The 114,107-nt window shown below is 66.9% G+C and carries 103 protein-coding genes, 3 tRNA genes and 1 pseudogene (2 of these 107 only partly in view); 63 read left to right on the forward strand and 44 right to left on the reverse strand.

Annotated elements, in window-relative coordinates:
- Together ligA and def are read left to right on the forward strand one after the other, a co-directional pair.
- Positions 1-1,349: the 3' portion of an NAD-dependent DNA ligase LigA gene (ligA, locus tag DIE11_RS06910; protein WP_124622438.1), read on the forward strand. Its footprint begins 727 nt before the window's first position; only the last 1,349 of its 2,076 coding nucleotides appear in the window; its start codon lies off the left edge, out of view; its stop codon occupies positions 1,347-1,349.
- Positions 1,346-1,879, forward strand: coding sequence for a peptide deformylase (gene def / locus DIE11_RS06915; RefSeq protein ID WP_059599922.1), 534 nt, complete (start codon positions 1,346-1,348; stop codon positions 1,877-1,879). The genes ligA and def overlap by 4 nt, the downstream gene beginning before the upstream one ends.
- Before the next feature lie 95 nt (positions 1,880-1,974).
- Here def and DIE11_RS06920 read toward each other — a convergent pair whose 3' ends face one another.
- The 3 genes from DIE11_RS06920 to map are packed head-to-tail and all read right to left on the reverse strand — an operon-like array spanning position 1,975 to position 7,320.
- Positions 1,975-3,852, reverse strand: coding sequence for a pseudouridine synthase (locus DIE11_RS06920; protein ID WP_124622441.1), 1,878 nt, complete (start codon positions 3,850-3,852; stop codon positions 1,975-1,977).
- Positions 3,853-3,868: 16 nt separating this feature from the next.
- Entirely contained in the window at positions 3,869-6,445 is a 2,577-nt protein-coding gene (locus DIE11_RS06925; protein ID WP_124622443.1) for a [protein-PII] uridylyltransferase, read from the reverse strand.
- 59 nt (positions 6,446-6,504) lie between these two features.
- A complete protein-coding gene (gene map / locus DIE11_RS06930) occupies positions 6,505-7,320 on the reverse strand; it encodes a type I methionyl aminopeptidase (protein ID WP_124622445.1) in 816 nt (271 codons plus the stop codon).
- A gap of 389 nt (positions 7,321-7,709) precedes the next feature.
- Here map and rpsB point away from each other — a divergent pair, with 389 nt between their 5' ends.
- The 16 genes from rpsB (at position 7,710) to DIE11_RS07010 (ending at position 23,346) form a co-directional block, all read left to right on the forward strand.
- Positions 7,710-8,450 carry a 30S ribosomal protein S2 gene (gene rpsB / locus DIE11_RS06935; RefSeq protein WP_006483818.1) on the forward strand — a complete coding sequence of 247 codons (741 nt, stop codon included), beginning with the start codon at positions 7,710-7,712 and terminating at the stop codon, positions 8,448-8,450.
- Between the two features lie 162 nt (positions 8,451-8,612).
- Positions 8,613-9,494, forward strand: coding sequence for a translation elongation factor Ts (gene tsf, locus DIE11_RS06940; protein WP_034188848.1), 882 nt, complete (start codon positions 8,613-8,615; stop codon positions 9,492-9,494).
- Positions 9,495-9,650: 156 nt separating this feature from the next.
- A complete protein-coding gene (pyrH, locus tag DIE11_RS06945) occupies positions 9,651-10,364 on the forward strand; it encodes a UMP kinase (protein ID WP_011885142.1) in 714 nt (237 codons plus the stop codon).
- 102 nt (positions 10,365-10,466) lie between these two features.
- Positions 10,467-11,027 carry a ribosome recycling factor gene (gene frr / locus DIE11_RS06950; RefSeq protein WP_006752152.1) on the forward strand — a complete coding sequence of 187 codons (561 nt, stop codon included), beginning with the start codon at positions 10,467-10,469 and terminating at the stop codon, positions 11,025-11,027.
- A gap of 48 nt (positions 11,028-11,075) precedes the next feature.
- The gene (gene uppS / locus DIE11_RS06955; RefSeq protein ID WP_006758563.1) at positions 11,076-11,858 is read left to right on the forward strand and encodes a polyprenyl diphosphate synthase; all 783 of its coding nucleotides are present in this window, start codon (positions 11,076-11,078) and stop codon (positions 11,856-11,858) included.
- On the forward strand, positions 11,852-12,673 hold the full coding sequence (locus DIE11_RS06960) for a phosphatidate cytidylyltransferase (protein WP_124622446.1): 822 nt from the start codon (positions 11,852-11,854) through the stop codon (positions 12,671-12,673). Before uppS ends, DIE11_RS06960 begins: the two co-directional genes overlap by 7 nt.
- Positions 12,674-12,688: 15 nt before the next feature.
- Entirely contained in the window at positions 12,689-13,885 is a 1,197-nt protein-coding gene (locus DIE11_RS06965) for a 1-deoxy-D-xylulose-5-phosphate reductoisomerase (protein ID WP_124622449.1), read from the forward strand.
- Positions 13,886-13,896: 11 nt separating this feature from the next.
- Positions 13,897-15,270 (forward strand): RIP metalloprotease RseP, encoded by a 1,374-nt coding sequence (rseP, locus tag DIE11_RS06970; protein ID WP_124622451.1) that lies wholly within the window; start codon positions 13,897-13,899, stop codon positions 15,268-15,270.
- A gap of 64 nt (positions 15,271-15,334) precedes the next feature.
- A complete protein-coding gene (gene bamA / locus DIE11_RS06975; RefSeq protein WP_059599928.1) occupies positions 15,335-17,641 on the forward strand; it encodes an outer membrane protein assembly factor BamA in 2,307 nt (768 codons plus the stop codon).
- Positions 17,642-17,705: 64 nt separating this feature from the next.
- Positions 17,706-18,203 (forward strand): OmpH family outer membrane protein, encoded by a 498-nt coding sequence (locus DIE11_RS06980; RefSeq protein ID WP_174920243.1) that lies wholly within the window; start codon positions 17,706-17,708, stop codon positions 18,201-18,203.
- 16 nt (positions 18,204-18,219) lie between these two features.
- Positions 18,220-19,299, forward strand: a complete 1,080-nt coding sequence (gene lpxD / locus DIE11_RS06985) for a UDP-3-O-(3-hydroxymyristoyl)glucosamine N-acyltransferase (protein WP_124622455.1) — start codon at positions 18,220-18,222, stop codon at positions 19,297-19,299.
- A 130-nt stretch (positions 19,300-19,429) separates the two neighbouring features.
- Positions 19,430-19,897: a 3-hydroxyacyl-ACP dehydratase FabZ gene (fabZ, locus tag DIE11_RS06990; protein ID WP_006495559.1), complete on the forward strand. Its 468-nt coding sequence runs from the start codon at positions 19,430-19,432 to the stop codon at positions 19,895-19,897.
- 67 nt (positions 19,898-19,964) lie between these two features.
- Positions 19,965-20,753 (forward strand): acyl-ACP--UDP-N-acetylglucosamine O-acyltransferase, encoded by a 789-nt coding sequence (gene lpxA / locus DIE11_RS06995; protein WP_124622457.1) that lies wholly within the window; start codon positions 19,965-19,967, stop codon positions 20,751-20,753.
- 3 nt (positions 20,754-20,756) lie between these two features.
- Positions 20,757-21,926: a lipid-A-disaccharide synthase gene (lpxB, locus tag DIE11_RS07000; protein WP_124622459.1), complete on the forward strand. Its 1,170-nt coding sequence runs from the start codon at positions 20,757-20,759 to the stop codon at positions 21,924-21,926.
- A complete protein-coding gene (gene rnhB / locus DIE11_RS07005; protein ID WP_124622462.1) occupies positions 21,923-22,567 on the forward strand; it encodes a ribonuclease HII in 645 nt (214 codons plus the stop codon). Before lpxB ends, rnhB begins: the two co-directional genes overlap by 4 nt.
- Positions 22,564-23,346: an RNA methyltransferase gene (locus DIE11_RS07010; protein WP_124622463.1), complete on the forward strand. Its 783-nt coding sequence runs from the start codon at positions 22,564-22,566 to the stop codon at positions 23,344-23,346. The genes rnhB and DIE11_RS07010 overlap by 4 nt, the downstream gene beginning before the upstream one ends.
- A gap of 97 nt (positions 23,347-23,443) precedes the next feature.
- Here DIE11_RS07010 and DIE11_RS07015 read toward each other — a convergent pair whose 3' ends face one another.
- Complete coding sequence (locus tag DIE11_RS07015; protein ID WP_059450011.1) at positions 23,444-24,259, reverse strand: pyruvate, water dikinase regulatory protein; 816 nt, start codon at positions 24,257-24,259, stop codon at positions 23,444-23,446.
- A gap of 376 nt (positions 24,260-24,635) precedes the next feature.
- On the opposite strand from DIE11_RS07015, the gene ppsA reads away from it, so the two are divergent.
- The 3 genes from ppsA to DIE11_RS07035 all read left to right on the forward strand — a co-directional run bounded on the left by ppsA (position 24,636) and on the right by DIE11_RS07035 (position 28,645).
- On the forward strand, positions 24,636-27,035 hold the full coding sequence (gene ppsA / locus DIE11_RS07025) for a phosphoenolpyruvate synthase (RefSeq protein ID WP_124622464.1): 2,400 nt from the start codon (positions 24,636-24,638) through the stop codon (positions 27,033-27,035).
- A gap of 206 nt (positions 27,036-27,241) precedes the next feature.
- Positions 27,242-27,676 (forward strand): NfeD family protein, encoded by a 435-nt coding sequence (locus DIE11_RS07030; protein WP_124622465.1) that lies wholly within the window; start codon positions 27,242-27,244, stop codon positions 27,674-27,676.
- Between the two features lie 33 nt (positions 27,677-27,709).
- Positions 27,710-28,645, forward strand: a complete 936-nt coding sequence (locus tag DIE11_RS07035) for an SPFH domain-containing protein (RefSeq protein ID WP_059679990.1) — start codon at positions 27,710-27,712, stop codon at positions 28,643-28,645.
- Between the two features lie 226 nt (positions 28,646-28,871).
- Here DIE11_RS07035 and smpB read toward each other — a convergent pair whose 3' ends face one another.
- The gene (gene smpB, locus DIE11_RS07040; RefSeq protein ID WP_059464267.1) at positions 28,872-29,318 is read right to left on the reverse strand and encodes an SsrA-binding protein SmpB; all 447 of its coding nucleotides are present in this window, start codon (positions 29,316-29,318) and stop codon (positions 28,872-28,874) included.
- A gap of 97 nt (positions 29,319-29,415) precedes the next feature.
- Between smpB and DIE11_RS07050 the strand changes: the two genes are divergently transcribed.
- Together DIE11_RS07050 and DIE11_RS07055 are read left to right on the forward strand one after the other, a co-directional pair.
- A complete protein-coding gene (locus DIE11_RS07050; protein ID WP_059529356.1) occupies positions 29,416-29,853 on the forward strand; it encodes a type II toxin-antitoxin system RatA family toxin in 438 nt (145 codons plus the stop codon).
- A gap of 4 nt (positions 29,854-29,857) precedes the next feature.
- Entirely contained in the window at positions 29,858-30,181 is a 324-nt protein-coding gene (locus tag DIE11_RS07055) for an RnfH family protein (protein ID WP_059599937.1), read from the forward strand.
- A gap of 64 nt (positions 30,182-30,245) precedes the next feature.
- Here the strand turns inward: DIE11_RS07055 and DIE11_RS07060 are convergent, their stop codons facing one another.
- The 3 genes from DIE11_RS07060 to DIE11_RS07070 all read right to left on the reverse strand — a co-directional run bounded on the left by DIE11_RS07060 (position 30,246) and on the right by DIE11_RS07070 (position 33,345).
- Complete coding sequence (locus DIE11_RS07060) at positions 30,246-31,229, reverse strand: DMT family transporter (RefSeq protein WP_124622466.1); 984 nt, start codon at positions 31,227-31,229, stop codon at positions 30,246-30,248.
- 181 nt (positions 31,230-31,410) lie between these two features.
- The gene (locus tag DIE11_RS07065; protein WP_124622467.1) at positions 31,411-32,094 is read right to left on the reverse strand and encodes a glutamine cyclotransferase; all 684 of its coding nucleotides are present in this window, start codon (positions 32,092-32,094) and stop codon (positions 31,411-31,413) included.
- A 30-nt stretch (positions 32,095-32,124) separates the two neighbouring features.
- A complete protein-coding gene (locus tag DIE11_RS07070; RefSeq protein WP_124622469.1) occupies positions 32,125-33,345 on the reverse strand; it encodes a helix-turn-helix domain-containing protein in 1,221 nt (406 codons plus the stop codon).
- Between the two features lie 113 nt (positions 33,346-33,458).
- Between DIE11_RS07070 and DIE11_RS07075 the strand changes: the two genes are divergently transcribed.
- From DIE11_RS07075 to guaA, 6 genes are all read left to right on the forward strand, one after another.
- Positions 33,459-34,223 (forward strand): DUF899 domain-containing protein, encoded by a 765-nt coding sequence (locus DIE11_RS07075; protein WP_124622471.1) that lies wholly within the window; start codon positions 33,459-33,461, stop codon positions 34,221-34,223.
- Positions 34,224-34,253: 30 nt separating this feature from the next.
- Entirely contained in the window at positions 34,254-35,081 is an 828-nt protein-coding gene (locus DIE11_RS07080) for a DUF2182 domain-containing protein (protein ID WP_124622473.1), read from the forward strand.
- 69 nt (positions 35,082-35,150) lie between these two features.
- Positions 35,151-35,306, forward strand: coding sequence for a hypothetical protein (locus DIE11_RS36230; RefSeq protein ID WP_185633732.1), 156 nt, complete (start codon positions 35,151-35,153; stop codon positions 35,304-35,306).
- Positions 35,307-35,357: 51 nt separating this feature from the next.
- Positions 35,358-36,818: an IMP dehydrogenase gene (guaB, locus tag DIE11_RS07085; protein WP_011885118.1), complete on the forward strand. Its 1,461-nt coding sequence runs from the start codon at positions 35,358-35,360 to the stop codon at positions 36,816-36,818.
- A gap of 6 nt (positions 36,819-36,824) precedes the next feature.
- Positions 36,825-37,424, forward strand: a complete 600-nt coding sequence (locus DIE11_RS07090) for a hypothetical protein (RefSeq protein WP_124622475.1) — start codon at positions 36,825-36,827, stop codon at positions 37,422-37,424.
- Between the two features lie 107 nt (positions 37,425-37,531).
- Positions 37,532-39,151 carry a glutamine-hydrolyzing GMP synthase gene (gene guaA, locus DIE11_RS07095; RefSeq protein ID WP_059599944.1) on the forward strand — a complete coding sequence of 540 codons (1,620 nt, stop codon included), beginning with the start codon at positions 37,532-37,534 and terminating at the stop codon, positions 39,149-39,151.
- A 192-nt stretch (positions 39,152-39,343) separates the two neighbouring features.
- Here guaA and DIE11_RS07100 read toward each other — a convergent pair whose 3' ends face one another.
- The 6 genes and pseudogenes from DIE11_RS07100 to DIE11_RS07125 form a co-directional block, all read right to left on the reverse strand.
- Positions 39,344-39,703 (reverse strand): gamma-butyrobetaine hydroxylase-like domain-containing protein, encoded by a 360-nt coding sequence (locus DIE11_RS07100; RefSeq protein ID WP_124622477.1) that lies wholly within the window; start codon positions 39,701-39,703, stop codon positions 39,344-39,346.
- Positions 39,700-40,695, reverse strand: a complete 996-nt coding sequence (locus DIE11_RS07105; protein ID WP_124622479.1) for a HEAT repeat domain-containing protein — start codon at positions 40,693-40,695, stop codon at positions 39,700-39,702. The genes DIE11_RS07100 and DIE11_RS07105 overlap by 4 nt, the downstream gene beginning before the upstream one ends.
- Before the next feature lie 35 nt (positions 40,696-40,730).
- A pseudogene (locus DIE11_RS07110) lies at positions 40,731-40,889 on the reverse strand (ABC transporter ATP-binding protein); the annotation flags it as partial.
- 10 nt (positions 40,890-40,899) lie between these two features.
- A complete protein-coding gene (locus DIE11_RS07115) occupies positions 40,900-41,145 on the reverse strand; it encodes a ferredoxin family protein (protein WP_006755644.1) in 246 nt (81 codons plus the stop codon).
- Positions 41,146-41,162: 17 nt separating this feature from the next.
- On the reverse strand, positions 41,163-42,902 hold the full coding sequence (locus DIE11_RS07120) for a fumarate reductase/succinate dehydrogenase flavoprotein subunit (protein ID WP_124622481.1): 1,740 nt from the start codon (positions 42,900-42,902) through the stop codon (positions 41,163-41,165).
- Positions 42,899-43,669, reverse strand: coding sequence for a GntR family transcriptional regulator (locus tag DIE11_RS07125; RefSeq protein WP_124622483.1), 771 nt, complete (start codon positions 43,667-43,669; stop codon positions 42,899-42,901). The genes DIE11_RS07120 and DIE11_RS07125 overlap by 4 nt, the downstream gene beginning before the upstream one ends.
- Before the next feature lie 304 nt (positions 43,670-43,973).
- On the opposite strand from DIE11_RS07125, the gene DIE11_RS07130 reads away from it, so the two are divergent.
- The 12 genes from DIE11_RS07130 (at position 43,974) to DIE11_RS07185 (ending at position 54,785) form a co-directional block, all read left to right on the forward strand.
- Entirely contained in the window at positions 43,974-45,191 is a 1,218-nt protein-coding gene (locus tag DIE11_RS07130; protein WP_124622485.1) for an MFS transporter, read from the forward strand.
- A 285-nt stretch (positions 45,192-45,476) separates the two neighbouring features.
- Positions 45,477-45,878 carry a DnaJ family domain-containing protein gene (locus DIE11_RS07135; protein ID WP_044843744.1) on the forward strand — a complete coding sequence of 134 codons (402 nt, stop codon included), beginning with the start codon at positions 45,477-45,479 and terminating at the stop codon, positions 45,876-45,878.
- Positions 45,875-46,456: a tRNA adenosine(34) deaminase TadA gene (gene tadA / locus DIE11_RS07140; protein ID WP_059599948.1), complete on the forward strand. Its 582-nt coding sequence runs from the start codon at positions 45,875-45,877 to the stop codon at positions 46,454-46,456. Before DIE11_RS07135 ends, tadA begins: the two co-directional genes overlap by 4 nt.
- Positions 46,457-46,561: 105 nt before the next feature.
- Positions 46,562-47,500, forward strand: coding sequence for a muramoyltetrapeptide carboxypeptidase (ldcA, locus tag DIE11_RS07145; RefSeq protein WP_124622488.1), 939 nt, complete (start codon positions 46,562-46,564; stop codon positions 47,498-47,500).
- A gap of 307 nt (positions 47,501-47,807) precedes the next feature.
- Positions 47,808-48,512: a GntR family transcriptional regulator gene (locus DIE11_RS07150; protein WP_059599950.1), complete on the forward strand. Its 705-nt coding sequence runs from the start codon at positions 47,808-47,810 to the stop codon at positions 48,510-48,512.
- 149 nt (positions 48,513-48,661) lie between these two features.
- Complete coding sequence (locus tag DIE11_RS07155; RefSeq protein ID WP_124622490.1) at positions 48,662-50,146, forward strand: NCS1 family nucleobase:cation symporter-1; 1,485 nt, start codon at positions 48,662-48,664, stop codon at positions 50,144-50,146.
- A gap of 10 nt (positions 50,147-50,156) precedes the next feature.
- The gene (locus tag DIE11_RS07160; RefSeq protein ID WP_124622492.1) at positions 50,157-50,993 is read left to right on the forward strand and encodes an aspartate/glutamate racemase family protein; all 837 of its coding nucleotides are present in this window, start codon (positions 50,157-50,159) and stop codon (positions 50,991-50,993) included.
- A 150-nt stretch (positions 50,994-51,143) separates the two neighbouring features.
- Positions 51,144-52,097, forward strand: a complete 954-nt coding sequence (gene puuE / locus DIE11_RS07165) for an allantoinase PuuE (protein ID WP_124622494.1) — start codon at positions 51,144-51,146, stop codon at positions 52,095-52,097.
- Positions 52,094-52,615 (forward strand): 2-oxo-4-hydroxy-4-carboxy-5-ureidoimidazoline decarboxylase, encoded by a 522-nt coding sequence (gene uraD, locus DIE11_RS07170; RefSeq protein WP_059599954.1) that lies wholly within the window; start codon positions 52,094-52,096, stop codon positions 52,613-52,615. The genes puuE and uraD overlap by 4 nt, the downstream gene beginning before the upstream one ends.
- 61 nt (positions 52,616-52,676) lie before the next feature.
- Complete coding sequence (gene alc / locus DIE11_RS07175) at positions 52,677-53,690, forward strand: allantoicase (RefSeq protein WP_059599955.1); 1,014 nt, start codon at positions 52,677-52,679, stop codon at positions 53,688-53,690.
- A complete protein-coding gene (locus DIE11_RS07180; RefSeq protein WP_059599956.1) occupies positions 53,687-54,199 on the forward strand; it encodes an ureidoglycolate lyase in 513 nt (170 codons plus the stop codon). Before alc ends, DIE11_RS07180 begins: the two co-directional genes overlap by 4 nt.
- Before the next feature lie 175 nt (positions 54,200-54,374).
- Positions 54,375-54,785 (forward strand): ACT domain-containing protein, encoded by a 411-nt coding sequence (locus DIE11_RS07185; protein ID WP_124622496.1) that lies wholly within the window; start codon positions 54,375-54,377, stop codon positions 54,783-54,785.
- A gap of 98 nt (positions 54,786-54,883) precedes the next feature.
- On the opposite strand, the gene DIE11_RS07190 is transcribed toward DIE11_RS07185, so the two are convergent.
- Both DIE11_RS07190 and uraH read right to left on the reverse strand, forming a co-directional pair.
- Complete coding sequence (locus tag DIE11_RS07190) at positions 54,884-56,077, reverse strand: urate hydroxylase PuuD (RefSeq protein WP_059599958.1); 1,194 nt, start codon at positions 56,075-56,077, stop codon at positions 54,884-54,886.
- Positions 56,078-56,159: 82 nt separating this feature from the next.
- The gene (gene uraH, locus DIE11_RS07195) at positions 56,160-56,513 is read right to left on the reverse strand and encodes a hydroxyisourate hydrolase (RefSeq protein ID WP_011657188.1); all 354 of its coding nucleotides are present in this window, start codon (positions 56,511-56,513) and stop codon (positions 56,160-56,162) included.
- A 511-nt stretch (positions 56,514-57,024) separates the two neighbouring features.
- On the opposite strand from uraH, the gene DIE11_RS07205 reads away from it, so the two are divergent.
- Positions 57,025-58,437 (forward strand): 8-oxoguanine deaminase, encoded by a 1,413-nt coding sequence (locus DIE11_RS07205; protein WP_124622500.1) that lies wholly within the window; start codon positions 57,025-57,027, stop codon positions 58,435-58,437.
- A gap of 118 nt (positions 58,438-58,555) precedes the next feature.
- Here the strand turns inward: DIE11_RS07205 and DIE11_RS07210 are convergent, their stop codons facing one another.
- Positions 58,556-59,485, reverse strand: a complete 930-nt coding sequence (locus tag DIE11_RS07210) for a LysR substrate-binding domain-containing protein (protein WP_059599960.1) — start codon at positions 59,483-59,485, stop codon at positions 58,556-58,558.
- 221 nt (positions 59,486-59,706) lie between these two features.
- On the reverse strand, positions 59,707-59,916 hold the full coding sequence (locus tag DIE11_RS07215; RefSeq protein WP_006755984.1) for a dodecin: 210 nt from the start codon (positions 59,914-59,916) through the stop codon (positions 59,707-59,709).
- Between the two features lie 134 nt (positions 59,917-60,050).
- On the opposite strand from DIE11_RS07215, the gene DIE11_RS07220 reads away from it, so the two are divergent.
- Positions 60,051-60,944, forward strand: coding sequence for an NAD(P)-dependent oxidoreductase (locus DIE11_RS07220; RefSeq protein ID WP_059599961.1), 894 nt, complete (start codon positions 60,051-60,053; stop codon positions 60,942-60,944).
- Positions 60,945-61,021: 77 nt separating this feature from the next.
- On the opposite strand, the gene DIE11_RS07225 is transcribed toward DIE11_RS07220, so the two are convergent.
- From DIE11_RS07225 to DIE11_RS07240, 4 genes are all read right to left on the reverse strand, one after another.
- Positions 61,022-61,468: a hypothetical protein gene (locus DIE11_RS07225; protein WP_027784713.1), complete on the reverse strand. Its 447-nt coding sequence runs from the start codon at positions 61,466-61,468 to the stop codon at positions 61,022-61,024.
- A 331-nt stretch (positions 61,469-61,799) separates the two neighbouring features.
- On the reverse strand, positions 61,800-62,231 hold the full coding sequence (gene mscL, locus DIE11_RS07230) for a large conductance mechanosensitive channel protein MscL (RefSeq protein WP_059599962.1): 432 nt from the start codon (positions 62,229-62,231) through the stop codon (positions 61,800-61,802).
- 248 nt (positions 62,232-62,479) lie between these two features.
- On the reverse strand, positions 62,480-63,655 hold the full coding sequence (locus tag DIE11_RS07235) for a tetratricopeptide repeat protein (protein WP_124622502.1): 1,176 nt from the start codon (positions 63,653-63,655) through the stop codon (positions 62,480-62,482).
- Between the two features lie 78 nt (positions 63,656-63,733).
- Positions 63,734-64,414 carry a PspA/IM30 family protein gene (locus tag DIE11_RS07240; protein ID WP_044843730.1) on the reverse strand — a complete coding sequence of 227 codons (681 nt, stop codon included), beginning with the start codon at positions 64,412-64,414 and terminating at the stop codon, positions 63,734-63,736.
- Positions 64,415-64,851: 437 nt separating this feature from the next.
- Here DIE11_RS07240 and DIE11_RS07245 point away from each other — a divergent pair, with 437 nt between their 5' ends.
- On the forward strand, positions 64,852-67,371 hold the full coding sequence (locus tag DIE11_RS07245; protein ID WP_124622504.1) for a penicillin-binding protein 1A: 2,520 nt from the start codon (positions 64,852-64,854) through the stop codon (positions 67,369-67,371).
- A gap of 88 nt (positions 67,372-67,459) precedes the next feature.
- On the opposite strand, the gene DIE11_RS07250 is transcribed toward DIE11_RS07245, so the two are convergent.
- The 4 genes from DIE11_RS07250 to mfd form a co-directional block, all read right to left on the reverse strand.
- The gene (locus DIE11_RS07250; protein ID WP_260437094.1) at positions 67,460-67,930 is read right to left on the reverse strand and encodes a DUF3574 domain-containing protein; all 471 of its coding nucleotides are present in this window, start codon (positions 67,928-67,930) and stop codon (positions 67,460-67,462) included.
- 133 nt (positions 67,931-68,063) lie between these two features.
- Entirely contained in the window at positions 68,064-69,083 is a 1,020-nt protein-coding gene (locus tag DIE11_RS07255) for a threonine/serine dehydratase (protein WP_124622506.1), read from the reverse strand.
- Between the two features lie 59 nt (positions 69,084-69,142).
- Positions 69,143-70,363 carry an acetylornithine deacetylase gene (argE, locus tag DIE11_RS07260; protein ID WP_124622508.1) on the reverse strand — a complete coding sequence of 407 codons (1,221 nt, stop codon included), beginning with the start codon at positions 70,361-70,363 and terminating at the stop codon, positions 69,143-69,145.
- Positions 70,364-70,459: 96 nt separating this feature from the next.
- On the reverse strand, positions 70,460-73,930 hold the full coding sequence (mfd, locus tag DIE11_RS07265) for a transcription-repair coupling factor (protein ID WP_124622510.1): 3,471 nt from the start codon (positions 73,928-73,930) through the stop codon (positions 70,460-70,462).
- A 108-nt stretch (positions 73,931-74,038) separates the two neighbouring features.
- Here mfd and ispD point away from each other — a divergent pair, with 108 nt between their 5' ends.
- Both ispD and ispF read left to right on the forward strand, forming a co-directional pair.
- Positions 74,039-74,749 carry a 2-C-methyl-D-erythritol 4-phosphate cytidylyltransferase gene (gene ispD / locus DIE11_RS07270; RefSeq protein WP_059599969.1) on the forward strand — a complete coding sequence of 237 codons (711 nt, stop codon included), beginning with the start codon at positions 74,039-74,041 and terminating at the stop codon, positions 74,747-74,749.
- A 28-nt stretch (positions 74,750-74,777) separates the two neighbouring features.
- Positions 74,778-75,263 carry a 2-C-methyl-D-erythritol 2,4-cyclodiphosphate synthase gene (gene ispF, locus DIE11_RS07275; protein ID WP_057925367.1) on the forward strand — a complete coding sequence of 162 codons (486 nt, stop codon included), beginning with the start codon at positions 74,778-74,780 and terminating at the stop codon, positions 75,261-75,263.
- 143 nt (positions 75,264-75,406) lie between these two features.
- Here the strand turns inward: ispF and DIE11_RS07280 are convergent, their stop codons facing one another.
- From DIE11_RS07280 to ompR, 4 genes are all read right to left on the reverse strand, one after another.
- Positions 75,407-75,934: a carboxymuconolactone decarboxylase family protein gene (locus DIE11_RS07280; RefSeq protein ID WP_044843722.1), complete on the reverse strand. Its 528-nt coding sequence runs from the start codon at positions 75,932-75,934 to the stop codon at positions 75,407-75,409.
- A gap of 76 nt (positions 75,935-76,010) precedes the next feature.
- Positions 76,011-76,559, reverse strand: a complete 549-nt coding sequence (locus tag DIE11_RS07285; RefSeq protein WP_059599970.1) for a peroxiredoxin — start codon at positions 76,557-76,559, stop codon at positions 76,011-76,013.
- Positions 76,560-76,748: 189 nt separating this feature from the next.
- Positions 76,749-78,110: an ATP-binding protein gene (locus DIE11_RS07290; protein WP_124622512.1), complete on the reverse strand. Its 1,362-nt coding sequence runs from the start codon at positions 78,108-78,110 to the stop codon at positions 76,749-76,751.
- A 40-nt stretch (positions 78,111-78,150) separates the two neighbouring features.
- The gene (gene ompR / locus DIE11_RS07295) at positions 78,151-78,885 is read right to left on the reverse strand and encodes a two-component system response regulator OmpR (protein WP_004192636.1); all 735 of its coding nucleotides are present in this window, start codon (positions 78,883-78,885) and stop codon (positions 78,151-78,153) included.
- Positions 78,886-79,143: 258 nt separating this feature from the next.
- On the opposite strand from ompR, the gene DIE11_RS07305 reads away from it, so the two are divergent.
- From DIE11_RS07305 to DIE11_RS07315, 3 genes are all read left to right on the forward strand, one after another.
- Complete coding sequence (locus DIE11_RS07305; protein ID WP_124622517.1) at positions 79,144-79,422, forward strand: hypothetical protein; 279 nt, start codon at positions 79,144-79,146, stop codon at positions 79,420-79,422.
- Positions 79,423-79,542: 120 nt separating this feature from the next.
- Positions 79,543-81,027 (forward strand): DUF1800 family protein, encoded by a 1,485-nt coding sequence (locus tag DIE11_RS07310; RefSeq protein ID WP_124622519.1) that lies wholly within the window; start codon positions 79,543-79,545, stop codon positions 81,025-81,027.
- Positions 81,028-81,094: 67 nt separating this feature from the next.
- Positions 81,095-82,318 carry a DUF1501 domain-containing protein gene (locus DIE11_RS07315; RefSeq protein ID WP_124622521.1) on the forward strand — a complete coding sequence of 408 codons (1,224 nt, stop codon included), beginning with the start codon at positions 81,095-81,097 and terminating at the stop codon, positions 82,316-82,318.
- Between the two features lie 24 nt (positions 82,319-82,342).
- Here the strand turns inward: DIE11_RS07315 and hpnD are convergent, their stop codons facing one another.
- Positions 82,343-83,176, reverse strand: a complete 834-nt coding sequence (hpnD, locus tag DIE11_RS07320) for a presqualene diphosphate synthase HpnD (RefSeq protein WP_124622523.1) — start codon at positions 83,174-83,176, stop codon at positions 82,343-82,345.
- A gap of 245 nt (positions 83,177-83,421) precedes the next feature.
- On the opposite strand from hpnD, the gene DIE11_RS07325 reads away from it, so the two are divergent.
- Together DIE11_RS07325 and DIE11_RS07330 are read left to right on the forward strand one after the other, a co-directional pair.
- Positions 83,422-83,508: transfer RNA gene (locus DIE11_RS07325), tRNA-Leu, on the forward strand.
- A gap of 185 nt (positions 83,509-83,693) precedes the next feature.
- Positions 83,694-83,984, forward strand: a complete 291-nt coding sequence (locus tag DIE11_RS07330; RefSeq protein WP_124622525.1) for a hypothetical protein — start codon at positions 83,694-83,696, stop codon at positions 83,982-83,984.
- A gap of 114 nt (positions 83,985-84,098) precedes the next feature.
- Here the strand turns inward: DIE11_RS07330 and DIE11_RS07335 are convergent, their stop codons facing one another.
- From DIE11_RS07335 to DIE11_RS07350, 4 genes are all read right to left on the reverse strand, one after another.
- Positions 84,099-84,329 carry a hypothetical protein gene (locus DIE11_RS07335; protein ID WP_124622527.1) on the reverse strand — a complete coding sequence of 77 codons (231 nt, stop codon included), beginning with the start codon at positions 84,327-84,329 and terminating at the stop codon, positions 84,099-84,101.
- Positions 84,330-84,426: 97 nt separating this feature from the next.
- Positions 84,427-85,536, reverse strand: coding sequence for a class II histone deacetylase (locus DIE11_RS07340; protein WP_124622529.1), 1,110 nt, complete (start codon positions 85,534-85,536; stop codon positions 84,427-84,429).
- A gap of 16 nt (positions 85,537-85,552) precedes the next feature.
- On the reverse strand, positions 85,553-86,770 hold the full coding sequence (locus DIE11_RS07345; protein ID WP_124622531.1) for an MFS transporter: 1,218 nt from the start codon (positions 86,768-86,770) through the stop codon (positions 85,553-85,555).
- A gap of 22 nt (positions 86,771-86,792) precedes the next feature.
- Complete coding sequence (locus DIE11_RS07350) at positions 86,793-87,836, reverse strand: porin (protein WP_124622533.1); 1,044 nt, start codon at positions 87,834-87,836, stop codon at positions 86,793-86,795.
- 302 nt (positions 87,837-88,138) lie between these two features.
- Here DIE11_RS07350 and DIE11_RS07360 point away from each other — a divergent pair, with 302 nt between their 5' ends.
- Together DIE11_RS07360 and DIE11_RS07365 are read left to right on the forward strand one after the other, a co-directional pair.
- Positions 88,139-89,284, forward strand: a complete 1,146-nt coding sequence (locus tag DIE11_RS07360) for a LuxR C-terminal-related transcriptional regulator (RefSeq protein ID WP_124622535.1) — start codon at positions 88,139-88,141, stop codon at positions 89,282-89,284.
- A 101-nt stretch (positions 89,285-89,385) separates the two neighbouring features.
- A complete protein-coding gene (locus tag DIE11_RS07365; RefSeq protein WP_124622537.1) occupies positions 89,386-90,384 on the forward strand; it encodes a 2-dehydropantoate 2-reductase in 999 nt (332 codons plus the stop codon).
- 256 nt (positions 90,385-90,640) lie between these two features.
- On the opposite strand, the gene DIE11_RS07370 is transcribed toward DIE11_RS07365, so the two are convergent.
- Together DIE11_RS07370 and DIE11_RS07375 are read right to left on the reverse strand one after the other, a co-directional pair.
- Positions 90,641-91,090 carry a MarR family winged helix-turn-helix transcriptional regulator gene (locus DIE11_RS07370; RefSeq protein WP_124622539.1) on the reverse strand — a complete coding sequence of 150 codons (450 nt, stop codon included), beginning with the start codon at positions 91,088-91,090 and terminating at the stop codon, positions 90,641-90,643.
- Between the two features lie 62 nt (positions 91,091-91,152).
- Entirely contained in the window at positions 91,153-92,298 is a 1,146-nt protein-coding gene (locus DIE11_RS07375; protein ID WP_124622541.1) for a glycerate kinase, read from the reverse strand.
- A 387-nt stretch (positions 92,299-92,685) separates the two neighbouring features.
- Between DIE11_RS07375 and tig the strand changes: the two genes are divergently transcribed.
- The 7 genes from tig (at position 92,686) to DIE11_RS07410 (ending at position 101,339) form a co-directional block, all read left to right on the forward strand.
- On the forward strand, positions 92,686-94,032 hold the full coding sequence (gene tig / locus DIE11_RS07380) for a trigger factor (RefSeq protein WP_124622543.1): 1,347 nt from the start codon (positions 92,686-92,688) through the stop codon (positions 94,030-94,032).
- A gap of 140 nt (positions 94,033-94,172) precedes the next feature.
- Positions 94,173-94,826, forward strand: a complete 654-nt coding sequence (gene clpP / locus DIE11_RS07385; protein WP_006496351.1) for an ATP-dependent Clp endopeptidase proteolytic subunit ClpP — start codon at positions 94,173-94,175, stop codon at positions 94,824-94,826.
- Positions 94,827-94,990: 164 nt separating this feature from the next.
- Positions 94,991-96,262 carry an ATP-dependent Clp protease ATP-binding subunit ClpX gene (gene clpX / locus DIE11_RS07390; protein WP_006754177.1) on the forward strand — a complete coding sequence of 424 codons (1,272 nt, stop codon included), beginning with the start codon at positions 94,991-94,993 and terminating at the stop codon, positions 96,260-96,262.
- A 197-nt stretch (positions 96,263-96,459) separates the two neighbouring features.
- Positions 96,460-98,883, forward strand: coding sequence for an endopeptidase La (lon, locus tag DIE11_RS07395; protein WP_124622545.1), 2,424 nt, complete (start codon positions 96,460-96,462; stop codon positions 98,881-98,883).
- Between the two features lie 208 nt (positions 98,884-99,091).
- Positions 99,092-99,167: transfer RNA gene (locus tag DIE11_RS07400), tRNA-Val, on the forward strand.
- A 23-nt stretch (positions 99,168-99,190) separates the two neighbouring features.
- Positions 99,191-99,267: transfer RNA gene (locus DIE11_RS07405), tRNA-Asp, on the forward strand.
- Positions 99,268-99,404: 137 nt separating this feature from the next.
- Positions 99,405-101,339, forward strand: coding sequence for a SurA N-terminal domain-containing protein (locus DIE11_RS07410; RefSeq protein WP_124622547.1), 1,935 nt, complete (start codon positions 99,405-99,407; stop codon positions 101,337-101,339).
- A 112-nt stretch (positions 101,340-101,451) separates the two neighbouring features.
- Here DIE11_RS07410 and DIE11_RS07415 read toward each other — a convergent pair whose 3' ends face one another.
- Positions 101,452-102,126: an arylesterase gene (locus DIE11_RS07415; RefSeq protein WP_124622549.1), complete on the reverse strand. Its 675-nt coding sequence runs from the start codon at positions 102,124-102,126 to the stop codon at positions 101,452-101,454.
- Here DIE11_RS07415 and DIE11_RS07420 point away from each other — a divergent pair.
- Positions 102,125-102,826: an ABC transporter ATP-binding protein gene (locus tag DIE11_RS07420; RefSeq protein ID WP_059449953.1), complete on the forward strand. Its 702-nt coding sequence runs from the start codon at positions 102,125-102,127 to the stop codon at positions 102,824-102,826. The genes DIE11_RS07415 and DIE11_RS07420 overlap by 2 nt on opposite strands.
- Positions 102,827-102,901: 75 nt before the next feature.
- On the opposite strand, the gene pgi is transcribed toward DIE11_RS07420, so the two are convergent.
- The 3 genes from pgi to DIE11_RS07435 form a co-directional block, all read right to left on the reverse strand.
- Positions 102,902-104,524, reverse strand: a complete 1,623-nt coding sequence (gene pgi / locus DIE11_RS07425) for a glucose-6-phosphate isomerase (protein ID WP_124622551.1) — start codon at positions 104,522-104,524, stop codon at positions 102,902-102,904.
- A gap of 111 nt (positions 104,525-104,635) precedes the next feature.
- A complete protein-coding gene (locus DIE11_RS07430) occupies positions 104,636-106,180 on the reverse strand; it encodes an NAD(P)H-hydrate dehydratase (protein ID WP_124622553.1) in 1,545 nt (514 codons plus the stop codon).
- Between the two features lie 51 nt (positions 106,181-106,231).
- Positions 106,232-107,533 carry an FAD-dependent oxidoreductase gene (locus DIE11_RS07435; protein ID WP_124622555.1) on the reverse strand — a complete coding sequence of 434 codons (1,302 nt, stop codon included), beginning with the start codon at positions 107,531-107,533 and terminating at the stop codon, positions 106,232-106,234.
- A gap of 330 nt (positions 107,534-107,863) precedes the next feature.
- On the opposite strand from DIE11_RS07435, the gene purL reads away from it, so the two are divergent.
- Both purL and DIE11_RS07445 read left to right on the forward strand, forming a co-directional pair.
- Positions 107,864-111,928 (forward strand): phosphoribosylformylglycinamidine synthase, encoded by a 4,065-nt coding sequence (gene purL / locus DIE11_RS07440; protein WP_124622557.1) that lies wholly within the window; start codon positions 107,864-107,866, stop codon positions 111,926-111,928.
- Positions 111,928-112,470: a GNAT family N-acetyltransferase gene (locus tag DIE11_RS07445; RefSeq protein WP_124622560.1), complete on the forward strand. Its 543-nt coding sequence runs from the start codon at positions 111,928-111,930 to the stop codon at positions 112,468-112,470. The genes purL and DIE11_RS07445 overlap by 1 nt, the downstream gene beginning before the upstream one ends.
- 165 nt (positions 112,471-112,635) lie before the next feature.
- On the opposite strand, the gene DIE11_RS07450 is transcribed toward DIE11_RS07445, so the two are convergent.
- The 3 genes in view from DIE11_RS07450 to DIE11_RS07460 are tightly spaced (at most 18 nt apart) and all read right to left on the reverse strand, a layout consistent with a single transcriptional unit that may run on beyond the window.
- Entirely contained in the window at positions 112,636-113,418 is a 783-nt protein-coding gene (locus DIE11_RS07450) for a peptidylprolyl isomerase (RefSeq protein ID WP_059529712.1), read from the reverse strand.
- Positions 113,419-113,436: 18 nt separating this feature from the next.
- A complete protein-coding gene (locus DIE11_RS07455; protein ID WP_059604165.1) occupies positions 113,437-113,745 on the reverse strand; it encodes a BolA family transcriptional regulator in 309 nt (102 codons plus the stop codon).
- 1 nt (position 113,746) lies between these two features.
- Positions 113,747-114,107 carry the 3' portion of a septation protein A gene (locus tag DIE11_RS07460; protein WP_059604168.1) on the reverse strand. It continues 170 nt past the right edge of the window, so only the last 361 of its 531 coding nucleotides appear in the window; the start codon falls outside the window, past its right edge; the stop codon is at positions 113,747-113,749.

Below are 114,107 nucleotides of genomic sequence, written 5' to 3' on the forward strand. Positions count from 1 at the left end.
GGATCGGCGTGCTCGACGGGATGCTGATGCCGGACACGCACAGCGCGCTGCTCGACTGGTACGAAACGCTCGGCCTGCCGGTGAACCGCGAACGCGCGGTCGTGCGCGGCGCTGACGGCCTGCTCGATTTCTTCCGCAAGGTCGGCGAGAAGCGCGAGTCGCTGCCGTACGACATCGACGGCGTCGTCTACAAGGTCAACCGGCGCGACGAGCAGGACCGCCTCGGCTTCGTGTCGCGCGCGCCGCGCTTCGCGCTCGCGCACAAGTTCCCCGCGCAGGAAGCGTTGACGAAGCTCGTCGCGATCGACGTGCAGGTCGGCCGCACGGGCGCGATCACGCCGGTCGCACGGCTCGAACCGGTGTTCGTCGGCGGCGCGACGGTAACGAACGCGACGCTGCACAACGAGGACGAAGTGCGCCGCAAGGACATCCGGATCGGCGATACCGTGATCGTGCGGCGCGCGGGCGACGTGATCCCCGAAGTCGTCGGTGCGCTGCTCGACCGACGGCCAGCCGATGCGACCGAGTTCGTGATGCCGACCGAGTGCCCGGTGTGCGGCTCGAAGATCGAACGCCTGCCCGATGAGGCGATCGCGCGCTGCACGGGCGGCCTGTTCTGTCCGGCGCAGCGCAAGCAGGCGCTGTGGCACTTCGCGCAGCGCCGTGCGCTCGACATCGACGGGCTGGGCGAGAAGATCATCGATCAGCTCGTCGAACTGAACCTCGTGCGCACGCCGGCCGACCTGTTCAATCTCGGTTTCGCGACGCTCGCGGAACTCGACCGGTTCGCCGAGAAGTCCGCACAGAATCTACTCGACTCGCTCGAAAAGGCGAAGCATACGACGCTCGCGCGCTTCATCTACGGGCTCGGGATCCGCCATGTCGGCGAATCGACCGCGAAGGACCTCGCGAAGCATTTCGGGTCGCTGACTCCGATCATGGACGCGTCGATCGAGGAATTGCTCGAAGTGAACGACGTCGGACCGATCGTGGCCGAGTCGATTCACCAGTTCTTTGCGGAAGAACACAACCGCACGGTGATCGAGCAGTTGCGTGCGCCCGGCAAGGTCACGTGGCCCGAAGGCCCGCCCGCGCCGAAGGCGCCGCAGGGCGTGCTCGCCGGCAAGACGGTCGTGCTGACGGGCACGCTGCCGACGCTCACGCGCGACGCCGCGAAGGAGATGCTCGAAGCGGCGGGCGCGAAAGTCGCGGGCTCGGTGTCGAAGAAGACGGATTACGTGGTCGCGGGCGCCGAAGCCGGCAGCAAGCTCGCGAAGGCCGAGGAACTCGGCATCCCCGTGCTGGACGAAGACGGACTGCACCAACTCCTGGAGGGCAACACGCCATGATTCGCGAGATCCTGAAGATGGGCGATCCGCGCCTGCTCGAAGTCGCCAAGCCGGTCGAGCGGTTCGATACCCCCGAACTGCACGAGATCGTCGCGGACATGTTCGAGACGATGCATCACGCGAACGGCGCAGGGCTTGCCGCGCCGCAAATCGGCGTCGGTCTGCAGATCATCATCTTCGGCTTCGGCAGCAACAACCGTTATCCGGACGCGCCGCCCGTGCCCGAGACGGTGCTGATCAACCCGAAGCTCGAGTACGTGCCGCCGGACATGGAGGAGGGCTGGGAGGGCTGCCTGTCGGTGCCTGGCATGCGTGGCGTCGTCAGCCGCTATGCGAAGGTGCGCTACAGCGGCTTCGACCAGTTCGGCGCGAAGCTCGACCGTGTCGCCGAAGGCTTCCACGCGCGGGTCGTCCAGCACGAATACGATCACCTGATCGGCAAGCTGTATCCGATGCGGATCACCGACTTCACGCGCTTTGGCTTCACCGAAGTGTTGTTTCCAGGGCTTGATCCGGCCGACGACGACTGATCTTCTGCGGCCGCGCGCGCCGTCGCCGTACCGAAACGAAAAAGCCCGCTTGCGCGGGCTTTTTTCATGGCGTCGCACGCAACGCGTGCCCGCCGTCAGAACGACTCGTCAGCCGACAGGTAGCGCCATTGCCCTTGCGGCAACGCGCCGAGCATCACGCGGCCCATCCGCACGCGTTTCAGGCCGATCACTTCGAGACCGACCAGCTCGCACATGCGGCGGATCTGGCGCTTCTTGCCTTCGCGCAGCACGAAACGCAGCTGTTCGCCGTTCTGCCAGCTCACCATCGCGGGTTTCAGCGGGACGCCGTCGAGCTCGAGGCCGTGACGCAGCTTCGCGAGCGATTCCGCGGGGAAGTGCTGGTCGATGTCGATCAGCCGCTCGCCGAAGCGCACGCGCACCAGGTATTCCTTGTCGATGTCCGACTGCTCGCCGATCAGTTGCTTCGCGATCCGGCCGTTCTGCGTCAGCACGAGCAGGCCGGTCGAATCGATGTCGAGCCGCCCGGCCGGCGCGAGCGCATGCAGGTGCTGCGGTGAGAAGCGCAGTTGCGAGCGGTCGCCGCTCCACTGGTTCGCGCGCGTGATCAGCACCGATGCCGGCTCGTAGCCGTCTTCCGCCTGGCCCGACACATAGCCGACCGGCTTGTGCAGCAGGATCGTCACCTGCGCGGCCTGCGCGGCGCTCGCGCGCTCGTCGATCTCGATCTTCTGGTCCGGGCGGACCTTGGTGCCGAGCGTGTCGATGCGTTCGCCGTCGACGAGCACCCAGCCCTTTTCGATCCATTCGTCCGCTTCGCGGCGCGAGCACAGGCCGAGTTCGGACATGCGCTTCGACAGGCGCATCAGGCCCGTTTCGTCGCCGTGGTCGACGTCGGCGGCGCGGCGCTTGACCGGTTGTGCGGTCTTCAGCGCGGCGCCGGTCGAGCGGCGTTCGGTGTTGCTACGCTCGCCGTCGCGTGCAGGGCGCGTCGGGCGGTCGGACGACGTACGGCGTTCGCCGAAGCCGCGCTTTTCGCCTGCGCCGGCTGCCTTGTCGCGGTAGGGCGCACGTGCAGCGCCTTCGGCGCCTGCGCGGCGCGGACGCGCATCGTCGTCGTTGCGACGCGTCGGGCGATCGGACGACGTGCGGCGCTCGCCGAAGCCGCGCTTTTCGCCTGCGCCGGCCGCCTTGTCGCGATAGGGCGCACGCGCGCCGCCTTCGGCACCTGCGCGGCGCGGACGCGCATCGTCGTCATTGCGACGCGCCGGGCGGTCGGACGACGTACGGCGTTCGCCGAAGCTGCGCTTTTCGCCTGCACCGGCTGCCTTGTCGCGATAGGGCACACGTGCGCCGCCTTCGGCGCCTGTGCGGCGCGGACGCGCATCGTCGTCATTGCGACGCGCCGGGCGGTCGGACGACGTACGGCGTTCGCCGAAGCTGCGCTTTTCGCCTGTGCCGGCTGCCTTGTCGCGGTAGGGCGCACGTGCAGCGCCTTCGGCGCCTGCGCGGCGCGGGCGTGCATCATCGTCGCTGCGACGGGCAGGACGATCGGACGGTGCACGACGCTCGCCGAAGCTGCCCTTCGCGCCATCACCGGCTGCCTTGTCACGGTAGGGCGCACGTGCAGCGCCTTCGGCACCCGCACGGCGCGGCCGCGCATCGGGCTTGCCGTCGGCGCCACGATGCGGACGGGCGTCGCCGCGTTCGGCGCGGCCGCCAGGCTTCGCATCGCTGCGATAGCCGCGCTCGGCGCCGCCGTCACGCGGCGCGCGCTTCGCCGGAGCGCGATCCGCACCCTCCGCGCCGCGCGGCTTGAACGCGCGTTCGCCGGCGGCTGCCGGTGCGGCGGCCTTCTTCGGACGCGGCGGCTTGTCGGCCGCGGGCGGCGCGGCGGGGCGCACCGCCTTGCGGGCGACGAGGCTGCCGGAGCGGACGGGTGCGCGGGTCGGCGACGCCGGCCGCGGATTCTTGACGGTCAATTTGGTGCGCATAAACGCTGGGATTCATTCAGACTGCGATCGCGCGCAGCAATTCGGTTTCGAGCTGGATCTGCAAGCGGTTGTCGGACAGGCCGGCACCGTCGAGCAGGAAGATGTCTTCGACGCGTTCGCCGAGCGTATTGATCCGCGCCGCGTGGACGCCGACCCGATGCTCGGCCAGGACGCGCGCGATCGAATAGAGAAGGCCCGGCCGGTCGTTGGCGGACACGGACAGGATGTAGTACTGGCCGCGTTCGTCGGCCCGGAGGTCGACGCGCGGCGTGATCGGAAACGTCCGGGACAGCCGCGACAGGCGGCCCTTGGACGGCTCAGGCAGCGACGCGGTTTCGGCAAGGCGCGTCGCGAGTTGCTGTTCGACGAGATTCGCGATGTCGCGATAGCGCACGTCGAGTTCGGTCTGCGTGACGATGAAGTTGTCGAGCGCATAGCCGTGCCGCGTCGTGCTGACGCGCGCATCGAGCACCGACAGTCCGTTGCGGTCGAAGTACGCGCAGATGCCCGCGAACAGGTCGGGGCGGTCCTTCACGTACACGAGCACTTGCAGCGCATCGCCGATCGGCGACGGCCGCGCGCGGACGATCGCGGTTTCGGCGTTCACGTGCCGGTACAGCACGCGCGTCTGCCATGCGATGTCGGCCGCGTCGTGGCGCAGGAAAAAGCCGATGTCGAGCTGATCCCACAGCGCGCGGTGCGCGTCCTCGGGCACGGTCTCGAGGCGCAGCAGCGCGAGCGCCTGCTCCTGTCGCGACTTCAGTTCCGAATGCGCGTCGGGATTCGCGCCGCCGAGCACCGCCAGCGTGATGCGGTAGAGGTCTTCGAGGAGCTTGCCCTTCCACGTGTTCCACACCTTCGGGCTCGTGCCGCGAATATCGGCGACGGTCAGCAGGTAGAGCGCAGTGAGGTAGCGCTCGTTGCCGACGACTTCGGCGAAGCGTTTGATGACCTCGGGGTCGCTCGTGTCCTGCTTCTGCGCGACCTGGCTCATCGTCAGGTGATGCTGGACGAGCCACACGATCAGCCCCGCGTCGTCGCCGGCGATCCCGTGCTCGCGGCAGAAACGCCGCGCGTCGGCCATCCCGAGCGTCGAGTGGTCGCCGCCGCGGCCCTTCGCGATGTCGTGGAACAGCGCCGCGACATACAGCACCCACGGGCGCTCGAAATTGCCGATCAGCTGGCTGCAGAACGGGTACTCGTGCGCATGCTCGGCCACCGCGAAGCGGCGAATGTTGCGCAACACCATCAGGATGTGCTGGTCGACCGTGTACACGTGGTACAGGTCGTGCTGCATTTGGCCGACGATGCGGCGGAAATTCAGCAGATAGCGGCCGAGCACGCTCGTCTGGTTCATCAGCCGGAACGCATGCGTGATGCCTTCGGGCTGCTGCAGGATCTGCATGAACGTGCTGCGGTTCTGCGGATCGCGCCGCCACGTGTTGTTCATGATCTCGCGCGAGTTGTACAGCGCGCGCAGCGTGCGGGCGGACAGGCCCTTCACGCCGCGGGTCGCCTCGTACAGCAGGAACGCTTCGAGGATCGCGTCCGGATGGCGTTCGAACACGCCGTCGTCGACGATTTCGAGCATGCCCTGCTTCTCGACGAAGCGATCGGGCGACAGCACGCGCGTGATGCCGCTCGTCGCGGGAAACAGCTGCGCCTCGATATTCTGGATCAGGATCGTCGCCAGCTGCGTGACCGCTTTCGCGGCCCAGTAGTAACGGCGCATCAGCTGCTCGCTTGCGCGTTTGGCCTGCGTCGGCTGGTAGCCGAAGCTCTCGGCGGCCTGCGTCTGCAGGTCGAACACGAGCATGTCCTGGCGGCGGCCGGCGATCACGTGCAGCCGCGCGCGCAACGTCTTCAGGAATCCTTCGTTGCGGCGCAGCTCGCGCGCCTCGCGATCGGTGATGAGACCGCGCGTGTCGAGCTCGCGCCAGCTGCTGCCGAAGCCGGCCGCGCGCGCGATCCACAGGATCGTCTGCAGGTCGCGCAGCCCGCCCGGGCTTTCCTTCACGTTCGGCTCGAGGCTGTACGGCGTGTCCTGGAACTTCGCGTGGCGCTGGCGCATCTCGAGCACCTTCGCGGTGAAGAACGCGCGCGCGTCGAGCGCCTCGTGATACCGCACGGTGAAGCGCTCGAACAGCGCGGTGCTGCCGACGATGCGGCGCGCCTCGAGCAGCGAGGTCTGCACGGTGACGTCGTGCGACGCCTCCTCGATGCATTGGGCGACCGTGCGCACGCTGCTGCCGATCTCGAGGCCGAGATCCCATGCCATCCCGATGAAGCGCTCGATGCGCGCGTCGAGCGCCGGGTCGTGCGTATCGGGCAGCAGCACGAGGATGTCGACGTCGGAGTAGGGCGCGAGCTCGCCGCGCCCGTAGCCGCCGACGGCGACGAGTGCGAGCGTCGCGGGCAGCCCGCAGTCGTCCCACACGCGCTTGAGCACATCGTCGGTGAGTTTCGACAGCGCGTGCATCAGCGATGCGACGTTCGTCGCGCTGCGAAAGCGCTCGAGCATGTCGGCCTTGGCGGCCTTGAATTCGGCGCGCCGCGACAGCGCTTCGGGCGAGGGGGCGGCGTGAGCGCTCATGGGCAGGCCGTTCAGGTCAGCAGGTCAGGGGCGGGCGGGGCAGGCTGGCGCGGCGGCGCTCAAACCGCGGCGGCTGGTTGCGCGAACACCGGGCGCGCCGGCGTGCCGGCGGACACGGTCAGCACCTCGTAGCCCGTCTCGGTGACGAGCACCGTGTGCTCCCATTGCGCGGACAGGCTGCGGTCGCGCGTCTTGACCGTCCACTGGTCGGGCATCGTGCGGATGTCGCGCTTGCCGGCGTTGATCATCGGCTCGATCGTGAAGATCATCCCGGCCTTCAGCTCGATGCCGGTGCCCGGACGGCCATAGTGTACGACCTGCGGATCCTCGTGGAATACCGTGCCGATGCCGTGGCCGCAGTATTCGCGCACGACGCTGTAGCCCTGCGCTTCCGCATGCTTCTGGATCGCATGGCCGATGTCGCCGAGGTGAGCGCCGGGCTTGACCTGGTCGATGCCGAGCCACATGCACTCATAGGTGGTCTGCACGAGGCGCTTCGCGAGGATCGAGCCCTCGCCGACGATGAACATCCGGCTGGTGTCGCCGAAGTAGCCGTTCTTGATCACGGTGATGTCGATGTTCAGCGCGTCGCCGTTCTTGATCACCTTCTCGCCCGGAATGCCGTGGCAGATCACGTCGTTGACCGAGATGCAGGTGGCCTTCGGGTACGGCGGATAGCCGGGCGGCTGATAATTCAGCGGCGCGGGGATCGTGCCCTGCTCGTTGAGCATGAATTCGTGACAAAGCCGGTCGAGTTCGGCGGTCGTGACGCCCGCGACGACGTGCGGCGTGATGAAGTCGAGCACTTCGCTCGCGAGACGGCAGGCGACGCGCATCTCGGCGATATCGTGTTCGTTTTTGAGCGTAATAGCCATCGAGGTATGCCTGGAATGCGGTGAATTGACGGATTATCGCACCTTATGGCGGGCCTCGCAGCCCCTGCCGGCGGTACCGATGCGGGTTTTCGCGGATTGTCCGGCCGGCTGCCGCGCGGCAAGCGAAAGTGCCGGGCGACTTGAGAGCCGACAAATCGGCGTGCTATACTCTCTGGCTAAGTCGACATCCAAATGCCGAACATGCCCCGTCATGGGGCGGTACAGGGCGGCATGGAAATGAAAGGCTTGCGGCACGGGCATTTTCGCACGTGTCGAATCGCAAGCCGGCGCAACCAGGGTGCCGACGCGCGGAACGAGGCGTCCTTCGGGGCGCGTTCGCGCGGCGGTACGGCAGCCGGCTTAAGACCCAACCCTCGTGGAGAATTTACATGGCAGTCACGATGCGCCAAATGCTGGAAGCGGGTGTCCACTTCGGTCACCAGACCCGTTTCTGGAACCCGAAGATGGCTCCGTTCATTTTCGGTCACCGCAACAAGATTCACATCATCAACCTCGAAAAGACGCTGCCGATGTTCACGGACGCACAGAAGTACGTGCGCCAGCTGGCAGCGAACCGCGGCACGATCCTGTTCGTCGGCACGAAGCGTCAGTCGCGTGACACGATCGCTCAGGAAGCGCAGCGCGCGGGCATGCCGTACGTCAACGCACGCTGGCTCGGCGGCATGATGACCAACTTCAAGACGCTGAAGGTTTCGATCAAGCGTCTGAAGGACATGGAAGCGGCAGTCGAGGCAGGCGAGCTCGAGAAGATGAGCAAGAAGGAAGCGCTGCTGTTCGAACGCGAAATCGCCAAGCTGCAGAAGTCGATCGGTGGCGTGAAGGACATGGGCGGCATTCCGGACGCAATCTTCGTCGTCGACGTCGGCTACCACAAGATTGCCGTGACGGAAGCGAACAAGCTGGGCGTGCCGGTCATCGCCGTGGTCGATACGAACCACTCGCCGGAAGGTGTGGATTACGTGATCCCGGGTAACGACGACTCGAGCAAGGCAGTCGCGCTGTACGCTGAAGGCGTGGCCGACGCGATCCTGGAAGGCCGTGCGAACGCGGTCAACGAAGTGGTCCAGGCAGCGCGTGGCGACGACGAGTACGTCGAGGAAAACGCGTAACTGGCCCCGAGCCGGCGCAAAAAGGGGGCTCTCAACAGGCCCCCTTTTTTTAAGCTTGTGCGCCGGACCTGATCGCGCCGAATCGGCGCGGGTCCGGAAACGATTTTCGGCCGTTCGCGTCCAAGCGGGCGGCGTTGTGAATACAGACTCAAGGAGCGAATGATGGCGGCAATTACCGCAAGCATGGTGGCAGAACTGCGCGCAAAGACCGACGCACCGATGATGGAGTGCAAGAAGGCGCTGACGGAAGCCGACGGCGATCTGGCCAAGGCTGAAGAACTGCTGCGCGTGAAGCTCGGCAACAAGGCGAGCAAGGCGGCATCGCGCGTGACGGCCGAAGGCGTCGTCGCATCGTTCGTCGGCGGCAACGCGGGCGCGCTGGTCGAACTGAACTGCGAAACCGACTTCGTCGCGAAGAACGACGACTTCCTCGCATTCTCGAAGACGGTTGCAGAACTCGTCGCGACGCAAAACCCGGCCGACGTGGCAGCGCTGTCGGCACTGCCGCTCGACGGCTCGACGGTCGACGCAGTGCGTCTGGCCCTGATCGGCAAGATCGGCGAAAACGTGTCGATCCGCCGTTTCGTCCGTTTCGAAACCGCGAACAAGATCGCAACGTACCTGCACGGCGCGCGTATCGGCGTGATCGTCGAGTACACAGGTGCGGAAGAGCAGGTCGGCAAGGACGTCGCGATGCACATCGCTGCGATGAAGCCGGTCGCGCTGTCGTCGGCAGACGTGCCGGCGGAACTGATCGAGACGGAGCGCCGTGTCGCCGAGCAGAAGGCTGCCGAATCGGGCAAGCCGGCTGAAATCGTCGCTAAGATGGTCGACGGCAGCGTCCAGAAGTACCTGAAGGAAGTGTCGCTGCTGAACCAGACGTTCGTGAAGAACGACAAGCAGACGATCGAGCAGATGCTGAAGGCAGCGAATGCGGCAGTGCAGAAGTTCGCGCTGTTCGTCGTCGGCGAAGGCATCGAGAAGCGCCAGGACGACTTTGCCGCCGAAGTGGCCGCACAAGTCGCAGCAGCAAAGCAGCAGTAAGCAGTCAGGCAGTATCCGCGGCGGGCGTCCGCTCCGCCGCGGCCGGCGGCGTCGCCGGCCGGCCGGGAACCTCCGTCCGACCGTCGGCGCTTGCCCGAATCAGTATTTCGCCCCTACAGTTCGTGGTTGTCATCCTCTCGTCGCTCGGAAGCCCCTATGTCCAATGCCTATAAACGCGTCCTCCTCAAACTCTCCGGCGAAGCGCTGATGGGCGATGATGCCTTCGGCATCAATCGCGCGACGATCGAGCGGATGGTGGCGGATATCGCCGAAGTCGTAGGTCTCGGCACGCAGCTCGCGGTCGTGATCGGCGGCGGTAACATTTTCCGTGGTGTCGCGGGCGGTGCGGCCGGCATGGACCGCGCGACGGCCGACTACATGGGGATGCTGGCCACGATGATGAACGCACTGGCGCTGCAGGACGCGATGCGCCACGCCGGCATCGTCGCGCGCGTGCAGTCCGCGCTGCGCATGGACCAGGTCGTCGAGCCGTACATCCGGCCCCGTGCGATCCGCCAGCTCGAGGAAGGCAAGGTCGTGATCTTCGCGGCCGGCACGGGCAACCCGTTCTTCACGACGGACACGGCCGCCGCGCTGCGCGGTTCGGAAGTGGGCGCCGAGGTCGTATTGAAGGCGACCAAGGTCGATGGCGTATATTCTGCCGATCCGAAGAAGGATCCGTCGGCCACGCGCTACACGACGATCAGCTTCGACGAGGCGATCAGCCGCAATCTGCAGGTGATGGACGCGACGGCCTTCGCGCTGTGCCGCGACCAGAAGCTGCCGATTCGCGTGTTTTCGATCAACAAGCCGGGCGCGCTCAAGCGTATCGTGCTGGGCGAGGACGAAGGTACGCTCGTCCACGTGTAAACTCCCGCGGATGCGGGCAAGCGGCGTGGGTCGTCGGCCGCGGTGCGTGGCGCGCCGGGCGGGGCCCGCGTTCTTTGAAGGTTGGAAGGTTTGGAGGTTGAAATGAGTGTCGCTGATGTCAAGAAGGGCGTAGAGCAGAAGATGCAGCGCTCGATCGAAGCGTTCAAGAACGATCTGGCGAAGATCCGTACGGGCCGTGCGCACACCGGTCTGCTCGATCACGTGCAGGTCGACTACTACGGTTCGATGGTGCCGATCTCGCAGGTTGCGAACCTGACGCTCGTCGACGCACGCACGATCGGCGTGCAGCCGTGGGAAAAGAACATGGTCGCGAAGGTCGAGAAGGCCATCCGCGAAGCCGATCTCGGCCTGAACCCGGCGACGGCCGGCGACCTGATCCGCGTGCCGATGCCCGCGCTGACGGAAGAGCGCCGCCGCGAGCTGACCAAGGTGGTCAAGAGCGAAGGCGAAACGGCCAAGGTCGCGATCCGCAACCTGCGCCGCGACGCGAACGAAGCGCTCAAGAAGCTCGTGAAGGACAAGGAAATCTCGGAAGACGACGAGCGCCGTGCGAGCGACGACGTGCAGAAGCTGACCGACAAGCACGTTGCCGAAGTCGACAAGCTCGTGCAGAGCAAGGAAGCCGAGATCATGACGGTCTGACGACCGTCCTCGCGCGCCGCCTCTTCCCGCATTACTGTCTCAACGGCCATGACCTATACCAGCTCTACTGTTCGCGTGCCTGACGTCGGCGCCGTGCCGCGTCATATCGCGATCATCATGGACGGCAACGGCCGTTGGGCGACCGAACGCCGCTTGCCGCGCGTCGCGGGGCACACCCGCGGCGTGGATGCCGTGCGGGCGGTGGTCGAAGGCTGCGCGCGCGCCGGCGTCGAATACCTGACGCTGTTCGCGTTCAGTTCGGAAAACTGGCGCCGGCCGAACGACGAAGTGTCGTTCCTGATGCGGCTGTTCATCACCGCGCTTGAACGCGAGATCGGCAAGCTGCATGCGAACGGGATCCGCCTGCGGGTGGTGGGCGATCTCGAGCGATTCGAGCCGCGCATCCGCGAACTGATCCGCCGCGCCGAAACCAAGACGGCGCGCAACACCCGTCTCACCCTGACGATCGCCGCGAACTACGGCGGCCGCTGGGACATCCTGCAGGCGACGAAGAAGCTCGTCGAGCAGGCCGTGCGCGAGGGCCGCGAGGTCGACGTGACCGAAGACGCGTTCGCGCCGCACCTGGCGATGGCCTATGCGCCGGAGCCCGATCTCTTCATCCGCACCGGCGGTGAGCAGCGTGTCAGCAATTTCCTGCTGTGGCAGCTCGCGTACGCCGAATTCTATTTCACCGACAAATACTGGCCGGACTTCGACGGCGCGGCGCTGGCCGACGCGATCGCATCGTATACCGAGCGCGAGCGCCGTTTCGGGCGCACCAGCGCGCAGCTCGAACCACAATCGCAGAACGCCGATTCCCTTTCATGCTGAAGACCCGTGTGATCACGGCGGTCGTGATGCTGGCAGTGTTGCTGCCCGTGACGCTGTTCGCGCCGCTCACCGCGTTCGGCGCGCTGATCGGCGTCGTGCTCGTGTTCGCCGCGTGGGAGTGGGCGCGCCTGCTCAAGCTCGGCGCGACCGGTTCGGTCGTCTACGCGATCGTCGCGGCGCTGGCGCTCGCGGCGACCGCGCCGCTCGGCGTCGAAGCCGCTGCGTCCCGTCCCCTTTTTATGGCAGCCGGCGTCTTCTGGCTGCTGGTCGGCCCGTTCTCGCTGCGGCGCAAGCCGGCGCTCGCGGGCGGCGTGTGGCGGCCGTTCCTGCTCGCGGCCGGGCTCGCGGTGTTCGCGGCCTGCTGGCACGCGGTCGTCGCGGCGCGTGCGCAGGGCGTTTCGTTCGTGCTGTCGCTGCTTCTGGTCGTCTGGCTGGCCGATATCGGCGCATACTTCGCGGGCAAGGCCTTCGGAAAGCGTAAACTGGCCGTTACGATCAGTCCCGGCAAGAGCTGGGAAGGCGCGATCGGCGGCTGGCTCGCCGTGATGGTCGTCGCGGGTGTCGCGATGGCCGCGCACTGGTTCGAGCCGACCCTGTTTTCCGCACTCGCCGCGCGTTACGGGATGCCCGGCGCGTGGGCCGCGCTGACGCTGCTGGTCGTCTACAGCGTGATCGGCGACCTGTTCGAGTCGCTGCTCAAGCGTCAGGCGGGCGTGAAGGATTCGAGCGGCCTGCTGCCCGGTCACGGCGGCGTGCTCGACCGCGTCGACGCGCTGCTGCCGGTGCTGCCGCTCGCAATGCTGCTGCTTGGTTAAACCACTATTTCTGTTATGCAAAAACGTCTGACACTGCTCGGTTCCACGGGCTCGATCGGAGACAGCACGCTCGACGTGGTCGCCCGCCATCCCGAGCGTTTCTCGGTCTACGCGCTGACCGCGCACCGCAACGGCGACAAGCTCGTCGAGCAGTGCCTGCGCTTCGCGCCCGAAATCGCGGTGGTCGGCGATGCGAACACGGCGGCGCACGTCGAGGCGAAACTGCGCGCGGCGGGCAGCAAGACCACGGTGCTGTACGGGCCGCAGGCGCTCGTCGACGTGTCGAAGAGCGACGGCTGCGATACGGTCGTCGCCGCGATCGTCGGTGCTGCAGGCCTTGCGCCGAGCCTCGCGGCCGCGCGCGCCGGCAAGCGCATCCTGCTCGCGAACAAGGAATCGCTCGTGATGTCGGGCGCGATCTTCATGGACGCCGTGCGCGACCATGGCGCGGTCCTGCTGCCGGTCGACAGCGAACACAACGCGATCTTCCAGTGCATGCCGCGCGACGAGAACGAACACGGCGGGATCTCGAAGATCATCCTGACCGCATCGGGCGGCCCGTTCCGTACGCGCGAGCCGGCCACGCTCGTCGACGTGACGCCGGACGAAGCGTGCAAGCACCCGAACTGGGTGATGGGCCGCAAGATTTCCGTCGATTCCGCGACGATGATGAACAAGGGCCTCGAAGTGATCGAGGCGCACTGGATCTTCGGCTTGGCCGGTGACCGGATCGACGTGCTGATTCACCCGCAGAGCGTGATCCATTCGCTCGTGTCGTATCGCGACGGCTCGGTGCTCGCTCAGCTCGGCAACCCCGACATGCGCACGCCGATCGCGCACGCGCTCGCGTTCCCGGAGCGCGTCGACGCCGGTGTCGACCAGCTCGACCTCGCGCAAATCGCACAGCTGTCGTTCGAGAAGCCCGATTACACGCGCTTCCCGTGCCTCGCGCTCGCGCTGAAGGCGCTTGAGGAGGGCGGTATCGCGAGCGCCGCGTTGAACGCGGCGAACGAAATCGCGGTCGAAGCATTTCTCGAGCGCCGGATCGGCTTCATGGCGATCGCGGCGACGGTCGATGCGGTGCTCAACGCGCTGCCGAACCGTAACCCGAACGGGCTCGACGACGTCCTTGCGGCGGATGCCGAGGCACGCCGCCTCGCCGCCGAGATCATTGCGAAAGCGCCTGCGCCACGCGTGGAGCGCGCTGTCTGAATGAGGTGCTCATGAACGTGCTGGTCGAACTGATCGCGTTTGCCGTGGCGATCGGGGTGCTGGTCGTCGTGCATGAGTACGGACATTATCGCGTCGCGCGCTGGTGCGGCGTGAAGGTGCTGCGTTTCTCGATCGGCTTCGGTCAGCCCGTCGCGCGCTGGGTCAGCCGCAGGACGGGCACTGAATGGACGCTCTCCGCGTTGCCGCTGGGCGGTTACGTGAAGATGCTCGACGAGCGTGAACCGGGGTCGAGCGTCAAGCCCGAGGAACTCGATCAGGCGTTCAACCGGCAATCGGTGTTCAAGCGCATCGCGATCGTCGCCGCCGGCCCGATCGCGAACTTCCTGTTGGCAATCGTCCTCTTTTCCGCTGTATTCGCGACTGGCGTGACCGAGCCGGCCGCGGTGCTCGCGCCGCCGGCTGCCGGCACGGTGGCGGCTCGCGCGGGCTTCGACGGCAGCGAGACGATCGTGTCGATCCGCGACGCCGACGGCGGCGAGGCCGCGCCGGTGCGCTCGTGGTCGGACCTGCGCTGGAAGCTGCTGTCCGCCGCGTTCGATCATCGCGAGGTCGTGCTCGGCGCGCGCGACGGCGGTTCGGCGACGTTCGACTTCCGCGTCGACCTGCGCAATGTTCCCGAAAGCCAGCTCGACGACGATTTCATGATGCGCCTGGGCTTCGAGACCGGCGGCGGCACGCTGTCGGTGGCGTCGGTGCAGCCCGGCAGCGCGGCCGAGCAGGCGGGCCTGAAGGCCGGCGACAAGCTGCTGGCGCTCGACGGCAATCCGATTGGCGGCGCATCGCGCTTCATCGACGCGGTGAAGCACCACGCGGGTCAGGCAGTCAACCTGCAGGTCGAGCGCGGCGGCGCGACGCAAACCGTGCAGATCGTGCCGCAGGCGCAGCGCGACGATGAAACGGGGCAGCAGGTTGGCCGCATCGGCGCGTCGCTGTCGATGCACACGCCGTCGGTCGACGTGCGCTATGGGCCGATCGAGAGTCTGCGGCTCGGTGCGCACCGCACGTGGGACATTGCGATTTACTCGCTGAAGATGTTCGGACGGATGATCACGGGCGATGCGTCGCTGAAGAATCTGTCCGGCCCGGTGACGATTGCTGACTACGCCGGCAAGAGCGCGCGGCTCGGTCCGTCGGCCTTCCTGTCGTTCCTCGCCCTTGTCAGCATTAGCCTCGGGGTGCTGAACTTGCTGCCGATTCCCGTTTTGGACGGGGGGCATCTGTTATATTATCTGGTTGAAGCCGCGACCGGGAAAGCCGTCTCGGAGCGTTGGCAGCTGATTCTGCAAAGAGCCGGGTTGATCTGCATCGTCGCGTTGTCGGCGATCGCGCTGTTCAACGACCTGGCTCGGTTAATCCATTTCTGAAGCGTCAGGCGGCGGCCAGTCGGCCGCCGCCTGATTTGATGCAGCTAAATATTGGGGATGCACGTTGTTCAAACCTCATCGCTTTGTACCTAAGACAGTTGCAGCGGCCGCGCTCGCCGCGCACGGCCTCGCGGCGCATGCAGCGGCACCGTTCGTGGTGCAAGACATCAAGATCGAGGGGTTGCAGCGCGTCGAAGCGGGTTCGGTGTTTGCCTACCTGCCGATCAAGCAGGGCGATACCTTCACCGACGACAAGGCATCCGAAGCAATCCGCGCGCTGTACGCGACGGGCTTCTTCAACGACGTGCGCATCGCCACCCAGGGCAACGTCGTGATCGTGCAGGTGCAGGAGCGTCCGGCCATCGCGTCGATCGACTTCACCGGCACGAAGGAATTCGACAAGGACAACCTGACGAAGGCGCTGCGCGCGGTGGGTCTGGCCGACGGCCGCTACTACGACAAGGCGCTCGTCGACAAGGCGGAGCAGGAGCTCAAGCGTCAGTACCTGACGCGCGGCTTCTACGCGGCCGAGGTCAAGACGACGATCACGCCGGTCGACGCGAACCGCGTATCGATCCTGTTCGCGGTCGCAGAAGGCCCGAGCGCGAAGATCCGCCAGATCAACTTCATCGGCAACAAGGCGTTCAGCACCAGCACGCTGCGCGACGAAATGCAGCTGTCGACGCCGAACTGGTTCTCCTGGTACACGAAGAACGACCTGTACTCGAAGGAAAAGCTCACGGGCGACCTCGAGGCCGTGCGCTCGTACTACCTGAACCGCGGCTACCTCGAGTTCAACATCGAGTCGACCCAGGTGTCGATCTCGCCCGACAAGAAGGACATGTACCTGACGGTCACGCTGCACGAAGGCGAGCCGTACACGGTGTCGGGCATCAAGCTGTCGGGCAATCTGCTCGATCGCGAAGCCGAACTGAACAAGCTGATCAAGATCAAGCCGGGCGATCGCTTCTCGGCCGAAAAGCTGCAGCAAACGACGAAGTCGATCGTCGACAAGCTCGGTGAATACGGTTACGCATTTGCGACCGTCAACGCGCAACCGGACATCGACCAGGCGAACCACAAGGTGAACCTGAACCTCGTCGTCGATCCGAGCCGCCGCGTGTACGTGCGCCGCATCAACGTGGTCGGCAACACGCGTACGCGCGACGAAGTCGTGCGCCGCGAAATGCGCCAGCTCGAAAGCTCGTGGTTCGATTCGAACCGCCTCGCGCTGTCGAAGGATCGCGTGAACCGTCTCGGCTACTTCACCAACGTCGACGTGACGACGGTGCCCGTCGAAGGCACGAACGACCAGGTCGACGTGAACGTGAAGGTCGATGAAAAGCCGACCGGCGCGATCACGCTGGGCGCGGGCTTCTCGTCGACGGACAAGGTGGTGCTGTCGGCCGGCGTGTCGCAGGACAACGTGTTCGGCTCGGGCACGAGCCTGTCGGTGAACGTCAATACCGCGAAGAGCTACCGCACGCTGACCGTCACACAGGTCGACCCGTACTTCACGGTCGACGGCATCAAGCGGATCACGGACGTCTACTACCGCACGTACCAGCCGCTCTACTATTCGACGAGCTCGAGCTTCCGGATCATCAGCGCGGGCGGCAACCTGAAGTTCGGCATTCCGTTCTCGGAAGTCGACACCGTCTACTTCGGCGCGGGCTTCGAGCAGAACCGTCTCGACGTCGACTCGAATACGCCGCAGAGCTACCAGGATTACGTGAACGAGTTCGGCCGCGTGTCGAATACGGTGCCGCTGACGGTCGCGTGGTCGCGCGACGCGCGTGACAGCGCGCTGATCCCGAGCCGCGGCTACTTCACGCAGGCGAACGTCGAATACGGCGTGCCGGTCGGCAAGATCCAGTACTACAAGGCCGACCTGCAGGCGCAGTACTACTATTCGTTCTCGCGTGGCTTCATCCTGGGCCTGAACCTGCAAGGCGGCTACGGTAACGGTATCGGCAACCCGTACCCGATCTTCAAGAACTACTACGCGGGCGGTATCGGCTCCGTGCGTGGCTACGAGCCGAGCTCGCTGGGCCCGCGCGATACGAAGACGAACGACCCGATCGGCGGTTCGAAGATGCTGGTCGGCAACATCGAGCTGACGTTCCCGCTGCCGGGCACCGGCTACGACCGCACGCTGCGCGTGTTCACGTTCCTCGACGGCGGTAACGTCTGGGGCAACGCGCCGGGCGGCACGAGTACCGGCGCGAACGGCCTGCGTTACGGCTACGGTGTGGGTCTCGCGTGGATCTCGCCGATCGGCCCGCTGAAGCTGAGCCTCGGCTTCCCGCTGCAGAAGCATGAAGGCGACCAGTACCAGAAATTCCAGTTCCAGATCGGGACGGCGTTCTGATCGAACGCATGACAACAGCAACGAGAGGGTAATTTTGCTAACCGGTAAGTTTTCGAAACGAGTGATGTGTGCGCTGACCGTTGCGCTGGCCTTGGGCGCGGCGACGGCACATGCTCAGGACGTCGCCCGCATCGCGGCGGTCAATTCGGATCGGATCCTGCGCGAGTCGGCGCCCGCCAAGTCGGCGCAGACGAAGCTCGAAGCCGAGTTCGCGAAGCGCGACAAGGATCTGCAGGACCTCGCGGCGCGTCTGAAGTCGATGTCCGACTCGCTGGACAAGAACGGCGCGTCGCTGTCGGCGGCCGATCGCGCACAGAAGCAGCGCGATCTCGCGCAGCTCGATACCGACTTCCAGCGCAAGCAGCGCGAGTTTCGCGAAGACCTGAACCAGCGCCGCAACGAGGAACTCGCGGCGGTGCTGGAGCGTGCGAACAAGGTCATCAAGCAGATCGCCGAGCAGCAGAATTACGACCTGATCGTGCAGGAAGCCGTGTACGTCAGCCCGCGCATCGACATCACCGACAAGGTGCTCAAGGCGCTCGCGTCCGGCTCGACGAACTGAACGGAGCAGACGACGAATGGCATTGACGCTTGAGGCACTCGTAAAGCGGTTCGGCGGCGAAATCGCCGGCGACGCCCAGTGCAAGGTGGGCGGCCTCGCGCCGCTCGACCAGGCAGGCCCTCAGCAACTCGCGTTTCTCGCGAATCCGAAGTACCTGTCGCAGGTCGAGACGACCCGCGCCGGCGCGGTGCTGATCGCGCCGAAGGATCTCGAAAAGCTGGGCGCGGCCGCTGATGGCCGCAATTTCATCGTGACGCCGAATCCGTACGCGTACTTCGCGCGCGTCGCGCAGATGTTCATCGATCTCGCTACGCCGCCGCGCGCAGCCGGCGTGCATCCGAGCGCGACGATCGATCCGGCCGCGCAGGTGGCCGCGAGCGCGGTGATCGGTCCGCACGTGACGGTCGAGGCCGGCGCGGTGATCGAGGACGGCGTGCAGCTCGACGCGAACGTGTTCGTCGGCCGCGGCACCACGATCGGCGCGGGTTCGCACCTCTACCCGAACGCTTCGGTGTACCACGGCTGCAAGATCGGTCCGCGCGCGATCATTCATTCGGGTGCCGTGATCGGTTCCGACGGGTTCGGCTTCGCGCCGGATTTCGTCGGCGACGGCGCTGCGCGCACCGGCAGCTGGGTCAAGATTCCGCAGGTCGGCGGCGTGTCGGTTGGCCCGGACGTCGAGATCGGTGCGAACACGACGATTGACCGCGGCGCGATGGCGGACACCGTCATCGAGGAATGCGTGAAGATCGACAACCAGGTGCAGATCGCCCACAACTGCCGGATCGGCGCCTACACGGTGATCGCCGGCAAGGCGGGCATCGCGGGCAGCACGACGATCGGCCGCCACTGCATGATCGGCGGCGCCGCCGGGATCGCCGGCCATGTGACGCTTGGCGACTATGTCATCATCACCGCGAATTCGGGCGTGTCGAAGTCGCTGCCGAAGGCAGGCATCTACACGAGCGCGTTCCCGGCCGTCGACCACGGCGAATGGAACAAGAGCGCCGCGCTCGTGCGCAACCTCGACAAGCTGCGCGACCGCATCAAGGCGCTCGAGACCGCGCTGGCCGCCCAGGGCGGCACGGACGCCTGACCGACACCATGCGAGACCACGAACCGGGCACGGCCAGCGCATTCGGCCCGGTTTGCCAGACTGGGCCGCGCGGCGGCCCGCTTCAGCCTTTGCATCACCACCGCGCAGCTTCTGCGTGAGACGAACCATCATGAGCACTGAAAAAATCAATCTCGACATCCACAAGATCCTCACGCTGCTGCCGCATCGCTACCCGATTCTGCTCGTCGATCGCGTGCTCGAACTCGAGCCGCACAAGGGAATCAAAGCGCTGAAGAACGTGTCGATCAATGAGCCGTTCTTTCAGGGGCACTTCCCGAAGCGGCCGGTGATGCCGGGTGTGCTGATCCTCGAGGCGCTCGCTCAGGCGGCCGCGCTGCTGACGTTCGCGGAAGAGCAGCCGAAGGATCCGGAAAACACGCTGTACTACTTCGTCGGCATCGACGGTGCGCGCTTCAAGCGTGTCGTCGAACCGGGCGATCAGCTGATTCTGAACGTGACGTTCGAACGCTACATCCGCGGCATCTGGAAGTTCAAGGCGGTGGCGGAAGTGGACGGCAAGGTGGCGGCGGAAGCCGAATTGATGTGCACGGTCAAGACGGCCGACGCGGCGCCCTGAGCGACGCGGCACGCATGGGTAACGTAACGCGAGCAACGCGACACATCACATCGAGAGGCAACGGCGCATGACCAGGATTCATCCTACCGCGATCGTCGAACCGGGCGCGCAGATCGACGAGTCCGTCGAGATCGGGCCGTACGCGGTCGTCGGGCCGCACGTCACGATCGGCGCGCGTACGACGATCGGCTCGCACAGCGTGATCGAAGGTCACACGACGCTCGGCGAGGACAACCGCATCGGCCATTACGCGTCGGTCGGCGGCCGTCCGCAGGACATGAAGTACAAGGACGAGCCGACGAAGCTCGTGATCGGCAACCGCAACACGATCCGCGAATTCACGACGATCCACACCGGAACCGTGCAGGACGCGGGCGTGACGACGCTCGGCGACGACAACTGGATCATGGCCTATGTGCACATCGGTCATGACTGCCGCGTCGGCAACAACGTGATCCTGTCGAGCAACGCGCAGATGGCCGGTCACGTCGAGATCGGCGACTGGGCGATCGTCGGCGGGATGTCGGGCGTGCACCAGTTCGTGCGCATCGGTGCGCACTCGATGCTGGGTGGCGCCTCGGCGCTCGTGCAGGACGTGCCGCCGTTCGTGATCGCGGCCGGCAACAAGGCCGAGCCGCACGGCATCAACGTCGAAGGCCTGCGCCGGCGCGGTTTCTCGCCCGACGCGATCTCGGCGCTGCGCAGCGCGTACCGCCTGCTGTACAAGAACGGCCTGTCGCTCGAGGAAGCGAAGGTGCAGTTGCGCGAGCTGGCGGCCGCGGGTGGCGAAGGCGACGCAGCGGTCACCGCGCTCGTCGCGTTCATCGACGCGTCCCAACGCGGCATCATCCGCTAAGCGATGTCGCTCCCGACCAATCAGCTCCGGCTCGCGATGGTGGCCGGCGAGCCGTCGGGCGATTTGCTCGCGGCGTCGCTGCTCGGCGGGCTTCAAGAGCGGCTGCCCGCGTCGACCCACTACTACGGGATCGGCGGGCAGCGGATGCTCGCGCACGGCTTCGACTCGCATTGGCAGATGGACAAGCTGACGGTGCGCGGCTACGTCGAGGCGCTGGGCCAGATTCCCGAAATCCTGCGGATTCGCGGCGAACTGAAGCGCCAGCTGCTCGCGGAGCGGCCCGACGCATTCATCGGCGTCGACGCACCCGATTTCAACTTCAACGTGGAGCAGGCCGCGCGCGACGCGGGCATCCCGTCGATCCACTTCGTGTGCCCGTCGATCTGGGCATGGCGCGGCGGGCGGATCAAGAAGATCGCGAAGTCCGTCGACCACATGCTGTGCCTGTTCCCGTTCGAGCCGGCGATCCTCGACAAGGCGGGCGTCGCATCGACGTATGTCGGCCACCCGCTGGCCGACGAGATTCCGCTCGAGCCCGACACGCACGGCGCGCGCATCGCGCTGGGCCTGCCCGTGGACGGCCCCGTGATCGCGGTGCTGCCGGGCAGCCGGCGCTCGGAGATCGCGCTGATCGGCCCGACGTTCTTCGCGGCGATGGCGCTGATGCAACAGCGCGAGCCCGGTGTGCGGTTCGTGATGCCGGCTGCGACGCCCGCGCTGCGCGAACTGCTGCAGCCGCTCGTCGACGCGCATCCGCAGCTGGCGCTGACGATCACCGACGGCCGCTCGCAGGTCGCGATGACCGCGGCCGACGCGATCCTCGTGAAGAGTGGCACCGTCACGCTGGAAGCCGCGCTGCTCAAGAAGCCGATGGTGATCTCGTACAAGGTGCCCTGGCTGACCGGGCAGATCATGCGCCGGCAGGGCTATCTGCCGTACGTCGGCTTGCCGAACATCCTGGCGGGGCGCTTCGTCGTGCCCGAGCTGCTGCAGCATTTCGCGACGCCCGAGGCGCTCGCCGATGCGACGCTCACGCAGCTGCGCGACGACGCGAACCGTCGCACGCTGACCGAAGTGTTTACCGAAATGCATCTCTCGCTGCGGCAGAACACGGCCGCGAAGGCGGCCGAAGCGGTCGTGCGCGTGCTCGAACAACGCAAGGGGCGCGCATGACGGCAGCTCGTGCACCACGCCGCCGCGCGTCGAGCGACGTGCAGGGCGGCTTCGACTTCAGCCGGCCCGACGAGATCGTTTGTGGCGTCGACGAAGCGGGCCGCGGCCCGCTCGCGGGGCCGGTGGTGGCCGCTGCGGTGATCCTCGATCCGGCCCAGCCGATCGACGGGCTCGACGATTCGAAGGCGCTGTCCGCGAAGAAGCGCGATGCGCTGTACGACCTGATCGTCACGCGTTCGCGCGCGTATTGCGTCGCGTCGGCTAGTGTCGACGAAATCGATACGCTGAACATCCTGCACGCGACGATGCTCGCGATGAAGCGTGCCGTCGAGGGGCTGTCGGTCCTGCCGACGCTTGCGCAGATCGACGGCAACCGCTGCCCGACGCTGACGGTGCGTGCCGAGGCGATCGTCAGCGGCGATGCGCTCGTACCGAGCATCTCGGCCGCGTCGATCCTCGCGAAGGTCACGCGCGACCGCATGCTCGTCGACCTGCACGAACGCTTCCCGGTGTACGGTTTCAACGTGCATGCGGGCTACGGCACCGCGAAACACCTTGCCGCGCTACGCGAGCACGGCCCGTGCGAAGCGCACCGGCGCTCGTTCGCGCCCGTGCGCGCGGCACTCGATCTGATTCGATGAAAAGCATTACTTCCCGCGACAACCCGCTGTACAAGCGCCTGAAGGCGCTCGCGGGTTCGACGCCCCATCAGCGCCGCAGCGGCCAGGCGCTGCTCGAGGGTTTCCACCTCGCCAGCGCGTATCTCGATACGGGCGCGACACCCGAGCTGTGCGTCGCGACCGAAGGCGCGCTCGCGCACGACGAAGCGCAGGCGATCATCGAGCGCGTCGACGCGCAGCGGGTCGTCACGCTGCCCGACGCCTTGTTCGGGCAACTGTCGAACGTGGTCAGCGGTGTCGGTTTCCTGTTGCTCGTCGACCGGCCCGCGCAGCCGCTGCCGGAGCGCGTCACGCACACGTCGGTCGTGCTCGACGGCGTGCAGGACGCCGGCAACGTCGGCTCGATCCTGCGCAGCGCGGCGGCCGCCGGCGTGCGGCACGTATTCTGTGCGCCGGGCACCGCCTATGCTTGGTCGTCGAAGGTGTTGCGTTCCGGCATGGGCGCGCATTTCCTGCTGTCGATCCATGAAGACGTTGATTCTGCCGTGCTCGCCGAACGCCTCGACGTGCCGGTCGCGCTGACCGATTCGCACGGCGCGCAGGCAGTCTACGACTGCGACCTGGCCGGCGCCGTTGCATGGGTGTTCGGCAACGAGGGTGCCGGCGTATCGGCATTCTGGCGCGACGCGGCCACGCATCGCGTGACGATTCCGCAGCCGGGCGGGATGGAGTCGCTGAATGTTGCCGCAGCAGCAGCGGTGTGCCTGTTCGAGCAGGTGCGGCAGCAGCGGCCTGCGTGATGCCGCATGCGGGCATTTCGCACCACAAAAAAAGGCCGCGTTCGACGCGGCCTTTTTGTTTCCGGCGGCGGCCAAGTGGCCGCAAGCGCGCAGGCGCTCAGTACGACTGCCGGTCGAGGCGGATTTCCTGCAGGATCGTCGTCGCGATCTCCTCGATCGACTTGTGCGTCGACGACAGCCACTTGATCCCTTCGCGGCGCATCATCGCTTCGGCCTCGTTGATCTCGTAGCGGCAGTTCTCGGGTGCCGCGTACTTGCTCCCCGGCCGGCGCTCGTTGCGAATCTCCGACAGGCGCTGCGGGTCGATCGACAGCCCGAACAGCTTGTCGCGATGCGGCGACAGCGCCGACGGCAGCTTGCCGCGCTCGAAGTCTTCCGGAATCAGCGGATAGTTGGCTGCCTTCACGCCGTACTGCATCGCGAGATACAGGCTCGTCGGCGTCTTGCCGCTGCGCGACACGCCGACCAGGATCACGTCGGCCTCCGACAGGTTGCGGTTCGACTGGCCATCGTCGTGCGCGAGCGAGAAGTTGATCGCCTCGATCCGCGTCTTGTATTCCTCGGTATCGGCGTTCTGGTGGCCGCGGCCCATCGCGTGGCTCGACTTCAGCTCCAGTTCCTGCTCGAGCGGCTCGACGAAGCGCTGGAACATGTCCAGCACGAGCGCGTTCGAGCGCTTGACGATGTCGTTCGACTCGCTGTCGACGAGCGTCGTGAACACGATCGCGCGGCGGCCGTCGTGCACCGCGGCTTCGTTGATCTTCTCGACGGTCGCAAAGGCCTTGTCGAGCGAGTCGACGAATGGCAAGCGCACGAGGCGGAATTTCTGGTCGAACTGGGAGAGGATCGAGTGCGCGAAGGTTTCGGCAGTGATCCCGGTGCCGTCGGAGACGATGAAAACGGTAGGCAGCATGAATCTGGGCGTCGAACGTGAAGGGCGGTTGCGCGGGCAGCTGGAGGTTCGCCTCCAGACGCAGTGAGAAGGTCGCGCCACATCCGGCAGCCGGCACGGTAGAATAGCGGCAACCTGTTGGATAAGCAATTGCGGGGGCAGGGTGCGAACGGCACCTCGGGCTGGCCGTGATCGATCTGAAACTCCCGGCAAGTTCGGCGATTTGTCTGAATGTATCGCCTTTCTGCCGGGATTTTTGCAAATCGGGTCGGAAGATTTTCCGCTGCTGCGATTGTTTCTCCAACAGGTTGCGCAAGACGCGCCGCGCCTTTTTGCAAGCGCCCGCGTCCGAGCCCACTTGCGCAATCGAGCATTTTTTTCACACTTAGGGGCTTGTATGACTAACGCAGCAAACGTCGCAAAGGACCAGGCGTATGTAATCCCGTTCGAGCAGTTGCGGATGACCGATGTGGAGATCGTGGGCGGCAAGAATGCGTCGCTCGGCGAGATGATCAGCCAGCTTTCCGAAGCAGGCGTTCGCGTACCCACCGGTTTCGCCACGACCGCGCTCGCATTCCGCGATTTCCTCAAGCACAACGATCTGACCGATCGCATCGCCAAGCGTCTCGAGTCGCTCGACATCGACGACGTGAAGGCGCTCGCCGAAGCCGGTGCCGAAATCCGCAAGTGGATCGTCGATGCACCGCTGCAGGCGCGTCTTGAGCAGGAAATCCGCGCACAGTTCGAAATCCTGAAGAACGGCTCGCCGGCCGAGCTGTCGTTCGCCGTGCGTTCGTCCGCGACCGCGGAAGACTTGCCCGACGCATCGTTTGCCGGTCAGCAGGAGTCGTACCTGAACGTCGTCGGCATCGAGGACGTGCTCGATCGTATGAAGCACGTGTTCGCGTCGCTGTACAACGACCGCGCGATCTCGTACCGCGTGCACAAGGGCTTCACGCACGCTGAAGTCGCGCTGTCGGCCGGCGTGCAGCGCATGGTCCGCTCGGACGTCGGCGCGGCCGGCGTGATGTTCACGATCGACACCGAATCGGGCTTCAAGGATGCCGTGTTCATCACGTCGAGCTACGGCCTGGGCGAAACCGTCGTGCAGGGTGCCGTGAACCCGGACGAGTTCTACGTATTCAAGACGACGCTCGCACAGGACAAGTACTCGATCATCCGCCGCTCGATCGGCTCGAAGCTGATCAAGATGGAATTCACGCAGCCGGGCGAGCCGGGCCGCGTGAAGACGGTCGACGTGCCGCACGAGCAGCGCAACCGCTACTCGATCACCGACGAAGACGTGATCGAGCTGGCGAAGTACGCGGTCATCATCGAAAAGCACTACCAGCGTCCGATGGACATCGAGTGGGGCAAGGACGGCCGCGACGGCAAGATCTTCATCCTGCAGGCGCGTCCGGAAACGGTGAAGAGCCAGGCGACCGGCAAGGCCGAGCAGCGCTTCAAGCTGAAAGGCCAGTCGCAGGTGCTGGCGACGGGCCGCGCGATCGGCCAGAAGATCGGCGCGGGTCCCGTGCGCGTGATCCAGGATCCGTCGGAAATGGAACGCGTGCAGCCGGGCGACGTGCTGGTGGCGGACATGACCGACCCGAACTGGGAGCCGGTGATGAAGCGTGCGGCGGCGATCGTCACGAACCGTGGCGGCCGGACCTGCCACGCGGCGATCATCGCGCGTGAGCTCGGCGTGCCGGCAGTCGTCGGCTGCGGCGACGCGACCGACGTGCTGAAGGACGGCGCGCTCGTCACGGTGTCGTGCGCGGAAGGCGACGAAGGCAAGATCTACGACGGGCTGCTCGAGACGGAAGTCACGGAAGTGCAGCGCGGCGAACTGCCGGAAATTCCGGTCAAGATCATGATGAACGTCGGCAACCCGCAGCTCGCGTTCGACTTCTCGCAGTTGCCGAACGCCGGCGTGGGCCTCGCGCGTCTCGAGTTCATCATCAACAACAACATCGGCGTGCACCCGAAGGCGATCCTCGAGTATCCGAACATCGACCAGGATCTGAAGAAGGCCGTCGAGAGCGTCGCGCGCGGTCACGCGTCGCCGCGCCAGTTCTACGTCGACAAGCTGACGGAAGGCGTTGCGACGATCGCCGCGGCGTTCTACCCGAAACCCGTGATCGTGCGTCTGTCCGACTTCAAGTCGAACGAGTACAAGAAGCTGATCGGCGGTTCGCGCTACGAGCCGGACGAGGAAAACCCGATGCTGGGCTTCCGCGGCGCGTCGCGCTACATCGCCGAAGACTTCGCGCAGGCCTTCGAGATGGAGTGCCGTGCACTGAAGCGCGTGCGCGACGAGATGGGCCTGACCAACGTCGAGATCATGGTGCCGTTCGTGCGGACCGTGAAGCAGGCGGCGCGCGTCGTCGGCCTGCTCGAGAAGTTCGGCCTGAAGCGCGGCGAGAACGGCCTGCGCCTCGTGATGATGTGTGAAGTCCCGACCAACGCGATCCTCGCCGAAGAGTTCCTCGAGCACTTCGACGGTTTCTCGATCGGTTCGAACGACCTCACGCAGCTCACGCTCGGCCTCGACCGCGACTCGGGCATGGAACTGCTGGCCGTCGACTTCGACGAACGCGACCCGGCCGTCAAGTTCCTGCTCAAGCGGGCGATCGATACCTGCCGCAAGATGGGCAAGTACGTCGGTATCTGCGGCCAGGGCCCGTCCGATCACCCGGACTTCGCGCAATGGCTGACCGACGAAGGCATCGTGTCGATCTCGCTGAACCCGGACACGATCATCGATACGTGGCAGGCACTCGCCAACCGGAAGTAACGGTCAATGCCCGTTCGGCGCAAGCGCGGTACCGCCGCGCTTGCGTTGAAGGCAAAATGCAAGGTTCGTGTTATAAACACCCCGGTAAGCACCGGGGTGTTTTTGTTTGTCGGTACGTAACGGGGCGACCTGGGCGTGTCGGTTGCGTCCGCTTGCCGCGGCGAAGAATATAGTGAACGTACGGGGCCGTTTTTCTGGAGACCACAATGATGTCGGGGCATCTGTTCTGGTGGGGCGCGGTGGGCGTGCTGGTCGTGGCCGAGTTGCTCACGGGCACGTTCTACCTGCTGATGATTGCGCTCGGCTTTCTCGCGGGCGGATTGCTGCAACTGGCCGGTTTCGCGCCGCACGTGCAGTTCGGCGTGGCCGGCGCGGTCGCGATCATCGCGATGATCGTGCTGCGCCGCTCGGGGCTCGGGCGCAAGCAGAAGCGCGACACGTCGACGAATCCCGACGTCAATCTCGATATCGGCTCGACCGTCACGGTCGACGCGTGGCATGACGGCCGCGCGCGCGTTCAATATCGCGGCGCCGACTGGGACGTCGAACTCGCGCACGGCGAGCGCGACGATGTGCACGTGTATCAGGTGCGCGCCGTGCGCGGCAACTGTCTCGTGGTCGTAGCGAAACCCGCGGGCTGATCGTCCGCTGATACAACAAGGAGGGAATATTTCATGGATTCGCTGATCATCTGGGTCGTCCTGCTCGTCATCGCCATCGTGATCGTGTCGAAGACGGTGAAGATCGTGCCGCAGCAGCATGCGTGGGTGCTCGAACGCTTCGGGCGCTATCACGCGACGCTGTCGCCCGGTCTCAATATCGTGCTGCCGTTTGTCGACCGGATCGCCTACCGGCACGTGCTGAAGGAGATTCCGCTCGACGTGCCGAGCCAGGTTTGCATCACGCGCGACAACACGCAACTGCAGGTCGACGGCGTGCTGTACTTCCAGGTGACCGATCCGATGAAGGCCTCTTACGGATCGAGCAACTTCGTGCTCGCGATCACGCAACTCGCGCAGACGACGCTACGGTCGGTGGTCGGCAAGCTCGAACTCGACAAGACCTTCGAGGAACGCGACTTCATCAACCACAACATCGTGTCGGCGCTCGACCAGGCTGCCGCGAACTGGGGCGTGAAAGTGCTGCGTTACGAGATCAAGGACCTGACGCCGCCGAAGGAGATCCTCCACGCGATGCAGGCGCAGATCACCGCCGAGCGGGAAAAGCGCGCGCTGATCGCCGCATCCGAAGGCCGCAAGCAGGAGCAGATCAACCTAGCGTCGGGCGCGCGCGAGGCGGCGATCCAGAAGTCCGAAGGCGAGCGGCAGGCCGCGATCAACCAGGCGCAGGGCGAGGCGGCCGCGATTCTCGCGGTGGCCGAGGCGAACGCGCAGGCCATTCAGAAGATCGCGAACGCAATCCAGTCGCAGGGCGGGATGGACGCCGTGAACCTGAAGGTTGCCGAGCAGTACGTCGGCGCATTCTCGAACCTCGCGAAACAGGGCAATACGCTGATCGTGCCGGCGAACCTCTCGGATCTCGGCACCGCGATCGCGTCGGCGCTGACGATCGTCAAGAATGCGGCGCCGGCTGCGGGCGGAAGGGGCTGAGCGCAGGCGCGGCTCGGTGAGCCCGTCCGGCGGCTGCGTGCGGCCGACGTGCGGCGAATCGTCGCGCTATGGAATCGCGATCCTGCTCGCATGACGATGGGCGGCGCAGGGTTTCATCGGTGACCGTAAGCGGCTGCTCGATCGGCGCACATACGCATCACGGCTCACAAAAGCACACGGCCCGCTTCGAGCGGGCCGTGTCGTTTGCGATGGGGGACGTCGCGCGTCAGGCACCGGCGCGCATGATGCGCGCCTTTTCGCGCTCCCAGTCGCGTTTCTTCTCGGTTTCGCGCTTGTCGTGCAGCTTCTTGCCTTTCGCTAGCGCGATGTCGCATTTCACGCGACCGCCCTTGTAGTGGAAGTTCAGCGGCACGAGCGTATAGCCGCGCTGCTCGACCTTGCCGATCAGTTTCTTGATTTCGTCACGGTGCAGCAGCAGCTTGCGCGTGCGGACCGGATCGGGCTTGATGTGCGTCGAGGCTTCGGGCAGCGGGCTGATGTGGGTGCCGATCAGGAAGATCTCGGCGTTCTTGACCACGACGTAGCCTTCCTTGATCTGGCCGCGCCCGGCGCGCAGCGCCTTGACTTCCCAGCCCTCAAGCACGAGCCCCGCCTCGTAGCGTTCCTCGATGTGATAATCGAAGTGCGCTTTCCTGTTGTCGATGATGCTCATGAAAGGATCGGGCCAACTCGTTTAAAATCACGATTTTAGCAAAGCGGGGCGGTAATCGCCCGGCTTGCGTTCTTACTTGAGCGATGCCGCGCGATTTATGGCAGATGTCCAGAAAACCGTATTGATCCGTCACTCGGCGGAACAGATGTTCGACCTCGTCACCGACGTGGCCGATTACCCCAATTTCCTGCCCTGGTGCGGCGGCGTCGAGATTCGCCGTCAGGACGACAGCGGGATGGAAGCGCGCATCGACATCAACTTCAAGGGCATCAAGCAGCATTTCGCGACGCGCAACACGCAGCAGCGCCCGACACGCATCGACATGGAGTTCGCGGACGGCCCGTTCCGGAAGTTCACGGGTTCGTGGCGCTTCATCCCGCTGCGCTCCGACGCATGCAAGATCGAATTTGCGCTGCACTACGAGTTCTCGAGCATCCTGCTCGAGAAGATCATCGGGCCGGTGTTCAGCCATATCGCGAACACGTTCGTCGATTCGTTCGTCAAGCGCGCCGACCAGCGCTACGGGAAGGGGTGACGCGATGCTGTCGATCGAAGTCTGTTACGCGCTGCCGGATCGCCAGACGCTGATTGCGGTGTCGCTGCCCGAAGGCGCGACCGTGCGCGCGGCGATCGACGCGAGCGGCGTGCTCGCGCTGCACCCGGAAATCAACCTCGCGCAGGCAAAAACCGGCGTGTTCGGCAAGCTCGCGCCGCTCGACGCGCCGCTCGCCGATCATGACCGTGTCGAGATCTACCGCCCGTTGATCGTCGATCCGAAGCTCGCGCGCCAGCGGCGCGTCGACAAGACCCGCCGCGAGGGCTCCATCGAGGGCCGCAAGTGGATGCACAAGGACGCGCGCTGACGCGTCGCGCCAGCATCGCCTCATCTCCCTCTGTCCCGATTCGTCAGACCAGGCCCGCACGTGCTCAGTGGGCCGTGATGTTCGCGTTCGCTGGCGCACGGCCGGGCGTGTCGCCGCTCCCGTGCGTGCCGCCGTGCCGGCGCACCGACCCGTAGACGCCCGCCAGCAGCAGCGCGAGCGCCGCGATCTCGAGCACGCGCGGCATCCGGTGGTCGTAGACGAATGCGTAGAGCATCGCGAATACGGTTTCGAACACGATCAGCTGGCCGGACAGCGTGAGCGGCAGCCGCTTCGATGCCGCGTTCCACAATCCATTGCCGAGCCACGACGCGCCGATCGCGAGCACGAGGTTCAGCAGCCAGAACAGTTGCCAGCGCGATGCCGGGACTGCCGCCTGGACCGTGCCGGCCGGCAGCGCGAGGATCGCGAGCCAGCAGAGGCCGCCGATCAGGCCCGTCACGACACCCCACAGCACCGACCACTCGTTGCCGCCGAAATGATGGTGGCGCTGCAGGTAGCGCGTGTTCGCGACCGCGTACCAGGTCCAGCTCGCGAGCGCGCCGGTTGCGCATGCGATGCCGGCAAGCTTCTGGCCGAGCGTCGTCGCATGCGCGGCTTCCGATGTGAAGAGGTCGACGTTGATGCAGACGATGCCGGCGATCACCAGCGCGAGCGGGGCGACGAGGCGCCGCAGTGGCATTGCGCCGTGGTCGCCGAGGCCGGCGAGTGTGACGGTGACGGGCAGCACGCCGACGATCAGCGAGCTGGGCGCGATGCCGATCAGGTGCACGGCGCCGGACAGCAGCATGTAGTACGCGACGTTGCCGATCAGCGCGAGCTTCGCGAGCGCGACGAGATCCTCGCGGGTCAGCCGCACGAGCAGCGAACGGGCGGCTGGCAGTGCCGCCGCCAGCGACACGAGGCCGTACATCGCGTAGCGGCCCGCGCTGAGCAGCAGCGGCGAGAAGTCGGTCATCAGCCGCGGCACGAGAAAGACCATCCCCCACAACGCGCCCGCGAGGACGCCATACACCACACCGCGCTGCATCGACTGCTCCGAACGAATGACTGACGAGCGAGCATCTTAATGACGGCGGCGCGACAGCGTCTTGTTCATTCCTGCACTCGGGAGCGGGCGCGGTTCAGGATCGGCTCGGAGAGCCATCGCGATCCGTTCCGGTGCTGACCGGGGATCGCGGCGGGCCGGGTGGCCCGTCGATGATCGGCGATCAGCGCTCGACCGGCTCGGATGCCGCCGCACTGTCGCCCTCTGCGCGTGCCCGCGCAGGGCGGCGCACGGCGCGCAGCTTGCCGCTGTTGCCGCCGCCGCAGTAGAAGAGGTCGCGGCCGTCGGATTCCAGCCCCGACACGCCGACACCGGGCGGCATGTCGACCTGTTCGAGCACCTGCCCGGTGCGCGGATCGATCCGCCGCAGCGCGCTCTCGTCCCCTTCCCAGGTGCCGTGCCACAGCTCGCTGTCGACCCAAGTCACGCCCGTGACGAAACGGTTCGATTCGATCGTGCGCAGCACGGCACCGGATTGCGGATCCACCTGATGAATCTTGCGTTCGCGATACTGGCCGACCCACAGCGTGCCTTCGGCCCACGCGAGCCCCGAATCCGCGCCGCCGCCGGGCGCCGGGATCGTCGCGAGCACGCGGCCCGAATCGGGATCGATCTTCTCGATGCGGTCCTCGACGATCTGGAACAGATAACGCCCGTCGAACGCGGTGCCTGCGTGCGCGGCGACGGCGAGTGCGCGCACGGTCGTGCCGCGTTCCGGGTCGAGCGCGTTCAGCTTGTCGCCGGACGCGAACCACACGCGCTGGCCGTCGAACGTGACGCCGTGCACGCCGTCGACGCCGGGAAACGGGCCGTATTCGCGGAAGATGTCTGCGGTGGAGCGTTTCATGTCTGTCACCTCGTCGTTGGTGTGCCCATCCTAGTCGCCCGGCAGCGGTGCGGGGAGTAACAAGGTCGTCGCGAATCCGGGCAGCGGCGGCGTCATCCAGCGGCGCGCGCGACCGCGACCGAGCGCCTGTACCTTGTCCGCTTCGGCGAGCGCGTCGAGCGCGCGCTGCACTGTGCGCTGGCTCGTGCCGAGCGCGAGCGCCAGCGCGGAGCTCGACCACGCCTCGCCGTCCGCGAGCAGCGCGAGCACGGCCGCGTGGTGATCGTCGACCGGACGCGCCAGCACAACGGTCTCGCATGGGCCGATCGGCTCGAGCGCGAAGCCGCGTGGCGTCGCGGTGACGTTCGCAAGCGGGCGCAGCATCGCGCGCAAGCGGCCGATCTCGACGCGCAGGCGTGCGCGATGCGATTCGTCCGCGTGTCTCGCGCGAAATGCCGCCGCCACGAGCGCGTTTCTCGATACGTCGCCGGGCCACGCTTCACCCAGCGCGCGGGCGAGCACGAACAGCACCGGGCGGCGCGCGAGCGACACGGTCGTGCGTGCGTCGCGTACCGCGTGGCGGCATGCATCGACGACCAGCGCGTTCGATTCCAGCAGCGCCTCGACCTCGTCGAGCAGCACGAGCCGCGACGCACCGCGCGCAATGAGTCGCGCGGCCGGTGTATCGAGCATGCGTGCGGCCGTCTCGACTTCGGCCGTCAGCGCGGCGATGCCGGCGTCCTGTGCGGCCGCTCGGGCACGGGCTAGCGCCGTGCGCGCGAAGTGCGGGCGGATGCGGCGCATCGCGATGCCGGCCGCGATCAGTTCGTGGGCTGCGCGCGATGCGGCCGGCAGTGGCGCGGGATCCAGGTTCGCGAGCTGCCGTTCGGCATCGTCGACGTGCCCGATCAGCAGCAGCCGGCGCACGCCGAGATAGCGCGCATGCGCGGCGTTCGCGCGGTCGCCGTGTGCGTCGAGCGTTGCGCAGGCGGCTTCGAGGGCGCGCGACGGCCAGCCGAGGTCGCGAGACGCCAGCGCGATTTCGGCTTCAGCGACGACGCAGCGCGCCCGCGCGACGGCTTCCTTCGCGCCGAATGCGCGCGCCGCGCCGCGTACGAGCGCGCGCGCACGCTCGAAATCGCCGAGCTGCGCCATCGCGATTCCGCGCAACGCGAGCGCCGGTGCGTCGTCGCGCAGTGCGACGCGGTTCAGCGCGCCGAGCGGGTCGCCCGCCGCGAGCGCCCGCGCTGCGGCCGTGATCAGCGAATCCATTCGAATCCCGACACAGTTGTCACTCCCTCCGGTCCGATGCCCGGCCCTAATCTAGCACCACGCACACGGCAGATGCGCCGTGCCCGGATATCCATCGAAAGGAGGAACCCGCAATGACCAACCATCTCACTGGAACGCGCGCCGAATGGCTGACTGCGCGCCGCGCGCTGCTCGATGCGGAAAAGGCGTTGACGCGGCAGGGCGACGAACTCGCGCAGCGGCGCCAGGCACTGCCGTGGGTGCGCGTCGACAAGGCCTACCGGTTCGACACCGAGGACGGCCCGGCGACGCTCGACGACCTGTTCGGCGGCCGTTCGCAACTGCTCGTCTATCACTTCATGTTCGGCCCCGACTACAAGGCCGGCTGCCCGTCGTGCTCGGCGCTCGCCGATGGTTTCGATGGTTTTGCGGTCCACCTCGCGAACCACGACGTCACGCTCGCGGCGGTGTCGCGCGCGCCACTCGCGAAGCTGCTCGCGTATCGGCAGCGGATGGGCTGGCACTTTCCGTGGGCGTCATCGGACGGCGGCGAGTTCAATTTCGACTTCAACGTGTCGTTTACCGAAACGCAGCAACGTACCGGCGACGTCGAATACAACTATGTGCGGGCCGGTCACGCGATGGACATGGACCCGCCGCCGCCGGCCGTCGCCCAGTTCGCGGCGACCTGCGGCACCGACGTCGCCACGTACACACTCGACCGGCCGGGGATGAGCGCGTTCGTACGCGAGGATGGCGTCGTCTATCACACGTATTCGACATACGCACGTGGACTCGACGGACTGTGGGGGATGTACCAGTGGCTCGACCGTGCGCCGCTCGGGCGCAACGAGACGGGCGTGTGGTGGCGCCGCCATGACGAGTACGCGCGCGGTTGAGTGCGGGCCGGCGAGCGGCGGGAGCGGGCGATGAGCGCCGTGACGAAACCGGCTGCGGCCGGCGCTGCGGGCGGCGGCTGGCGGCCATTCGGCGCCGCGCTCGTCGTGGTATTCGGCGCCGCGATCTGGGCGACGCTCGCGCAGCACGCATCGATGGACGCAATGGGCGGCATGCAGATGGCGGGCGGCTGGACGCTGTCGGCCGCATGGCTCAGGCCGTGCGGATGGCGGGCAGGGCGCGCGTTCGCTGCGTTCGCAGGCATGTGGGGCGCGATGACGACGACGATGATGCTGCCGGTACTGGCGCCGGTGCTCTGGCGATACCGGCAGAGCCTCGGCCCGTTGGGCGAGGCGCGCGCGGCATGGTTGGTCGTGGTCGCGGGCGCCGGGTATTTCTCCGTGTGGATGGCGCTCGGCGCGATTGTGTTTCCTGGCGGCACCGCATTGGCGGCGGTCGCCGCGCGGCTGCCCGCGCTCGCCGCCGCGATGCCGTTCGCGGTCGGCGCGGTCGTGCTCGGCGCGGGCGTGCTGCAGTTCTCCGGCTGGAAGGCGCGCCGGCTGGCTTGTTGCCGGCATGCACCGGACGACGCATGTGCGCGGCGGGCGGGAGCCGCGGCCGCGGTTGCCTGGTGGTACGGCGTGCGAACCGCGCTACGGTGCGGCGCCTGCTGCGGGAACCTGATGGCCGTTGCACTGGCAGCCGGCATGATGGATCTGCACGCGATGGCCGTCGTGACCGTGGCGATCGCCGCCGAGCGGCTGGCGCCGGACGGCGAACGCGTCGCGCGGATCGTCGGCGGCGTCGCGATCGGCGCCGGTGCGGCGAGGATTGCGTGCGCCGCGGCCGGGCTGGTCTAGGAGTGGTCGTGGCCGTCTGGATGTGCCGAACGGGGCTGACCGAGGCCCCGCCGGCAGGCTCGGCATCGCGTGGCCACGACGCGCGATCGGCCCGATTCCGGCCGGCTGCGCGAATGGGGCGATGCGGGGGTGAAACGAAAGGCGATCGAAAACGAACCGAACGGCGATCCGAACGATTCGGCCCCCGAACGCTTGGAAACGCCTAACCCGTTGTTCGTGTTGTGAAAATTCGCAGCGCTTCGCGTATAATTCGCTTTTGCGCCCATAGGATTTGCCATGCGTCTGATCCAAAAAGCACTCACTTTCGATGATGTGCTCCTCGTTCCCGCCTTCTCTGACGTTCTCCCGCGCGACACCAGCCTGAAGACCAAGCTGACCCGCAACATCTCCCTGAACATGCCGCTCGTGTCCGCCGCGATGGACACGGTCACCGAAGGTCGCCTCGCGATCGCGATGGCGCAGCAGGGTGGTGTGGGTATCGTCCACAAGAACCTGACGCCGGCCGAGCAGGCTCGCGAGGTCGCGAAGGTCAAGCGTTTCGAATCGGGCGTCGTGCGCGACCCGATCACGGTCCCGCCGCAGATGAAGGTGCGCGACGTGATCGCGCTGTCGCGTCAGCATGGCATCTCGGGCTTCCCGGTCGTGGAAGGCCCGCAGCTCGTCGGCATCGTCACGAACCGCGACCTGCGTTTCGAATCGCGCCTCGACGAACCGGTCAAGTCGATCATGACGCCGCGCGAGCGTCTCGTCACGGTCAAGGAAGGCACGCCGCTCGCCGAAGCGAAGGCGCTGATGCACAGCCACCGCCTCGAGCGCGTGCTGGTCGTCAACGACGCATTCGAACTGCGCGGCCTGATGACGGTCAAGGACATCACGAAGCAGACCGAACACCCGGATGCGTGCAAGGACGAACACGGCAAGCTGCGCGCAGGCGCGGCGGTCGGCGTCGGCCCGGACAACGAAGAGCGCGTCGAGCTGCTGGTGCAGGCCGGCGTCGACGTGATCGTCGTCGATACCGCGCACGGCCACAGCAAGGGCGTGCTCGAGCGCGTGCGCTGGGTCAAGCAGAACTTCCCGCACGTCGAGGTGATCGGCGGCAACATCGCGACGGCCGCCGCCGCGAAGGCGCTCGTCGAATACGGCGCGGACGCGGTCAAGGTCGGCATCGGCCCGGGCTCGATCTGCACGACGCGGATCGTCGCGGGCGTCGGCGTGCCGCAGATCAGCGCGATCGCGAACGTCGCGGAAGCGCTGAAGGGCACCGGCGTGCCGTGCATCGCCGACGGCGGCGTGCGCTTCTCGGGCGACGTGTCGAAGGCGCTTGCGGCCGGCGCGAACGCGGTGATGATGGGCAGCATGTTCGCGGGCACCGAAGAGTCGCCGGGCGACGTGTTCCTGTACCAGGGCCGCCAGTACAAGTCGTATCGCGGCATGGGTTCGGTCGGCGCGATGAAGGACGGCGCGGCAGACCGCTACTTCCAGGACAACTCGGCGAACATCGACAAGCTCGTGCCGGAAGGCATCGAAGGCCGCGTCGCGTACAAGGGTTCGGTCAACGCGATCCTGTTCCAGCTGGTCGGCGGCGTGCGCGCGAGCATGGGCTACTGCGGCTGCCGCACGATCGACGAGCTGCACGAGAAGGCCGAATTCGTCCAGATCACCGCGGCGGGCATGCGCGAGTCGCACGTGCACGACGTGCAGATCACGAAGGAAGCGCCGAACTACCACGTGGACTGATCGCCGATGAAACCGCTGCTGCGAGCCGTGCTGATCGTCGATGCCGTGCTGCTGCTGGCGTTCGGCGTGCTGTTCGTGCTGACGCCCTGGCAGGCGCTGTTCAACGCGCTGCAGCTGGCGAACATCCAGCCGGCGATGCTCGGACAGGCGTTCGGCATCGCGCTGCTCGGCCTCGCGTGGCTCGCGTTTCATGCGGCGGTCAACGGCGATCTCACGGCGCCCGTCGCACGGGCGGTCGGCCACGTGAACTGGCTGATCGGCGTGCTGGCGGTGGTGTGGTCGTTCGGCACCGGCAACGGTCCTGCGCTCGCGGCCGCCGGCCGCGTGCTGTCGGCGATGGCCGGTGTCGCGCTGATCGTGCTCGGCGTCGGCGGCGTACGCCTCGCCTCGGCCGTGCGGCGGCGCGAGAAGGCGCAGGCGCTCGAGGCCCGGGACGTGAAGCGTCCGGTCGAACCGGCACCGGTCACCACACCGCAGCCGCGGGTCGAGCCGGTCGTCAGCCGTCCGGTGGCGCCTTCGGCACCGGCTGCGGCTACTTCATCGGCCGCATCCGACCGCGCGTCAGGCAGCGTCGCATTCGACGCGCGTCCGCCGTCGCAGGACTGACCGGCGATGCGTCGCGCGTGCTGCCTGCCGCCCGACGCCATTGTCCATGCATTTGACGCAGCGCTTCATGCGCTGCTTTTCTTATTCTCTTCATCCTGTCCGCAGCCATGCACGACAAAATTCTGATTCTCGACTTCGGTTCGCAAGTCACCCAACTGATCGCGCGCCGCGTGCGCGAAGCGCACGTCTACTGCGAAATCCACCCGAACGACGTGTCCGACGACTTCGTCCGCGAGTTCGCGCCGAAGGCGGTGATCCTGTCGGGCAGCCACGCCAGCACGTACGAAGACCACCAGCTGCGCGCGCCGCAGGCCGTGTGGGATCTCGGTGTGCCGGTGCTCGGCATCTGCTACGGCATGCAGACGATGGCCGTGCAGCTCGGCGGCAAGGTCGAGTGGAGCGACCATCGCGAATTCGGCTACGCGGAAATGCGTGCGCACGGCCATACGCGCCTGCTCGACGGCATCGAGGATTTCACGACGGCCGAAGGCCACGGGATGCTGAAGGTCTGGATGAGCCACGGCGACAAGGTGGCCGAATTGCCGCCGGGCTTCGCGCTGATGGCGTCGACGCCGAGCTGCCCGATCGCCGGCATGGCCGACGAGGCGCGCGGCTACTACGCGGTGCAGTTCCACCCGGAAGTCACGCATACGGTGAAGGGCCGCCAGATCATCGAACGCTTCGTGCTGCAGATCGCCGGCGCGAAGCCCGACTGGATCATGAAGAACCACATCGAGGAAGCCGTCGCGAAGATTCGCGAGCAGGTCGGTGACGAGGAAGTGATTCTCGGCCTGTCGGGCGGGGTGGATTCGAGCGTCGCGGCCGCGCTGATCCATCGCGCGATCGGTGATCAGCTCACCTGTGTGTTCGTCGACCACGGCCTGTTGCGCCTGAATGAAGGCAAGATGGTGCTCGACATGTTCGAGGGCCGCCTGCATGCGAAGGTCGTGCACGTCGACGCGTCCGAGCAGTTCCTCGGCCATCTGGCCGGCGTGACCGATCCGGAAGCGAAGCGCAAGATCATCGGCCGCGAGTTCGTCGAAGTGTTCCAGGCGGAAGCGAAGAAGCTGTCGAAGGCGAAGTGGCTCGCACAGGGCACGATCTATCCGGACGTGGTCGAGTCGGGCGGCACGAAGACGAAGAAGGCGACGACGATCAAGAGCCACCACAACGTCGGCGGCCTGCCGGAAACGCTGGGCCTGAAGCTGCTCGAGCCGCTGCGCGACCTGTTCAAGGACGAAGTGCGCGAACTGGGCGTCGCGCTCGGCCTGCCGCCGGAGATGGTGTACCGCCATCCGTTCCCGGGCCCGGGCCTCGGCGTGCGGATTCTCGGCGAAGTGAAGCGCGAATACGCGGACCTGCTGCGTCGCGCGGATGCGATCTTCATCGAGGAACTGCGCGGCACGACCGCCACCGCGCAGGACGCGGCAGCGGGCCTGTGCGGCGAGGCCGACGTCGGCAAGACCTGGTACGACCTGACGAGCCAGGCGTTCGCGGTGTTCCTGCCGGTGAAGTCGGTCGGCGTGATGGGCGACGGCCGCACGTACGATTACGTGACGTCGCTGCGCGCGGTGCAGACCACCGACTTCATGACGGCGCACTGGGCGCACCTGCCGTACGCGCTGCTCGGCCGCGCGTCGAACCGGATCATCAACGAGGTGCGCGGGATCAACCGCGTGGTGTACGACATCTCGGGCAAGCCGCCGGCGACGATCGAGTGGGAGTGATTCGGCGCCGGGGCGTGCCTCGGTAGCGGACCACGGCATCTGACGATGCGGACGCCCGGCAGGGATGACCTGCCGGGCGTTGTCGTTTGTGCGAACGGCGATCGTGATTGGATTGACGCTGGGGGAGCGTGTCTTCCTTGCCGTCTTGCCCGCCCCGTGCACCGCCGCGCGCACGGCCGGACAGCGAGCGAATCAAGGCACCCGCGGTGCGCGGTGAATGGCTGGCCGCTGTGCCGGCACATCGCGCGATGCGATGCCCACATCCGTCTCGTCTCTGCCAAGTTCCGCCAGATATGACCACGGATAGATGCCGCGCGTGTGACCATCGCCGAACAGCAGGCGGATGCCGTACCCGGCCGGTTCCACGCCGTTCAGCGTCAGATCAAGCGGGGCGTCGACTTGTTTGCCATCAAGCCGGATCTTCCGGCACGCGGCGCACGGACAATCGCCGCGCAAGCGCGCATAGCCGATATGCTGCGTGCTGCCGTCCGGCCAACACAGCGTCAACGCACGAGTCGCATGATCGAGACGAATCTCTGTCGGCGGCGTCATCGTGCATCTCCTCCAATCTGCGCGATGGCGATGCGCACGGCCTTGCGTACTTCGGGATCGCGATCCTCCAATGCATCATGCAGCGCGGGCAGCGTCGCAGGATCGCGCAGTTCGCCTAGCGCGAGCGCCGCCTCCTTGCGCAGGTTGCTGATCGCATGCGACAGCAGCGCGGCGACGGCCGGCGCCGCGGCGGCGTCGCGCAATTGCCCGAGTGCGCGCACCGCACGCAAGCGCACCTGCCAGTAATCGTCATCGAGCGCGGCGACGAGCGGCGCGCGAGCGACCGCGACACGCAGCTTGCCGAGCGTCGTGGCCGCTTCCTCGCGTACCTGCCATTCGGCGTCGTGCAGTGCCGCAAGCAACGCGGTGACGACGGCCGTGTCGCCGGACGCCGCGAATCCGACCGCGCCGACCGCGATGTGCCGCACGTCCGCATGCGTGTCGTTCGTGGCGATGCGTGCGAGCGGCGGCAACGCACGCACGTCCTTGAGCCAGCCGAGCACGGCGACGGCCTCGGCGCGCACGGCCGCCGCCGGCGCGTCGAGCGCGTGCAGCGCCGGCGTGAACGCGTCGGGGTCGCGCAGTTCGCGCAGCGCGCGCAGCGCGGCGCCGCGCACGAACGGCTCGGCGTGTTCGACCCAGCGACACAGCACGGCGCCGGACGCGACATCCTTCAGTTCGGACAGGCTGTGTGCCGCGGTCGCGCGCACGTCGTCGTCCGGATCGAGCAGCGCGTGGCACAGCGTGTCGACGACGACGGGCTGCTCCCAGGCGGCGAGCACACGTGCCGCTTCGCCGCGCACGGCGGCGGCCGGATCGTCTCGCAATGCCGCAACGAAGACCGGCACGAGATCGGGATCCTCGAGATCGGCGAGTTCGAGCAGCGCGATGCGGCGCACGGATGCATCGGGTGCCGCAACACGTGCGACGAGCGCGGCATGGTCGGCGGCGTGCGCGCCATGCAGCGGGAAAGTAGGGGAGGAAGCGGTCATGGACAAAATGAGGAGCATTAACGAAGCGTATGAGGCGTGACGAACGGCGCGGTCGCGCCGACCCGCGATCCGATGTCGAGCAGCAGCATCTGCATCATGCGGTGCGTCTGCGCGTCGAGCACGCCGAACGATTCATCCGTCAGCACGATGCGCGGCCGGAAGATCAGCACACGTGCGATCTCGACGCGCCGGCGGCCCGTCGGGTCAGCGTAGCAGGTACGGAATGTCGACCTTGACGGCGCCGGTCGGGCAGTCGCGTTCGCATGGCATGCAGTACCAGCATTCGTCGAACTGCATGTAAGCCTTGCCTTTGGTCACGTCGATGGCGAGCAGGTCGAGCGGGCACACGTCGACGCAGACGGTGCAGCCCTTGTCGGCGATGCAGCGGTCCTCGTCGATCGTCACGGGCGCGCTGCTGCGCAGGAAGATGTCGTGCGGGGTATGGGGCACGGTAAGGCTCCTCGGAGTCAGAGGGCGGCCGCGAGGGCGGCCGGTTCGCGGATGCGCAGGTGCGCGTAGGCGCTGCGTTCGTCGTCGGCAAGCGGCACGACGTAGGGCTCGACCGGCCGTTTCTCGCTGCGCATCGTGCCGTCGGCATCTTTGCGCAACCATGTGTGGCAGAACCATTCAGCGTCGTTGCGATGCGGAAAATCGACGCGATGGTGGTATAGCCCCCAGCGGCTCTCGGTACGGAACAGCGACGCACGCGCGGCCATTTCGGCGCAGTCGCGAATCGCGCGCACTTCGGCCGCGCGCATCAGTTCGTGCGGATGGACCGCCTTGAGTTCTTCGATATCCTCAATAATGTCGTCAAAGCGTTGCAGTCCGATTTCCATCTTGCGCGTCACCTTCGGCGGTTGCAGGTAATCGTTCACCATGCGGCGCAGCTTGTATTCGACCTGCGCCGGCGCGAGGCCACGCTCGCGTGTGAGGGGCGCGAGCACGCGGGTGCGTTCGGCCGCGACCTGTTCGTCGTCCACCGGCGCGTGATCGCGGCCGGCCACGTAGTCGGCCGCGTTCTGCCCGGCGAACCAGCCGTAGGTGAATGCGCCGAGCATGTAGTTGTGCGGGACGGCCGCCATGTCGCCGGCCGCGTAGAGCCCCGGAACGGTCGTTTCCGCGCGGGCGTTCACGTATACGCCTGACGCGCTATGGCCGCTGCAGAAGCCGATCTCGGAGATGTGCATCTCGACCATCTGGCGTCGGTAGTCGGTGCCGCGCCCTGCGTGGAAGCGACCGCGGCTCGGCCGCTCGTTCGTGTGCAGGATCTGCTCGATGGTCTGGATCGTTTCTTCGGCGAGGTGGTCGAGCTTCAGGAACACCGGGCCGTTGCCGCCTTGCAGTTCCTGGTAGAACTCCCACATCATCTGGCCGCTCCAGTAGTCGCACTCGATGAAGCGTTCGCCCTTGCCGTTCGCGGTGAAGCCGCCGAGCGGGCCCGTCACGTACGCGCAGGCCGGGCCGTTGTAGTCCTTGATCAGCGGATTGATCTGGAAGCATTCGAGGTTCGCGAGCGCCGCGCCGGCGTGGTACGCCATCGCGTAGCCGTCTCCCGCGTTGGTCGGGTTTTCGTACGTGCCCATCAGGTATCCGGATGCCGGCAGCCCGAGGCGGCCGGCCGCGCCGCAGCACAGGATCACGGCCTTTGCGCGGATCACGTGGAAATCGGCCGTGCGGCAGTCGAAGCCGAGCACGCCGCTCGCGCGGCCGTGCGCGTCGGTCAGCACGCGCGTCGCGACGATCCGGTTCGTGATCGCGATGCGCGCACGCTTCAGCTGCCGGTACAGTACCTTCTTGATGTCGTGACCTTCCGGCATCGGCAGCACGTACGAACCCATGTGGTGGACCTTCTTCACCGCGTAGTCGCCGGTGCCGTCCTTCTCGAACTTCACGCCCCAGCGGTCGAGCTGCTCGATCGTCGCAAAGCTGTGCGTCGCATATGCGTACACGGCCTGCTGGTCGACGATCCCGTCGTTGGCGATCGTGATCTCGCGTGTGTACTGCTCGGGCGTCGCGTGGCCGGGAATCACCGCGTTGTTCAGGCCGTCCATCCCCATCGAGATCGCGCCGCTGCGCTTCACGTTGGCCTTCTCCAGCAGCAGCACGCGCAGCGACGGGTCGCGCTCCTTCGCCTTGATCGCCGCCATCGGACCGGCCGTGCCGCCGCCGACCACGACGATGTCGTATTCGAGTACATGGGTGTTCATTGCGGGTTCCTTAATGGTTGGTGCGTCTTCTGCCGGTCGATGCGCAGCCGGTACTGGAACGCGTCGCCACGGAAGTACAGGTGTTCGTAGTCGATCGGCGCGCCCGACGCGTCGTGCGTCAGGCGCTCTATCCGCAGCACAGGGCTGCTTTCCTCGACGCGCAGCGCATCGGCGATTTCATCGTCGGCGAGGATCGCGTCGATCGACACGTCGGCGTGGCCGAGCGGCACGCCGCAGTCGTTCTCGAGAATCAGGAAGATGTCGCGGGTTGCGAGATCGGCGCCCGCGAGCCGCTTGCCGAGCGCCGCGGGCACCCACGTCTGCTCGAGCGACACGGGCTCGCGGTTCAGCAGCCGCACGCGTTGGATCTCGACGAGCGGCGCGCCTTCCGGCACGTTCAGCTTCGCTGCGAGATGGCGGTCGGCCTTCACGGTGCGAAAGCTGCGCAACTGGTTGACGATTTCGTAGCCCATTGACGACATCGCCTCGGCGAAGCCCTGCAGCGATGTCACGTTCTGGAACGCCTTCGGCTTCGACACGAACGTGCCCTTGCCGTGCAGCCTGAACAGCAGGCCTTCCTTCTGCAAGTCGCCGAGCGCCTGGCGCACCGTGATGCGGCTCACGTCGAACATCGCGCAGAGTTCATGCTCGGACGGCATCCTGCTGTGTGGCGCATAAGTGCCGTCGAGGATACGCGTGCGCAGCGTGTCCTTGATCTGTACGTAGAGCGGGGCCGCCGACAGCGGCACGACATTGGAGCGGGTCATCGGTCAACTTGTCATGACAAGAGGATTCGAGTGTAGTGACCGCGTTCGCGCGCCCAAACCAACCATTTCTGATTTCGACATTCCGATTCCGGAAAAGCGGGGCGGCTGCGCGGCCGAGGTTCGTCCGGATCTGCCCCTTGTCGACCGCTCGACGCCGTCGACGATCGGGCATGAGCGCTCGCGTGTGCCACGCATGTCGATTCCCCGCTGCGTCGTTCGTCGTATCGATGTCGACCGGATTCGCGACGGCGTCAGCAGCCCGGTTCCTCATCGATGCCTGACCTACGGAAAGAGGAGGTGCCAGATGCCTGATTCCCGCTATCGCTGGGTGATCGTCGCCGCGGGCGGCCTGATGGGCTGCATCGCGATCGGCGCGATGTTTTCGCTGCCCGTGTTCCTGCGGGCCATCGCACGCGACACCGGCTGGTCGATGACCGGCATTTCCGCCGCGATGACGCTCGGCTTCATCGCGATGGCCTTCGCGAGCATCGGCTGGGGCAGCCTGTCGGACCGGATCGGCACGCGTGCGGTGGTCGTGACGGGCGCCATTCTGCTGTCGGCGAGCCTGGCGCTTGCGAGCCGCGCGCCGTCGCTGCTCGCGTTCCAGCTGATTTTCGGGCTGGCCGTCGGCAGCGCGACGGCCGCGGTGTTCGCGCCGATGATGGCCTGCGTGACGGGCTGGTTCGACACGCATCGCAGTCTCGCGGTGTCGCTGGTGTCGGCCGGCATGGGCATGGCGCCGATGACGATGTCGCCGCTCGCGGCATGGCTCGTGTCGGGCCACGGCTGGCGCACGTCGATGTTGTTGGTCGCCGCGCTCGCGGCCGCCGTGATGATTCCTGCGTCGCTGCTCGTGCGCCGCGCCCCCGCGCTCGACGGGCCGCACGCCGAGCCGGCGCCGGCCGGCGTGCCCCTATCCGCGCCGCTGTCGGTCGGCGGCGCGCTGCGCTCGCCGCAGTTTATCGTGCTGCTGCTGACCAATTTCTTCTGCTGCGCGACGCATTCCGGTCCGATCTTCCATACGGTCAGCTACGCGGTGACGTGCGGGATTCCGTTGATCGTCGCGGTGTCGATCTACAGCGTCGAGGGGCTCGCCGGCATGGGCGGGCGCATCGCGTTCGGGCTGCTGGGCGATCGCCTCGGCGCGAAGCGCATGCTCGTGGCGGGACTGCTCGCGCAGGCGCTCGGCGCGCTCGGCTACTACTTCGTGCGCACGCTCGACGGGTTCTACGCGGTCGCGACGCTGTTCGGTTTCATCTATGCGGGCGTGATGCCGCTCTATGCGGTGCTCGCGCGCGAAAATTTCCCGCTGCGGATGATGGGCACCGTGATCGGCGGCTGCGCGATGGCCGGCAGCCTCGGGATGGCGGCGGGGCCGGTCGCGGGCGGCCTGATCGTCGATGCGCTGGGCAGCTACGGTTGGCTGTACCTCGGATCGTTCGCGATCGGCATCGGCGCATTCCTCGTCGCGATGATGTTCCGCCCGTTTTCGAAGGCGCGGTCGCAAGTGGTCGCCGCATGACCCGGCAGTCGCGAAACGGCGATTCCGGCGGGACGACGAACGCCGATCGACCCGGACGAAAATAAAAAAACAGGGCCGGACATCGCCCGCGCAAACGGCGCGAAATCGGCGCAAAATCGGCGCGGAGCCTGCTGCGGCGCAGCACAGCGGCAAGTCGTGGCGATCGGCGCCCATGCGCCCCGATTCGGCCCTTAAAAAACACAATATCGAGCATGCCTTCGAAGGGCCTGTCATACGCACGTCACCCTGCTAGAATTCGGCTGCCGCATTTGTTCCGATTGACTGATGAGATTGCTTGACGCACTGGTCGAACAACGCATTGCCGCTGCTGCCGCGCGGGGCGAGTTCGACGATTTGCCGGGTACCGGCGCGCCGCAGGCGCTGGATGACGACCTGCTCGTACCCGAGGAGGTGCGGGTGGCCAACCGTATCCTGAAGAATGCGGGCTTCGTGCCGCCGGCCGTCGAGCAACTGCGCGCGCTGCGCAATCTGCAGGACGAACTGCAGGCGGTCAGCGATCGTGCCGCGCGCTGCCGGCTGCAGGCGAAGATCCTCGCCCTCGATATGGCGCTCGAATCGCTGCGCGGCGGCCCGATGGTGATGCCGCGCGATTATTGCCGGCGCATCGCGGAACGTCTGTGCGAGCGCGGGCTCGACGACGCGCCCGCCGAAGCGGGGCCGATGTGAGCGCCGACGCGCTGCACGACGCGGCAGCCGGATCGGTTGCTGCTCCCGATTCTCCCGTTCCCGAAGCCACACCCGTGTCGGCGCGCGACCTGCATTTCATGCGGCTCGCGCAGGCCGCCGCCGAAGAGGCGCGCGCGGCCGGCGAAGTGCCGGTCGGCGCGGTGCTCGTGCGCGGCGACGAGGTGATCGCACGCGGCTTCAACCACCCGATCGGCGGGCACGATCCGTCGGCCCATGCGGAAATGGCCGCGCTGCGCATGGCCGCGCAGCATCTGCAGAATTACCGGATGCCCGGCTGCGAGCTGTACGTGACGCTCGAGCCGTGCCTGATGTGCGCGGGCGCGATCATGCACGCACGCATCGCGCGAGTCGTCTACGGCGCCGCCGATCCGAAGACGGGCGCGTGCGGCAGCGTGATCGACGCGTTCGCGAATCCGCAACTCAACCACCATACCGACGTAACCGGCGGCGTGCTCGCCGACGAGTGCGGGGCCGCGCTGAAGTCGTTCTTCGCGGAGCGCCGTCGCGCGCTGCGCGAAGCACGGCTCGCACGCGACGCCGAATCCGGCGCGCCGTAACCCTTGCCGCGCCCGTCGCCCGGAGCGGGGCGGGCAGCACGGTTCGGTGAACCGGAGACGGTTCGGACCCTCTAAGCAGGTTTGACGACCTCGATACCTTTCGCCATGTCCCTCCAGCCCGCTGCGTCCTACACCATCCGCCTGCTGGCGCCGTCCGGCTATCCGCACGACCCCGATGCGATCAACCGCGCGCTCGAGCGCCTGAGCGGCTCGCAACATCGCATCGAGAACATCGAGGCGACGCAGCGCCGCTTCCAGCGATTCGGCGGCACCGACGGCGAGCGGGCCGGCGACCTGAACCGCCTCGCGGATCCGGAGCGCGCGCTGCCGGACATCGCGCTCGCGGTGCGCGGCGGCTACGGCGCTGCACGCATCCTGCACGGGCTCGACTATCGCGGGCTCGAGCGCCGCCTGCGCGACCAGCCGATCGCGCTCGTCGGCCACAGCGACTTCACCGCGATCCAGCTCGCGCTGTACGCGAAGGCGCGCATCAAGTCTTTCGGCGGCCCGATGCTGTCGGCCGACTTCGGCGCGGAGACGCCGAGCGACTTCACGATGCAGCACTTCTGGCAGACGCTGACGCAGCCGAGCACGACGATCATCGCCGAGGCGCCGCAGGTGCAGACCGTGAACGTGACGGGCACGCTGTGGGGCGGCAACCTGGCGATCCTCACATCGCTCATCGGCACGCCGTACATGCCCGACATCGAGGGCGGCATCCTGTTCGTCGAGGATGTCAACGAACAGCCGTTCCGGATCGAGCGGATGATCTATCAACTGCATCTGTCGGGGCTGCTCGCGCGCCAGCAGGCGCTCGTGCTCGGCCAGTTCACCGGCGCGCGGCCGTTCGAATACGACAACGGCTACGACATGCAGGCGATGATCGAACAGGTGCGCGAGGTGGTCGGCATTCCGGTCGTCACCGGGCTGCAGTTCGGCCACGTGCCCGACCTGCTGACGCTGCCGTTCGGCGCGCAGGCGCAACTGGTCGCGAATGCGCACGGGTTCCGGCTCACGTTGTCGGACTATCCGCACCTCGGCTGACGCTGACGTGGTCGATGAAAAGGCGGGTTTCCCGCCTTTTTCTTTATGTAAGTGCGCAACTAACGGTCAAAAATCCCGGCGGACTTCGACAGCGTCGTCGCCGGTTCTTGCACCAGTATTGTCAACAAAATCCCGGGAAGGGTATACGACAAGAACGGCCTCTGTCATGGCCTCAAGGCTTGTTGTGCATGGATTTAGCGCATCCCGCACCGATTGAGGTCGCGTCCGTGCACGCCGATTGTGCGAAACGCTGGAAAAGAATTGTTGACAATTTTTATGTCCGTCCTAGGATGAGGACCATCACACGATGCAGAACATGAACGATTCCGATACCCATCCGTCCGGCGCTGCCGGTCCCGAAGCGATCGCCGAGCGGATCCGCACGGCGATCCTCGAGCATCGGCTCGCGCCCGGCGCGAAGCTGACGGAGGCGCAGCTCTGCGACGTGTTCGGCGTGAAGCGCGGAACGATTCGGCAGGCGCTCTCGCAGCTCGCGGCCGACAAGCTGGTCGATCTCGAGCCGAACCGCGGTGCGTTCGTCGCGAGTCCGACGCTGCAGGACGTGCACGAGGTGTTCGAGATGCGCAGGATCATCGAGCTGGCCGTCGTCGAGCGGCTCGCGACGGGGCCGGGGGCGAAACGGCTCAAGGGCGTCGCCGCGCTGATCGACAAGGAACGCAAGGCGTTCGAGCGGCACGACTTCGCGGCGTGGATCCGCCTGTCGGGCGAATTCCACACGGCGCTCGCGGCGCTGACGGGCAATGCGACGCTCTGCGAGTGCCTCGACGGGCTCGTCGCACGCTCGACGTTGATGTCGGCGCTGTATGAATCGCACGGGCGCAGCCCGTGCTCGTGCGACGACCATGACGAGATACTGACCGCACTGGAAGCGGGCGATTCGAAGCGGGCGGTGACGCTGATGGCGCACCACCTGCAGCATGTCGAACTGAAGATGCTGGACCGGCCCGCGCAAGGGCAGGTCGATTTGCGCGAAGTGTTCGGCGGCGCCTGAGCGGCGACGCGAACCCGGCCGCGCGCCACACGACGAGAGCAATGCAGGCCGGCGGTTCGCGCCGCCGGCCGCCAGTCCGACTCCGGGCAACGATCCGGAGCGATATCGATGACGGTGGAGCGGCTGTTCGGCCGCGTCAAGGAGAAGTCATGGCTCAGTTCAGTGTGGCGCACGACAGTGCGTATCCGGCGGAAGAAGGCGGCGAGGGCGGCGGCCCCACGTTGCCGGACGGTTACAGTCAACGTTTGTACAACGAAGATTTGGCACCCCTTAAGAATCAGACATGGGGCGCTTACAACATCTTCGCATTCTGGATGTCGGACGTGCACAGCGTCGGCGGCTACGTGTTCGCGGGCAGCCTCTTCGCGCTCGGGTTGACGAGCTGGCAGGTGCTGATCGCGTTGATCGTCGGCATCACGATCGTGAACCGGCTGTGCAACCTGATCGCGCGGCCGAGCCAGCAGATCGGCGTACCGTATCCGGTCGCGTGCCGCGCGACGTTCGGCGTGCTCGGCGCGAACGTGCCGGCCGTGATCCGCGGGCTGATCGCGATCGCGTGGTATGGCATCCAGACCTATCTCGCGTCCAGCGCGCTCGTGATCGTCGTGCTGAAGTTCTTTCCGCAATGGCTGCCGTACGCGGACGTCCATCGCTACGGCTTCCTCGGGCTGTCGGCGGTCGGCTGGGCCGGCTTCATGCTGCTGTGGGTGCTGCAGGCGCTCGTGTTCTGGAACGGGATGGAGACGATCAAGAAGTTCATCGACTTCGCGGGCCCGGCCGTCTACGTCGTGATGTTCATCCTGGCCGGCTACATGGTGTGGCGCGCGGGATGGCGCAACATCGGCATCAACCTCGGCGGCGTGAAGTATCACGGCGCGGAAGTGATTCCGGTGATGATCACGGCCGTGTCGCTCGTCGTGTCGTACTTCTCCGGGCCGATGCTCAATTTCGGCGATTTCTCGCGCTACTGCCGCTCGTTCGGCGACGTGAAGCGCGGCAACTTCTGGGGGCTGCCGGTCAACTTCCTCGCGTTCTCACTCGTCACGGTGATCACCACCGCCGCGACGCTTCCGGTGTTCGGCGAACTCATCACCGATCCTGTCGAGACGGTCGGCCGCATCGACCACCCGACCGCCGTGATCCTCGGCGCGCTGACCTTCACGATCGCGACGATCGGCATCAACATCGTCGCGAACTTCGTGTCGCCCGCATTCGACTTCTCGAACGTCGCGCCGCGGCTGATCAGCTGGCGCGCGGGCGGAATGCTCGCGGCCGTCGCGTCGATCTTCATCACGCCGTGGAACCTGTTCAACAATCCGGCCGTGATCCACTACACGCTCGACGTGCTCGGCGCGTTCATCGGCCCGCTGTACGGCGTGCTGATCGCCGACTTTTACCTCGTCAAGCGCGGCCGGCTCGTGCGCGACGACCTGTACACGATGTCGGAGCGCGGCACCTACTGGTACACGGGCGGCGTGAACCGCCGCGCGCTCGCGGCGCTGCTGCCGGCCGCGGTGATCGCCGTCATCTGCGTGATGGTGCCAGGCTGGCAGGCCGCTGCGAACTTCTCATGGTTCATCGGCGCGGGGCTCGGCTTCGTGTTCTACCGGCTGCTCGTGAGCACGAAGACCTGAGGAGCGCGCGATGAAGATCAAGCTGATCAATCCGAACACGACGCAGCGGATGACCGATGCGATGGGCCGCTGCGCGCGTGAAATCGCCGCGGCAGGCACCGAGATCGTCGCGGTGAGCCCGCCCATGGGGCCGCCGTCGATCGAAGGCTATTACGACGAGGCGCTCGCGACGCCCGGGCTTCTGGCCGAGATCGCGCAGGGCGAGCGCGATGGCTGCGACGCGTACGTGATCGCGTGTTTCGGCGACCCGGGCCTGTATGCGGCGCGCGAACTCGCGCGCGGGCCGGTGATCGGGATCGCCGAGGCGGCAATGCATGCGGCGAGCGTGCTCGCGCCGGGCTTCTCGGTCGTCACGACCCTCGCGCGCACCTGCGGGATGGCGTGGCATCTCGCCGAGCGCTACGGGATGAAGCGGTTCTGCCGCAACGTGCGGGCGACCGACGTCGCGGTGCTCGAGCTCGACCGGCCCGGTTCGGCGGCGCGGCGGATCATCGTCGACGAATGCCGGCGCGCGCTCGACGAGGACGGCGCCGACGCGATCGTCCTCGGCTGCGCCGGGATGGCCGAATTCGCGCACGAGATAGAGCAGCAGATCGGCGCGCCAGTCGTGGAAGGCGTCACGGCGGCCGTCAAGTGGGCCGAGGCGCTCGTCGCGCTGCGCCTCGCGACCGCGAAGCGCGGCGATTATGCGCGGCCGCTGCCGAAGCGCTACGACGGCGAATTCGCGCGTTTCAGCCCGCCGGAGGACGCGCCCGCACCCGCGCCGGCCGCCGCCACGGCGCGAAGCGGGAGCGACGCGTCGGAACCGGTCCCGAATTTGCCGCAACCGCACATACACGCCGTCTGACATGCACTATCTGCGCCGCTGTATGGGCGCGTATGAACGTTTTCGCTACACTGGGCCGTCATCGCATCGGCCCGTGCGGCCGGCCTCCGGCACCCGCGCGAGTCGATGCGAACCCATTACTTCAGCAAGCTTTCGCGGCACTTCGAACCCATGTCACTCGATCCCAACTATCCTCGCAACCTGATCGGCTACGGCCGCCATCCCGTGCAGGCGAACTGGCCCGGGCGTGCCCGCGTCGCCGTGCAATTCGTCCTGAACTACGAGGAGGGGGGCGAGAACTGCGTGCTGCACGGCGATCCGGGTTCCGAGCAGTTCCTGTCCGAAATCGTCGGCGCGGCCGCGTATCCGGACCGCCACATGAGCATGGAATCGATCTACGAATACGGTTCGCGTGCCGGCGTGTGGCGCATCCTGCGCGAATTCGAGAAGCGCGGGCTGCCGCTGACGGTGTTCGGCGTGGGCATGGCGATCGAGCGTCATCCGGAACTCGCGCGCGCATTCGTCGAGCTGGGTCATGAAATCGCGTGCCACGGCTGGCGCTGGATCCACTACCAGAGCATGACGCCGGAACTCGAAGCCGAGCACATGCGCCTCGGGATGGAAGCGATCGAGCGCGTGACGGGCGAACGTCCGCTCGGCTGGTATACCGGCCGCGACAGCCCGAACACGCACCGTCTCGTCGCGGAATACGGCGGCTTCCTGTACGACTCCGATAACTACGGCGACGACCTTCCGTTCTGGATGGAGGTCGACGTGTCGGGCGGCACGAAGTTGCCGCAACTGATCGTGCCGTACACGCTCGACACGAACGACATGCGCTTCGCGACGCCGCAGGGCTTCAACACCGGCGACCACTTCTTCGACTACCTGCGCGACGCATTCGACGTGCTGTACGCGGAGGGCGACGAAGCGCCGAAGATGCTGTCGATCGGCATGCACTGCCGACTGCTCGGCCGGCCGGGCCGGTTCCGCGGGCTGCAGCGTTTCCTGGATCACATCGAGAAGCACGATCGCGTATGGGTGACGCGCCGTGTCGATATCGCGCGTCATTGGCGTGAACATCATCCGTATCAGCCCAATCATCGAAACGAAGGGAAAGCATGAAGGCGATGCGTTACACGTTGGAGCAACTGAACACGATGGCGCCGAGCGCATTCGTCGCGGCGCTGTCGGGGATCTTCGAACATTCGCCGTGGGTGGCCGAGGTCGCCGCGGGCGAGCGGCCGTTCGCGAGCATCGATGCGCTGCACGAGACGATGTCGAACGCGGTGGAGACGGGCGGCGAAGTGCGCCAGCTCGCGCTGATCAATGCTCACCCGGAGCTCGCCGGCAAGGCCGCCGTGCGCGGCGAGCTGACGGCCGAGTCGACGCGCGAGCAGAGCGGCGCGGGCCTCGACCAGTGCACGCAGGAAGAGTTCGACAAGCTGCTGACGCTGAACCGCACGTATCGCGAGAAGTTTGGCTTTCCGTTCATCCTCGCGGTGCGCGGCTACGACCGGCACGGCATCATCGCGAACTTCGAGTCGCGCGTGAATCATTCGCGCACCGAGGAACTGCGCGCGAGCCTCGACCAGATCTACCGGATCGCGCGCTTTCGTCTCGACGACCTGATCGACGCCTGACACCTCACGACGGCCTGCTGCGTCGCGGCGGCCGATCGCATCACTGAAACAAGGAAACATCATGGCTGTTCCGCTTCTCGATCCCGACGCCCCCGACTTCACGCGGCGCTACGTGAACCTCGCCGACCCGCGCCTCGGTGCGCAGGCGCTCGAGGCCAGCGACGACTTCTTCGCGCCCAAGGACCGGATGCTGAACCCCGAGCCGGCCGTGTTCATTCCCGGCAAGTACGACGACCACGGCAAGTGGATGGACGGCTGGGAAACGCGCCGCAAGCGCACGACGGGCTACGACTGGTGCATCGTCAAGCTCGCGCGGCCGGGCGTGATCAAGGGCTTCGACATCGACACGAGCCACTTCACCGGCAACTTCCCGCCGGCCGCGTCGATCGAGGCGGCATACGTGGCCGATGGCGCCCCGACGCATGCGACCGAATGGGTCGAGATCGTGCCGTCGACGACGCTGCAGGGCAACAGCCATCACTATGTCGAAGCGAGCGACGCACGGGCGTTCACGCACCTGCGCGTGAACATCTATCCGGACGGCGGCATCGCGCGCCTGCGCGTGTATGGCCAGCCGCAGCTCGACTGGGCCGGCGCGAGCGCGACCGAGCAGTTCGACCTCGCGGCGATGGAAAACGGCGGCTACGTGGTAGCCGCGAACAACCAGCATTTCGGCGTCGCGTCGAACCTGCTGCTGCCGGGCCGCGGCGTGAACATGGGCGATGGCTGGGAGACCCGCCGCCGCCGCGAACCGGGCAACGACTGGGCGATCATCGCGCTCGCGCAGCCGGGCGTGATCCGCAAGATCGAAGTCGATACCGCGTTCTTCAAGGGCAATTACCCGGACCGCTGCTCGATCCAGGCCGCGTACGTGTCGGGCGGCACCGACAGCTCGCTGATCACGCAGTCGATGTTCTGGCCGGTGCTGCTCGGCGAACAGAAGCTGCAGATGGACAAGCAGCATTACTTCGAGCACGAAATCGCATCGCTGGGCCCCGTGACCCACGTGCGCCTGAACATCATTCCGGACGGCGGTGTGTCGCGCCTGCGTCTGTGGGGGACGCTCGACAAATGAAGACACTCGTAATCGAACCGCTGACCAAGGACGCGTTCGCGCCGTTCGGCGATGTGATCGAAACGGAAGGCGCGAAGCAGATTCCGATCAACCTCGGCACGACGATCCGCTTTCACGATCTCGCGAAGGTCGACGTGACCGACGAAGACGGCCGCACGCTCGTCAACCTGTTCCGCGGCCAGCCCCGCACGCTGCCGTTCGAGGTGAAGATGCTCGAGCGCCATCCGCTCGGCAGCCAGGCGTTCGTGCCGCTGAACGACCAGCCGTATCTCGTCGTCGTCGCGCCGGCGGGCGATCTCGATCCGTCGAAGATCCGCGCGTTCGTGACGAGCGGGTGGCAGGGCGTGAACTATGCGAAGGGCGTGTGGCATCACCCGCTGATCGCGCTCGGCGGCGTCAGCGACTTCATCGTCGTCGATCGCGGCGGCGATGGATTGAACCTGAACGAGCAGGACCTGCCGGAATCGCTGTGGCTCACCGAGGACGCACTTGATGCGCTGACGGCCTGAGCAGCGTTTCGCCAGTGCAGTTTCATCGAAGAGACCCGCGCGACCTGCGCGGGTTTTTTTATGGTCTCGGCGCACGCATCACGGCATGACGCCGCCGCTACGTCGAAGACGTCGATCGCGTGCTATCGTGCCCGCATCGCCACCGCACGACGCCCGGTTCCCGGGCCGTACCACGATGAGCCAACCTGAAAACGACCTCGCGATCCTGTTGCGCACGATGCGGCCGGAACTGCATCGCGGTGCGTTCGCCTTCGTCGCACTACCGGCCGATGCCGACATATCGTTATCCGAAGCGATCGCGACGTTCCGAGAAACGGAAGGCATGACGATCGTCGTCGACGAGGCAACGGCCGCACGTCGCGGCTGGCCCGTGCTGTTCCGCGCCGCGTGGATCACGCTGACGGTGCATTCGGACCTCGCGGCGGTCGGCCTGACGGCCGCGTTCGCGAGCGCCCTCGGCGCCGCAGGCATCAGCTGCAACGTGATGGCTGCTGCGTATCACGATCACATCTTCGTTCCGTTCGACGACGGCCCGCGCGCGCTTGATGCGCTCGTCGCGCTGCAGCGCGACGCGATGCGGAGCTAGCGGGGCACACGTTCCGGACGGGCAAAAAAAACGGGCCCGTTTCCGGGCCCGCGAACGGAGAGGATTGCGCCGGCAACCGACGGCCGGCGCACGGCGGCTTACTTGACCGCGCCACCCTCGAACCATGCGGCGAGCTTCACGCGCTCGTCGTCGGTCATGTGCGTGACGTTGCCGATCGGCATCGCCTTCAGGCGCACGGCCTGTTCGTAGATGCGTTGCGCGTTCTTCGATACTTCGTCCGGCGTGTCGAACATCACGCCGGCGGGCGCGCTGCCCATCAGCGTCGGCTTCGCCGAGTGGCACTCGACGCAGCGCTGCTGCAGGATCGGCATGATGTCGTTGATCACGATCTTCGGTGCGTTGGCCGCCTGCGCTTCCGGCGCGACCGGCTTCGGCATCGTCCACACCAGTGCGCCCGACAGCAGCGCGACGCCGCCGATCGGCAGGTACCACAGCTGCTTGCCGCGGTGACGCATCACGAAGAACTGACGGATCAGCGCGCCGGCCAGCATGATCAGCACGAGCACGACCCAGTTGAACTTGTTCGTGTACGTCATCGCATAGTGGTTCGACAGCATCGCGAACACGACCGGCAGCGTGAAATACGTGTTGTGCACCGAACGCTGCTTGCCGCGCTTGCCGTAGATCGGGTTCGGTTCTTCGCCCTTGAGCATCTTGTCGACCATCTTGCGCTGGCCGGGGATGATGACGAAGAACACGTTCGCCGACATGATCGTCGCGAGCATCGCGCCGACGATCAGGTACGCCGCACGGCCCGAGAAGATGTGGCACGCGAGGTACGCGGCGACGACGACGTAGACGCCGACGCAGATGCCCAGCACGCGATCGTTGGTGCCGAGGATTCGGCACAGCGAGTCGTAGACGATCCAGCCGGCCGCGAGGAAGCCGAGGGCGGAGGCGACGGCGACCACCGGGCCCATGTCGAGCACGCTCTTGTCGATCAGGTACGTGTTCGGTGCGAGCAGGTACAGCACGAAGAACAGCGAGAAGCCCGACAGCCAGGTCGTGTACGACGGCCACTTCGACCAGTGCAGGTCATCCGGCATTTCCGGCGGGGCGACCGTGTACTTCTGCATGTTGTAGAAACCACCACCGTGGACGTGCCACAGTTCGCCGAACACGCCGCGCTTGCGCTGGTTCGCGTCGGTCGGCGGTTTCAGGCTGTTGTCGAGCGCGACGAAATAGAAGGACTCGCCGATCCACGCAATGGCGACGATGACGTGCAGCCATCGCAGCGCGAGGTTCAGCCAGTCGGTGATGAAGCCTTCCATGAAACTCCTCCAGACTCAGATCGTTGTCTTTGATGCGGGCGCCGATGCGTCGGGCGCCGGTGCGTCGGGTGCCGATGCGCTGTCAGCTGCCGCGATAGGTGCTGTACGACCACGGCGACACGAGCAGCGGCACGTGGTAGTGCGATGCGGTGTCGGCGATGCCGAAGCGCAGGACGACGCGGTCGACGAAGCGGGGTTCGGGCACCTTCACGCCGAGCGACGCGAAGTAGTCGCCGGCATGGAACACGAGTTCGTATTCGCCGGCGGCGAGCGCGGCGCCTTCGAGCAGGGGTTCGTCGCAGCGGCCGTCGCTATTGGTCAGAACGGTCTTGATTGCGCGGCGCGATTCGCCGTCCAGCGCGTAGAGGTCCACCTTGATGGCAGCGCCGGGGCGACCGTGTGCCGTATCGAGTACGTGGGTAGTGAGCTTTCCCATTCGCAATTGTCCTTGTGTGAATGCGAGGTTCGGCGGCGACTCGATCCATTGACTGTGCGGCGGATCGAGGCTCCACGTCACGTGGCTACATACCCGTCGGCGAGATTGAAGCGAGCGCCGTGCAGGCATTGTAAAAAGGTTCCCCGCGCAAATACGGGCGCGATATCAAAGATAATGCGCCGCGCATGAGCGGCTGTCGACGGCACGCCGGATACGGCTTCCGGCGGCTGTTTCGGGCGCTCGGCCGGGCGTTGCGCGGCGTACCATATCGAATCCGTGAAGCGCGGTATTCCGGATCGCGCATTGTGTGCGGCGCGCGCTTGGGCGATCCTCCCGCCGTGCGCGTCGGCCCGTGGCCCGCGCGCACCCCGAAGACGGCGAGCACGCCGGGTAACCGGGCCAGGGCGTTCGAACGGACGCAGGCACCGGAGCGTGCCGCGATTCAGCGTTCGAACGGCTGTGTGACCGTCCCCAGGAACCGCCCCTGGGGGCAGACCGACGCGGAGAACGCATGAACCTCGAGCAGCACGCCGGCGCACGCGCGCCGAACTCTTCCTCATCCCGCCCGAAAACCCTGCTGGTCAAGCACGCCGACGTGCTCGTGACCATGGACGACACGCGCCGCGAGCTGCGCGACGCGGGGCTCTATATCGAAGACAACCGGATCGTCGCGGTCGGCCCGAGCGCCGAGTTGCCCGATACCGCGGACGAAGTGCTCGACCTGCGCGGCCACCTCGTGATCCCGGGGCTCGTGAACACGCATCACCACATGTACCAGAGCCTCACGCGCGCGGTGCCGGCCGCGCAGAACGCCGAACTGTTCGGCTGGCTGACGAACCTGTACCGGATCTGGGCGCACCTGACACCCGAGATGATCGAGGTGTCGACGCTGACCGCGATGGCCGAACTGCTGCAGTCGGGCTGCACGACGTCGAGCGACCATCTGTACATCTATCCGAACGGAAGCCGGCTCGACGACAGCATCGGCGCCGCGCAGCGAATCGGCATGCGCTTTCATGCGAGCCGCGGTGCGATGAGCGTCGGCCAGCGCGATGGCGGGCTGCCGCCCGATTCGGTCGTCGAGCGCGAGCCCGATATCCTGCGCGACGCGCAGCGCCTGATCGAGACCTATCACGACGAAGGCCGCTACGCGATGCTGCGGGTGGTGGTCGCGCCGTGCTCGCCGTTCTCGGTGAGCCGCGGCCTGATGCGCGATGCGGCCGTGCTCGCGCGCGAGTACGGCGTGTCGCTGCACACGCACCTGGCGGAGAACGTCAACGACATCGCGTACAGCCGCGAGAAGTTCGGGATGACGCCCGCCGAATATGCGGAAGATCTCGGCTGGGTCGGCCACGACGTATGGCATGCGCACTGCGTGCAGCTCGACGATGCGGGCATTGGCCTGTTTGCGCGCACCGGCACCGGCGTCGCGCACTGCCCATGTTCGAACATGCGGCTCGCGTCGGGCATCGCGCCCGTGAAGAAGATGCGTCTCGCGGGTGTGCCGGTCGGGCTCGGCGTCGACGGTTCCGCGTCGAACGACGGCGCGCAGATGGTTGCGGAAGTGCGGCAGGCGCTGCTGCTGCAGCGGGTCTGTTTCGGGCCCGACGCGATGACCGCGCGCGAGGCGCTCGAGATCGCGACGCTGGGCGGCGCGAAGGTGCTGAACCGTGACGACATCGGCGCGCTGAAGCCCGGCATGGCCGCGGACTTCGCCGCGTTCGACCTGCGTCAGCCGCTGTTCGCGGGCGCGCTGCACGATCCGGTCGCGGCGCTCGTGTTCTGCGCGCCGTCGCAGACGGCGTACACGGTGGTGAACGGGAAGGTGGTGGTGCGGGAAGGGCGGCTCGCGACGCTCGACCTGCCGCCGGTCATCGAGCGTCACAACGCGCTGGCGCAAGCACTCGTGGAGGCGTCGCGCTGACGCATCGATGTGAAGGTCGCGCTGCGATCGGGCGCGTGGCCGCGGCCGTGGCCGCCACACGCCACGATTGCACGGGGTCGCACCGCGGCGGCATGGCCGCCGCGCGCGTCGTGCGCGATTACGTCTCGATCAGCGTGCGGGTTGCTTCAGCGACGAGGCTGCGCAGCCAGCGCACTTCGTCGGAGTAGTGGCAGCGTTCGTGCCACAGCTGGTAGTACTGCATCGGCGGGAAGTCGAGCGGCGCCGGCACGACCGACAGCGGCAGGAACTTCGCGTAGTGATCGGCGAACAGGCGCGTCGTCGTGAAGATCAGGTCGGACTTCACCAGCACGTACGGCGCGAGGTTGAAGTACGGCAGCGTGACGACCACGTGACGCTTGAGCCGTTCGCGCGCGAGATGCACGTCGATCGCGCCGCGCTGGCCGACCGAGTACGGCGTCGGCGCGAGATGCGGCGCGTTCAGGTACTGGTCGAGCGTGAGCCCGCCGCGCTTCGCGAACGGATGCGTGTTGCTCATCAGGCAGACGATTTCGTCGACGAACAGGTTCGACAGGTGCAGCTGCTCGGGTGGCTCGGGCCAGTTGCCGACGACGATGTCGAGCTTGCCGTCTTCCAGCGCGAGCTCGTAGTCGAATGCGGGGCCGAGCGAGTGGAACTCGAGCGTCGCGTTCGGCGCCGCCTGGCGGAAGCGTTCGACGACGGTCGGCACGAACAGCACGTTCAGGTAGTCGGGGCAGCCGATCCGGTAGCAGCGGATCGACGTGGCCGGGTCGAAATTGTGCTGCTGGAACTTGATGCGCTCGATTTCGCGCAGTGCGTTCTGCACCGGCTCGAGCAGGCGCAATCCGTACTCGGTTGGGACCATGCCGGACTTGCCGCGCACGAGCAGTGGGTCGCCTGTGATGTCGCGCAGGCGCCGCAGTGCGGCGCTGATCGCCGGTTGCGACTGGTTCAGTTTGACGGCCGCGCGCGTGACACTACGCTCCATCAACAAGGTGTGCAAGACGCGCAAGAGGTACGTGTCGATCGCCTCGCGTTGCTGACTCATGATTTCTCCGGTTTATATGTCTGGGCTGATCGAGGGGTGATGTGGGTATATGGTTTTTAATATGAACGAAAACCAGCGTCAAGAGATGGATACCCGCACACGCACGCCGGCCGGGCCTCGCGAAGGGACCCGAACGGGGCGTGATGCGGGTGGGCGCGGCGCCGCGCGGATGCGCATTGCACGCATCCGGCGGCCAGTGCACCGCGCGTGACGCGCGTGCGTCAGTCGTCGATACGCATGCCGACTTTCAGCGTGACCTGCCAGTGGATGACCTGGTCGCCTTCGATGTGGCCGCGCGTTTCGGTGACCTGGAACCAGTGCAGGTTGTGCAGCGTCTTGCCGGCTTTCGAGATCGCGTTGCGGATGGCGTCGTCGCACGATTGCCGCGACGAACCGGTCAGTTCGATCAGCTTGTAGACGTGGTCGCTCATGATGCGCTCCCTGGGATGTCGATGTGTGCGGCCGCGCAAGCGGCGGGCCCGAGGCGGCACCGCGCGTGTCCGGCTTCTTGAGTGATAGGTATGATGGGCGGCAAGTGCAACCCCAATTGGAGACGAGGAACATCGTGGAAGTCGGATTTTGCGGACCGGGATTGATGGGCGCGCCGATGATTCGGCATTTGCTGGCGGCGGGCCATCGGGTCAGCGTATGGAACCGGACGCGCGCCAAGGCCGAGGCGCTCGAAAAGGACGGTGCACAGGTGGTCGACACGCCACGCGAACTGGCCGAGCGCGTCGACACGGTGTTCGTGTGCGTGCTCGACGGCCGTGCGGTCGGCGACGTCGCGTTCGGCGAGCACGGGCTCCTCGCCGGCGATGCGAATGCGCGCCGCCTGAAGCGCATCGTCGATCATTCGAGCATTCCGCCTGCCGCGACGCGCGACTACGCGGCGCGCGCGGCCGCGCTCGGCGTCGGCTGGATCGACGCGCCCGTATCGGGCGGCGTGCCCGGCGCGCAGGCCGGCACGCTCGCGGTGATGGCGGGCGGTGGCGCGATCGACCTCGACGCGGTGCGGCCGCTGATCGACACCTATGCGTCGCGCATCACGCACATGGGCGACGCGGGCGCGGGCCAGACCGCGAAACTCTGCAACCAGGCGATCGTCACCGCGACGGTGACCGCGATCGCGGAAGCGGTCGGCCTCGCACAGGCGAGCGGCATCGACGCCGCGCGTCTGGCCGACGCGCTGGCGGGCGGGTGGGCCGATTCGGTGCTGCTGCAGACCTTCGTGCCGCGCATGACGTCAGGCGGCCATCCGCCGATCGGCGCGCTGAGCACGTTCCAGAAGGACGTCGACGCGATCGCCGACGCCGCGCGCGACACGGGCGCGGTAATGCCCGTATCGGCCACGGTGCAGCAGGTGCTCCGGCTGGGCGCCGCGCAGGGGCTTGCCGGTGCCGATTTCGCCGCGTTCATCGACATCGTCCGGCCCGGCAACGGGCGCGCGACGGCGCAATGATCGCGCCGCGACAGTGAAGCGGGAAGCCTGAATGGCCGATGGGCCGCCCGGAGGCGGCCCATCGTGTCGGTGTCGGTTCAGCCGAGGGAGCGCGGTGTCGTGTCGCCGGCGTTCTGGCGTCCGAGGCCGCCGCGCAGGCTCGCCTTCGTGCCTGCACCAAATTCGGGCAGGATGCGCGCGCGGGCGCGGCTCGCGAACACGAGGAAGCCGAAGCCGTTCGCCTCGTACCAGTACCCGCCGTTCTCGAGGCCGTCGAGCGGTTGTTCGAGTGCGTTGGCGATCGATTCGATGCAGCGCTTGCGCAGTTCGGCGATGGCCGGATAGGGCGGCTGAGCGCCGCGCACGCTGCACAGGAGCACGTCGAGGCCGGGCAGCACATGCGCATACAGGACGGGTTCGTCCTGCGCACGGGCGCGGGCAATCTTGGTGTCGAGCTGCGCGAACGGTTTCGAGTGGCGCAATACCGCGAGGAACGACTCCTGGCCGTCCTGTTGCGCACGTCGACGTTTTTTCGGGAAGGACATAAACACTCGCCTCAAAAACAATTGCAAGAAATGCGGCACTTTCATGCGACCCACTCCCGGCTATGTACGCCGCATGTCGATCCTTTATAGCACACGAAAATGCTGCACTCGTGCGGTACGACGATCAATGTCTCCCGTCGACCCGCTTGCCACGATGATCGACACAGCCAGCGTCTTGGCGCCCGTACTGTCGTTTAGTCTCCATCATAGACCTGCTTTTCCCGCGCGTGCATTCGCGCGTCACAAAAAAGTGAGATGGGCCACGCGCGGCGCGTGCCCATGAAAAAGGCCCGCACTTGGCGGGCCCGGCGGATGCTACGTGGCGCGGTGCTCAGCGTTGCTTGAGCGAATCGCGGATCTCGCGCAGCAGCACGGTGTCTTCCGGCGTCGCGGCCGGCGCGGTTTCTTCCGGCTTGCGCAGCTTGTTGATGAATTTCACCATCAGGAAAATGATGAATGCGAGGATCACGAAATTGATCGCCACGGTGATGAACGAGCCGTAGCCGAATGCGGCGACGCCCGCAGCCTGCAGGTCCTTGAACGAATCGGGATTACCCTTGAACGACGGAGGGATGGTGCCGAGCAGAACGAACTTGTTCGAGAAATCCAGACCGCCCGTCAGCACGCCGATGACCGGCATGATGAGGTCTTTCACGACCGAGTCGACGATCTTCGAGAATGCGCCGCCGATGATCACGCCGACGGCGAGATCCATCACGTTGCCTTTGACGGCGAACTCCTTGAATTCCTTGATTATGCTCATGAGCGGCTTTCTCCTAGTTGGGCGAGGGGAGGCGTGCCGCGACGCGCAGGGCTGCGAAGCGTCTGGCGGGTCGGAGGGGACCGGAGGCACGCCGATGGCCGCATGATAGCGAACGTGCCCCATTGCCGGTAGCCCATCTTGAAATGATTAACAAATCACGGAGGGCGCCGTGCGAGCGGAAATGAAAGGAAGCGCGGTGTAAGGAGGGCGGGCGCGGCGCGATGCGTCAACGCCCGCGTGTGGACTGCTCAGGTGTTGTCGTCGGTCCAGCCGTCGTCGTTGCTGCCGAGATCGACGCTGCCTCCGCCGTTGCCGTCGCTCCAGTTCGAGTTGTCGCCGCGGCCGAGGTCGAAGCCCGGATCGTTGTTCTCCTGGCGCCGGCGCTGGTCGTCGACGATCACGTCGCGTTCGACCACGCGTTCGCGGCCGCCGGACATCGCCTCGCCGAGCAGCACGCCCGTCAGCAGCCCGCCCATTCCACCGCCGAAGCCACCGCCTTGCTGGACCACGACGGGCGGCTGCTGTTGCGGGTACGGCTGCTGCGGGTACGGTTGCTGCTGATAGGGCTGGCCTTGCATGCCGGTCACGCGATCGGCTTCCTGCGCATACACGGAGCCGCTGCCGTTTGCGGGCGCCGCGGGTTGCGCGCTCGGATCGGGGCGGCCTTCGACGCGTGCCTTCACGCTCGCATGTCGCTGTTCGAGTTCGTCGATGCGATACGGCGGCACCGGGTTCTTGCCGTTCGACAGCGCCTCGACGAGCGTGCGTGCATCGGTCTCGATGCCTTCGAGTTCGCCGGTGAGTGCGGCGGCGCCCGGCGCCGTCGACAGCTTCGCGTCGAGTTTCAGCGGACGGATGTCGTTCAGCACGTCGGTCGCGCGTTTCAACTGCCTGCGGCGTTCGTCGTCGGCGCGGCTGTTATCGGCGGAGCGTGCGCGCCGCAAGGTCCAGCGCAGCACCAGCGCGATGATCGCGACGATCAGCCCGAGGCCGATCCACATGCCGATCGACGGACCGTGTTTCGCGACCGGCGCGGCGGGGGCGAGCGACGACTGCAACGAACCGGCCTGGGTGGCCGACGGTGCGTTGTCGCTTGTGCGCGCGGCGTCCGCGCGAATGCGCGATTCGGTCTGCGCGAAACGCGCCGCATCGGTGAAGCGCAGTTGCGGATCGAGCGACTTCGCTCGCTGCAGTTGCGCGAGCGCGTCGGACGCGCGGCCTTCGCGGTCCAGCACCTGTGCGTACAGGTAGCGCGCATGCGCGTTGTTCGGATGCGCGTCGATGACTTGCGACAGCTGCGTGTCGGCCTGCTGCCAGTTGCGCTGCGCGATCGATTGCTCGACCTGCTGCAGCGACGGGACCGCAAACGCGGCGGACGACAGCAGCATCAGCGAGAGGCCGAGAGCGGCGAGAGATTTCTTCATGGTCGAACCGGGCGCAAGCGCCCGTCTCCTGACGATCGGTGCGCGCCGCAGGCCCGGCGGGCCGCGGCGCGGTTGCCGTTACTGCGCGGGCGTGTCGAGCTGCTTCTTCAGCGCGGCGAGGCGGTCCTCGACCGACGGGCCCTTGTTCAGCGCGGCGAGCTTGTCGTCGAGCGCCTTGCCGCTCGACGTGTCGGCCGAATTCAGGCGGGCGTCCGAGCGTGCGTTCTGCAGCGCGACCTTGTCCTCGAGCTTCTGGAAATCCTCGGACAGGTTCTTGCCGCCGATGCCGCCCAGCGCGCTGGCCGCGACGTCCTTCGCCTGCGCGATTTCCTGCTTGGCCTGCAGGATGTTCGAGCGTGCGTTCAGGTCGTTGCGGCGCTGACGCATGTCGGCGATCTGCCCCTTCAGCTTGTCGACCGACGGCTCGAGCGTCGTGAGTTCGGCCGCGAGCGCATCGCGCTCGGCTTCCGCGTTCGATTGCGCGGCGAGCGCCTCGCGTGCGAGTGCTTCGTCGCCGGCCTGCAGCGCGCGCTTCGCGCCGTCCTCGTACTTCTTCACCTTGTCGTCGGCCGCATCGCGCTTGCTGCGCTGGGTCGCGACTTGTGCCTCGATCTCGATCAGCGAATTCTCGGCACGGCCGATGCTGTCGTCGAGCTCCCGCACGATCTGCCGTGCGTCGCGCGACGGATCCTGTACCGAGTCGGCCGCGTCGTTCAGCAGGCCTTTGATCGTGCGCGAAACAGAGTCGAAAAGCGACATGAAATCCTCCGTGGTTGAAAGGTGCCGCGTCAGCGGCAATGCCCGTCGCGAATCGGTTCCGACCCGCGTGAGCTGGCGGATATTACACCGCCGGCCCCTTAAATACGGCTTAAGTGCCGGAGTTCAAGCGCCATGCGCGTGCGGACTTCAACCTTTCGCATCTGAAAGAAACATCGCCGCACGCACCGGGTTGCGAGTCCATGATAGGCGGAGCATCGCGCCAATACGTTCCGCAATTCACGCTTGTGCGGGAATTTTTACAAAAAATCGCGAAGCCGATCGGTCGATTTCATTAAAATGCGCTGTCACGTCGCGGGAACGGATCGCCGCGCGGCGGGGTCTGTCGACGTGACAGTTGCCACGATGCACCCACTCTGATTCATCCGCTTGCATTTTCCGCATGCGTCCGAGGGCGCCACGCCGCCCGCCATTCCGACATGCCAATTATCAAACGACCGTCTTCTCCTTCCGACCGAAACGAGCCTCACTACACGTTGCGCCGTTCGCCGTCGGGGGCCTATTACCCCGATGACGACGACCGCGGCGACGACCGTCGCGCGCAGCGCCGCGGAGGCGGGGGCGCCGATCGCCGCTCGTTCGGCTCGCGCGTCGCGCTGTGGTTCGTCGGCCTGTTCGCGACGCTCGCGATCGTCGGTGCGCTGATCGTCGGCTACGCACTCGTCGTGATGGCGCCGCAACTGCCGTCGCTCGATGCGCTGACCAACTACCAGCCGAAGGTGCCGCTGCGCGTGTTCACCGCCGACCACGTGCTGATCGGCGAGTTCGGCGAGGAGCGCCGCAGCCTCGTGCGCTTCCAGGACATTCCCGACGTGATGAAGAAGGCGGTGCTCGCGATCGAGGACTACCGCTTCTACGAGCACGGCGGCGTGGACTTCCTCGGCATCCTGCGCGCGGGCGTCGCCGACCTGATGCACGGCGGCGCGCGCCAGGGCGCGAGCACGATCACGATGCAGGTCGCGCGCAACTTCTTCCTGTCGAGCGAGAAGACGTATACGCGCAAGATCTACGAGATGCTGCTCGCGTACAAGATCGAAAAGGCCCTGACGAAGGACCAGATCCTCGAGCTGTACATGAACCAGATCTACCTGGGCCAGCGCTCGTACGGTTTCGCGGCCGCCGCGCGCGTGTATTTCGGCAAGGACCTGAAGGACATCACGCTCGCGGAAGCGGCAATGCTCGCGGGGCTGCCGAAGGCGCCGTCCGCATACAACCCGGTCGTCAATCCGAAGCGCGCGAAGGTGCGTCAGGAGTACATCCTGAAGCGCATGCTCGAGATCGGCTACATCACGCAGCCGCAGTACGACCAGGCGGTGAAGGAAGAGATCCACGTGCGCACGCCGGGCAACCAGTACGCGGTGCACGGCGAATACGTCGCCGAGATGGTGCGGCAGATGATGTATCAGCAGTACAAGGATGAAACCTATACGCGCGGGCTGACCGTCACGACGACGATCAACTCGGCCGACCAGGAAGCGGCGTACCAGGCCGTGCGTCGCGGCATTCTCGATTACGAGCGCCGCCACGGCTATCGCGGGCCGGAAGGCTCGATCAACCTGCCGGCGGCCGGCGACGATCGCGACGAGGCGATCGACGATGCGCTCGCCGATCACCCGGACAACGGCGACCTGCAGTCGGCGGTGGTGCTGGCTGCGGCGCCGAACGCGGTCGAGGTGCAGTTCGTCGGCGGCGCGACGACGACGATCGGCCCGCCCGGGCTGCGCTTCGTGTCGGCCGCGCTGAGCCCGCGCGCGAACGCGACGCTGCGGATCAAGCCGGGCTCGATCGTGCGCGTGCTGAAGGACGGCAACGCGGGCTGGCAGGTCGTGCAACTGCCGCAGGTCGAAGGCGCGCTCGTCGCGATCGCGCCGCAGGACGGTGCGATCCGCTCGCTCGTCGGCGGCTTCGACTTCAACAAGAGCAAGTTCAACCACGTGACGCAGGCGTGGCGCCAGCCGGGTTCGTCGTTCAAGCCGTTCATCTATTCGGCGTCGCTCGACAAGGGCCTCGGACCGGCGACGATCATCAACGACGCACCGTTGTACTTCCCGCCGAGCGTGCCGGGCGGCACCGCGTGGGAGCCGAAGGACGACGACCAGCCCGACGGGCCGATGTCGATGCGTACGGCCCTGCAGCGTTCGAAGAACCTCGTGTCGATCCGGATCCTCGCGTCGATCGGCACGCAGTACGCGCAGGAGTACGTGACGCAGCGCTTCGGCTTCGATCCGGCGAAGACGCCGCCGTACCTGCCGATGGCGCTGGGTGCCGGCCTCGTCACGCCGCTGCAGCTCGCGACCGGCTATGCGGTGTTCGCGAACGGCGGCTACAAGGTCGATCCGTACCTGATCGCCGAAGTCGACGACGCGCGCGGCCAGCCGCTGCAGAAGTCGCAGCCGGTGATCGCCGGCGGCACCGCGCCGCGCACGATCGAGGGCCGCAACGCATACGTGATGAACAGCCTGCTGCATACGGTCGCGACGGCCGGCACGGGCGCGGGCACCAACGCGCTCGGCCGAAGCGACCTGCAGGGCAAGACGGGTACGACGAACGATGCGAAGGACGGCTGGTTCGCCGGCTACCAGCAGTCGCTCGTCGCCGTTGCATGGATGGGCTTCGACCAGCCGAAGAGCCTCGGCAGTCGCGAATTCGGCGCGCAGCTCGCGCTGCCGATCTGGGTGAACTACATGCGCACCGCGCTGAATGGCGTACCCGAGCAGCAGATGCCGATGCCGGACGGGCTGACGTCGATCGACGGCGAGCTTTACTACGCTGATCGCACGCCGGGCAACGGCTTCGTCGCGAGCGTGGACATCAACCCGGCCGCGAACGCGATCAGCGCGAACGACGCGCTCGGCTCGGCCGGCTCGGAGGGGCTCGCACCGCCGCCCGTCACGCAGCAGGAGAAGCAGCAAATCATGGACATGTTCGAGAGCAAGTAAGCGAAACGCGGATGTCTCGCATGCGACGGGCGCCTTCGGGCGCCCGTTTTTTTTTGCGCATCGCCGCGCGTCGGTCGATGCGGACGAGTCAGAACGACGCGCAGGCCGGCACGCGCGTGATGCCGACCGACTCCTGCCGGAAGCGCTCGCGGTACGCTTGCCGGATCTCGGCAAGCCGCGCGTGCGTGGCGGCCGTATCGTCGGCGACGATGCGGACCACGAAACTTGCTTCGCGGATGATCTGGCCGGTGGCGCGGTCGCGCCATTGGCCGTGGGTGTCCCAGTACGTGAAGCCGTCCGGAAAGCGTGGCGTGACGACGTCGGCGAGGAAGGCCGCACGTTCCGCATCGGTGACGGGGCCGCGTCCGGCGATTGCGCGCCCGAACAGCAGGTCGGCCTGAAGCATCTGGTGCGCGTTCGGCTGCACGCAGGCCGCGGGCGTGTCGATGACGGGCGAGGGCGGTGCCGCGCAACCAGCGAGCAGCGCGATGGCGGCGGCGCCGATCGCGTGGTGCGCGCGACGCCGCCACGTCGCGGGACGTGCGTTCGAAGACGGCATCTGCCTATTTCGCGTCCGGCATGCCTCGCGCGCGTAAAACGCTGCGCGCTCAATCACTTGCGTGCATGTCCGGCGGGTTATCAACAGGGCTGTCAACATAAACTGGGGATAACCCTCGGTGCCGTGCACGGCTTCAGTGCTGCAGTTTCGCGTGCGCGAGATGCATGCCGAGCGTCGCGGGGTCGGTGTTCGTGCCCGACAGCAGCACGCCGACCCGCTTTCCCTGCAGCGTTTCGCGCAGCGGGCCGAGCAGCGCCGCGAGCGCTGCCGCGCACGCCGGTTCGACCGCCAGCTTCAGGTGCGAGAACAGGAACAGCATCGCCGCGCGCAGCGCGTCGTCGGACACCGTGACGATCCGGTCGACGTGGCGCCTGCACAGCTGGTAGCTGTATTCCTCGGTGTGCGGTGCCATCAACGAGTCGGCGATGGTCTGCATCGCGCTCATCGTGATCGTGTGATTTGCCGCGAAGCTGCGGCTCATCGCGTCGGCGCCTTCCGGTTCGACGCCATACACGTGCACGCGCGGATTCGCGAGCCGCAGCGCGGTCGCCATGCCGGCCGCGAGCCCGCCGCCGCCGATCGGCACGATCACCGCGTCGAGATCGGGTGTCTGCGTTGCCCATTCGTAGCCGAGCGTCGCGGTGCCGAGAATCGTGTGATAGCCGTTGAACGGATGGATGAAGAAGCGGCCTTCCTCGGCCTCGATCCGCCGCACGAGGTCGAATGCCTGCGACGCGCTGCCGGCGAGCACGACTTCCGCGCGGTACTGCTTGCACTGCGCGATGCGCGCCGGGCTCGCGGTATGGAACATCACGACCTTCGCGCTGCTGCCGAGCCGCATCGCCGCGTACGCGACGGCTGCCGCATGATTGCCGGCCGACACACACGTGACGCCGGCGCTCTTGCGCGCTTCGTCGAGGGCCAGCAGGTGCGTGAACGCGCCACGCGCCTTGAAGCTGCCACTCACCTGCAGCAGCTCGAACTTGAAGTTGACGTGCGTGCCCTCGAGGGAAGGCAGGTCGGCGCGCTCGAACACGGGCGTGCGCGCGACCCACGGCGACAACGCGAAATGCTGCGCGGCGATTTCGTCGAGCGTCGGAATCGGCTCGCCGTCGATCGTCGTATGGGCAGTGCCCTGTTGTTCAGTCGACATGACGTGGCGGGTGGCGGGGTGGGCCGGCCCGCACACGCAGGCCGGCGTGGCGGGGGCAGTCAGTGTGCGTCGACCGACATGCTGCGGATGAACTTGCGCAGGAACTGCTCGCAGGCGGCGAGCTGCGCGAGTTCGACATATTCGTTCGGCTTGTGCGCCTGTTCGATGTTGCCGGGCCCGCAGACGATGCTCGGGATGCCCGCGCGTTCGAACAGGCCAGCCTCGGTGCCGTATGCGACCTTGCGCTTGTCCTGGTCGGCCGTCAGCGCGCGCACGAGCTGCGTGATCGCGGCCTGTTCGGTCGCATCGAGCCCGGGTGCGGCGGCGATCTTCGAGAACTCGATCGCCGCGTTCGGATGCTCGCGACGCATCTGCGGCAGCAGCGTTTCCTGCGCATACGCTTCGATGCGCGTGAAGATCTGCTCGGGATCGAGCGTCGGCAGGTTGCGGAACTCGAAGTCGAACCGGCATTCGGCCGGCACCGTGTTGATCGCGTTGCCGCCCTGGATCGTGCTCGTTTGCGCGGTCGTGAACGGTACGTCGTACAGCTCGTCGAACGGGCCTTCGGCGCGGAAGCGCTCTGCGATGTCGCGGATGTGGCAGATGAGGCGCGCCGCGTACTCGATCGCGTTCAGGCCCTTCGGCGTCAGCGACGAGTGTGCCGCGTGGCCGCGTACGCAGCAGCGATATGCGTTGATGCCCTTGTGCGCGATGATCGGCCGCATGCTGGTCGGCTCGCCGACGATGCAGCCGGACGGCTTCACGCCGCGCTTGACCAGATCGGCGATCAGAAGCGGTGCGCCCGCGCAGCCGATTTCCTCGTCATAGGACAGCGCGAAATGGATCGGCTTCGCGAGCTTCGTCGCCTGCATCTCGGGCAGCAGCGCGAGCGCCGTGCCGATGAAGCCCTTCATGTCGCACGTGCCGCGGCCATACAGGCGGCCGTCGCGCAGCTCCGGCGCGAACGGGTTGCTGTCCCACTGCTGGCCGTCGACCGGCACGACGTCGGTGTGCCCCGACAGCACGATGCCGCCGTCGGTCGAGCCGTCGTGCGCGGGCACCGTCGCGAACAGGTTGGCCCAGCCTTCGCGCGGATCGTGCGTGAGCGTCGACGCGATGCCCTTCGCGGCAAGCGCGTCGCGCACCGTTTCGATCAGGCCGAGGTTCGGCACGCGGCTCGTCGTGTCCATCGACACCAACTGCTTGATCCAGGGCAGGCTGACGAGCGAAGCGTCGCCTTGGTCGGCGGCGGACGGCGCCGTCGCGTCGAGAGTGGACATGGCAAAACTCCGTCTGATGAATGGGAAAATCATACTCAAAAACGCGTTCGCCCGCCTTCACCGGCCGCGATGCGGTGCAGCATCGCGGCCGTGTGGTCAACGTGCCGCGCTCGCCGCGTCGGCGCGCGGCGCGAGTGCGCGCAGCGTTTCCTTGATCGTCGATACGCGGATCGCGAGATCCGGCGAGCGCGTCTCGATGCGCAGCTTGTCCTGGCCCGCGAGCTTGATGTGCCGGTGTTTCTGCACCATGTCGATGATCCGCATCGGGTCGATCGGCGGATTCGGCTCGAACTGCAGCCCGATCGCCGCCTCGCTCGCGTCGATCTTGACGATGCCGAGCGGCTTCGCGGCGATCCGCAGCCGGTGCGTCTCGACGAGCGCGTGCGCCTGCGGCGGCAGCTTGCCGAAGCGGTCGATCAGCTCTTCCTGGATACCGTCGATCGCGTCGCCGTGCTCGCAGTTCGCGAGACGCTTGTACAGCGATAGCCGCTCCTGCACGTCCGCGCAGTAGTCGGCAGGCAGGATCGCGGGCGCATGCAGGTTGATTTCCGTCGTCGCGGCGAGCGGGGCGGTGAGGTCGGGCTCCTTGCCGTTCTTCAGCGCCTTCACCGCGTCGTTCAGCATGTCGGTGTAAAGCTGGAAGCCGATCTCGTGGATCTCGCCCGACTGCTTGTCGCCGAGCACCTCGCCGGTGCCGCGGATCTCGAGGTCGTGCATCGCGAGATAGAAGCCCGAACCGAGTTCCTCCATTTGCTGGATCGCCTCGAGCCGGCGCTGCGCCTGCTTGGTCAGCGACTGCGGGTCGTGGACCAGCAGGTACGCATACGCCTGGTGGTGCGAACGGCCGACGCGGCCGCGCAACTGGTGCAGCTGCGCGAGGCCGAACTTGTCCGAGCGATGCATGATGATCGTGTTCGCGCTCGGCACGTCGATGCCGGTTTCGATGATGGTCGTGCACAGCAGCACGTTCGCGCGCTGCGCGACGAAATCGCGCATCACGCGTTCGAGTTCGCGCTCGTGCATCTGGCCGTGCGCGATCACGATGCGCGCCTCGGGCACGAGTTCCTCGAGCATCGCCTTGCGGTTCTCGATCGTCTCGACCTCGTTGTGCAGGAAATACACCTGGCCGCCACGCTTCAGCTCGCGCAGCATCGCCTCGCGGATCACGCTTTCCTCCTCGCGCCGCACGAAGGTCTTGATCGCGAGCCGCTTCTGCGGCGCGGTCGCGATCACCGAGAAATCGCGCAGCCCCTCGAGCGCCATCCCGAGCGTGCGCGGGATCGGCGTCGCGGTGAGCGTCAGCACGTCGACTTCCGCGCGCAGCGCCTTCAGCGCTTCCTTCTGGCGCACGCCGAAGCGGTGTTCCTCGTCGATGATGACGAGGCCGAGGCGCTTGAACTGCACGTCCGACGACAGCAGCTTGTGCGTGCCGATGACGATGTCGACGCTGCCTTCGTTGATCTGCGCGATCGCCGTGTTCACTTCCTTCGCGGTCTTGAAGCGCGACAGCTCGACGATCCGCACCGGCCAGTCCGCGAAGCGGTCCACGAAGGTCTGCGTGTGCTGCTCGGCGAGCAGCGTGGTCGGCGACAGCAGCGCGACCTGCTTGCCGCCCATCACCGCGATGAACGCGGCGCGCAGCGCGACCTCGGTCTTGCCGAAGCCGACGTCGCCGCACACGAGGCGGTCCATCGGCTTGCCGCTCGTCATGTCGCCGATCACGGCCGCGATCGCCGCGGCCTGGTCGGGCGTCTCCTCGAAGCCGAAGCTTTCCGCGAACTTCACGTAGTCGCGCGGGTCGAGCGCGAACGCGTGGCCTTCGCGGGCCGCGCGGCGCGCATACAGGTTCAGCAGCTCGGCGGCCGTGTCGCGAATTTGCTGCGCGGCCTTGCGCTTCGCGCGCTCCCACTGGCCCGAGCCGAGCGCGTGCAGTGGCGCGCTGTCGGGATCGGCGCCGCTGTAACGCGAGATCACGTGCAGTTGCGCGACCGGCACGTAGAGCTTGCTGTCGCCCGCGTATTCGAGATGCAGGAACTCGGTCTCGCCTTCGCCGAGATCCATCGACACGAGGCCCATGTAGCGGCCGATGCCGTGCTGCGCATGCACGACCGGATCGCCGACTTTCAGTTCCGACAGGTCGCGCACCATCGCGTCGACGTTGCTCGCCTGTTCCTGGCGGCGGCGCCCGGCGCGGCGGCCGAGCGCACCGTACAACTCGGTTTCGGTGACGATCGCGTAGCCTTCGCCCGGCACCGCGAAGCCGCTCGCGAGCGGCGCGACGCCGAGCGCGAAGGGCGCGTCGCTTTCGAGCCAGCCTGCGAAGTGGTCGTTCGACGCGGGGCGCAGGTGATGCTCGGCGAGCAGTTGCAGGATCGTTTCGCGGCGGCCGGCCGATTCGACCGTCAGCAGCACGCGCTTGCCCGACGATTCGACGTACGTGCGCAGCGCGGCGAGCGGATCGTCCGCATGGCGGTCGACGGTGAGCTCGGGCAGGCCCGTCGCCCAGCCGCCGGCCGGCTGCGCGGGCAGCACGACGCGCGCGAACGGCTTCGCGAACGCGAAGAAATCCTCGTCGGACAGGAACAGGCGCTGCGGCTCGAGGATCGGCCGCTCGCGATCGTGCGCGAGGAACGCGTGACGCTGCTTCGTATCGGCCGTGAAGCGGCGGATCGACGCTTCGAGGTCGCCGGTGAACACGAGGTGCGCATCCGGCGGCAGGTAGTGGAACAGCGTGGCCGTCTCGTCGAAGAAGAGGGGCAGGTAATACTCGATGCCGGCCGACGGCACGCCGTTGCCGATGTCCTTGTAGATCGGCGCGCGGCTCGGGTCGCCTTCGAAGGTTTCGCGCCAGCGGCTGCGGAAGGCCGTGCGCGCGGCTTCGTCGAACGGAAACTCGCGGCCGGGCAGGAGGCGCACGTCGCGCACCGGGTAGAGGCTGCGCTGCGTATCGGGATCGAACGCACGGATCGAGTCGACCTGGTCGTCGAACAGGTCGATCCGGTACGGCAGCGGCGAGCCCATCGGGTACAGGTCGATCAGCGAGCCGCGCACGCAGTATTCGCCGGGTCGCACGACCTGGCTCACGTGCTCGTAGCCGGCCAGCGTGAGTTGCGCCTTCAGCTTCGCCTCGTCGAGCCGCTCGCCCTGCGCGAACGCGAACGTGTACGCGGCCATGAACGACGCGGGCGGCATCCGGTACAGCGCCGTGGTCGCGGGCACCAGCAGGATGTCGCAGCGACCCTCGCCGAGGTCGTGCAGCGTCGCGAGGCGCTCGGAGACGAGATCCTGGTGCGGCGAGAACGTGTCGTACGGCAGCGTTTCCCAGTCCGGCAGCAGGCGCACGCGCGCATCGGGCGAGAAGTAGCGGATTTCCTGCGACAGCCGCTGCGCGTCGACCGCGTTCGCGCAGATCACCGCGAGGAGCGGGACCGCGTCGCGGTTGTCGGCGAGATAGCGGGCGATGGCGAGTGCGTCGGCGGAGCCGTGCGCGCCGTCGAAGGCGAACCGCTGGCCCGGTTTGACGCGGGCGACGGGCGAAGCGAACGGGGTGGAAGCGTTGTCTGGCATAGGGACGGCAGGGGTGGCGGGCACGGGCGCATCGCGGCGCGCCGGTCGAGACGAAAGACCTATTATAAAATCCGCTTCTCGATTTCATCTTTCCGGCGTTTCCCCTTCGTGACTCCCCGACTTTTCGCCCTGATTCCTTGCGCCGGCACGGGCAGCCGTTCCGGTTCGGCCGTGCCGAAGCAATACCGCACGCTGGCCGGCCGTGCGCTCCTGCATTACACGCTTGCCGCGTTCGACGCGTGCAGTGAATTCGCGCAGACGCTCGTCGTCCTCGCGCCCGACGACACGCACTTCGACGCGCGCCGCTTCGCGGGCCTGCGCTTCGCGGTGCGCCGCTGCGGCGGCGGCTCGCGGCAGGCGTCGGTGCTCAACGGGCTGCTCGAGCTGGCCGAATTCGGCGCGAGCGACCAGGACTGGGTGCTGGTCCACGACGCTGCGCGCCCGGGCATCACGCCGGAGCTGATCCGCACGCTGGTCGCGACGCTGAAGGACGACCCGGTCGGCGGCATCGTCGCGTTGCCGGTGGCCGATACGCTCAAGCGCGTGCCGGCTGGCGGCGACGCGATCGCGCGCACCGAATCGCGCGACGCGCTGTGGCAGGCGCAGACGCCGCAGATGTTCCGCATCGGCATGCTGCGTGACGCCATCCTGCGCGCGCAGCGCGAAGGGCACGACCTGACCGACGAGGCCAGCGCGATCGAATGGGCCGGCCATACGCCGCGCGTCGTGCAGGGCAGCCTGCGCAACTTCAAGGTCACGTACCCGGAAGATTTCGCGCTTGCGGAAGCGATCCTCGCGCGCCCCGCGAACGCTTCCTGACTTTCACCTCATCTCAACCGGAATACGCATGGATTTCAGAATCGGACAAGGCTACGACGTGCACCAGCTCGTCCCTGGGCGCCCCCTCATCATCGGCGGCGTGACGATTCCTTACGAGCGCGGCCTGCTCGGTCATTCGGACGCGGACGTGCTGCTGCACGCGATCACCGACGCGCTGTTCGGTGCGGCGGCGCTGGGCGACATCGGCCGCCATTTCTCGGACACCGACGCGGCGTTCAAGGGCGCGGACAGCCGCGTGCTGTTGCGCGAGTGCGTCGCCCGCGTGAAGGCGGCCGGCTTCACGATCCAGAATGTCGACAGCACGGTGATCGCTCAGGCGCCGAAGCTCGCGCCGCACATCGACGGGATGCGCGCGAACATCGCGGCCGATCTCGGGCTGCCGCTCGAGCGCGTGAACGTGAAAGCGAAGACCAACGAGAAGCTCGGCTATCTCGGCCGTGGCGAGGGCATCGAGGCGCAGGCCGCTGCACTCCTGGTGAAGCAGGGCGCGTGAGCGCCTGAAGCCGGTCCGAAGCGGCGCGCCGGTTGCGCCGCCGGAATGAAAAATGCCACGCGCTTGCGTGGCATTTTTCATTTGCGGCGCGGTGCGGCGCGCATGGCCGCTGCATTGCACCGCGTTGCCGCTTGCGCGACGGCTTATTCGCCTTCGGCGGCGATCACCTGCGCGGCAGCGTTGATCACCGACGCGATGCGGCCGACGTCGCGCAGCTGCGTCGTCGTCATCCCTTGCTCGTTCTTCAGCAGCGCATAGTGCGACTTCACGCAGAAGTGGCACTTGCCGACGATCGATGCGGCGAGCGCGTACATCTCGAACCTGCGCTTGTCGACGCCGCCGTGCGACGCATACGCACCCATCCGCAGCTCGGCACGCTGCGTCTTCAGGTCGGCGTCGTCGGCCATCTCGACATACGGATACCAGGTGTTGTTCATCCCCATCAGCGCGGCCGCCGTCAGCACGGCGTTCGTCTCTTCGGGCGACAGCACGCCGGCTTCGCGGATCGTCTTCACGAGCACGGTGCTCTTCGCCGCGACCGCCGCCGCCAGCGCGACGCCGACTGCATCGGTGCCTTCGAGCGACGAGCGCGAGATCGTGCCGTCGAGGTTCAGGCGAATGTCCTTCGCGTAGTCGGGGATGCGTGCCTTAATCGAGTCGATGAATTCCATTGATATCTCCTATGGGTTGGCCGTTAAAAAAGCCCGCAGGCAGGACGTGCTCCGCGGGCTTCGTGCATCGATGCGCTTACAGCGTTGCGCCGCCGACTGCACGGTTGCACGGGCACAGTTCGTCCGTTTGCAGGCCGTCCAGAATGCGCAGGACTTCTTCCGGGCTACGGCCGACGTTCAGGTTGTTCACCGAAACGTGCTGGATCGTGTTGTCCGGATCGACGATGAACGTTGCGCGCAGGGCCACGCCGGCTTCCTTGTCGCGCACGCCGAGCTGGTCGATCAGCTCGCCCTTGACGTCGCCGAACGAGTAGTGGTTCAGCTTGTTCAGGTCCTTGTGCTCACGGCGCCATGCGAGCTTCACGAACTCGTTGTCCGAGCTGCCGCCGAGCAGGACGGCGTCGCGCTCTTCGAACTGCTTCGTCAGCTTCGCGAACTCGACGATTTCCGTCGGGCACACGAACGTGAAATCCTTCGGATAGAAGTAGATGATCTTCCACTTGCCCGGGAACGACGCTTCGGTGATGGTCTCGAATGCCGACTGGCCGTTTTCCTCGTGATTGTTGAAGCCCGGCTTCGCGGCTACGACGGTGAATGCTTCGAGTTTATCGCCCACGGTTTTCATGCGGATACTCCTGTATGAGTTGGGAAGAAGACTGAGTCAAGCTACCTCGGTGCTGCAACGTTGGTGTGACAGCATGAGTAGGACTATAACACTATTAACAAAGCGCTTCAATAGATTTTGACTAACGATCCCCATAGTTTTTTTCAACCGCGCCGATAGTGTGACGCGCAAGAAGCGTGCGCGAACGCGTCACGCCGTCGCACGCGTCTTGCCGGCGCCGGGGAATTCGAGGGTGACTTCGAGGCCCGCTTCGGGGCTGCGGTTGCGCAGGCGCAGCGCGCCGCGATAGCGGCCGACGAGGCGCAGCACGATCGCCATGCCGAGCCCCGTGCCGTCCGCCTTGGTGCGCGCCGTGTCGACGCGGTAGAACGGCCGCATCACGAGCGGCAGCTGGTCTTCGGGGATGCCGGGGCCCTCGTCGCTCACCGACAATTCGACGCGCGCGTGCGTCACGCGCGTCTCGAGCGTGATGCGCGACACGCCGTCGTCGCGGCTCTGGCCGTATTTGCGCGCGTTCTCGACGAGGTTGCCGATGACGCGGCGCATGTCGGTCTCGTCGGCTTCGATCACGGCGGTCGCCGCGAGCCGCGTGCGGATCTCGACGCCGTCTTCGCCCGACACGCGCGCCGCGACTTCCTGCACGATCGACGACAGGTCGACGGGCTCGGGCTTGCGCTGCGACGGGCGCGCGTAATCGATGAAGGCCGCGATGATGCGGTCCATCTGCTCGATGTCGTCGACCATCGCGTCCTTGGTCGCCTGGTCGGACGGGCTCATCTCGGTCTCGAGGCGCAGCCGCGCGAGCGGCGTGCGCAGGTCATGCGAGATGCCCGCGAGCATCAGCGCGCGGTCGGCCTCGAGCTGTTCGAGATCGCGCACCATCTGGTTGAAGCTGCGGTTGGTCTCGGCCGCGACGCCCATCCCGCGCTCGGGCAGCGGATCGGGCGCCTGGCCGGAACCGACCTGGCGCGCGGCGAGCGCCAGCCGCGAGAACGGCCGGTTGACGAGGCTCGTGATGAACGCGGAGCCGAACAGCGACAGCGCGAGCGCGAACAGGCCCCAGCCGGCCCACTGCAGGCCCGTGACGCTGTCGAGCTGGTCGCGGTCGAGCGCGACCCAGTAGTCGTCGTCGTCGATCTTGAAACTGATCCACACGCCCGGGATGTCGTTGACCGACTGCGCGATCACGGTATCGTCGCCGAGACGGCTGCGGATGTCGTGTTCGATCAGGCGGTTCAGCGATTCGTCGGGCTGCAGCTTGAACTTGTCGGTCTTTTCGCGCGGGTACACGCGCACGCCCTCGTTGCTCTCGAGATCCTGCAGCAGCGCGCGCCGCAAATCGGGATCGGAATAGAGCAGGGCGGTGCGGGTGAGCTTCACGATCGCGACGAGCTGGAGCGCGACGCGCTGCGCGCGCGGCTCCCGCTCGATGACGCGAAAGCTCTGGAACCACGCGGCGAGACTGACCGAGATCAGCAGCGCGATCAGCAGGAAGGTGCGCCAGAACAGCCCGCCGAACGCGAGCTGCAGGAGGCGCCGGTCGATACGCATGGGACGGGCCGTGGACGGGCGAAACCGAAAAGGAAAAAGATCAGGCGGCGCCGTCCGGAATGAACACGTAGCCGAGGCCCCAGACGGTCTGGATGAAGCGCGGGCTGCCCGGATCCGGTTCGATCAGCTTGCGCAGGCGCGAGATCTGCACGTCGAGGCTGCGGTCGAACACTTCGTATTCACGGCCGCGCGCGAGCTCCATCAGCTTTTCGCGCGACAGCGGCTGGCGCGGATGGCGCGCGAACACTTTCAGCACCGAGAATTCGCCGGTCGTCAGCGGAATTTCCTGGCCCGACTTCGTCAGCGTGCGCGTGGCGAGGTTCAGCGAGAACTCGCCGAACTCGAACACCTCGGTGGTTTCCGACGGCGCGCCCGGCAGTTCGGCCGGCGCCTGGCGGCGCAGCACCGCGTGAATGCGCGCGACGAGTTCGCGCGGATTGAACGGCTTCGGGAGGTAGTCGTCGGCGCCCATCTCGAGGCCGACGATGCGGTCGACGTCCTCGCCCTTCGCGGTGAGCATGATGATCGGCGTGCGGTCGTTGCTGCCGCGCAGGCGGCGGCAGATCGACAGGCCGTCCTCGCCCGGCAGCATCAGGTCGAGCACGAGCAGGTCGAAGCGCTCGCGCACCCAGAGCTTGTTCATCGCGGTCGCGTTTTCCGCGACGTACACGTTGAAACCCTGCTCGCCGAGATAGCGGCGCAGCAGATCGCGCAGGCGCGGGTCGTCGTCGACGACGAGAATCTTGGAGGGGTTTTTCGTTTCCATGAGCGGCATCTTATCGCGAATGCGAAATCACGCACGGTTGCGTATTTTCGCGCGTTACAGTCCGTTACAAAATTTACCCGTAGTGTCGCGCGGAGTAAAGGCAGGCTATAGAGATTCCTTTACTCGAAGCCGAAATTCGGTAGATACTCCCCTGCACTCCATCTTTCATCTTTGTACGCCCGAATTCCGCAGGGTTTTTCAAGTACCAGAGGTAACCGGTTGCCGCGTGACGAAGGGAACAAATCGACCAGAGAAGCGAGGACGGTCATGCGATCTGCCCGGATTGCACTGATGCTGACGATCGCACTTGCCGGTCCATATGCGTCGAACTTCGCGTATGCGCAGCGCCCCGAGCAGGGCGCCTCGTCGCGCAAGCTGCAGCGCGGCAAAGCGCCGCAGCCCGACCGTGCCGCCGACATGGCGGTCCGTTCCGCCGTGCCTCCCGATCTCGAACAGCGCCGCCGCGACGGGCACATGACACCCGAGGAGCGCCACCTGTTGCGCCAGCACATCGAGGACGCCGTTCGCGAGCTGTACAAGCGCTGACACGCACGCGATCCTGCACGGCGCGGAAAGATTCCGTAGCAATTTTCCCGTCAACTTTCAGATGCCTGCTGCCGTTGTACCGGCATCCGCACCGCCGGTGCGTTCCGGGAGTCCACGACGATGAAAGCGAACGTTGCCGTCCCGGCATCGCCCGCGATGCAGGCGCCGCTCGACGCCGACGATGCGCTGTTCTTCCTGAGCCGCACCGGCTTTTCTCCCGCACCGGCCGAGGTCGCCCGCATCGTCGGGATGACGCGCGCGCAGGTCGTGGCCGATACGCTCGGCAACGTGCGCCGCGACCCCGTGACGACCTGGCCCGACTGGCTCGCCGAGCTGCCGCCGACCCGCGCACAGCGACAGGCGCTGACCCCCGACATGCGGCGCGACGAGCAGCGCGAACGCAATTGCCGCTACGATGCGTTGCGCGCGGCCTGGGTCAACGAGATGGTCGTGACGCCGACGCCGCTCACCGAGCGCATGACGCTGTTCTGGCACGGGCATTTCACATCCGGGCAGGACAAGGTCCCGTATCCGCAGACGATGGCCGCGCAAAATGCGCTGTTTCGCCGCGAGGCGCTCGGCAACTTCGGCACGCTCCTGCATGCGGTCGCGAAGGATCCGGCGATGCTTCAGTATCTCGACGGGGCGAGTAACCGCAAGGGCCGTCCGAACGAGAATTTCGCGCGCGAGGTGATGGAGCTGTTCACGCTCGGCGAAGGGCATTACACGCAGCACGACGTGACCGAGGCCGCGCGCGCGATGACCGGCTGGAGCGTCGACCCCGATACGCTGCGCTTCGTGGTTCGGCCCGAATGGCACGACGCCGGCGACAAGACGATACTCGGCCAGACCGGTGCGTTCGACGGCGACGGCTTTCTCGACATCCTGTTGAAGCGGCCCGACACCGCTCGCTTCATCGCCGGCAAGCTGTGGCGCGAGTTCGTGTCCGATGCGCCCGATGCCGGCGTGCTCGATGTCGTCGCCGAACGGTTTCGCGCGAGCGGCTACGACATACGCGCGGCGCTCGCAGCGCTCTGGTCGACCGACGAATTCTGGGATCCGCGCAATCGCGGCGTGCTCGTGAAGTCGCCGGCCGAGTTCGTCGTCGGATCGATGCGGTTGTTCGACGTCGCGTATGGCGATCCGCAAATGCTCGCGAACACCGTGCGCACGCTCGGGCAGAACCTGTTCTATCCGCCGAACGTGAAGGGCTGGCCGGGTGGTGCGATGTGGATCAACAGCACGACGCTGCTCGCGCGCAAGCAGTTCGTCGAGCAGTTGTTCCGCGCAACCGAGACCGTCGGCATGCGGGCGCCCGCGCGTGCGATGGCGGCACCGTCGCCGAATGCGCGTGCGCAACCGATACCGGTTGCCGACATGCGCGACGCGCCAGCGAAACCTGCGCGCGGCGGCCTGCGATTCGACCTCGAACGCTGGCTTGCGCAGTATCGTGCGCGGCCGCAGGCGATTGCCGGATTGTCGACCGAGCTTCAACTGCAGCACGCGGTGCTGCCGCTGTCGCCGGTCGCGGCAATCGATACGGACTCGACCGGCAGCGCGTATCTCGAGGCGCTGCTGATGGATCCGGCCTACCAACTGAAATGACCGAAACGACGATGAACCGGCGCGCTGCCGCGATGGCCGCGCCGCGCGGCGAACCGAAGGATGCACGATGAACCGACGTGATTTTCTGACGCTGACGGGCGCCGCGGCCGCGGCGGGCGTGTCACTGTGGCAGTCGCCCGCGCAGGCGGCGACATCGATGGCCGCGGCGGGGCGGCAGCCGGCGGCCGGCTACGCGAACGTGCTGATCCTCGTCGAGCTGAAGGGCGGCAACGACGGCCTCAACACGGTGGTGCCGTATGCCGATCCGCTCTATTACCAGTTCCGCCGCAGCATCGGCATCGCGCGCGACCACGTGCTGCAGCTCGATGCGCATACGGGGCTGCACCCGTCGCTCGCGCCGTTGATGCCGCTGTGGCGCGACGGGCAGGTCGCTGTCGTGCAGGGCGTCGGCTACCCGCAGCCGAACCTGTCGCATTTCCGCTCGATCGAGATCTGGGATACCGCGTCGCGCTCGGACCAGTACCTGCACGAAGGCTGGCTCACGCGCACGTTCGCGCAGGCGCCGGTGCCGCCCGGCTTCGCTGCCGACGGCGTCGTGCTCGGCAGCGCGGAGATGGGGCCGCTCGCGAACGGCGCGCGCGCGATCGCGCTCGTCAATCCTGCGCAGTTCGTCCGCGCGGCGAGGTTGGCCGAACCGTCGTCGCTGCGCGAGCGGAACCCGGCGCTCGCGCACATCATCGACGTCGAGAACGATATCGTGAAGGCGGCCGACCGGCTGCGCCCGCGCGGCGGGATGCGCGAGTTCAAGACGGCTTTTCCGGCCGGCACGTTCGGTACGTCGGTGAAGACCGCGATGCAGGTGCTCGCCGCATGCGAGGCGTCGGGGCCCGGCGCGCAGGATGGCGTCGCGGTGCTGCGGCTCACGCTCAACGGTTTCGATACGCACCAGAACCAGCCGGGGCAGCAGGCAGCGCTGCTCAAGCAGTTCGCGGAAGGGATGAGTGCGATGCGCGGCGCGTTGATCGAACTCGGGCGCTGGAACCAGACGCTCGTGATGACGTATGCGGAATTCGGACGGCGCGTGCGCGAGAACCAGAGCAACGGCACCGATCACGGTACCGCTGCGCCCCATTTCGTGATGGGCGGCCGCGTTGCCGGCGGGCTGTACGGCGCGGCGCCGGCACTCGGGCATCTCGACGGCAACGGCAACCTGCCGGTCGCGGTCGATTTCCGCCAGTTGTATGCGACCGTGCTCGGGCCGTGGTGGGGGCTCGATGCGACGCACGTACTGCAGCAACGATTCGATACGCTGCCGCTGCTGAAGGTGTGACGCTTGGGAGGGTGACGGCGCGGATCAGCGCCGGCGCGCGGCGCGCCACGCGATCCACAGCTTGCGGATCGGTGTCAGCGCGATGCGCTGGTGCAGCACCTGGTAGCCGTCGCGCTCGATTTCGTCGAGCAGTGCACCGGCCAGTGCAATCTGCGCGCGCAGCGTGCGTTGCGCGCGGCGTTCGGATGCGGGGACCGCCGCGTCGGCGGCGGCCAGCGCTTCGCGCGCGCGGCCCGTCTGAAACTGCAGCAGCTCGGTGAAGGCCGGACTGTAGCGGCGGTTCAGCAGGTCGGCAGCGGTCACGTTGTAGCGCTGCAGTTCGTCGATTGGCAGATAGATGCGGCCGTGGCGCGCATCGTTGCCGAGTTCCTGCACGAATTGCGCGAGCATCAGCGCGCGGCCGGCATCCGCGGCCCACGGTTGCGGGGCGGCCGGATTCGCGGCGCTTGCGCGGGCGACCAGCGACGCGAAGGTGCCGCCGACCTGCGCGATGTAGCGCTCCAGGTTCGCGAAATCCAGATAGCGCGCCTGTTCGAGATCCATCCCGTAACCGTTGACGAGCGTGCGCAGCGCATCGGATTCGGCCCCGATCGCCGGGTGGTGTTGCGCGAGCGCCTTCGTGACCGGATGCGACGGTTCGCCGGCGGCGAGCGCCGCGAGTTCCTTGTGCCACCACGCGAGCTTCGTGTGTCCGACGGTCGGATCGCTGGTTTCCTTGACGGTTTCCTCCAGTTCGCGGCGCAGCGCGAACAGGGCCGTCAGGCGCGGTTCGGCGGCGAGCGGCGCCTGGCGCAGCGCGTAGTAGACGCTGGAGCCCGCGGGGGCGGCCTTTTGCTGACAGTAGTCGTCGAAGTTCACGGGTGGGATCGTGGCGGAGGCGGATTCGGGGACGCGCGCCGGCGCATGGCCGGCACTCGAGCGCGGCATTCTAGCACCGCTCTTCGACGGGCGCCGGTAGGGCGAGACAATGCTGCACAGATCGGGTAGAATCTCGCGCTCGCCTGATCGGGCGTGCCGGTTTTCGTGCCGATACGAAGCCCCGGCAAGTCCCGGGCGCGTGGAGAACGCATCTTGCGTGCCATGCGCTGAGGCGGCGGATATTTGCGTGAGTGGCGAAATTGGTAGACGCACCAGGTTTAGGTCCTGACGCCCGCAAGGGTGTGCCGGTTCGAGTCCGGCCTCACGCACCACGAAGTCGAACGTGCCCCGCTAAGGGCCGTTCCGAGAAAGCGCTGCCGGTCGGCTGACCGGCAGCGCTTTTTTGTTGGTGCGGCGCCGCGGGGAGTGCGCACGCTTTCGCGGGCACGGAAAACCGGCTGCGTTTATTCTGAACAAAGCCATTCATTCACGTGGGTTGTCCAACCGGGGACCATCGATGCCCAACACCGCACGCATGCTGATTTCCGCTCTTTCTCTGACGCTGGCGATACCGGCGTTTGCTGCCACGCCTGCCGACAACGTCGTATGGAGCGCACAGCCCGTGCAGGCGATCGCGCCGTCCCCGGAGTGCATGGCCTACTCGGGGCGGCCCATCTCGAGCGGTGAGCCGCCGACGACGGAAGCCGTCCTGAAATCGGTCGGCACGGTGCTGGTGGGTTCCGCGCTGAGCGCCATCCACGGCTATCAGGGGCCGATCGCGAATCCGTGCGCACACGCGGGCCTGTGAACGGTTCCAGGCCGAACGGAGAGGCTTGCTGCCCGTCGCAGATACCCGCCTGCACCTGATGAAAGAAGGCGCTGCGCGTCCACCGACCGCGGCGCTTTGTCGTTTCGAGCGTGCCTAGTCCCAAAAACTCCGCACCGCGACCGCCACGATCACCGGCACCGAGAACACCAGCGGAATCGCGAAATACTGCGCTTCGCGATCGACGATCCAGCTATAGATCAACCACGCCGCGCCGATCGCGAACGTGATGAGGCCGACCAGCACGGCGGCGATATTCAGTGCGAGCTTCGACGGCTGGCGGCGCGGTTTGTCGTTGGTGTCGGGATCGCGCGAAGACGAATTCATCTGAAGAGGGGGCCGGACCTGGCAGGTGTAAAGACACAGGAAACCCTATCCGTACCGATCGCGCAAGGGCTGGCCCCGCATCGTTGGTGAGCGTGCGTTACAAGCCGAACGACACGGCAAGTTCGTCGAGCAGTTCGCGCTGGAACATGAGGAACCGATCGCCCGGCTGCTGCGCGATCGCGAGATCGAGCATCGGATCGGCGACATCGGTGCGGATGCCGGCCAGTTCCTCGACGATCGCGAGTCCGCAGAACGGCACATACGCCTCCGAATAGCCGCCCTCGTGGACGATCACGAGCCGTCCGCCGCAGTGGCGCTGCGCCGCCTCCTTCACCGAGCGCGTCATGTACCGGTAACTTTCTGTATGCAATTGCATGCGCGCGAGCGGATCGACCGCGTTCGCATCGAGGCCGCTCGCGACGACGATCAGCTCCGGCCGGAACCGCTCCAGCGCCGGCAGCACGATCCGCTCGAACGCATGGCGATACGCGTCGTCGCCGCTACCCGCGAGCAACGGCACGTTCAGGTTCGCGCCGACGCCCGCGCCTGCGCCGCGCTCGTCGCCGCCGCTGTAGCCGGGCGGAAAGCAGCGGTCCTGATGCAGCGAGATCGTCAGCGTGTCCGGATCGTCGTAGTAGATCGACTGCGTGCCGTTGCCGTGATGCACGTCCCAGTCGATCACCGCGACGCGGTCGATGCCATGCTTCGCGCGTGCGGCCTCGATCGCGATCGGGATGTTCGCGAGCAGGCAGAAGCCCATCGGGCGGTCGCGCAGGCAGTGATGGCCGGGTGGCCGCGACAGCGAGAACGCGTTGGCCGCACGCTCGGCGACGACGGTGTCGACCGCCGCTATCGCGAGGCCCGCCGACAGTGCGGCGATCTCGTAGCTACCCTTGCCGAACGGCGCGAGATCGCCGAGGTCGCCGCCGTTCGCATCGCTGAGCGCGCGGAACGCGTCGAGATAGCTTGCCGGATGGATGCGCAACAGATCGCCGGTGGTGGCCGGCGCGGCACCGCGCATGTCGAGGTGGTCGGCCAGGCCCGAAGCCTGCACGAGCGACAGGAGGCGGCGCTTCGAATCGGGCGATTCCGCGTAGCCGGCGCTCGACGGCGGCTGGACCCAGCCGCCGACCGGGAAGAACAGCGCGTGCGTGCCGCCGGTGTGCCAGAAGGTGCGTTCGTCGGTGAAGAAGGCAGTGCGATTCATGGATGGTTTTGACCTGTCACGGTTGGGAGGAAGCGGAAGTCACGGAAGTCCGCGCGCGCCGATCGATATGGCGCAGCGCGGCAAACGACGCGATCGCGACGGCCGTCGCGGCCGCGAACAGCACGGGCATCGTGCCGCCCGCGTCGAGCAAAAGGCCGGCGAGGAGCGGGCCGGCCGCGAGGCCCGCGCCGATCACGAAATTGAGCGTCGCGACGAGCCGCCCGGACGTATCGATCTGCGCGACAGTCGCGAGAATGAACGGCAGTACGAATGTCCACGCAAACTTGAACGCGAAGATCGCGGCGCTGTAGCCACCCGCATGCGGCAGCGCGGCGAGTGCGATGAGCGACGCCGCGAGCAGCGCGTAACCGGCGGCGAGCATCGTGCGCCGCGCAAGCCGGCCGCCCGCGCACGATGCGAGCGCCGCGCCGGCAATCCCCATTACGCTCGCGATCGCGAGCACGTTGCCGATCGACCGCGGGTCGAGTCCGGCCTCCGCCGCCGCGCGGCTCGCGAACGTCCACACGCTGCCGATCGCGAGATAGAAGCTCAGTACCGCACCGATCGCGAGCACGACGAAGCGCCGTGACGCATCCGTCGCCGCGCCGCGCGCGGCCCGGACCGACGCGGTCCGCGCACCGAGCGTCGCCGGAAAGCCGCGCGACAGTGGTGCGGCAAGCAGCGCGAGCGCGGCCAGCGCGACGTACAGCGCGCGCAGCCCGAACGCGGCGAACACGTGCGGCAGCACGAACAGGCCGATCGCACCGGCGATCAACTGGCCGACGACCCACAGCCCGTACACGCGATCGCTGTTCCCGCTCGTGGCCGCGCTGGTCATGCAGAGCACCATCAGCGAGCCGCCGCCGAGCGCGGTGACGGCTCGCAGCGCGAGCAGCGCGACGAAGCCGGGCATCCACAACGCGGTCAGGAGATTGCCCGCGCCGAACAGCGCGATCGCGCACGCAGCGACGCGGCGCGCATCGACGCGGCCGAGCCACAGGTACGACGGCAGGGTCGCGAGGCTGAACGTGCCGAGTTCGACGAAGAAGTAGGTGCCGATCTGCGACGCGGACAGCCCGAGCTGCGTCGCGAGCTGACCGGCGACGGCCGGCGCGACGAGCAGCAGCAGCGGCGTGATGGCCGCGAACACGACGAGTGCGACGAGCGTCGAGCGCGCGAACGGGGACGCGCGGCCGTCGGACGGCAGCGCGGCATCGGAGCAAAGGGTTTTCATGGCGGGATCTCGCTGGACGGAATCAGAACAGGTGATACATGCCGACCATCGCGCCGAACTGCGATGCGCCGGCGAGCGGTGTCGGGTCGTATTCGTAGACGGTCTGCGAACTCTGGCCGCTGTTGCGCGCATAACCGAGGTTCACGTAGGCGACGGTGCGTTTCGACAGCGCGTAGGTGGTGCTCGCGATGAACAGCGTCGGGTGGCCGATCGCCGGCGTGTGCGAATCGGTGTGATAGACGCCCGCGTTCAGCCCGATTCCACCCGACGTCAGATAACGGGCGCCGCCCCAGACGATCGTGCGCGCCGCATCGAGGTCGCCAGTCAGGCGTTCGATGCCCGCGTAGAGCGTGAGCGGCAGCGTCGCGAACGCGTAACGCGCGGCGAGCGTGCCGAGTTCGCGGCGGCGCGCGGAGGCGTCGTCCGCGGCCGACGCGTCGCCGTGCGCCTGATGCAGCACCGCGCTGATCGACAGCCCGTTGCTGGCGTACTGACCGCCGAGCTCGAGCACGCGTCCTGCGCGCGTATTGCCCGCGACGCCGGCGGTGGCGACGAGGGCCTCGACATCGAAGCCGGCGAACGTCGGAGACTGGTACTTGATCGAGTGGTCGATGAAGTTGGCCGTCATCGGCACGAGCACGCCCTGGCCGCTGTACGACGCGTACCACAGCGGGTCGTAGAACAGCGTCTTGTCGAACAGCACGCTGAACTGCCGGCCGAGCGTCACGGTGCCGACGGGCCCCGCGATGCCGACGTACGCGCCGCGGAAGAACGCGTAGCCCGGCACGGTCGAGGTGCCGTCGTTGATGTTGATGCCCTGTTCGAGCTTGAACAGGGCGCGCCAGCCGCCGCCGAGATCCTCGGTGCCCTTCAGCCCGACCTGCGACGGCAGGATGCCGTAGTTCTGCAACTGCACGGCCGCGTGCCGTCCGTCGGCATGCGTCAGGTACTGCACGCCGGCGTCGAGCGCGCCATACAGCGTGAGGGTCGATTGCGCGTGCGCGGCAAGGCTGCACGCGGCGAGCGCCGCGGCGGTCGCCGTGCGGATGAAGCGGGATGTCATCACGTGGGGTTCTCCATACCTTCCTGCATCGTTTGTTGTTGGCGTTGTCGCGACGCAGTGTCGGCAGCGGGAAAACCGCTGAACAGTCGTGCAGATGAACGGTGAGGAAAACCCGCGGTGCACGGGGTGGACGTGCCGCGACACCGCGACGCGGCGTGCTGCGCAGCAGCAACGGGCGGCGCACCGTTCAAATGGATGGGGTTGCGGCGTGTTCCGGCGGCGGAGCCCGCCAAAAATGCCGGTCGCTATAATCGGCCGGTCTGCGTTGCGTGCATCAGCGGCCCGATCGGGCAGGGGAGCGGAAGGTGAGGATCACCACGGATATCGGACAGGATCCCGATGCGCTGCGCGACGTGCCGGCCGCGATCGTGCTCGACGAATCCGCATGGCCGCCGCTGCCGTCCCGCCGCGCCGATTTCGACGGCGTGACCCGCGGCGACGCGGCGCGACGCGAACTCGGCCTGATGCTGCTCGACCTGTATGCGGTCGCCGCGCAGTCGAGCATCGGCGAATTCGAGTGCCGCTTCTTTTCGCTGCTGCAGGGGCTCATCCCATTCGACTCGGCGTGGACCGGCGTCGCGACGCACACGCCGACCGGCCCCGTGATGCACAACAGTTTCCTGTACCGTCTTCCGCACGCGTTCTTCAGCGACTGGAAACGCGTGCGCGACTGCGATCCGCTCGCGCAACGCACGCTGCTCGGCGCGCACGGTCGCGCGGTGCGTCTGTCGGTCGTCGAGCCCGGGTTCGACGCGCGGTTTCGCGACTGGTGCGTGAAGTACGGGCTGGCGCAACTGATGTGCGTGTGTACGCTCGATCGCCGCTTCGGGCTGACGACGTTCATGTCGATCTATCGCCAGGGCCTGAATCGTCCGTTCAGCGACGACGACGCGAGTCGCTTCGAGGAAGTGATTCCGCATCTGGCGGCCGCGCTGACGATCAATCGCGCGGCGCAGCTCACGCGCGAGCGTGCCGATGCGGTGGCGCCGGCGGCGCGCGCGCTGTGCGACAACTTCGGCGTGCTGCATCACGCTGATCACGGCTTCGACGACGTGCTGCGGACTGAATGGCCGGCGTGGACGGGCCCGCGCGTGCCGGAGCCGCTGGTCGCGCATGTGCGCCGCCAATCGGGCCAGCCGTACATCGGCGACGCGCTGCGCATCCAGTGCGTGCCCATCGCGGGACTGTTCCAGATCGAGGCGCGGCCGCGCTCGCTGCTCGACAGGCTGAGCCCGCGCGAGCTCGCGGCGATTCGCTATTACGGTGCCGGCCGTTCGCACAAGGAGGTCGCGCAGCAGATGGCGATTTCGCCGACGACGGTGCGTCACTATCTGCGCTGCGCGTACCGCAAGCTCGGCATGCACGACAAGAGCCAGATCGCCGGCGTGCTCGGCGCGACGGGCGGCACGACCGACGATGAGCCTGTGGAGGCGGTCATCGCACCGCGCTGAACCGCTCATGCGAACAGGGCCGCGCGGATGCTTGCGTAAATAGTTGTATCCGCAACCATTGGGCGCTATGCTCGTCCGCTCCGGGTAGACGGATTTTCATCATGAACGACACGAATTCAGGGTCGGTGCGCGCTGCGGTGGTCGGGGTCGGCGCGATCGGCGGGTTGCTCGCGGCAGCACTGTCGCGGGCCGGCATGACGGTGAGCGCATTCGCGCGCGGCGCGACGCTCGATGCACTGAACACGCACGGCGTGCGCGTGATCGACGAGGCGGGGACCGAGTCGTCGGTCCCGGTGTGCGCGAGCGACGACGCGTCCGCGCTCGGCGTGCAGGACTACGTGGTGATCGCGCTGAAAGCGCAGGCGTTGCCGGCGCTGGCCGCGCGCGTTGCGCCGCTGGTCGGGCCCGGCACGGTGATTGTCGCCGCGATGAACGGGTTGCCATGGTGGTTCACGCACGGGTTAGCGGGCCCGCTGGACGGCGTGCCGCTCGATGCGGTCGACCCGGCGGGTGCGGTCTCGGCAGCGCTGCCGCCCGCGCAGGCGATCGGCTGCGTCGTGCATCTGTCGTCGAGCACCGACGCGCCGGGTATCGTGCGCCGCGGCCGCGGCAACCGTCTGATCGTCGGCTCGCCCGATCCGCGGCTCGATGCGTCGACGGCCCGATTCGCGGCGGCGCTCGCTGCGGGCGGTTTCGACGTCGAGTCGACCCCGGCGATCCGCACCGAGATCTGGGCAAAACTGTGGGGCAACATGAACATGAACCCGTTGAGCGCGCTGACGGGTTCGACTGCCTCGCAACTGCTCGACGATCCGTTCACGCAGGAACTCGCGTTGCGGATGATGGAGGAGGCGGCCGCGATCGGCGCGAAGCTGGGTCTCGATACGGGAATGAGCGGGCCGGAGCGGATTGCCGTGACGCGCAAGCTCGGCGCGTTCAAGACGTCGATGCTGCAGGATTTCGAGGCCGGGCGAGCACTGGAGATCGGACCGATCCTCGGCGTGTTTCCGGAACTGGGACGCAAGCTCGACGTGCCGACGCCGTATTGCGACGCGGTGCTGGGATTGCTGCGTCAGCGTGCGGCGAACAGTGGGCTATAGCGGAGGGGGATCGCGGCGCCTGCCCGGTACGCGGAGAAGGCTGCGAGGCGCCGGGTAGGCGTCCGGTAGCCGCGGCAGGGGAAGCCGGGCACGCCGCCCGTGCGCCTGCGCGACTGGAAGGCCCGCAGGATTCATCTGAAATAACGCGGCGGGCGCTGGGGTCCGCTTGAGGCGCGTGCGGGGCCGCTGAGGCGATCCCGGTGCATGCCGCACCTTCGCCACGCGGGTGCGGTACCGATTGCCCCCGTATTGCGACTCAGTCGTCGCGTTCGACCGCGTTCGCGACGACCTTGTCGAGCAGTCGCTCGAACGTCTGGCGCTCGCTATCGGACAGGCACGCGAGCAAGCCGTCATTCCACTTGCGCACGATCGGCATGATCTTGCGATGCAGCGCACGGCCGTCGGCGGTCAGCGCGATCAGCACGATCCGGCCGTCTTCCTTGCTCGCGCTGCGCTGGAGCAACCCCTGGCGCAGCAGCGCTTCCGCCGCGCGGCTCGCCTGGCTTTTGTCGAGATTGGTATGGCGGGCGAGATCCATGATCGAAAACGGACCGAAGGCGCCGACGGCGGCGATCACCCGCGCCTCGGGAAGCGAGATGTCCAGCTTGTGCCGGTACACCTCGGCGATCCCGCGGTCGGATCGCTTCGTGAGCGCATGGAGGCGATAGGTCAGAAACTGATCGAGCCCGGCTTGGCGGCCTTTCATGTCGAATCCTGAAGAAAAAGGGCGGGCCCGATTGTTCCTGTATCGCGCGCTCGGGTCAACGGTCAGTGTGCGCCGTACTTCAGCCGTGTCAACTGTTCGGCTTCGTTCGCGAGCAGGTTCGCCGCGTCGCGGATCGCGACGTCGAGCGTGATCGGGCCGGGCGCGGGCGAGAAGCAGCCCGAAAAGTGTTCGGACAGGCGCGGCAGCGCGGCCGGGTCGACCGCGCCCGACAGGAGCGACGCGGGCACGCCCGCGGCCCGCGCATGACGGCAGGCGATGAACGGTGCCTTGCCGTGCAGCGTCTGCACGTCGGAGCGGCCTTCGCCGGTAATCAGCCAGTCGGCGCCGGCGAGCGCGGCGTCGAGCCCGATTTGCCGTGCGACCACTTCCGCGCCGGCTTCGAACTGCGCGCCCAGCATGTGCAGCGCGAATCCGAGACCGCCCGCCGCGCCGGCGCCTGGCAGGTCGCGGGCGCGCCGGTCGAGCGCGGTCTCGAGCAGGTCGGCGAAACGGCCGAGCGCGGTGTCGAGGGTCGCAACCTGCTCGGACGTCACGCCCTTTTGCGGACCGAACACCGCGGTCGCGCCGTGCGCGCCCGTCAGCGGGTTGTCGACGTCGGACATGCCGATGAATTCCGCCTCCTTCAGGCGCGGATCGAGCCCCGACGCGTCGATCCGCGCGATATCGGCGAGCCGCGCCGGGACCGGTTCGACCAGTTGGCCCGCCGCATCGAAGCATTGCAGGCCGAGGCCCGCGAGCAATCCCGCGCCCGCGTCGTTGGTGCTGCTGCCGCCGAGCGCGACGAAGAAGCGGCGCACGCCCTCGTCGAGCAGCATGCGGATCGCTTCGCCCATGCCGCGCGTGCTGCGCGCGTCAACGGGCACGCTCATGCCGACCGCGTCGGTGATCCCGACGACCTCGGCCGTCTCGACGATCGCGGTGTGCGCGTCGATCACGCCGACGGCCGCGTCGCGTGCCGCGAGCGACGCGCCGGCCACCCGCAGCGCGCGCCGCGTGCCGCCGCCCGCCAGCATCGCGTCGAGCGTGCCTTCGCCGCCGTCGGCCATCGGGCAGCAGCGCACGATCGCGTCGGGACGGGCACGGCGGATGCCGGTGGCGATCGCGTCCGCGACCTGCTCGGCGGAAAGCGAGCCTTTGAACGAATCGGGCGCGATGACGACGACAGGCGCGGACGGGTGTTGCGGCATGGTGTCTCCGGAAGGCGTGTTTGATGTGAAGAATGGCGGCCGCGACCGCGGCGCATGCTCAATCGGAGCTTACAGGATGGCGGCCCGGCGGTGGATACGCCGTTCGGCATAGCGGCGATCCGCGCGCATTGCCGTCGACGGAAGCGGACGGCGCGACCGCTCTGCATCGTTGTCGTGCCGTTCTGGCGGTACGAGGAAAATTGTTTGCTAGAATAGTCGATTCTTCCGGCCAAAGCCGTGCTCCGAGCCGCTTGCGCTAGCCATCCGGCGCGTGCAGGGATGGCGTGGCGCTCCGGCGCGGCGTGTGCATGCGATGCACCTCACGCCGCAGGCAGGCACGGCAAGGAAAACCCGATTCGCTCGAATAATTTTAGGACGATTGAAGCCATGGCTAACGTTGTTGAGAACCTCGGCAAGCTTGAACGCCGCGTGACGATTTCCCTGCCGAAGGACACCGTGCAGAAGGAAATCGACGCCCGTATCCAGAAACTCGCGAAGAACGTTCGCATGCCGGGTTTCCGCCCGGGCAAGGTGCCGCTCAAGATGGTCGCACAGCAGTACTCGGGTCAGGTCGAGGCGGAAGTGCTGAGCGACAAGATCGGCCAGGAATTCTTCACGATCAGCCGTGCGGAAAACCTGCGCGTGGCCGGCCAGCCGAGCTTCGAGCCGAAGCAGGAGCAGGCTGAGGATGCATACGCGTTCGACGCGACGTTCGAGGTTTACCCGGAAGTGAAGATCGGCGATCTGGCGACGGCTGAAGTCGAGCGCTCGACGACGTCGATCGGCGACGCCGAAATCGACCGCACGCTGGATATCCTGCGCAAGCAGCGCGTGCACTTCCACGCTCGCGGCGAAGCCGGCGAGCACGGTGACGGCGGTGCGGACACCGCAGCGAAGAACGGCGACCGCGTGACGGTCGACTTCGTCGGCAAGATCGACGACGTCGCGTTCCAGGGCGGCACGGCCGAAGACTTCCCGTTCGTGCTCGGCGAAGGCCGCATGCTGCCGGAATTCGAAACGGCGGCGCTGGGCCTGAAGGTCGGCGAACAGCGTACGTTCGATCTGAAGTTCCCGGACGACTACCACGGCAAGGACGTGGCGGGCAAGACGGCGCAATTCACGGTCACGATGAAGAAGATCGAGTGGCCGCACATGCCGGAAATCGACGGCGAATTCGCGAAGTCGCTCGGCATCGAAGACGGCGACCTGACGAAGATGCGCGCCGAAATCAAGGAAAACCTCGAGCGCGAAGCGAAGCGTCGCACGCAAGCCATCGTCAAGAACCAGGTGATGGACGCGCTGCTGAAGATTTCCGAACTCGACGTGCCGAAGGCGCTGATCGAGCAGGACCAGCAACGCCTCGTCGAAATGGCTCGCCAGGATCTGGCGCAGCGCGGCGTGCCGAACGCGAAGGACGCACCGATCCCGGCCGAGATGTTCGCCGAGCAGGCAGAGCGTCGCGTGAAGCTGGGCCTCGTGCTGGCCGAGCTCGTGAAGTCGAACGGCCTCGAAGCGAAGCCGGAGCAGATCCGCGCGGAAGTCGACGAGTTCGCGAAGAGCTACGAAGACCCGAAGGAAGTGGTCCGCTGGTATTATTCGAACCAGCAGCGCCTCGCCGAGATGGAAGCGTTCGTCGTTGAAAGCAACGTCGTCGACTTCGTGCTGGGCAAGGCAAAGGTGACGGACAAGGAAGTGAGCTTCGAGGCACTCGCGAGCGCATCGGCGCAAGCGTAAGTGTCGCTCTAGCGGCGTGCCGGCTGTCGGAGCGACGGCCCGCACGCCGTTTCTACGTCAAGCGCACGGTTGCCATTAATATGGCGATTGAGCGGGCGGCTTCCCTCCGTTCAATTTTCCATTCGAACAAGGCTTATTGAATGATCACTCGCGCTGAATTGCTGGACATGCTTGCGTCGAACGCGCCGCAGGGTTTCGAGGCGCAAGCGCTGGGGCTGGTGCCGATCGTCGTCGAAACGAGCGGCCGCGGCGAGCGTTCGTACGATATCTATTCGCGTCTCCTGAAGGAGCGCCTGGTGTTCATGGTCGGCGAAGTGAACGACCAGACCGCCAACCTCGTGGTCGCGCAATTGCTGTTCCTCGAGAGCGAGAATCCCGACAAGGACATCAGCCTCTACATCAACAGCCCGGGCGGCTCCGTATCGGCCGGCATGGCGATCTACGACACGATGCAGTTCATCAAGCCGGACGTGTCGACCCTCTGCATGGGCCTCGCGGCCAGCATGGGCGCGTTCCTGCTCGCGTCGGGCGCGAAGGGCAAGCGTTTCGCGCTGCCGAACTCGCGCGTGATGATTCACCAGCCGCTCGGCGGCGCGCGCGGCCAGGCGTCCGACATCGAGATCCAGGCACGCGAAATCCTCTACCTGAAGGAGCGGCTGAATAACCTGCTCGCGCAGCATACGGGCCAGGACGTCGAGCGCATCGCCCGCGACACCGACCGTGATAACTTCATGTCGAGCGAAGATGCAAAGGCGTACGGGCTGATCGATCAGGTGCTGCTGAAGCGCCCGTGAGCTTAAGTAGGGTGCCGCCCCGATTCGGTCGGTGCCCCCGCAATGTCCCGAGTGCCCTGAGCATCTGCGGCAAGCGCATCCAGCCGGCTCCGGTCGCGCCCTAGGCGCGGCGTCCGGAGCATTCGGCGTATCATGTCATTTACCTGTCCGGAGGCTCTACATTCATGGCGGACAAAAAAGGTTCGAACAGCGAGAAGCTGTTGTATTGTTCGTTTTGCGGCAAGAGCCAGCATGAGGTGAAGAAACTCATCGCGGGCCCGTCGGTATTCATCTGCGATGAATGCATCGACCTCTGCAACGAGATCATTCGCGACGAGGCGGCTGCCGCCGGCGTCGAGGCCAGCCTGTCCCGGTCGGATCTGCCGAGCCCGCAGGAAATTCGCGACATCCTCGATCAGTACGTGATCGGCCAGGAGCGCGCGAAGAAGATCCTCGCGGTGGCCGTCTACAACCACTACAAGCGCCTGAAGCACCTCGACAAGAAGGACGATGTCGAGCTGTCGAAGAGCAACATCCTGCTGATCGGCCCGACGGGCTCCGGCAAGACGCTGCTCGCGCAGACGCTCGCGCGGTTGCTGAACGTGCCGTTCGTGATCGCCGATGCGACGACGCTGACCGAAGCCGGCTACGTCGGCGAGGACGTCGAGAACATCATCCAGAAGCTGTTGCAGAACTGCAACTACGAGGTCGACAAGGCCCAGCGCGGGATCGTCTATATCGACGAAATCGACAAGATCAGCCGCAAGTCGGACAACCCGTCGATCACGCGCGACGTGTCGGGCGAGGGCGTCCAGCAGGCACTGCTGAAGCTCGTCGAGGGCACGATGGCGTCGGTGCCGCCTCAGGGCGGCCGCAAGCACCCGAACCAGGATTTCATCCAGGTCGACACGACCAACATCCTGTTCATCTGCGGCGGCGCGTTCGACGGGCTCGAGAAGGTGATCACCGATCGCACCGAGAAAACCGGCATCGGCTTCGGCGCGACGGTCAAGAGCAAGCAGGAACGCGACGCGGGCGAAGTGCTGCGCGAAACGGAACCGGAAGACCTGATCAAATTCGGTCTGATCCCCGAACTGATCGGCCGTCTGCCAGTGGTCGCGACGCTCGGCAAGCTCGACGAAGCTGCGCTGATGAAGATCCTCGTCGAGCCGAAGAATGCGCTCGTCAAGCAGTATCACAAGCTGTTCGCGATGGAGCGCGTCGAGCTGGAAATCCGGCCGGGCGCGCTGCAGGCAGTCGCACGCAAGGCGATCCGCCGCAAGACCGGCGCGCGCGGTTTGCGTTCGATCATCGAACAGGCATTGCTCGACGTGATGTATGAACTGCCGGCGATGAAAGGGGTCAGCAAGGTCATCATCGACGAGAACGTCATCGATGGCGATGGCAAGCCTCTGCTGATCTATGAGGACACGCCGAAGGTGGCGGGTTCGAACTGACCGGCTTGCCGACGATGTTCTGCGAAAAAGGCCGTTCATGAGACCGTGGGCGGCTTTTTTTCGTTTATCTTGTGGGTAACTCTGACTCGACACGCGGTGGTTACTTTCTTACCGAATATTTCCCGCACTTGAAGGCTTGCAATTCGTTGTGGCGGCCTCAATTACCGAACAATTGATTCCACTCATGGGGAAATGAAATGTCAGGCACCCAACTTCTCCCGCCGGAACGCATTACGCTCCCGCTGCTGCCGCTGCGGGATGTCGTCGTTTTCCCGCACATGGTGATTCCGCTCTTCGTGGGCCGGCCGAAATCGATCAAGGCCCTCGAAGCAGCGATGGAAGGCGGCAAGCACATCATGCTCGTCGCCCAGAAGACCGCGGCCAAGGACGAACCGACCGAAAAGGACATGTACGAGGTCGGTTGTATCGCCAACATCCTGCAGATGCTGAAGCTGCCGGACGGCACCGTGAAGGTGCTCGTCGAGGGCCTGCAGCGTGCGAAGGCGTTGTCGATCGAAGAGCAGGAGACGCAGTTCTCCTGTGAAGTCATGCCGCTCGAGCCCGATCACGCCGACAGCGCGGAAACGGAAGCGCTGCGCCGCGCGATCGTGTCGCAGTTCGACCAGTACGTGAAGCTGAACAAGAAGATCCCGCCGGAAATTCTCACGTCGCTGTCGGGCATCGATGAAGCAGGTCGCCTCGCGGACATGATCGCCGAGCGTCTGCCGCTGAAGCTCGACCAGAAGCAGCACATCCTCGAGATGTTCCCGGTCATCGAGCGCCTCGAGCACCTGCTCGCGCAGCTCGAAGCCGAGATCGACATCCTGCAGGTCGAAAAGCGCATCCGCGGGCGCGTGAAGCGCCAGATGGAAAAGAGCCAGCGCGAGTACTACCTGAACGAACAGGTCAAGGCGATCCAGAAGGAACTGGGCGAAGGCGAAGAGGGTGCGGACCTCGAGGAACTCGAGAAGCGCATCAACGCCGCGCGCATGCCGAAGGAAGCGAAGAAGAAGGCCGATGCCGAGCTCAAGAAGCTGAAGCTGATGTCGCCGATGTCGGCGGAAGCGACCGTCGTGCGCAACTACATCGACACGCTGATCGGCCTGCCGTGGCGCAAGAAGAGCAAGGTCAACAACGACCTGTCGAACGCCGAGCAGGTGCTCGACGAGGATCACTTCGGCCTCGAGAAGGTGAAGGAACGCATCCTCGAGTATCTCGCGGTGCAGCAGCGCGTCGACAAGGTGAAGGCGCCGATCCTGTGCCTCGTCGGGCCCCCGGGCGTCGGCAAGACCTCGCTCGGCCAGTCGATCGCTCGCGCGACGAACCGCAAGTTCGTCCGGATGGCGCTCGGCGGCGTGCGTGACGAAGCCGAGATTCGCGGCCACCGCCGCACGTACATCGGCTCGATGCCGGGCAAGATCCTGCAGAGCCTGGCGAAAGTCGGCGTGCGCAATCCGCTCTTCCTGCTCGACGAAGTCGACAAGATGGGCATGGATTTCCGCGGCGATCCGTCGTCGGCGCTGCTCGAAGTGCTCGATCCGGAACAGAACCACACGTTCGCCGATCACTACATCGAAGTCGACTTCGACCTGTCGGACGTGATGTTCGTCGCGACGTCGAACTCGCTGAACATCCCGCCGCCGCTGCTCGACCGGATGGAAGTGATTCGTCTGTCGGGTTACACGGAAGACGAGAAGGTCAGCATCGCGCAGCGTTACCTGCTGCCGAAGCAGAAGAAGAACAACGGCCTGAAGGAAGGCGAGATCGAGGTCGCCGAGCAAGCGATCCGCGACATCATCCGCTACTACACGCGCGAAGCCGGTGTGCGTTCGCTCGAGCGGGAAGTGTCGAAGATCTGCCGCAAGGTCGTGAAGATGCTGTTGCTGAAGAAGGCATCGGGCGCGATCAAGGTCGATGGCGAGAACCTCGATACGTTCCTCGGCGTGCGCAAGTACGACTTCGGCCTCGCGGCGAAGGAAAACCAGGTCGGTCAGGTGACGGGCCTCGCGTGGACGGAAGTTGGCGGCGACCTGCTGACGATCGAAGCCGCGGTGATGCCGGGCAAGGGCAACGTGATCCGCACGGGTTCGCTCGGCGACGTGATGAAGGAGTCGGTCGAGGCTGCACGTTCGGTCGTGCGCTCGCGTTCGCGCCGTCTGGGTATCAAGGACGAAGCGTTCGAGAAGCAGGACATCCACATCCACGTGCCGGAAGGCGCGACGCCGAAGGACGGTCCGTCCGCCGGCGGTGCGATGACGACCGCGCTGGTGTCGGTGCTGACGGGGATCCCCGTGCGTGCCGATGTCGCGATGACGGGCGAGATCACGCTGCGTGGCGAAGTGCTGCCGATCGGCGGGCTGAAGGAAAAGCTGCTGGCTGCGCATCGCGGCGGCATCAAGCTCGTGCTGATCCCGGAAGAGAACGTGAAGGATCTCGCGGACATTCCGGACAACGTGAAGAACGCGATCGAGATCGTGCCGGTCCGCTGGATCGACAAGGTGCTCGAACTCGCGCTCGAGCGTACGCCGACCCCGCTGCCGCCGGAAGAAGAGGCGAAGGCTGCGGCACCGGTCGGCGAGGCGGCGGCGGATGCCGGCTCGACGGAAGTCGTCAAGCACTGAAAACCTGAGCGCCGTCCCTGACGGTTGTTCACGAAACCCGCGGCGTGTCCGCGGGTTTTTTATGTGCGTCGGCATCGTGTGTGTTGAGCAGGGGGCGTTAAAATTTTTTGCGCACGGGCTTGGCAAAATGATCGGGGATGAATTAAACTTGCGGGCTCGCTGGTTGTTGATGCCGAAACGCAGATCGCAGCCAGAACGAATCGGAAACGGGTGCTTAGCTCAGCTGGTAGAGCGGCGCCCTTACAAGGCGTAGGTCGGGGGTTCGAACCCCTCAGCACCCACCAGTTTCCTGATTCAGCCAGACCAAGGAGCGGTAGTTCAGTCGGTTAGAATACCGGCCTGTCACGCCGGGGGTCGCGGGTTCGAGTCCCGTCCGCTCCGCCAGAAAATGAAAAAGCCCGCCTCGTGCGGGCTTTTTCATTTGCGTCGTCGGTTGCGCCCGTTCGTTGCGCACCTGCTTTTTTCCCGTGCCACCGCGTATGTTGTAATATCGGACGTTTTGTCCAATTTTCCCGTCACGCATGCTCGATTTCTTCCGTAATCACCAGCGCCTGATGATGGCGCTCCTGCTCCTGATCGTGTTGCCGGGGCTGGGTTTCGTCGGGATCCAAGGTTTCCGCGGCTTCTTCGACGACAGCGCGAACGTCGCGGCGGTCAACGGGCACAAGATCACGCGGGTCGAATTCGACGGCGCGTTCCGCCAGCAGATCGACCAGGCGCGCCAGGCGCTCGGCGGGCAGTTCGACATCAAGGCGTTCGACACGCCCGAACATCGCAAGCAAGTGCTCGACGGCCTGATCCAGCAACGCGTGCTGGCCGACGAGACGCAGCGCCTGCACCTGACCGCATCCGACAACGCCGTGCGCGACGCGCTGATGAGCGACCCGATGATCGCGTCGCTGAAGAAACCCGACGGTACGATCGACGTCCAGCGCTACGCGCAACTGTTGTCGTTCCAGGGGATGACGCCCGAGCAGTATCAGGAACGCGTGCGTTACAGCCTCGCGCTGCAGCAGATTCCGGCGAGCATCGTGGCGAGCGCATTCACGCCGAAGGGGCCGGCGCAACGGCTGTCGGAACTGGCGGCGCAGCAGCGCGAAGTGCAGGCGCTCGTGCTGAAGACGAGCGACTACGCGGCGAAGGTGCAGCCGACCGACGCGCAGCTCACGGCGTACTACGACGCGCACAAGCAAGGCTTCGCGACGCCGGAAACCGCGACGATCCAGTATCTCGTCTATTCGCCGGCAGCGGCCGCCGCGAGCGCGCAGCCGACCGATGCCGACATCAAGAAGTTCTATGACGACAACCCGACGCACTTCCGCTCGGAAGCGCAGGTGCGCGTGAGCCATATCTTCATCGCCGCGGCGAGCGACGCAAGCGCGGCCGACAAGGCGGCCGCGAAGGCGAAGGCCGAGCAGCTGCTGGCCGACGTGAAGGCGCATCCGGACCAGTTCGCGCAGATCGCGCAGAAGAGCTCGCAGGACGCGCCGTCGGCGGCGAAGGGCGGCGATCTGGGCTTCATCACGCGAGGCTCGACGGCGGGCGGCAAGGCGTTCGACGATGCCGCGTTCGCGCTCAAGCAGGGCGACGTGAGCGGTATCGTGCAATCGGACCTCGGTTTTCACATCCTGAAGGCGACGGAAGTGAAGCCGTCGGTGGTCAAGCCGTTCGCGGACGTGAAGGACCAGATCGCAGTCGACCTGAAGCAGCAATACGCGGCGAAGGCGTTCTCGGACAACGCGGAAGGCTTCACGTCGACCGTCTATGAAAAGGCGAAGACGCTGCAGCCGGCCGCCGACAAGTACAAGCTGACGATCCAGACGGCCACCGTTATGCCGACGCCGAATCCGCAACTGCCGGCGACGAGCCCGCTGAACAACCCGAAGTTCCTTGCCGCTGTGTTCGCGAACGACTCGGTGAAGAACCAGAACAACACGCAGGCGATCGATGTGGGCAACAACACGCTGATCTCGGCGCGCGTGACCGACTACAAGCCGGCTGCCGTGCCGGCGCTCGATGCGATCAAGGATGCGGTGCGTCAGAAGGTCATCGCCGAGCAGGCCGCGGAACTCGCGAAGAAGGACGGCGCGGCGAAGCTGGCCGAACTGCAGAAGTCGAAGTCGGCCGATGGCTTCACGGCTGCGCAGAAGGTGTCGCGCTCGCAGTCGCAGGGCCTGACGCCGGCGGCGCTGAGCGCCGTCTACAAGATCGATGCGAAGACGCTGCCGGCATACGTCGGTGTCGATCTTGGCGCGGACGGCTACGCGATCTATCGCGTGAATGCGGTGATCCCGGGCACGGCCGTCGATCCGCAGCAACTCGCGGCCGCGCAGCAGCAGATGGCGCAGGTCGAAGCGCAAAGCGAAGGCGAGGCGTATCTCGCGGCACTGCGCGACCGGTCGAAGGTGAAGCTGTACGGCACCACGCAGAGCCAGGCACAGGACGGCGGCAACTAAGCCGCGATCAAGCGACAACCCAGCGAAGCGCCGTTCACGGTTTCGCGTGCAGCAACAAAAAGCCCCGTTCGAAACGGGGCTTTTTGCTTTCCGGCGGTGGCGCGCCGCGAGGTCAACCGCGCGGCTTGCCGAGCAGCGGCTTCAGCGCCGGCCAGACGTTGTCGAGCAGGATCCCCTGCGCCTGTTGCGCGGGATGCATCTGGTCCGACTGGAACATTTCCGGCTTGTTCTCGATGCCGGCCAGCAGGAACGGCACGAGCGGTACGCCGAACTCCTTCGACAGGCGCGTGTAGACCGCATGGAATTTCTGCGTGTAGTCGGGCCCGTAGTTGGGCGGCACGTACATGCCGACCAGCACGACCTTCGCGCGCGCTTGCCGCGCATCGGTGATGATGTCGCGCAGGTTCTGTTCGGTCGTCGCGAGCGGCACGCCGCGCAGCGCGTCGTTCGAGCCGAGCTCGACGACGACGATCGACGGCTTCAGCCGTTGCAGCACCGCAGGTAGTCGCGCACGGCCACCGCTCGTGGTGTCGCCGCTGACGCTTGCGTTCGCGACGCTATAATCGATCCGCTCGGTTGCGAGCCGTTGCCGCAGCAACGCAACCCAGCCGGTGTCGCGCGGCAACCCGTATTCGGCCGACAGGCTGTCGCCGAGCACGACGAGCGCGGGCTGGCCCGATGTCGGGGCCGCCGTCGCCGCAGCGCGTGCGGGCACGTTTGCTGCGAGCAGGGTACCCAGCAGCGCGGCGAGCGCCGCGCGTCTTTTCCAGCGGAATGTCGTGTCCATGTTCAAGATTACCGATCCGATCATCGAAGTCCATGACGTGTGCAAGCGGGTCGCCGACGCAACGGGCGAGCTGACGATCCTCGACGGCATCACGTTCGCCGTGCGGCCAGGCAGCAGCCTCGCGATCGTCGGCGCATCTGGGTCGGGCAAGTCGACGCTGCTCGGCCTGCTTGCGGGGTTGGACAGCGCGACGAGCGGCACGGTTCGCCTGCTCGGTCGCGCGCTCGACCAGCTCGACGAGGACGAGCGCGCCGCGCTGCGCAACGGCGCGGTCGGGTTCGTGTTCCAGTCGTTTCAGTTGATGCCGCACCTGACGGCACTCGAGAACGTGATGCTTCCGCTCGAACTGCAGGGCGGCATCAACGCGCGCGACGCGGCCGATCGGGCGCGCGCGTTGCTCGTGCAGGTCGGTCTCGGCGAGCGCACCGCGCATTATCCGAAGCTGCTGTCGGGTGGCGAGCAACAACGCGTCGCGCTTGCGCGCGCGTTCGTCACGCATCCCGCAATCCTGTTCGCCGACGAACCGACCGGCAGTCTCGATGCAGCCACGGGCCACGCCGTCATCGACCTGATGTTCGAACTGAACCGCACGCACGGGGCGACGCTCGTGCTCGTGACGCACGATGCCGAGCTCGCGCGGCGCTGCGCGACGACGGTCACCATCGACGCCGGTCGCATCGTCGCGCCGCACGCCGCATAGCGCGAGACCGAATTGCTTGTTGGCCGCACCGGCTGGATCGCCCGGTGCGGCCGGCATGCGTTCGACGTTGTCGCGTCAGCGCTTGAGTGCCGCGCGCGCGCGCTCGATCAGCGCGGTTGTCGACGAATCGTGCTTCGCGGGATCGATCGATTCGGCCGACAGGTCGGCTTCGACGACCTTGCCGAGAATCTTGCCGAGCTCGACGCCCCACTGGTCGAACGGATTGATGTCCCACACCGTTGCCTGCACCAGCACCTTGTGCTCGTAGAGCGCGATCAGCGCGCCGAGCGTGCGCGGCGTCAGCGCATCCACCAGCAGCGTCGTCGTCGGGCGGTTGCCGGGGAACGTCAGGTGCGGCGCGAGCGCTTCCTTGCCGGGGCCGGCGACCCCGCGCGCTTCGTCGAGCGTGCGACCGAGCATCAGCGCTTCACTCTGCGCGAAGCAGTTCGCGAGAAGCTTCGGATGATGGCTCGCGAGCGGATGCTCGGGCGTCAGCACGGCGATGAAGTCGATCGGCACGATCGTCGGGCCCTGATGCAGCATCTGGAAAAACGCGTGCTGGCCGTTGGTGCCCGGCTCGCCCCACGTGACGGCCGACGTCGGGTAGTCGACGAACGTGCCGTCCAGGCGCGCGGACTTGCCGTTGCTTTCCATTTCGAGCTGCTGCAGGTACGACGGCAGGTAGTGCAGCGCTTCCGAATACGGCGCGACGAGATAGCTCTGCGAGCCGAAGAAGTTGCGGTACCAGATGCCGATCAGGCCGAGCAGCACCGGCAGGTTGCGCTCGAGCGGCGCTTCGCGGAAATGGCGGTCCATGTCGTTCGCGCCGGCGAGCAGTTCGTCGAACTGCTCGGGCCCGATCGCGATCATGATCGACAGGCCGACCGCCGACCACAGCGAATAGCGGCCGCCGACCCAGTCCCACATTTCGAACACGTTGTCGGCGGAGATGCCGAACTTCACGACTTCGGCCGGGTTTGCCGACACGCCGACGAAGTGCTTCGCGAGCGCGTCTTCCGGGCAGCCGCGCGCGACGAACCAGTCGCGCAGCGAGCGTGCGTTCGTCATCGTCTCGAGTGTCGTGAAGGTCTTCGACACGATGATCGCGAGCGTTTCCTCAGGGTCGACCTGTTCGAGCACGCGCGCGAGATCGGCGCCGTCGACGTTCGACACGAAGTGGGTCGAAATGTCGGGCGTCGCGACATGGTGCAGCGCGTGCGTGACCATCTTCGGTCCGAGATCCGAGCCGCCGATGCCGATGTTGATCACGTGGCGGATGCGCTTGCCGGTGTAGCCGGTCCAGGCGCCGCTGCGCACGGCGCGTGCGAAGGTCGCCATCTTCGCGCGCTCGGCGCTGACCTGCGCATGGAACGGCGCGTGCGGGTCGGTCGCGCGCAATGCCGTGTGCAGCGCGGCGCGGCCTTCGGTCGGGTTGACGATCTCGCCGGCGAACATCGCGTCGCGGCGCGCCTCGACGCCCGCTTCGCGGGCCAGCTGCACGAGCAGGCGCAACGTGTCGTCGTTGATGCGGTTCTTCGAGAAGTCGGCCGCAAGGCCGCCGCCGGGGATCGTGAAGCGTTCGGCACGGGTCGGCGCGCGGTCGTTTTCCGGCGCGAACCAGTCGCGCAGCCGCGCGTGGCGGATCTGTTCGAAGTGGGATTGAAGGGCAGTCCAGGCGGGGAGCGAATTCAGCGTCATGGCGGTTCGAGTGAAGCGTGAATCGGGAGGAATGCCGCGCCGGCGCATCGGGATCGGAACGCCGGCGGACGAGCGGGCCCGCCGTGCGGCGGGGCACCCAGTATAGCGGCGTTATATGTCGGCGCGCGCCGACGGGTAAAAAAGGCGATTGATCAGCGTGCGCACCATCGGCGCGAGTTCGCCCGCGGTGAGGCCGGCCGGACCCGTGCCGTTCGCGGTCAGCGTGTCGGCCGCGAGGCCGTGCAGGTATACGCCCGCAAGCGCGGCTTCGTACGGCGCGACGCGCTGCGCGAGCAACGCGCCGATCAGGCCGCCGAGCACGTCGCCGGTGCCGCCGGTGGCGAGCGCTGCATTGCCGGTCGGATTGATCGTCAGGCGGCCGTCGGGCGCCGCAATCACCGTGCCCGAACCCTTCAGCACGACGATGCTCGCGTAGCGCGCGGCCAGCGCCTGGGCTGCGGCCAACCGGTCGTGCTGCACCGTCGCGGTGTCGCTGCCGAGCAGCCGCGCTGCCTCGAGCGGATGCGGTGTCAGCACGCACGCGTTGCCCCGGGTGCCGCGGGCAACAACGGCGGCCGCGAGGTCGGCGTGCGTCGCGATGAGGTTCAGCGCGTCGGCGTCGAGCAGCGTCGCGGCGTCGTGCGCGAGTACGTCGCGCACGAGGGTGGCCGCGGCCTCGCGCGCGCCGAGGCCGCAGCCTGCAGCGATCGCGGACATCGCATCGAGGTCGAGGTTGTCCGCGGGATGCAGCATCAGTTCGGGAAACGGCGGGTCGTACGGCGGTGCGCCGGTGCCGAGAAAGCCCACATGCACCTTGCCGGCGCCCGCGAACAGCGCGGCACGCGCGGCGAGGATCGGCGCGCCGCACATGCCGGTGTCGCCGCCGAGCACCGCCAGGCTGCCGAACGTGCCCTTGTGCGAAGCGAACGCGCGGGCGGGCAGCGCGGCGGCGAACCGTGCCGGTGCGTTCAGCACGACGGCTGGCGCGGCGGGCGGTGCGACGTCGAGCGACGCGACGTCGATCTCGCCGGCGAGGTCGCGGCCGTCGCCGGTATAAAGGCCGGGCTTCGCGCCGATGAAGGTGAGCGTATGCGTCGCGGTGACGGCGGCGCCGGCGCCGACGATCCGGCCCGTGTCGCTGTCGAGCCCGCTCGGTACGTCGAGCGCGAGCACGCGGCCGCCGCTTCGGGCATGTGCGGCGATACGCGTGGCTTGGGCAGCGAACGGTCCGTCGAGTGCGCGAGCGAGGCCGATGCCGAACAACCCGTCGACGACCCACGCGTAGTCGTCGAGCGAGGCGGGCGGCTCGGCCGACAGCGGCACGCCGGCCGCGCGCGCGAGGCCGAGCGCCCATTGCGCATCGTCCGGCTTGACCGGCACGGGCATCCAGGCCTGCGTCGCGACGCCGAGCTGCTGCAACTGCGCGGCGGCCACCAGCGCGTCGCCGCCGTTGTTGCCGGGGCCGACCGCGAACCAGACCGGGCGGTCGTCGCCGGCCACCCGTTCGGACAGCCAGCGTGCGGCGGCGGCGCCCGCGCGGCCCATCAGCGTGTGCGGCGGCAGTTCGGCGGTCGCGGCGGCCTCGGCCGCGCGCAGGTCGGCGACGCGCAGCAGCGCGAGCGGGGCGGGGTCGGGAAGCGGGCGGGGATTCGTCATCGCGGGGTCATGGCGGCAGGAGGAGGCCGCCCCGGGACGGGCCCGTGGCGGTCAGGTCGCGAAGCGCGTGGCGCTCAGCGCGGCGAGCGTGTCGGCGGGCCACTGCTGCGTGTCGCCGCTCAGACAGTCGGTCACCACTTTAGCAGACCCGCACGCGAGGCCCCAACCGGCCGGGCCGTGCCCGAAATTGACGAATACGCGCGGATGCGGGGTCGGACCAACGACTGGCAGGCCGTCCGGCGACAGCAGTTGCGTGCCCTGCCACGACAGGGCGGCGGAAATCTTCGCGGCGCCCGGCACCCAGTCGTGGACGGCCTGGCCGAGCAGCGCGAGCGCGGCCTCGGACAGCGGCTCGGGGAGCGGCTTCGCGGTGTCGGCGAGGCTCTGCAGCACGGCGCCGCCGCCGATGCGCAGTCGCTGGTGGGTGCGCGTGATGGAGATCCGCTTGATCGAATCGACGACGCTCAGGTGCGGCGCATGTTCTTCGTACGCGACGGGGGCGGTCAGCGTATGCGCGCGCACCGGATGCAGCGGCAGCTGCCAGCCGAGCCGCTCCAGCAGCGGCAGGCTGCCGGCGCCCGCGGCGACCACGATCGCGTCGGCCGACATCACGTCGACCTCGTGCGCCTTCGTCGCGTGCCGGCCGCCGGCCGGCGCGAGCTCGACCGCGGCCCGGCCGGAGTCGACGCGGATCGCGGCGACGTCCGCGCCGAAGCGGAACTGCACGCCATGCTCGTCGAGCGTCTGCTTGACCAGTTTTGCGAACAGCGGGCAGTTTCCGGTGCGTTCGGTCTCGAGCAGCACGCCGCCGGCAAAGCCGGGCTCGGCCGGCACCGAAGGCTCGAGCGCCGCGCATTCGTCGGCCGTGAGCACCCGGTACGGCTGGTCGAGCGCACGCAGCAGGTCGAGTGCCGGTTGCAGCGCTTCCCAGTCGCGCGGGTCGCGCACGACGTGCAGGATCCCGGGTTTCTGCTCGAATTCGAGCTGGAAGCGCGCCTCGATGTCGGCGAGCGACTCGCGCGACGCGTCGATCAGCGGGCGCAGCCGCGCGTACTGCGCGGCGAATGCGTCGGGCTCGCGCAGCGTGGCGAGCTGCTTGACGAAGCGGCGCACGCCGCCGTTGAAGCCCGGCTTGTAGACGATGCCGGTGTCGCGCGGCTGGCGCTGGCGCATGAAGGTCGGGCCGAACCAGACGTCGAGCGGGCTCGGCAGCAGCGTGCCGCCGTCGCCGTAGGTCGCGCCCTGCGCGACGGTCGCGTGGCGTTCGACCATGCATACGCGATGGCCGGCCGCGCGCAGCTGGTAGGCGGTGGCGACGCCGCTGATTCCGCCGCCGATGACAATGACATCCATGAATTGCTTCGATGACGGGCGGCGTGCATGCCGCCCGGTGAGGATTTGCTGACGGGCTCCCGGCCCGGTGAACCAGGAATGATAGCGCCAAAATCGCGCGAACCGGGCTCGCGCGACCTCGTCCGATTCCGCCGCCGGGTGGTTGCCGGCTACCGCGGCCGCGCGCGCCGACCTGGCGGGCCGCTGCGTGCGGCGGATGCCGGCGCACCGTCGCGGTGCGTGACGGGTGCCGATCAGCCGGTCTGGGATGGCCGACTTCCGGGTATAATTACGGCCTTCCTTTCGCCCCACGTCGCCACCTCGCGCGACTCATCGACGTCAGTCCAGCCCATGGCTCACTTCTCGTGTTTTCCCGGCGCTTCGGCCCTCTCCGATTTCCGTCAAACCCGTCTGCTCGACACGCTCAGGCAAATCGACGCCAACATCGTCGCGGTGCGCGGCCAGTTCCTGCACTTCGTCAATGCGGCCGAGCCGCTGTCGGCCGACGACAGCGCACGCATCGACGCGCTGATGCACTACGGCGCGCCGTTCGAGCCGGCGGCCGAGAAGGGCACGGCCGAGACCTTCGTCGTGCTGCCGCGCTTCGGCACGGTTTCGCCGTGGGCGAGCAAGGCGACCGACATCGCGCAGCACTGCGGCCTCACGCAAGTGCGCCGCATCGAGCGCGGCGTCGAATTCACGGTCACGCTGAAGTCGGGCCTGCTCGGCGGCAAGAAGGCGCTGTCCGACGACGCGCGCGCGGCCGTCGCGGCCGCGCTGCATGACCGGATGACCGAAAGCGTGGTCGCCACGCGCGACGACGCGAAGCACCTGTTCGACGAACTGCCGGCCAAGCCGCTCGAAATCGTCGACGTGCTGGGCGTCGGCCGTGGCGCGCTCGAGCGCGCGAACGTCGAGCTGGGCCTCGCGCTCGCCGACGACGAGATCGACTACCTGGTCGACGCGTTCCGCAAGCTCGAACGAAACCCGACCGACGTCGAACTGATGATGTTCGCGCAGGCGAACAGCGAGCATTGCCGCCACAAGATCTTCAACGCGCAGTGGACGATCGACGGTGAAGCGCAGGACATGTCGCTGTTCGCGATGATCCGCAACACCGAGAAGCTGAGCCCGCAAGGCACGATCGTCGCGTATTCGGACAACTCGTCGATCATGGTCGGCGCCGAAGCCGAGCGCTGGTTCCCGCGCAACGCGGGCGCGGCCGGCGAGCCGGGCGAACGCTACGGTCGTCACACCGAGCTCACCCACACGCTGATGAAGGTCGAGACGCACAATCACCCGACGGCGATCTCGCCGTTCCCGGGCGCGGCGACCGGCGCGGGCGGCGAAATCCGCGACGAAGGCGCGACGGGCCGCGGTGCGCGTCCGAAGGCCGGCCTGACGGGCTTCACCGTGTCGAACCTCGATCTGCCGGACGCGCGCCAGTCGTGGGAAAACGCACGCGACGCGGCCCAGCCGGTCGGCGAGCGCAACCCGAACGATGCGCACGGCCCGTACGGCCGCCCGGACCGCATCGCGTCGCCGCTGCAGATCATGATCGACGGCCCGCTCGGCGGCGCCGCGTTCAACAACGAATTCGGCCGTCCGAACCTCGGCGGCTACTTCCGCGTGTACGAGCAGAACGTCGGTGGCCAGGTGCGCGGCTATCACAAGCCGATCATGATCGCGGGCGGCCTCGGCAACATCGCGGATCAACACACGCACAAGCACGACGTGCCGGCAGGCTCGCTGCTGATCCAGATCGGCGGCCCGGGCATGCGGATCGGCATGGGCGGCGGCGCGGCGAGCTCGATGGCGACCGGCGCGAACACGGCCGAACTCGACTTCGACTCGGTGCAGCGCGGCAACCCGGAAATCGAGCGGCGCGCGCAGGAAGTGATCAACGGCTGCTGGCAGCTCGGCGCGGAAAACCCGATCCTGAGCATCCACGACGTCGGCGCGGGCGGCCTGTCGAACGCGTTCCCCGAAATCGTCGACGGCGCGGGCAAGGGCGCGCGCTTCGAACTGCGCAAGGTCGCGCTCGAGGAATCGGGCCTGTCGCCGCGTGAAATCTGGTCGAACGAAGCGCAGGAGCGCTACGTGCTCGCGATCGCGCCGGCCGACCTGCCGCGCTTCGAGGCGATCTGCGCACGCGAGCGCTGCCCGTTCGCGGTGGTCGGCGTCGCGACCGACGAACGCCAGCTGAAGCTCGTCGACGACGAAGCGACGGGCGTCGAGGAATTCCCGGTCGACATGCCGATGGAAGTGCTGCTCGGCAAGCCGCCGCGCATGCATCGCGACGTCACGCGTGTGGCGACGGAGCGCGCGCCGGTCGACGTGACGGGCATCGCGCTGTCGGAAGTCGCCGTCGACGTGCTGAAGCACCCGACGGTCGGCAGCAAGTCGTTCCTGATCACGATCGGCGACCGTTCGGTCGGCGGCACGTCGGTGCGCGACCAGATGGTCGGCCCGTGGCAGGTGCCGGTGGCCGACTGCGCGGTGACCGCGCTCGACTACGCGGGCTTCAAGGGCGAGGCGATGACGATGGCCGAGCGCACGCCGCTCGCGGTGATCGACGCGCCGGCATCGGGCCGCATGGCCGTCGGCGAGGCGATCACGAACATCGCGAGCGCGCCGATCGCGTCGCTCGACAAGCTGAAGCTGTCGGCGAACTGGATGGCCGCGTGCGGTACGGCCGGCGAGGATGCCGCGCTGTTCGACACGGTCAAGGCGATCGGCATGGAGCTGTGCCCGGCGCTCGGGATCGGCATCCCGGTCGGCAAGGATTCGCTGTCGATGAAAACCAAGTGGGACGAGCAGGGCGTCGCGAAGGAAGTGGTGTCGCCGGTGTCGCTGATCATCTCCGCGTTCGCACCGGTCGAGGATGTGCGCCGCCATCTGACGCCGCAACTGCGCCGCGTCGCCGACGCGGGCGACAGTGTGCTGATCGCGATCGATCTTGGCCGCGGCAAGAACCGGATGGGTGGCAGCATCTTCGCGCAGGTCACGCAGCAGGTCGGCGACACGACGCCGGACGTCGACGATCCGGAAGACCTCAAGCGCTTCTTCAACGCGATCCAGTCGCTCAATGCACAAGACAAGCTGCTCGCGTATCACGACCGCTCGGACGGCGGCCTGTGGGCGACGGTGTGCGAAATGGCGTTCGCGGGCCACGCGGGTGTGTCGCTGAACGTCGATATGCTGACGCTCGACCCGAATCACGAATCCGACTATGGCGACGCGAAGGACTGGGCGAAGCAGACGAGCGGTCGTCGCGAGGATCGCACGCTGCGCGCGCTGTTCTCGGAAGAACTCGGCGCCGTCGTGCAGGTGCGCGCGGCCGATCGCGACGCGGTGCTCGGCGCGCTGCGCGAGTTCGGCCTGTCGGCCTGCTCGCACGTGATCGGCACGGTCAACGATCGCGACGTGATCGAGGTGTACCGCGACGCGAAGAAGGTGTTCGACGCGCCGCGCGCTGAACTCCATCGCGCATGGAGCGAAGTGAGCTGGCGCATCGCGCGCCTGCGCGACAACCCCGCCTGCGCGGACGCGGAATACGACGCGCTGCTCGACGCGACCGACCCGGGCATCTCGCCGGTGCTGAGCTTCGATCCGGCCGACGACATCGCCGCGCCGTTCATCGCGACGGGCGCGCGCCCGCGTGTCGCGATCCTGCGCGAGCAGGGCGTGAACTCGCATCTGGAAACGGCGTATGCGTTCGACCGCGCGGGCTTCGACGCGCACGACGTGCACATGAGCGACCTGCTGGCCGGCCGCGCGACGCTCGCAGATTTCGCGGGTGCGGTGGCATGCGGCGGCTTCTCGTACGGCGACGTGCTGGGTGCTGGCGAAGGCTGGGCGAAGACGATCCGCTTCAACGCGCAGCTCGCCGACATGTTCTCGGCCTTCTTCGCGCGTCCCGACACGTTCGCGCTCGGCATCTGCAACGGTTGCCAGATGCTGTCGAGCCTTGCGTCGATGATTCCGGGCGCGGAGGCATGGCCGAAGTTCACGCGCAACAAGTCCGAGCAGTTCGAGGCGCGCTTCTCGTTCGTCGAAGTGGAGAAGTCGCCGTCGATCTTCTTCGCGGGGATGGAAGGCTCGCGCATTCCGGTGGCGGTCGCGCACGGCGAAGGCTATGCGGACTTCTCGCAGCAGGGCGACATCGATCGCGTCGCGGTCGCGATGCGCTATGTCGACCACCGTGGCGAGGCGACCGAACGTTATCCGTTCAACCCGAACGGCTCGCCTGCCGGCATCACGTCGGTCACGACGGCCGACGGCCGCTTCTCGGTGCTGATGCCGCACATGGAGCGCGTGCACCGCACGGTCACGATGAGCTGGCATCCGGAAGGCTGGGGCGAAGCGAGCCCCTGGATGCGCGTGTTCCGTAACGCACGCCGCTGGATCGGCTGATGTTCGATCCGCACGCACCGGTCGAGATCGTCACGCTGCGCGACGAACGCGCGAGCGATGTCGATGCGATCGGTCGCGTGATCGTGGCCGCGTTCGCGGACGAGCCGCAGCAGGGTCGATTCGAACGGCAGATCGTCGATGCGCTGCGCGCGGAGGGTGTGCTCAGCGTGTCGCTCGTTGCGGAGCGCGACGAGCGCGTGATCGGTCACGTCGCGTTTTCGCCGGTGTCGATCGGCGGCGAGCCGGCCGGCAACCAGCAGTGGTACGGGCTCGCGCCGCTCGCCGTGCTGCCTGAATGCCAGCGGCAGAGCATCGGCGCGGGGCTCGTGCGCACGGGGCTCGACGCGTTGCGCCGGCTCGGTGCGCGCGGCTGCGTCGTGCTCGGCGATCCCGCGTATTACGCGCGTTTCGACTTTGTGCGGTCCGGCGATCTGGTGTTCCCGGATGCGCCGCCCGAGTATTTTCTCGCGCTGTCGTTCGACGAAGCCGCGCCGCGGCCGTCGGGCGAGGTCCGCTACCACGATGTGTTCTATCCGGCATAGCGGTTCACCGCGCTGCCCGTCCGCGATTCCGCAGTCCTGAAAAGCCGCCTCGAAGCGGCTTTTTCCTTGTGCGGCCGCCGCGTGGGCCGGCCCACCACAAGCATGCGTGAAAAAGAAAAAGGCCGCTCCGGGGAGCGGCCTTTGCGTGGGCGATCGTCGCCGACGTTACTGGATCTTCGCCTGCTGGCGCAGGCCTTCCTCGAACGCCTGCAGCTTCTGCTGCACGAGCTGCTGCGCGATCTGAGCCTTCACCTGGTCGAACGGCGGCGGGGCGATGTCGCGTACGTCGTCGACACGGATGATGTGCCAGCCGAACTGCGTCTTCACCGGCGCGTCGGTCATCTGGCCTTTCTGGAGCTTCTGCGCGGCGGCCGCGAATTCCGGCACGTACGCCTTCGGATCGGACCAGTCGAGGTCGCCGCCGTTCTTGCCCGAGCCCGGGTCCTTCGAGTACTGCTTGGCCAGATCCTCGAACTTCGCGCCGGCCTTGATCTTCGCGATCAGGTCCTTCGCCTGTTGCTCGCTGTCGACGAGGATGTGGTGCAGGTGATACTCGCGGTTGCCGCCGGCGCCCTTCACGAGATCGTCATAGCGCGCCTTCACTTCCGCGTCGGTCGGCTGGTTCTTCTTCAGGAAGCTCTCGATCATCGAGCGCAGCACCACCGTCTGCTGCGCGACGGCGACCTGCGCCTTCACGTCCGGACGGTTCGGGATGCCTTCGCGGATCGCTTCCTGCATCAGGATTTCGCGGTTCACGAGTTCCTGGCGCACGGCCTGCTGCAGCTGCGGGCTGTCGGTCTGGCCTTGCTGGACGAGTTGCGCGACCATCGCGTCGGCGCGCGACTTCGGAATCGGCGTGCCGTTGACGACGGCGATGTTCTGGGCGAATGCCGGTGCCGCTGCAAATGCAGCCGCCGCGACCCACAGGCGGGGGGATTTCAGGATCATCGGGAATTCCTGTTGAGACTAGATTGAAGATTCGTTGAATTCTTCGGGCGTATAAGCCACGATTGCGAGCGCATGAATGCCGCGCTGCATCGCATCAGCGAGCGCATCATACACCAGCCGGTGCCGCGCGACGCGCGGCTTGCCCGCGAAGGCGGCCGACACGATCGTCACGGTGTAATGGCCGCCGGCGGCCGCGCCGGCGTGGCCCGCATGCTGCGCGCTGTCGTCGCGCACCGCGAGCGACAGCGGCGCGAGCGATGCGGTCAGGCGCGCTTCGATCAGCGCGATGCGTTCGTCGGGCGATGCTTGGAGAAAGGCGTCGTTCATGTCATTCGTCCTTCATGTACTTCGTGAGCCACAGGCTCTGCAGGATGATGAACACGACCATCGCGCCCGTCGTGCCGAACAGCTTGAAGTTCACCCACTGCGATTCGGTGTAGTTGTGCACCACGTACAGGTTCGCGACGCCGAGCACCGCGAAGAACAGCGCCCACGCGACGTTCAGCTTGTCCCACACGGGGTGCGGCAGCGTGAGCTGCTTGCCCATCATCTTCTCGATCAGGTTGTTGCCGAACGCATAGCGTGCGGCGAGCAGCCCGATCGCAAACAGCCAGTACAGCACAGTCGGTTTCCATTGGATGAATTTCTCGTCATGCAGGACGAGGGTGGCGCCACCGAAGACGACGATC

It is taken from the genome of Burkholderia sp. Bp9012 (genome assembly GCF_003853825.1).
Taxonomy (GTDB): domain Bacteria; phylum Pseudomonadota; class Gammaproteobacteria; order Burkholderiales; family Burkholderiaceae; genus Burkholderia; species Burkholderia diffusa.

Coding starts and splice junctions, on each gene's coding strand:
- rnhB (WP_124622462.1), top strand. CDS start 21,923: ATGACGGCAGCTCGTGCACCACGCCGCCGCGCGTCGAGCGACGTGCAG.
- DIE11_RS07245 (WP_124622504.1), top strand. CDS start 64,852: ATGCCAATTATCAAACGACCGTCTTCTCCTTCCGACCGAAACGAGCCT.
- DIE11_RS07105 (WP_124622479.1), bottom strand. CDS start 40,695: ATGACCGCTTCCTCCCCTACTTTCCCGCTGCATGGCGCGCACGCCGCC.
- DIE11_RS07060 (WP_124622466.1), bottom strand. CDS start 31,229: ATGCAGCGCGGTGTGGTGTATGGCGTCCTCGCGGGCGCGTTGTGGGGG.
- rseP (WP_124622451.1), top strand. CDS start 13,897: ATGAACGTGCTGGTCGAACTGATCGCGTTTGCCGTGGCGATCGGGGTG.
- DIE11_RS07100 (WP_124622477.1), bottom strand. CDS start 39,703: ATGACGCCGCCGACAGAGATTCGTCTCGATCATGCGACTCGTGCGTTG.
- DIE11_RS07340 (WP_124622529.1), bottom strand. CDS start 85,536: ATGAATCGCACTGCCTTCTTCACCGACGAACGCACCTTCTGGCACACC.
- DIE11_RS07430 (WP_124622553.1), bottom strand. CDS start 106,180: ATGACGAATCCCCGCCCGCTTCCCGACCCCGCCCCGCTCGCGCTGCTG.
- DIE11_RS07305 (WP_124622517.1), top strand. CDS start 79,144: ATGCGATCTGCCCGGATTGCACTGATGCTGACGATCGCACTTGCCGGT.
- uppS (WP_006758563.1), top strand. CDS start 11,076: ATGACCTATACCAGCTCTACTGTTCGCGTGCCTGACGTCGGCGCCGTG.
- ompR (WP_004192636.1), bottom strand. CDS start 78,885: ATGCCGCTCATGGAAACGAAAAACCCCTCCAAGATTCTCGTCGTCGAC.
- map (WP_124622445.1), bottom strand. CDS start 7,320: ATGGCTATTACGCTCAAAAACGAACACGATATCGCCGAGATGCGCGTC.
- DIE11_RS07155 (WP_124622490.1), top strand. CDS start 48,662: ATGGCTCAGTTCAGTGTGGCGCACGACAGTGCGTATCCGGCGGAAGAA.
- DIE11_RS07310 (WP_124622519.1), top strand. CDS start 79,543: ATGAAAGCGAACGTTGCCGTCCCGGCATCGCCCGCGATGCAGGCGCCG.
- DIE11_RS07150 (WP_059599950.1), top strand. CDS start 47,808: ATGCAGAACATGAACGATTCCGATACCCATCCGTCCGGCGCTGCCGGT.
- lon (WP_124622545.1), top strand. CDS start 96,460: ATGTCAGGCACCCAACTTCTCCCGCCGGAACGCATTACGCTCCCGCTG.
- DIE11_RS06925 (WP_124622443.1), bottom strand. CDS start 6,445: ATGAGCGCTCACGCCGCCCCCTCGCCCGAAGCGCTGTCGCGGCGCGCC.
- DIE11_RS07315 (WP_124622521.1), top strand. CDS start 81,095: ATGAACCGACGTGATTTTCTGACGCTGACGGGCGCCGCGGCCGCGGCG.
- DIE11_RS07240 (WP_044843730.1), bottom strand. CDS start 64,414: ATGTCGCTTTTCGACTCTGTTTCGCGCACGATCAAAGGCCTGCTGAAC.
- DIE11_RS07375 (WP_124622541.1), bottom strand. CDS start 92,298: ATGCCGCAACACCCGTCCGCGCCTGTCGTCGTCATCGCGCCCGATTCG.
- tsf (WP_034188848.1), top strand. CDS start 8,613: ATGGCGGCAATTACCGCAAGCATGGTGGCAGAACTGCGCGCAAAGACC.
- ldcA (WP_124622488.1), top strand. CDS start 46,562: ATGTCCCTCCAGCCCGCTGCGTCCTACACCATCCGCCTGCTGGCGCCG.
- DIE11_RS07285 (WP_059599970.1), bottom strand. CDS start 76,559: ATGAAAACCGTGGGCGATAAACTCGAAGCATTCACCGTCGTAGCCGCG.
- guaA (WP_059599944.1), top strand. CDS start 37,532: ATGCACGACAAAATTCTGATTCTCGACTTCGGTTCGCAAGTCACCCAA.
- DIE11_RS07130 (WP_124622485.1), top strand. CDS start 43,974: ATGCCTGATTCCCGCTATCGCTGGGTGATCGTCGCCGCGGGCGGCCTG.
- fabZ (WP_006495559.1), top strand. CDS start 19,430: ATGAGCACTGAAAAAATCAATCTCGACATCCACAAGATCCTCACGCTG.
- DIE11_RS07010 (WP_124622463.1), top strand. CDS start 22,564: ATGAAAAGCATTACTTCCCGCGACAACCCGCTGTACAAGCGCCTGAAG.
- DIE11_RS07055 (WP_059599937.1), top strand. CDS start 29,858: ATGCTGTCGATCGAAGTCTGTTACGCGCTGCCGGATCGCCAGACGCTG.
- pyrH (WP_011885142.1), top strand. CDS start 9,651: ATGTCCAATGCCTATAAACGCGTCCTCCTCAAACTCTCCGGCGAAGCG.
- DIE11_RS07070 (WP_124622469.1), bottom strand. CDS start 33,345: ATGGATTCGCTGATCACGGCCGCAGCGCGGGCGCTCGCGGCGGGCGAC.
- DIE11_RS07180 (WP_059599956.1), top strand. CDS start 53,687: ATGAAGACACTCGTAATCGAACCGCTGACCAAGGACGCGTTCGCGCCG.
- mscL (WP_059599962.1), bottom strand. CDS start 62,231: ATGAGCATAATCAAGGAATTCAAGGAGTTCGCCGTCAAAGGCAACGTG.
- DIE11_RS06980 (WP_174920243.1), top strand. CDS start 17,706: ATGTGTGCGCTGACCGTTGCGCTGGCCTTGGGCGCGGCGACGGCACAT.
- DIE11_RS07090 (WP_124622475.1), top strand. CDS start 36,825: ATGAAACCGCTGCTGCGAGCCGTGCTGATCGTCGATGCCGTGCTGCTG.
- mfd (WP_124622510.1), bottom strand. CDS start 73,930: ATGCCAGACAACGCTTCCACCCCGTTCGCTTCGCCCGTCGCCCGCGTC.
- DIE11_RS07335 (WP_124622527.1), bottom strand. CDS start 84,329: ATGAATTCGTCTTCGCGCGATCCCGACACCAACGACAAACCGCGCCGC.
- DIE11_RS07345 (WP_124622531.1), bottom strand. CDS start 86,770: ATGAAAACCCTTTGCTCCGATGCCGCGCTGCCGTCCGACGGCCGCGCG.
- DIE11_RS07120 (WP_124622481.1), bottom strand. CDS start 42,902: ATGAACACCCATGTACTCGAATACGACATCGTCGTGGTCGGCGGCGGC.
- DIE11_RS07415 (WP_124622549.1), bottom strand. CDS start 102,126: ATGGACACGACATTCCGCTGGAAAAGACGCGCGGCGCTCGCCGCGCTG.
- ispF (WP_057925367.1), top strand. CDS start 74,778: ATGGATTTCAGAATCGGACAAGGCTACGACGTGCACCAGCTCGTCCCT.
- DIE11_RS07215 (WP_006755984.1), bottom strand. CDS start 59,916: ATGAGCGACCACGTCTACAAGCTGATCGAACTGACCGGTTCGTCGCGG.
- rpsB (WP_006483818.1), top strand. CDS start 7,710: ATGGCAGTCACGATGCGCCAAATGCTGGAAGCGGGTGTCCACTTCGGT.
- DIE11_RS07205 (WP_124622500.1), top strand. CDS start 57,025: ATGAACCTCGAGCAGCACGCCGGCGCACGCGCGCCGAACTCTTCCTCA.
- clpX (WP_006754177.1), top strand. CDS start 94,991: ATGGCGGACAAAAAAGGTTCGAACAGCGAGAAGCTGTTGTATTGTTCG.
- guaB (WP_011885118.1), top strand. CDS start 35,358: ATGCGTCTGATCCAAAAAGCACTCACTTTCGATGATGTGCTCCTCGTT.
- DIE11_RS07435 (WP_124622555.1), bottom strand. CDS start 107,533: ATGGATGTCATTGTCATCGGCGGCGGAATCAGCGGCGTCGCCACCGCC.
- tig (WP_124622543.1), top strand. CDS start 92,686: ATGGCTAACGTTGTTGAGAACCTCGGCAAGCTTGAACGCCGCGTGACG.
- DIE11_RS07280 (WP_044843722.1), bottom strand. CDS start 75,934: ATGGAATTCATCGACTCGATTAAGGCACGCATCCCCGACTACGCGAAG.
- DIE11_RS07015 (WP_059450011.1), bottom strand. CDS start 24,259: ATGCTGCCTACCGTTTTCATCGTCTCCGACGGCACCGGGATCACTGCC.
- DIE11_RS07455 (WP_059604165.1), bottom strand. CDS start 113,745: ATGAACGACGCCTTTCTCCAAGCATCGCCCGACGAACGCATCGCGCTG.
- DIE11_RS07050 (WP_059529356.1), top strand. CDS start 29,416: ATGGCAGATGTCCAGAAAACCGTATTGATCCGTCACTCGGCGGAACAG.
- DIE11_RS07075 (WP_124622471.1), top strand. CDS start 33,459: ATGACCAACCATCTCACTGGAACGCGCGCCGAATGGCTGACTGCGCGC.
- lpxA (WP_124622457.1), top strand. CDS start 19,965: ATGACCAGGATTCATCCTACCGCGATCGTCGAACCGGGCGCGCAGATC.
- DIE11_RS07235 (WP_124622502.1), bottom strand. CDS start 63,655: ATGAAGAAATCTCTCGCCGCTCTCGGCCTCTCGCTGATGCTGCTGTCG.
- DIE11_RS06920 (WP_124622441.1), bottom strand. CDS start 3,852: ATGCGCACCAAATTGACCGTCAAGAATCCGCGGCCGGCGTCGCCGACC.
- DIE11_RS07250 (WP_260437094.1), bottom strand. CDS start 67,930: ATGCCGTCTTCGAACGCACGTCCCGCGACGTGGCGGCGTCGCGCGCAC.
- DIE11_RS07185 (WP_124622496.1), top strand. CDS start 54,375: ATGAGCCAACCTGAAAACGACCTCGCGATCCTGTTGCGCACGATGCGG.
- puuE (WP_124622494.1), top strand. CDS start 51,144: ATGTCACTCGATCCCAACTATCCTCGCAACCTGATCGGCTACGGCCGC.
- DIE11_RS06960 (WP_124622446.1), top strand. CDS start 11,852: ATGCTGAAGACCCGTGTGATCACGGCGGTCGTGATGCTGGCAGTGTTG.
- DIE11_RS07190 (WP_059599958.1), bottom strand. CDS start 56,077: ATGGAAGGCTTCATCACCGACTGGCTGAACCTCGCGCTGCGATGGCTG.
- DIE11_RS07370 (WP_124622539.1), bottom strand. CDS start 91,090: ATGAAAGGCCGCCAAGCCGGGCTCGATCAGTTTCTGACCTATCGCCTC.
- DIE11_RS07365 (WP_124622537.1), top strand. CDS start 89,386: ATGAACGACACGAATTCAGGGTCGGTGCGCGCTGCGGTGGTCGGGGTC.
- DIE11_RS07065 (WP_124622467.1), bottom strand. CDS start 32,094: ATGAAACGCTCCACCGCAGACATCTTCCGCGAATACGGCCCGTTTCCC.
- pgi (WP_124622551.1), bottom strand. CDS start 104,524: ATGACGCTGAATTCGCTCCCCGCCTGGACTGCCCTTCAATCCCACTTC.
- DIE11_RS07330 (WP_124622525.1), top strand. CDS start 83,694: ATGCCCAACACCGCACGCATGCTGATTTCCGCTCTTTCTCTGACGCTG.
- DIE11_RS07125 (WP_124622483.1), bottom strand. CDS start 43,669: ATGACCCGCTCCAATGTCGTGCCGCTGTCGGCGGCCCCGCTCTACGTA.
- def (WP_059599922.1), top strand. CDS start 1,346: ATGATTCGCGAGATCCTGAAGATGGGCGATCCGCGCCTGCTCGAAGTC.
- lpxB (WP_124622459.1), top strand. CDS start 20,757: ATGTCGCTCCCGACCAATCAGCTCCGGCTCGCGATGGTGGCCGGCGAG.
- DIE11_RS07450 (WP_059529712.1), bottom strand. CDS start 113,418: ATGATCCTGAAATCCCCCCGCCTGTGGGTCGCGGCGGCTGCATTTGCA.
- DIE11_RS07420 (WP_059449953.1), top strand. CDS start 102,125: ATGTTCAAGATTACCGATCCGATCATCGAAGTCCATGACGTGTGCAAG.
- alc (WP_059599955.1), top strand. CDS start 52,677: ATGGCTGTTCCGCTTCTCGATCCCGACGCCCCCGACTTCACGCGGCGC.
- ppsA (WP_124622464.1), top strand. CDS start 24,636: ATGACTAACGCAGCAAACGTCGCAAAGGACCAGGCGTATGTAATCCCG.
- DIE11_RS07225 (WP_027784713.1), bottom strand. CDS start 61,468: ATGTCCTTCCCGAAAAAACGTCGACGTGCGCAACAGGACGGCCAGGAG.
- purL (WP_124622557.1), top strand. CDS start 107,864: ATGGCTCACTTCTCGTGTTTTCCCGGCGCTTCGGCCCTCTCCGATTTC.
- DIE11_RS07160 (WP_124622492.1), top strand. CDS start 50,157: ATGAAGATCAAGCTGATCAATCCGAACACGACGCAGCGGATGACCGAT.
- DIE11_RS07410 (WP_124622547.1), top strand. CDS start 99,405: ATGCTCGATTTCTTCCGTAATCACCAGCGCCTGATGATGGCGCTCCTG.
- uraH (WP_011657188.1), bottom strand. CDS start 56,513: ATGGGAAAGCTCACTACCCACGTACTCGATACGGCACACGGTCGCCCC.
- DIE11_RS07135 (WP_044843744.1), top strand. CDS start 45,477: ATGAGATTGCTTGACGCACTGGTCGAACAACGCATTGCCGCTGCTGCC.
- DIE11_RS06965 (WP_124622449.1), top strand. CDS start 12,689: ATGCAAAAACGTCTGACACTGCTCGGTTCCACGGGCTCGATCGGAGAC.
- argE (WP_124622508.1), bottom strand. CDS start 70,363: ATGTCCACTCTCGACGCGACGGCGCCGTCCGCCGCCGACCAAGGCGAC.
- uraD (WP_059599954.1), top strand. CDS start 52,094: ATGAAGGCGATGCGTTACACGTTGGAGCAACTGAACACGATGGCGCCG.
- DIE11_RS07210 (WP_059599960.1), bottom strand. CDS start 59,485: ATGAGTCAGCAACGCGAGGCGATCGACACGTACCTCTTGCGCGTCTTG.
- DIE11_RS07030 (WP_124622465.1), top strand. CDS start 27,242: ATGATGTCGGGGCATCTGTTCTGGTGGGGCGCGGTGGGCGTGCTGGTC.
- DIE11_RS07445 (WP_124622560.1), top strand. CDS start 111,928: ATGTTCGATCCGCACGCACCGGTCGAGATCGTCACGCTGCGCGACGAA.
- DIE11_RS07255 (WP_124622506.1), bottom strand. CDS start 69,083: ATGTCGACTGAACAACAGGGCACTGCCCATACGACGATCGACGGCGAG.
- DIE11_RS07290 (WP_124622512.1), bottom strand. CDS start 78,110: ATGCGTATCGACCGGCGCCTCCTGCAGCTCGCGTTCGGCGGGCTGTTC.
- clpP (WP_006496351.1), top strand. CDS start 94,173: ATGATCACTCGCGCTGAATTGCTGGACATGCTTGCGTCGAACGCGCCG.
- smpB (WP_059464267.1), bottom strand. CDS start 29,318: ATGAGCATCATCGACAACAGGAAAGCGCACTTCGATTATCACATCGAG.
- frr (WP_006752152.1), top strand. CDS start 10,467: ATGAGTGTCGCTGATGTCAAGAAGGGCGTAGAGCAGAAGATGCAGCGC.
- DIE11_RS07080 (WP_124622473.1), top strand. CDS start 34,254: ATGAGCGCCGTGACGAAACCGGCTGCGGCCGGCGCTGCGGGCGGCGGC.
- lpxD (WP_124622455.1), top strand. CDS start 18,220: ATGGCATTGACGCTTGAGGCACTCGTAAAGCGGTTCGGCGGCGAAATC.
- DIE11_RS07035 (WP_059679990.1), top strand. CDS start 27,710: ATGGATTCGCTGATCATCTGGGTCGTCCTGCTCGTCATCGCCATCGTG.